Below are 103,769 nucleotides of genomic sequence, written 5' to 3' on the forward strand. Positions count from 1 at the left end.
GGCGCCGCCCGGAGCCGGCCACCCAGGGCCGACACGCGCTCGCGCATCCCGAGCAGGCCGACGCCCGGTTCCGGCGCGGTGTCCACCGTGGCCTGGCCGTCGTCGTCGACCCGGATGGCCAGTGTGCCCGGGCGGTAGACGATCCGGACCGACGCGGTGGCCGCGGCGGCGTGCCGGGTGACGTTGGTCAGGGACTCCTGGACGATCCGGTAGGCCGTCCGGTCCACCGCGGCCGGCACGTCGTCGCGGTCGCCCTCGATGGTCAGCTGCGCGTCGAGGCCGGCGGCCCGGGCCCGGCGCACGAGGTCCGGGACGTCGTCGACTCCGCGCGGCGGGTTCTTGTCGTCGTCACGCAGGGCTTCGAGCGTCGCGCGCAGCTCCCGGGCCGCCTCGCGACCGGCGTCGCGGATCGCCAGCAGGGCCTCCGGCACGTCCTCGTCCCGTTTGCGGGCCAGGTGGACGGCGACCTCGGCCTGCACCTTGATGACGGAGATCTGGTGAGTGAGGGAATCGTGCAGTTCCCGCGCGATGTGCAGCCGCTCCTCGTCGGCGCGCCGGCGTGCGGTCTCCTCGCGGGTGCGCTCGGCCTCGTCCGCCCGGCGTTCGGCCTGCCGCAACGCTTCCCCCGCCGCCCCGGCGGCGATCAGCCAGGCCAGCTGGAGGACGTCGCGGGACTGCGTGAACGCCTCGGCGGTGTCGTGCAGGCCCGAGGCCAGGAGCGCGAGCGGAACCGCTCCCAGCATGAGCACCGAAGCCACGACCGCGGCGACGCGGTGCCCGGCCCGGACCGCGGCGTACACGGCGAACAGGTAGGCGACGACGGGGACTTCGAAGCCGGCGGCCTGGTACCCCAGCGCGCACGCCGCCGTCACCGCCAGCACCGCGACCGGAGCGCGGCGGCGCGCGGCCAGCGCCAAGCCGCCGGCCGCCAGCAGCGCGTACCCCAGCGGGGCGAGCGCCGTGGCCGGGTGGTGCGCGGACCGCCCGGCGATCAGCAGCGCCGCCGCCACCCCGGCGGCGATCACCCCGTCCACGATCCGTCCGCGGCTCATCCCGGCACCCTAACCGGACATCGCTGCGCGCGAGTCCGGCACGAGGAGCATTCCCGGACTACCGCGCCCGCGGTAGGAACTGCCCGCATGCGCACGACGACGCGAGAGGACCGGGAGGACAAGCTCGACGACGTCCGGTCTTCCGAGTGAAGGAGCACCTCATGTCCGCTCGTCCCCTGCTCGCCGCCCTGGTCCAGGCGGCCGAGGTGGGCGCCTACACCCTGACCGCCGCGCGCTTCTGGGCCACGGCGGCCGCACTGCTGGGCCTGCTCGGCGCGCTCGCCGGGGGCCGGGCTCGGGTCCGCGCCGACCGCGGCGCCGGCAACGCGCGAGGAGCCGTCGTGGCCTTGGTGTCGGGCCTGATCGCCGTGGCCGGCGGAACGGTGAACCTCGCCGTCGCCGACGGCGGTCCCGGCACGGGTAACGGCGTCGTCGGTGGCGGGGCGGCCGTCGTGCTGGGGCTGATCGCCCTCGTGCTCGGCGGGCTCGCGGTTCGCGCCCGTCGAACCGTCCCCCGGAGCCGGTGAATTCGACGGCCTGCGTCACGGTTTGCCGGGCTTCTTTCCCGGGCCCTTCTTGGCGTTCCCGTGCGGACCGCCGTCCGGTTTCGCCGGGCCGCCCTTCGGGGGCGCGGCGGCCACCACACCCGCTGCCACCGGCTTGGCGGCTTGCGACGAGGCCACCACCACGGCCGAGGCCGGGGACAACGAGACCTGGGCGGGGACCGCGACGGAACTGGTGGGCGGCGCGGCCGCGGGCAGCGGGGCCGGGGTGGTCGCGGGCTCGGCCGGCCGGGTGAGTGCCACCGTGAGCACGGCCGCCGCGGTCACGGCCAGCAGACCACCGGCCACGGCGGCCGTCGCCCGCGGTCGCCGCGCGGAAGCGACGAGCGGAACGGTGCCGGCGTGCGCGCTCAGCAACTGCGGCAGCTGCTCGGCACCCGGGCGGTCGGCGGGGTCACGGGCGGTCATCCGGCGCAGCGTGCCGGCGAGCGGCTCGGGAGTCCCGTCGGGAACGCGCGGCGCGCGGTGCAGCCGGGCCATCGCCGACTCCGCCAGCGTGCCGGGGAACTCGCACTGCGCGGTCAGGCACTCCAGGAGGATGAGGCCGAGGGCGTAGATGTCGGCCGGTGGCCCGGCCGGCTCCCCCAGGATCTGTTCCGGCGCGAGGTAGGCGGCCGTGCCGGTGACCAGGCCGGTGCCGGTGATGCGCGTGGAGTCCAGCGCGTGCGCGATGCCGAAGTCGGTGATCAGCGGGCCTTCGGGGCCGATCAGGACGTTCGGGGGTTTCAGGTCGCGGTGCACGATCCCGCGGGCGTGCACGTGGGCCAGTGCGTCCGCCAGCCGGATCGCCAGCTCGGTGACCTCGTCCGCGGTGAACGGCCCGGCGAGCAGGCGCTCGGCGATGTTCTCCCCGTCGACCAGCTGCATCACCAGGTACGGCAGGTCCCCCTCGGTACCGCTGTCGAACAACGCGACGACCCGCGGGTGGTGGACGCTGGCCAGCAAGGTCTTCTCCCGCGCCCGGCGCAGCTGCTCCACGGCCACCGCGTGGCGGTCGTAGACCTTGACCGCGACCTCGCGCCCCAGCTCCCGGTCGACGGCGCGGTAGACCCTGGCCGTGGCGCCCTGACCGATCAGCGATCCGACCTCGTACCGCCCGGCGAGCACGTCCGGCAGTTCGTTCGACATCGTCAGGCACCCCATCCCGCTCGGCTGCCTTCCGGTACCCGCCGCCGAGGTCCGCGTAAACCCGATTCACGGCGTGAGCCGGAACACCGGCCGGCCGATCTCCGTCCGCCGCGGCGGGGGCTTGACCCTCTCCCCGGGAGAGACCCCACCGTGGTCACCATGAGCGAAACCATCGAGCTGCCCGCCCTGATCACCACCTACCTCACCGCCCACCAGGCCCGTGACCTGGAACCGGCGCTGGCTTGCTACACCGAAGAAGCCGTCGTCACCGACGAAGGCCGGACCTACCGCGGAAAGCCCGAGATCCGCGACTGGCTCGCCAAGACCGCGAGCGAGTACACCTACACCGCGACGCTCGTCGCGGCCCAGCGCATCGACGACGACCACTACGTGGCGGTCAACCACCTCGAGGGCGACTTCCCCGGCGGCGTCGTCGACTTGCGCTTCCGGTTCACCCTGGACGGTGGCCGCATCGCCGAGCTGGTGATCGCACCGTGAAAGACGGCTCGTGATCCGGGCTTCGCGCGGCTAGGCTCGAAGGGGCACGGTCAGCGCGGACCCGAGGGGGCCATCGACGTGGTCGAGACGCACGACATCGTTCGCCCGCCCGCGGAACTCAGTGCGGCACTCGCGAAAATCGGCAGTGCGACGGCCAGCGGCGAGCTCAGCCGCCTGGGCATCCGCAGCGCGTTCATCGCCGGCCCGGTGTCGGTGACGCCGGGCGTGCGCGTGGCCGGGCCGGCGCTGACGCTGCAGTTCCTGCCGAAGCGGGAAGACCGTTACCCCGTCGAGGAATACGAGGAACCGGAGAAGCAGCTGCACCGGCACGTCATGTACCACGCGCAGCCGGGCGACATGATCGTCGTCGACGCGCGCGGCGACATGAGCAGCGGCGTGTTCGGCGAAATGATGCTGACCTACTTCAAGGGCCGCGGCGGCGCCGGGGTGGTGATCGACGGGTGCCTACGCGACATCGGCGAGGCCAAGCAACTGGGCCTCGGACTGTGGATCCGGGGCGCGACACCGAACTTCCACGCGCAGACCGGCATCGTGCCGGCCGCCGTCAACGTACCGGTGGCGTGCGGCGGCACCCTCGTCGAGCCGGGCGACATCGTCGTCGCCGACGACGACGGGGCGGTCGTGGTGCCGGTCAAGCTCGCGCCCGCGCTGGTGGCCCACGCCCGGGAACACGCGGAATGGGAGGAGTTCTCCCGCATCCGGCTGTCCGAAGGCGGCGACCTGCGGCGGTACTACCCGCTGTCGGACGAGGCCCGTCCCGAGTACGAGCGGTGGCGCGCCGAACAGGGCCGCGCCTAGCTCCACAGCCGGTCGTGACTCGACTCGGCGTCCCAGTGCGTGGTCTCGGCGAAGAACACCGGGTCGCGCGGGTCGAGGTGGCGGCGCAGCAGTTCCTCGTCGAGGTCGCCGAACCCCAGCCCCGGCGTGTCCGGCACGGTGATGTGGCCGTTCACGATCAGCGGGGCCGTGACGAGGTCGCTCCAGAACCCGACGTCGGCCGCGTGGTGTTCGAGGGCGAGGAAGTTCTCCGTGGCCGCGGCCAGGTGCACGCAGGCCATCGTCGCGATCGGCGACGCCGCCAGGTGCAGCGCCATCGCGATCCCGCGTTCCTGCGCGTAGTCGCCGATCCGCTTGGTCTCCGCGATCCCGCCCGCCGTCGCCGGGTCGGGGTGGGCGACGCGGATGGCGCCGGCGTCCAGCAGCGGCCGGAAGCCTTCCAGCAGGTAGATGTCCTCCCCCGTGCACGTCGGGACGGCGACCGCCTCGGTCAGCTGCCGCCACTGATCGGTCAGCTGCCACGGGATCAGGTCTTCGATCCACGCCAGGGTGAACGGCTCCAGCGCACGGCCGATCCGGATGCCCGAGTCGAGCGCGATGTGCCCGAAGTGGTCGGCGGCGAGCGCGACGTCGTACCCGACCACCGACCGCACGATGTCCACATAGGACACCAGAGCGTCGACGCCCGCGGTGGTGACCTGGATGCCGGTGAACGGGTGCATCGTGGTCCGGTCCGAACGGGCCCCCGGCGGCGCGATCAGCGCTCCCGGGACGTCCCAGAGCAGGTCGACGCCGACGTCCATCTTCAGCATCGTGAACCCGCGCCGCTTGCGCTCCAGCAGCCGGGCGCCCATCGCGTGCGGGTCCGGCAGCGACGGCGTGTCCGCGTAGCAGCGGACCTCGTCCCGGAACCGGCCGCCGATCAGCGCGTACGCGGGTACTCCGTACGCCTTGCCCGCGAGGTCCATCAGCGCCATCTCGACGCCGGAGACCCCGCCCCCTTGACGGCCGTGGAACCCGAACTGCCTGATCTTGCGGAAGATCTTGTCGACGTTGCAAGGATTCTCGCCGACGATCCGGCTCTTGAGCATGAGCGCGTACGTCGCGCTGGCCTGGTCTCGCACTTCGCCGTAGCCGGACAGGCCCTGGTTCGTGTCGATCCGGATGATCGACGAGCGAAACGGCACCCCGGTCAGGTTCGCCACCCGCAGGTCGGTGATCCGCAGACCGGTCGGCCGGGACGCCGTCGCGACGTGCTCCTCGGTGATCATCCCTTCACCGCCCCCGCGGTGAGGCCCTCGGTCAGGAACCGCTGCCCGAAGCCGTACATGAGCACGACCGGGATGCTGACCAGCAGCGACGCCGCGGCCAGCTGCCCCTGCGGGACGACGTCGCCGAAGATCATCGACTGCATGCCGACCGGCAGCGTCTTGTAGTCGTCGTTGGTGATGAACACGAAGGCGAACAGGAACTCGTTCCACGCGTTGGTGAGGGTGAACAGCGCGACCGCGAGCAGACCCGGCTTCGCCAGCGGCAGCACGATCCGGCGGAACGCCCCGAACCGCGTGCAGCCGTCCACCAGCGCCGCCTCCTCGAGGTCCGCCGGGATCGACTTGAAGTAGCCGACCAGCAGCCACGTCGCGAACGGCAGGGTGAACGTCGGGTAGGCGAGCACGAGCGACCACAACGAGTCGTTCAGCCCGATCCCGCTCATCAGCTGGTACAGCGGGATGAACAGCAGCGCGCCCGGCATCACGTAGGTGAGCAGGATCGTCACCGTGAAGCTCTCCGAACCCCGGAACTTCAACCGCGCCAGCGCATAACCCGCCAGCGCCGCGCAGACCAGGGCGATCACCGTGGACGCCACCGACACCAGGATCGTGTTGACGTACCAGGTGCCGAACGGCCGCCCGCTGAACAGGTTGGTGAACTGCTCGGTGGTCCACGGCGTCGGCCAGAGGTCGTCGGTGCGCGCGACGATCTGGTCGTCGGACTTGAAGGCCGTGACCGTCATCCAGTAGAGCGGGGCGAGCACGAAACCCAGCAGCCCCAGGAGCGCGATCCCGCTGCCGGTACCACCCACCAGGCGCGCGGCGAGCCGGTTGCCCCGGATGGCGAGCACCGAGACGACCCGGCCGACGGCGGCCGCGAGCACCACGAACACGCCCAGCACGAGCGCGGCCCTCCAGACGATGTGCGGCGACGCCCACGCCAGGACGAGCACGGAGGCGGCGACTATCGCCCACGGCAGCGCCCGGCGCTGGGCGGGAGACAGCCGTCTGCGCCCCAGGTCGGCCGCGCCCGGCAGGTCGCTGCGGCGCATCAGCCGCACGAGGATCACCACGAGGACGGCGATGACCGGCAGCATCACCAGCGTGACCGCGGCGCCCGCGCCCAGCTGCAGCTGCTGGATGGCCTTCGAGTAGGCCACCATCACGTACGGCGCCGTCGCGTCACCCGGCCCGCCCTGGGTCATCAGCCAGATCAGGTCGAAGTTGTTGAACGTCCAGATCGACGACAGCAGCACCGTCACGATCATCACGGGCCGCAGCCCCGGCAGCGTGATGTGCACGAAGCGCTGCCACGGCGAGGCGCCGTCGACCATCGCCGCCTCGTGGAGGTTGCCGTCGATGGCCTTGAGCCCGGCGAGGAACGTCACCGTGAAGAACGGGACGCCCTTCCAGACGTTCACCAGGATCACCGACGGCATCGCGAGCGCGGGATCGGACAGCCACTCCGCGGGCCACTTGTCGACGAGCCCGATCCCGGCGAGAGCGGGGCCGATCCCGGAGTCGGTGAGCAGGACGTTGACGCTGCCGAAGATCGGGTCGAGCAGCGACCGCCAGGTGAAGGCCGTGACCACCGTGGGGATCACCCACGGCAGCAGGATCACCCCGGCGAGCAGCGCCCGGCCGCGGCGCAGGTGGTGCAGCATCAAGGCCGCGATGAGGCCGAGGGCCACCTTGAAGATCTCGGCGTACGCGGTGAAGACGAACGAGTTGAGCACGCCCTTGTGGAACAGGCCGTCGCCGATGAGGGCCGTGTAGTTGTCCAGCCCGACGAAGACCGTCTCCGCGCCGTGGCGTTCCGTGGCGCTGGTGACCACCGAGCCGGCGATCGGGACCAGGATCAGGCCGGCGACCAGCACCAGCGTCGGCCCGACGAACACCGCGGCGAGACGCCAGTCGCGGCCGAGCACCCGCTGCGCCCGCGTGAGCGAGGACGACGAGCCCGGCGCCGGACGGACGGGCGCCGGGCGCGGGCGCAGGATCGTCATTGCCGGTAGCCCTGCTGCTCGAAGATCTGCACGATCCGGCCGTGGGTCGCGGCGACGGCGTCGGCCGGCCGGGTGCCCTGGATGACCGACTGCATCATGTCGGTGAGCACGTACGCGGCGACGGCGGCCTGCTCGCCGGGGCTCGGCGCCTGCGGGAACGCGTAGCCGGTCTTGGTCTTCACCGGCAGCGGCGCGCGGGTCTGCTCCCGCAGCGCGGGGAAGGCCGGGTCACCGCCGGTGTAGTAGGGGTCGGAGTCCCACACCTTGTCCCACGACGGGTTGACCAGGCACGGCGCTTCCTTCGCGACGCCGAGCAGCGCGCTCCCGCCGGCCATGAACTTCGCGACCAGCTTGGCGAGGCCGGGGTTCTTCGCCCCCTTGAACACGACGAACGAGTTGGACTCGCCGAACGCGAGGGGCCGGTCGAGCGCCGGTCCGGTGGCGCCGTTGAACACGTGGGTGTTGGCGTAGACCGGGTTCTTCTTGGTCTTCGAGTCGGCGTAGACGCTGAACTGGTTGAGTGTCAGCCCCAGGATCTGGGCCAGCCAGTTCTCGTTGTTGCTCGAGTCGGTCCAGCTGCCGACCCCGGGCGGCAGCATCGGCTGGTACTTCGGGTTCGTGTAGATGTCGCCGATGAACGTGACGGCCGCGACGGTCTCCGGCGAGTTGAACGTCACCTTCGTGCCGGTGTTGTCCGCGAGCGCCCCGCCGTAGGTGTTGATGACGTTCTGGATGAAGCCGTTGGCGTCGCCGGAGCGGTTCACCGTGAGCCCCCAGCCGAAGCGCCGCTTGCCAGGGTCCGAAACCGCCAACGCGTTGTCGCGCAGTTCTTCCCACGAATAGTACGGCTTGAGCGGGAGCCCCTTCTCCGTGTACCAGTCCTTGCGCAGGTACATCCCGGTCGCGATGAAGTGGTACGGGATCGCGAACCAGCGGCCGCCGAACACGCAGTAGTTGTCGGCCTCCGTCGCGGGCTCCCCGTAAAGCGCTTTCATCTCGGTGACGACGTCGGTGACGTCGGTGAGGGCGCCCAGGTTGTGGAGCTGGCCGACGAACCGCCGGTCGCTCATGAACGCCAGGTCGCGGTTGGTGCCCGCCTTCACGTCGGCGTCCATCTTCGCGACCATGTCGCCGGCGTCGCCGGAGACCAGGTCGTTGCGGATCGTGGTGCCGGTGGCCTGCGCGAACGCCTGCAGGGATTTGTCCAGCGCCTTGTTGGCCGCCTCCGAATACAGCTTCTGCGAAAGCATCCCCACCGACCCGCCGCGGAGCTTGGCCGCCTGGTCGAGCAGCGCCTGCGGCACCTGCACGTCGACCTTCGGCGCTTCGGCGGCACCGCCACCGCACCCGGCGAGACCGAGCGCGCCCAGCGCGCTCACCCCGAGGAACGTACGCCTCGACAGGCCCGTTTTCTCTTCCATGACAACTCCTCATACCGACGGGGCAACGGTGCGACCGGCGGGACAGCGAGGCGAGCGCCACGCTGCGGGGTCACGCGGCGAAGGACGCCGAACTGCTGGTGCGCTGGCCGGGCAGCCCGTCGAACAGCCCGGCCGAGCCGCGGGGCCGCCACAGCGGCACCGGGCCCGCGCCGGGCACGGGGTCGAGCGCCAGCACTGCCGCCCGTTCCGCGGAGTCGAGCGCCCGCTGGACGACCATCGCGTTGGCCACGCTCTGGGCCACGCTGCCGACCGGTCGCACGCCGAACTGCACGGCGTCGGCGAAATCGGCGAGTTCCGCGCGGTAGCCGTTGTCGCTGCCGCGGAAGACCATCGTTTCGGTGGTGGCGTCGGCACTGCTGCGCGTCACGCGGCGTTCCGGCTCGGAGCCGGAAAGCACGAGCACGCCCTCGGTGCCGTAGAGCCGCATGTCGTTGGGTTCGGGCGGCACCGGGATCTCCGGGAAGGACGCGGTGTAGCTGCCGATGGCGCCTCCGGTGAAGACGAGGTTGAGCGTCAGGTCCGACGGTGCGTCGATCGTGCTGTTGGCCGTCTGCACGGCACCGTGCACCCGCGCGATGTCGCCGCAGAGCAACCGGATCTGGGCGATGTGGTGCACGCCGAAGTCGAGGTGCACGCCGCCGCGGTACTGCGGCCGGTGCCGCCACGGCGTGCCGGTGAACGCGCCCGCCCGGGGCACCGACCACGCGGCGTGCCGCCACGCCATCAGGTGCGGCCGGCCGATCGCGCCGCTGTCGAGCAACGCACGGGCGTAACGCAGGTCGTCGCGGTAGAAGTAGTTCTCACCGACCATGAAGGTGCGGTCCGGGTGCGCGGCCGCCAGGGCGAGGAAGGCCGCGGCCTGCTCCGCGTCGGCGCCGGCCGGCTTCTCGCAGAACACGTCCTTGCCCGCCGTGAGCGCGTCGCGCGCCACCTCGTACAGGTGCGGGATCGGCACCGAAACCAGCACGGCGTCGACGTCGTCACGGGCCAGCAACGCGGCCCGGTCTTCGGTGGCCAGGGCCGGATCGACCCCGCTGTAGCCGGCGAACCTCGCGCGCTGCCCGGCGGCGGAGTCGGTGAACGCGGTGACGGCGTACCGCTCGGCGAGCGTGCGCAAGGCCGGCCAGTGCAGCTTTTCCACCGCGAGCCCGGTGCCGATCAGCCCCAGCCGGATCGGCGGGATCCCCGGTGCTGCCATGCCTCGTCCGTCCTCGTCATCGGTTCCGGATTTCGGTCGTGCAGGGTGTTCAACGCCGCTTGGCGGCCCGCTTGCTTCGCTGTGCCTTTTCCGAGAGCAGTGTGGAGTGGTTGTTGCTCAGGTGTTCGCGCATCGCCGCGCGGGCCGCTTCGGGGTCGCGCGCCACGAGCGCCTCGTAGATCTCCGTGTGCTCGGCGGTGGCGCGGTGCAGCCCCGCCGGCGCCTCGTTGGTGACGCGCCGGCTGGCCGTGCCGAGCCAGCGGGCGGAGTACATGATCCGGTCGAGGATGCGGTTGTCGGCCGCCCGGCAGATCTCCATGTGGAACTCGTGGTCGACCTCGAGGTAGGCCTCGGGGTCGCCCTCGAGCGCCGCCATGCGGTCGATCTCGTCGCCGAGCCGGGCCAGCGTCTCGCCGCTGATCCCGGTGGCGGCCATCGCGGCCAGTTCGGGCTCGAGCAGCGCGCGCATCTGGTACAGCTCCTGCAGCAGCTCGTCGACGATCTCCGCGGGCAGCCACTCGATCAGCAGCGGGCTCAGGTAGTCCCACTCCGCGCGGGGGCGCACGACGACGCGGCGGCCCTGCGCGACGTCGACGATGTCCAGCGACGCAAGGATCTTGAGCGTCTCCCGCGCCACCACGCGGGACACCCCGAACTCCTGGGTGATGTCGAGCTCCGAAGGGGCCCGCCCGTCGTCGAACTCGCCGCCGACGATGCGCCGGGTCAGGTGGGCCGCCACCTGCACCGGAAGGGTCCGGACCTTGACAGCGTCCAGAGACTCTTGTCTCCTTTGCATGTCATCAGCTTATCGGACAAGTTGGACCTCGCGACAGTCCCATTCCCACCCGTTACCCGGTGGCAGGAGAGCAATGCGGATCGTGAACGTCACGACGGCGGTGGTGGCCTACCACGGTCAGGCCACGCTGGTGCGGATCGACACCGACGAAGGCCTCAGCGGGTTCGGCGAGGCCAATCCCGACGCCGGCGCGGGTGCCGTCGTCGGCATGATCGAGTCCCTGACGCCGTTGCTGATCGGCGAGGACCCGCGCAACGTCGAGCGGTGCTGGGAGAAACTGCGCCGCAGCAAGGTCTTCGCGGGCGCCCAGAGCGGGGTGTTCGTGATCGCCCTGTCCGGCATCGAGCTCGCGCTGTGGGACCTCGCGGGCAAGGCCGCGGGCCAGCCCGTGTACCGCTTGCTCGGCGGGAAGTTCCGCGACCGCATCCGGCTCTACGCCGACTGCGGCGACGGCGACGACCCGGCGGGCTCGGCCGCCGGGTGCGTCGACCGGGCCCAGCGGATGGTCGCCGAAGGTTTCACGGCCCTCAAGTTCGACATCGACAACCTGCGCCACCCGGCCAAGTTCGACGCCTTCAACCACACGGTCAACGCCGCCGAGCTGCGCTCGATGGTCGAGCGGGTGGCCGCCGTCCGGGACGCGATCGGCCCGGACGTCGACCTGGCCATCGACCTGCACGCCCGCTACGACGTCCCGAGCGCGTGCCGGATCGCGGGGGCACTCGAGCCGTTCCACCTGATGTGGCTCGAGGAGCCGCTGCCGGCGGAGAACGTCGACGCGCTGGTGCGGGTGCGCGAGCAGACCCGGACGCCGATTTGCGCGGGAGAAAACCTGTACCTGCGCTGGGGGTTCCGCGAGCTGCTCGACCGCGGCGCGGTGGACGTCATCGAGCCGGACGTGCCGAAGTGCGGCGGCCTCGCCGAGGCGAAGAAGATCGCCAACCTCGCCGAGCTGCACTACATCCCGTTCGCCCCGCACCTGGTGTCGACGCCGCTGGGCACGATGGCCACGTCGCACCAGTGCGCGGCGATCCCCAACTTCCTCGTGCAGGAATGGCACGCGCTCGAGGAGCGCCCGGTGTGGGACAGCTACGTCCACGCCCCCGACGGGAGCGGCTCGATCGTGAAGGACGGGTACATCACGGTTCCCGACGCGCCCGGCATCGGCGTGGAGCCGGACATGGACGGCGTCCGGGCCCACGCCGTCCCGGGTTACGGCGTCTTCGCGTAGCGGACGGACTCGATCAGCTGCCGGGCCGGTGCGCCGGATTCCGGCGACGAGCCCGGTCGGCGGCACCGATTCGGCGCACTGTCCACAAACGCCGGTCACGTCACCTTGACGACGACCTTCCCCGAGGCGTGCCCGTTCTCGACGGCGGCGAGCGCGGCCGGGGCGTCCGACAGCGGGTGGATCGCGCTGATCACCGGCGCCAGGACGCCGTCGAGCGCCAGGCGGGCCGTGCGCTCGAGGTTCTCGCGGTCGAGGCGGCGCTCGACGAACCGGCCGCCGAGCTCAGACACGGACTGGTCGCCCACCGCGATGACGGTGTGCGGGTCCCGGGCCAGCGGCGCGACCGCGCGCAGCGACGCGCCGCCGACCACGTCCACGATCCCGTCGAAGCCGCTCGGCACCAGCTCGCCGGCCGCGGTGACGACGTCCTGCGCGGTGTAGTCGACGAACCGCGCCCCGGTCGCCTCGGCCTGCTCGCGCTTGGCCGCGCTGCCGGTGCCGATCACGCGCAGCCCGCGCGCCGCGGCCAGCTGCGCGACCGCGAGGCCGACGCCGCCGCCGACGCCGTTGACCAGGATCGTCGCCCCGAGTGGGAGGCCGAGCTGGTCGAGCGCGTCCACGGCGGTCGTCCCGGCCACCGGCAGCGTCGCCGCCACGGTCGCGGACAGGCCCGCCGGGATGCGGGCGGTGTTCGGCGCGGACAGCACCGTCGTCTCGGCGTAGGTGCCGCCGCCGGTGAGCGCGAAGCCGAAGACCGCGTCGCCCACCGCGAACCCGTCGACCCCCTCCCCCAGCGCGAGCACGGTTCCCGCGGCCTCCATCCCCAGCACGAGGGGGAACGGGCGCCCGCCGTCGAGTCCGGGGACCAGGCCCGCGCGCAGGAGGTGGTCGAGCGGGTTCACCCCGGCGACGGCGACCCGGATCAGCACTTCACCGCGCCCGGGGACGGGATCGGGACGCTCGATCAGCTCCTGCACCTCGGGCCCGCCGTACCTGCCGAAGCCCCACGCCTGTCCCATTTCCGCTGCCTTCCGACGACCGGCCCGGCGGGTCCGGGCGCTGCGGCCATCGTCACCGCTCACACCGGTGTCAGGGGCAACCGGCTGAGGCGCGGGTCACAGCCTCAAGCCAGCTTCGCCTGGTGCCGGCTGTTGGCGTCGAGCAGGACGTCGAGCGCGTCGCGGGTCTCGCGCAGGCGGGCGATCTCGGCGTCGATCCGGTCGCGCTCGCGCTTCATCGTCGCGAACGCGAACTCGACGACGCCCGGGTCGCCGGGGGTCTCCACGCACGGCAGCACCGTCGCGATCACCCGGCTCGACAGGCCCGCGTCGAACAGCTGCCGGATCAGCGCCACGCGCTCGACCTCGGCGTCGGAATAGTGCCGCTGCCCGGCCTCGGAGCGGACGCTGGTCAGCAGGCCCTGCGCCTCGTAGTAGCGCAGGGAGCGCGCACTCGCGCCCGTGCGCCGGGACAGCTCGCCGATCCTCATGCTTCGACGTTACGCCCGGGCGACGAAGACCGCCTTGCCCGCCGGCGGGTCCAGGGTTCCGTCGTAGAGGAGCAGGGTGCACCGGAAGCCCGCGCTCGCCGCCGACCGGGAAGTCCCGGCGACGCTCGAGGACATCGTCGAGCGCGCCATCCGGTCGGCGCTCACCGCGGACGAGCTGCACTGCCGTGCCCGGTACCGGCAGTGGCCGGGAACGGCCGGTTGAACCGCGGCGGTGTGTAGGGCAGGTACCGGCCCGGCACGCCGTCCGCGGCCGTCGCCGAGCGGTTCGTCGCGGCCGGTGCGGTGTCGGGCCAGTGTCCCGTCCGCAGGCGGGTCAGCATGCGGTCGATGGCCGCCTGCTGCTCGCCGGTCGTGTAGGTGCAGTGCCCCGCGGTCCGGACGTAGGTCTGGCGGAGCAGCGACGCGTTGCCCGCCCGGCGGACCAAGGCGCCGTAGGACTGCTGCTGCGCCACCGTCGAGATCTGGTCGCCCGTGCCGTTGACCGTCAGCACCGGGATCCGCAGGTCGCCGGTGAACACGATGCCCCGCTCCAGGTAGCGGACGGCGGCAGGATCGGCGGACACCCGGGGTTCGGCGGCGAGCCGGCCGAGGTCGGCGCGCAGATCGAGGCCCGCGCGCTGGTACAGCCGCCGGACGGCGTTCTGCTGGCTCGGTTCCGCCATCGTGAGCTGGCGCGCGTAGTCGACACCCGTGTTCCACGACGGGTTCCCGCCCGCCAGCTGCTCGATCGCCCGGCGGCTGCTGACCGCCTGCCCGAGGTACGGCAGCGGGCCGCCCGCGAGGGCCAGGAACATCCCCCGCTCGACGCCGTCGACGTCGTGGCCGTCCGGGACCGGGGTCGGCGAGCCGTCGGCGGCCAGGCCCCAGCCCGGCAGCTGGCCGATCGCCGCCGCGAGCGCGATGCGCGCCTGGCCGGCCGGGGTCGCCTGCGCCGACGTCACCGCGGAAATCCACCGCTGCTGGGTGCCGGGGACGTCGGCGGGGATGCCGGTCGCCGGAAGGCCGGGGAACAGCAGCGTCTTGAGCGTGAAGACCGTGTCCAGCTTCTGGTTCCACTGCCCCACCGCGCCGCCGAGGCCGCCGCACATCGGGATGGCCGCGTCGAACCGGCCGGGGTGCACCTGGGCGACGCCGGCGGCGACCATGCCGCCCATCGAACGTCCTTCGGCGATCGCGTACCGCGGGTGGCCGAACGCGGATTCGAAGCGCCCCAGGGCTTCCGCCTGGTTGTCGATGGCCCGGGCGATGTTCCAGCCGGTGACCGTGCGGGTGGTGCCGCCCACCGCGTAGCCGCGCTCGACGAGGCTCGCGGTGAGCGCGCTCGTCAGCCCGCCCGCGGCGAAGTCGAGGTCCACCAGAACGGTTCCGTTCCACCGGGCGGGTTTCGCGAAGCTGTACGGCGTGCCGTCGGCCAGCTGCCCGCCGACGCACGTCGCCGTGCCCGCGCAGGGTTCCGCCGCGTGGGCGGTGGCCGGGAGGGAAGCGGCGAGGGCGACGGCCGCGGCCACCACCGTGATCCTGGTACTCATGCGGCTCCGGTCAGGTCAGGTCGTCGAGCCACGCGGTCATCCGCGCGGTCAGGTCGGCTCCCGTGCGGGCGTCGACGTTGTCGGCGGGCAGCTCCAGCACCGGGATGCCCGCCGCGCGCAGGGCGCGGGTGGTGAAGTAGCTGCCGCGCGGGTCGTCGGAGACGAGGTGCACCACCCCGTCGACGCCGTGGTGCCGCGCTTCCTTGACGTACCACTCCGCCGACCACGGCGGGGTGTAGAGCTGGTCGCCGAACGCGGCGAAGCGCGCGGCCAGCGCGCGCAGGGGGTCGTCGCCGTAACGCAGGTAGCCGTCGGCGGCGATGGCGAGGTACATCGACCACACGAAGACCGCGCCGTGCGACTCCTGGAACCGCCGGTAGAAGCCGAGGTCGAACCACAGCCCGCGGCCGACCCACATGAGCCGCAGCCGCTCGTCCGGGCACACCGCGACGCCGGCGTCGATCCGGTCGCGCACCTCGTCGTGGAACGCCCGCGCGGCGTCGCGTGCCCACTCCGTGCCGCGGTGCCACTGGGGCACCATGACGCTGGGGATGCCGTCGGTGACGGCGATCGGGCACGGCCGGGCGGCCGCGATCAGGTCGCGGGTGCGGCGGTTCCACTCCTGCTGCTCGTTGACCAGGTCCAGGACCTCGCGGAACCGGGTCTCGGAGAACACCCGGCCGGTGGTCTGCTCGAGGAACCGGATGAGCCCGGTCAGCTCGCCGGTCAGCAGGTCCAGGCGGTCGCTGCCGACGGCTTCTTCCCAGCGGTGCGGCATCAGCTCCCACCACCGCTCCGGGACCTCGTTCTCCGCCGCGCTTTCCAGCGGGTAGTAGGTGACGCCGGGTTGCGCGTCCCAGACGTCGAAGATCTTGCGGGACGCGTCGCCGGTCGTCTCGCCGAGCACGATCGACGGCGTCGGCAGGCCACCCCACGGCGCCTGATCGGGGTCGTCTTCGAACGCCGAGGCCAGTGAAGTGGCGCTGTACTGCTCGATGTAGTCGGGGTAGCCGCGCTCGCGCAGCAGGCCGAGGTAGCGCTGGGTCTGGCGTTTCGCCGCAACGATCGAGGCCCACCACTGGTTGACGACGTACGGGATGTCCATCGCCCGGAAGATCTCCTGGGGCGCGTCCGCGTTGACCAGCGCCAGCGGGCCGTCCGTTTCGCGCACCCGGGCGAACCACTCGCGCTGGTAGGCGGTCGCGGTGGTCGCCGACGCCAGCCGGGCGGTCATGCCGCCCTCGCCGGTGCCAGCGCGGCCAGCGCTTCCGCCGTCAGCTCGCCGTACGGCTGACGTTCGGCCAGGACCGCCCGGATCCCGGCCGCGGCCCGTTGCTCCGGGAAGTCCCACGGCGGCGCGTCGTCCTGCAACCGAACGTAGGAAAACAGGACCTCCGCCTCGCAGGCGCGGACCGCCGCGGCGGTGTGCGCGGCACGCTGCCGGATCGACGCGCGCGGGGCGGCGGGACCGCTGTACTGGTACCGCTCGGCCAGCGCGAGTTCCGTCGGCGCCGCACAGGTGCGGGCGAAGAGCAGCTCACCCCAGTCGTGGTCCTCCCCCACGACGAGGAAACCGTTGCGCTCCACCGTTTCGTACACCGCCGGGTGGTCGTGGGAACTGCCGGTGAGGAACAGCCGCACCCCGTCCACCTCCCGTGGCTCCGCGAGCACCCGATCGACGAGCGCGACGGCGTCGGTGACTGGCATGGCGGTGGTCGCGGCGACGGTTTCGAGGAACCGAGTGCCGCTCAGCCGGTTCGCCCGGCGCAGGGCGGCGAGTCGCCCGAGCGACCGGCGCAGGGTGTCGTGCGCGGTGATGGCCGCGGCGAGGTCGTCGTCGCCGATCGGGCGCCAGCGGCCCAGCCACTCGCGCAGCTGGGCGATCTTCGCGTGGACGTACCGGGTGGTCGTGTGGTGCGGCAGATGCAGGACGTCCACGAGCCGCACCGGCGGCAGCCCCAGCGCGGGCTCGATCCGGTGCAGCTCGCGCAGGGCGTAGAACAGCCGCAACGAGGCTTCGCAGTCGCGGGAGACGACGATGGCTTCGAGCGGGCCGTAGTCTTCGGTGAGGATGCGCGTCAGGATCGACCGGGCGACCGGGTCGACGCCGCGGCCGAGGTAGCGGTCGCCGAGCGTGCGGTCCTGGCCCGGTTTCCCGGTCAGGCGCAGCGGAAGCAGGCCTGCCGCGGTGATCAGCTCGACCGGGACGTCGGCACCGACGTACCCCACGGCGGTCAAATGACCGCCTCCGCGACCAGGTCCGCCAGCTGCTGTTCGGTGTAGCCGAGCAGCTCGCGGTAGACGTGCTCGTTGTGCTCCCCCAGCCCCGGCGCGGGCCGGTCGAGGGAGACGCGGGCGGCGGAGAACCGGATCGGCACGCCGGTCCCGGCCAGGTCGGCGACGTCGCCGTGGCGCGGGTGGCGCAGCGGCACGACCTCCTCCCGGGCCAGGACCAGCGGGTCCCGCACGGCCTCGCGCGGCTCCCGGACCTCGGCCGCGGGCACGCCCTCGGCGGTGAACGCGGCGAGGACCTCGGCCAGTGGCCGCACCCGGCACCACTCGCGGATGATCCCGTGCAGTTCGTCGGCCGCGCGGACGCGCTGGTCGCGGGTCCGGTAGCGGTCGTCCCCGGCCAGTTCCGGACGGCCGATCGCCCGCAGCACGCCGTGGGCGAAGGCGTCGGTCGGCGCGCACAGGGCGACGTAACCGTCCAGGGCCGGCAGGATCCCGAACGGCGCCAGCCGCGGCACCATCGACCCCGTGCGCTGCGGCAGGCCGACCGCGTCGAAGGCGTCGAAGGGCTCGCACGCGACCAGCGAGGTCAGTGCGCCGAGCATCGACACGTCGACCCGCTGACCCTCGCCGGTGTGCTCGGCCTGCAGCAACGCGGACACCGTGCCGACCACGGCGAACAGCGGGGCGAGGAGGTCGCCGATCGGCAGGCCGAACCGCACCGGGCCCTCGTCGGGCTCCCCGGCGGTCATCATCACGCCGCTGAGCGCCTGGATGATCGAGTCCATCGCCTTGCCCGACCCCGGGCCGCCCTGGGCGCCGAACCCGCTGATCGAGGTGTAGACGAGCCGCGGGTTGATCTCGCGGACGTGGTCGTAGGAGATGCCGAGCCGGTCGGTGACGCCCGGGCTGTAGTTCTCGACCAGGACGTCGGCGTCGCGGACCAGGTCGGTGAACACCGCCCGCGACCGCGGGTTCTTCAGGTCGAGGGTGACGCTGAGCTTGTTGCGGCCGCGCAGCAGCATCGACACCGACAGGTCGTCGTCGTGCCGCCGGGCGAGGTTGAGCCCGTCACGGCCGACGTAGGGCGCGTTGTTGCGGGACGAATCCCCGCCGGTGGCGGGGTTTTCGACCTTGATCACGGTCGCGCCGAGCCCGGCGAGCAGCAGGGTCGCGTACGGCCCGGCGAGCGCGGTGGTCAGGTCGATGACGGTGCGGCCGGCCAGGGGCTGGTCGGTCATGAAGGAACCCCCTCGGTGAGGTCGACGAGCACTTCGCCGCCGCGGGTGGTGAACCGGCCGTTGAGCCGGGCGCCGCGGGTGATGTCGTCGATGTAGTTCGTCACGGCTTCGCCCTCCGGGGTGCCGCCGACCGGGACCGGACGGCCCTGGTCGTCGATCCGGCACGGCACGAACCCGGCTTCGCGCAGCCCGGTCTCGTCGAAGCGGCAGAAGGCGATGGCGGTGTTGCGGCTTTCGGGGTGGAACGGGAAGAACGGCATGTCCGGGTCGGGTGCGAAGCCGTAGAGCTTCGTGCGCCGGTCCGCCCACGCCTGCAGCTCTTCCGCGCCGACCCCGGCACCCGGGGTGAGGGCGTGGGTGACGGTGACGAAGTTGCCGAGCCCGTGGAAGATCGGCCGTCCGCGGTGGACTTCGATGCCGCGCATGATGTGCGGGTGGTGGGAGAACACGGCGTCGGCACCGGCGTCGACCGCGGCGCGGGCGACCGGGCTCTCGTACATCGCGACGGTCACCGGGGTGTGCCCGACGCCCTTGTGCAGGGCCACGAGCACGACGTCGGCCTCGGCCCGCAGGCGGCGGACGTCGTCAGCCATCGCGTCCAGGCTGTCCGGGTCGGCGAAGGTGTAGATCTTCGGCGGCCCGCCCGGGCTGGCGTGGTCCAGCTCGTAGTGGGTCAAGACGTGCACGTAAGCGCAGCCGGGCTTGCGCGAGCCGGCCCAGGATTCACGCGGGCCGACGCAGTTGTAGGACAGCACGCCGATGCGCAGGCCGCCGCGTTCGACGATCGCCGGGCGCCGGGCGTGCGCGAGGTCCGGCCCGGTGCCGGCCGTCTCCATCCCCGCCGCGCGGGCGTAGGCGATGGTGTCGGCCAGTCCCCCGTCCCCGGCGTCGAGGGCGTGGTTGCCCGCCAGCGTGACGACGGCGAACCCCGCCTCGGCCACGGCTTTCAGCGCCGCCGGGTCCGCGGGCGGCGCGGGGACGTCGGTGCTGTGCTGGACGGCCGTGGTCGAATGCGGCACCTCGACGTGGCCGATCGCCAGGTCCATCGCCTTCAGCACCGGCGCGGCCGGGGCGAGGAAGAACTCGGGATCGGGCTCGTCCAGGATGAGGTCGCCGACGGCACCGACAGTGATCACGAGACACCCTCCTTTTCGGACAGATGACGGGACAGGAAGGCACGCAGCCGATCGGTCCGCGGCCGCGCGAACAGCTCGCCCGGCGGCCCTTCTTCGACGATCCGGCCCGCTTCCATGAACACGCACCGGTCGGCCACTTCACGCGCGAAGGTCATCTCGTGCGTGACGACGACCATCGTGGTCCCCGCCGCCGCGAGGTTCCGCAGCACCGCGAGGACTTCGTCGACCAGCTCGGGGTCGAGGGCGCTGGTCGGTTCGTCGAACAGCATGATCCGCGGCCGGACCAGGACCGCCCGGGCGATGGCGACGCGCTGCTGCTGCCCGCCCGAGAGCTGCCGCGGATAGTGCCCTTCGCGGCCCGCCAAACCGATGCGCTCCAGCAGTTCCCGCGCCTCCCGCTCCACAGTGGACTGATCGCGCCCGTGGACGCGGACCGCCGCGTCCGTGACATTGCGCAGCACGGTGAACTGCGGGAACAGGTTGAACTGCTGGAAGACCATGCTCATCCGGCGGCGCTGGGCGGCGATCCGCCGTTCGGTCAGCGGCCGCAACCCGGCCGGGGACCGCCGGTGGCCGAGCAGTTCGCCGTCGAGGTACATCGCGCCGCCGTCGATCGGCTCCAGCTGGTGGGCACAGCGGACGAGCGTCGACTTCCCGGACCCGGACGGCCCGATGACGACGACCACCTCGCCCTCGTGCACGTCGAGGCTGACGCCGTCGAGCGCGTGCACCGGCCCGAACTCCTTGCGGACGTCGCTGATCCGCAGCACCGGCGCGGTCATCGGACGTCCCGGTGGCCGCGGGAGAACCGGCGTTCCAGCCGGCGCTGCCCGGCGGTCAGGACGGTGACGACGACCAGGTACCAGAAGCAGGCGACCAGCAGCATCGGCACGATCTCGTAGGTGCGGTTGTAGATCACCTGCACCGAGTGCAGCAGGTCCGACATCGCGATGACCGACACGAGCGCGGTTCCCTTGAGCACGTTGATGAACTGGCTGCCCGCGGGCGGGATGATCACGCGCATCGCCTGCGGCAGCACGATCCGCAGCAGGGTCTGCCCCGGCGGGTAGCCCATCGCGCGGGCCGCGTCACGCTGGCCGGGGTCCACTGAGGACACCCCGGCGCGGAAGATCTCCGCCAGGTAGGCCGATTCCACGAGCGACAGGCCGATCACCGCGGCGGTCAGCGGCGTGATGACGCTGTTGGCGTCCCAGGTGCCGAACACCGGGCCGAACGGGATGCCGAGCGACAGCCTGGGCAGCAGGTAGGCGAGGTTGAACCAGAAGATCAGCTGCACCAGCGGCGGGATGCCGCGGAACAGCCCGACCCACAGCGTCGCCACCCAGCGGGCGGGCCCGAACCCGCTCAGCTGCATCGCCGCGACGACCCCGCCGACCAGCGACCCCAGCACCATCGCCGCGACCGCCAGCAGCACCGTGGTGCCCAGCCCGGCCATGACGCTCTTCTCGAAGAGGTACTTCGCGACGACGTCCCACTGGAACCTGGAGTTGCCGGCCAGGAAGACGACCAGCTGGGCGAGCACCACGGCCAGCACGAACACGAACAGCCAGCGCAGCGGGCGGAACCGGCCGCGAGCCGAGGCGACGTCGTCGGGCGCGGCCGTCGTTTCCTCCACTGTGGACATCGTGGTCATTTCGCCGACGCCGCGTCGAAGACCGGCTGCGGGACCGTGACGTCGTCGAGGCCCCACTGGTGCATGATCCGCGTGTACGTGCCGTTGCGGAACAGCTCCTCGAAGGCCTTCTGCAGCACCGGGCCGAGCTTGCCGGCCTTCGGGGTGTACAGCGCGAGGTTGTCCTTCGTGGCGCCCTGTTCCTCGGTCTGCGTCACGTACTCGTACTGACCCTTCTGCTGGGTGGTCACGTCGATCGCGGCCGCCTGGGTCATCCCGGCGGCGTCGGCCCGGCCGGACTTCGCGGCCAGCAGGGTCGCGTTGGTGTCGTCGAGCCCGACCACCTGCACGGCCGGCTTCTTCGCGCCTTCGCAGAACTTGGACAGCTTGCCGAGCTGGTCCTCCACGACGCTCGCGGTGACGACCGCGACGCGCTTGCCGCACAGGTCGGCGGCCTGCTTGACGCCGGCGGCGGAGCCTTCGGGAATCACGTAGGAGGTCCGGGTGGTCATCCACGTGACGGTGTCGAACTGCTTCTCGCGTTCGGCGGTGGCCTTGACCGGCCCGTTGAAGGCTTCGTAGCGGCCGCTGAGCATGCCCTGCAACGCGGCCGGCAGCCCGCTGACGATGGTGGTTTCCGTGCGCACGCCCAGGAGCTGGCCGAGCGCCTGCTGGAAGTCGTGGTCGATGCCGGTGACGGTCTTGCCGTCCGGGCCGACGGTCCGGTACGGCGGGTGGGAGTCACCGGCGAACCGGAGGACGCCCGCGTCCTTGACCGCCTGCGGCAGCTGGTCGTGCAGCGCCGCGTCGGTGGTCAGGGCGGCGGCGGTGGGGGCGGCGGCCGGCCCGTCGTCGACCGTGCACCCGGCCAGGACGAGCCCGGCGGCGGCCACGGCGAGCGAGCTTCGACGCCATTGACGAAGAGAGGAACCCATGTCGTTTTCTTCCTGAGGAAGGCCGTCCGAGGGGCGGCGCGGGAACCCGGAGGATCAATTGGTTGCTATCTGGGCGCCGATCGTCGCATGATGTGTCGCGTGATTCAACCCCTCGCTCCGGCCGGCCGGACCGCACTGCCACGATGGACACCCGCGGCGGACCGGCCGCCGGGACCGACCCCGGAAGAGACAGGCGCGCGATGACGGCGACACCCTCGGGGCCCCTGCCGCGCTCCCAGCAGGGAGCCGAGCCCCAGCTGCTGCTGACGTCCCTGCTCGGCGACTTCTGGTACTGGCGCGACGAGCACATCCCGTCGGCCGCCCTGGTGGAACTGCTCGGCGAGTTCGACATCAGCCCGGCGAGCGCACGGGCCGCGATCCGGCGGCTGGCCGCCCGCGGCCTGCTCACCGTGTCGCGCAGCGGGCGGACGACGGCCTACGGCATCCCCGCGCGCACGTCCGAGGTGATCATCGAGCGCACGCACCGGATGCTCACCTTCGGCGCGACCGCGCCCGACTGGGACGGGCAGTGGACCGTGGTCACCTTTTCCGTGCCGGAACAGGACCGCGGGCTGCGCACGGCCCTGCGGTCACGGCTGCGGGTCCTGCGGTTCGCCGCGCTCTACGACGGGGTGTGGGTCAGCCCGCACGACCTCGCCGGCCCCGCCCTCACCGCACTGCGCGAGCTGGACCTCCGCAGCGCGACGGTCTTCCGCGCCACCGAGGTCCCCGGCTCGGCCCCGGCGGTCACGGCGTTCGACCTCGGACCGCTCGCCGCGGAGTACGAGCAGTTCGTCGAGCGCTACGAACAGGTGCTCTCCGGCTTGGCCGCGGGGCTGATCAGCCCGGCGCAGGCGTTGCGCACCCGCACCGAGCTGCGCGTGGACTGGCGCCGGTTTCCCGAGACCGACCCCGACCTGCCCGCCGAGCTGCTGCCGGCCGACTGGGCGCGCGACCGGGCCCAGAAGATCTTCCTGCAGATCTACGACCGGCTCGGCCCGCTGGCCGAGCTGCGGTTTCGGCAGGTACTGGCCGCCACCGACCCCGAGCTGGCCGAGCTGGCCACCCACCACGACTCGGTGAAGGTGGCCGCGCTGTTCGCCGGCCTGGGCGACCGCCACCCGGCCGGCGACACGCCGTTCGAGCAGGCCGCCGACGCACGCCGCCTGGACGACGCGCGCCGCCGGTGAGCGGCACTTTCCGGGCCGGGCGCACGGAAACCTGCCTGGATTCGTGCGGCGCTCCCGCTGTCCTGAACCCGGTCGACGTCCGGTGAAGCGGCGTCACGACGCCGATCGGGGTGCGCGCCCGCCGGCGGAGGCGAGCGCGGACAGCACCGACTGGTGAGTGATCCACCCGGCCAGCCGGTGTTCGCCGGCCAGCACCGGCAGGCCGGTGCCCGGCGCGTTGGCCAGCGCGTCGAGCGCGTCGGCGAGCGTGGTTCCCGCGGTCACCAACGGCGGCAGCTCGGCCAGTTCGCCGACGTCGCCTTCGTGGTCGCCGGCGAGTGCTTCGGCGACCGCGCGAGCCGTGACGCAGCCCTGGTAGCAGCCGTCGTCGTCGACCACCGGCAGGATGCCGTGCCCGGACACGGCCAGCTCGTGCGCGGCCCGGGCGAGCGTCGTCGAGGCCGCCAGGGGCTCGGGCAGCGGCTCGCCGGCCTCCGCGACCGTGCGCCGGGCCAGCTGCCGGGCTTCCGGCCCCTGGTCCAGGTCGACCCCGCGGCGGCGCAGCTTCAGCGTGTAGATCGTGTCGCGCGAGAGCGCCCGGCTGGTGGCCGTGGCGATCACGATCGCGGTCAGCATCGGCAGGATGATCGTGTACTGGCCGGTCAGCTCGAACAGCACGATGACCGCGGTGATCGGCGCGCGGGCCGCTCCGGCGAAGGCCGCGCCCATGCCGATCAGGCCGTAGACCCCGGGCGACGCGGTCACCGACGGGAGCCACGCGTGGACCACGATCCCGAACGCCGCCCCGGCCATGGCCCCGATGAACAGCGAGGGCGCGAAGACCCCGCCGGACCCGCCGATCCCGATGGTCAGGCTGGTCGCGACGATCTTCCCGGCGAGCAGGAGCAGCAGGAACCCGAGGACGTACTTGCCTTCGACGGCGTTCTGCAGAACGGGATAGCCGACGCCGTACATCTGCGGCAGGAGCAGCAGCAGCCCGCCGAGGAAGATCCCGCCGACGGCCGGGCGCAGCCACTCCGGGCCGCGCCAGAGCCGGTCGCAGACGTCCTCGATCACGTACAGCACCCGGGTGAACAGCACCCCGCAGGCCCCGACCGCGACGCCGAGCACGACGAACAGCAGGTATTCGACCGGGTTCCGCAGGGTGAACGGCGGCAGCGTCAGGAACGGGACATCACCGAAGGCGGCGCGCCCGACCACGCTGGCCGTGACGCTGGCCAGCACCACCGCACCGAACGACTCGGCCGCGAAGTCGCGCAGGATCAGCTCCATCGCGAAGAACGGCCCCGCCAGCGGGGCGTTGAACGTCGCCGCGATCCCGCCGGCGGCACCACAGGCCACGAGCACGCGCAGCCGCGACTCGGGCAGCCTCGCCGCCCGGCCCAGCGTCGAGCCGAGCGCGGAGCCGATCTGCACGATCGGGCCCTCCCGCCCGACCGAACCGCCGGAGCCGATGGTCAGCGCCGACGCCAGGGCCTTCACGGCGCTGACCTGCACCGGGATCCGCCCGCCCCGCTCGGCGACCGCGTACATCACCTCCGGCACCCCGTGCCCCCGCGCCTCGGGCGCGAACCTGTGCACCAGCGGCCCGTAGACCAGGCCGGCGACCACCGGGGCCAGCAGCAGGAACCACGGCCCGAGCGCGGGGAACCACGGGTGCGCGACCCGCCCGGCCGCGGCGTAGTCCGCTTGGCCGGAAAAGAGGTGGGTGAACGTGGTGATCAGCCACCGGAACACGATCGCGCCGAGCCCGGCACCCGCACCGATCACCACGGCGAGACCGACCAGGCCGGACCGGCTCTCCCGCAGCCACCGTCCGACCGGCTGCCGCACGGGCACCGCGATCCGACGGCCGGACAAGTCATCTTTAGCCAGGCTCATGATTGCATTATGCAACACTTGCCGCACGAACCGCTCGGCAGCCGGCCCAGGATCGGGACATGAGCAAGTGGATCCGGCTGGTCCGGGCCCAGCGCCTACACGATCGACTGGCGGTTCAGTTCCCTGCGGCTGATCAACGCGCACCTCGACTACGAAACGCACTTCCCGCCGGAGTACCCCGCCCAGCACACCGCGGGCCTGCGGCTGCTGCGAGTCGCGTCGGCGGCTCGGGAGCAGCACGGCCGCGAGGCGATCGGCCCGCTGTACGCGGCTTTCGGCGCGCGCGTCTTCGAAGCCGGCCCCGACGAGGGCAAGACTCCCGGCTGGCAAGGCACTCCCGATCTTGCCGCCGACGCCGGCCTCCCGGTTTCGCTCGCGGACGCGCTGGACGACGACCGCCGCGACGCCGAGATCCAGGCCGAGTCCGACGAGGCGCTTTCCTTGACCGGCAAGGACGTCGGCACGCCGGTCATCCACTTCGAACCGCCGGCGTCACGGCGCAGGAGCCGGGCGCGACCGATGACTGGCACGCCGGGGAGCCGCCGGCTCGGGAAATAGGCCTCAGTCCTTCTTCAGCGAGAGCGGTCAGGACCGGCGAGACCAGGCGCCCGCGTCAGTGGTGTAGCGGACGAGCAGCCGCGCGAACTGCACACGTTCCTCCGGGGACCAAGCGGCGGTGATCTCCTCGAACGCCGCGCGCTGCTCCGCGGCGAACCGGGTTCGCTCGGCCTCGCCGCGCTCGGTGAGCTCGAGGACCGTCCGGCGGCCGTCGGCCTGGGAGGCCGCCCGCCGCAGCAGGCCGTCGGCGATGCAGGCCGCGACCGTCCGGCTGGCCACCGGCTGCACCACGCCCATATCCGCGGCGAGCCCCCCGACCGTCATCTCGCCCGGCGCGTCGGCGATCACGTTGAGCACCAGGTTGCGGGACAAGTCGCGGTTCGACGCCGGCGTGCGCCGGCGCAGCCGTGACAGCGCCGGGCCGATCTGGTCCAGCAGGGGCTCTCCGGCGGAACTGCTCACGCCGGGGAGCGTAGTACTCCCGGCAATTGCATACCAGTGGAGAACTCCATAGCATTAGGTATGTAACCGCGAACGAGAAAGCGAGGCCGCCATGGCCACCACCGCCATCACCGGCGCCCGGGTCTTCGACGGGGAGAAGCCCCTGGGCGTGCGCACCGTCGTCCTCGACGGCCGGAAGATCCGCCAGGTCGGCGGCGACGTGCCCGAGGGCGCCGAAGTCGTCGACGGCCGCGGCGCGACCCTGCTGCCCGGCCTGATCGACGCGCACGTCCACTCCGCGCCCGGCTCCCTGGCGCTGGCGCTGCGGTTCGGCGTCACCACCGAGCTGGAGATGCAGGGCATGAACACCCGCGAGAACCGGGCGCACATCGCCGCGGACGACACGGTGGCCGACGTCCGGTCCTCCGGCTTCGCCATCACACCGCCGGGTGGGCACCCGAGCGAGCTGATGCCCGAAGGGTTCCGGCCGGCCGGCGAGCTGCCACCGGTGATGCCGCTGATGCCGTTCTCCACCACCCCTGAGCAGGCAGCCGCGTTCGTCCCGCAGCTCCTGGCGCGGGGCTCCGACTACGTCAAGTTCATGATCGACGACGGCAGCGTCGAAGGGCATCCCGGGCTGCCGATGCTCGACCAGGCCACGCTCGACGCGGGCGTCGCCGCGGCCAAGGAGCACGGCGCTCTCACCGTCGCGCACACGCTGACCCTCGACGCCACCCGGATGGCCGCCCGAGCCGGCATCGACGGCGTCGTCCACGTCTTCATGGACCGGCCGCACACCACGGAGATCATCGACCTGATCGCCGAGGCGGACATGTTCGTCGTGCCGTGCGTCTGCCTCGACGCGTCCATGACGGGCATCACCGGCAGCGCCCTCGCCGACGACCCCCGGGTGGCCCGCCGCCTCGACGACAAGTGGGACAAAACCCTGCGGTCCAGCTACAACCGCTACCCGCAGGGCAGCCTCGACGACGTCCTGGCCACCGTGCGGGCGCTGGCCGCCGCGGGCGTGGACATCCTGGCCGGCACCGACGCCGCCATGCCGGAAACCTTCTTCGGCGGCCTCGCCCACGGCGCCAGCCTCCACCAGGAACTGCAGTACCTCGTGGCCGCCGGCCTCACGCCCGCCCAAGCCCTGCGCGCCGCCACCGCGACGACGGCCCGCCGCTTCGGCCTCGGCGACCGCGGCCGCATCGCCGAGGGACTTCGCGCGGATCTCCTGCTCGTCGACGGCGACCCGACGACGGACATCGGCGACACCCTGAACACCCGGGCGATCTGGCGGCGCGGCACCCGGCTCGCGCACGCCTGACGGCGCCGATCAGCGGGTGGCGTCCTCGGCCTGGTCGAGGATCGACCGGGCGAGCAACGCGAACACGAGGTCGTGGCCGGGTTTCTGGAGGTACCAGTAAAGCTCTCCGGCGAGGCCCGCCGGCGTGAAGCGGAGCCGTTGGCACAGGCGCGTTCCGGTGCCGGCGGGCTCGGCGCGCAGGGTCAGCTCGGCGTCGCCGGGCAGCCGCATCTCGGCCGCCAGGACCAGTTCGCGGCGGGTGTCGTCGCGGCGGCGGACCGTCCAGAAGTCCAGCACGTCCCCCGGCTCGGGCCGCCGCGCGCGGCCGCGGTAGAGCCCGGCCCCGCCGAGCACGTGGTCCAGCGCGCCGCGCAGGGCCCACGCGAGCGCGGGCGGGAACCGTCCGCCGGCGCCGCCCAGGTGGGTGATCACGTCCCAGACCCGGCCGGGCGCGGCCCGGGTGTGGCGGATGTGCTCGCCCACGTGGGCTCGACCTCGGGGAGCGGGCGGCGCCGGTGCGCCCAGCGCGGCGCGCAGGGCGTTGTCGAGGCTGGTCGGTCCCCCCGGCGGTGGCGGCAGGACCGCGTCGACGGGGGTGTCGAGGGGCAGCAGGTCGTGGTCGAGCGAGGCGAACAGCGGCGCGGCCACGGACGCGGGGACCGGCGAGCCCCACCCGGCCACCACCGCGGCGACCGGGTGCGACCACAGCGGCGCCGGCACCGTCAGCGCCCCGGGCCGGCGCAGGATGCGCGCGCACCGGCGCACGAGGTCGTCGTAGCTGATCAGTTCGGGCCCGCTGAGGTCGAACCGGCCACGCACGGGAGCGCTGCCGGCGGCGGCGCACAGGTAGTGCCGGACGTCGGCGAGCGCCACCGGGCGGCTGCGGCGCGCGGTCCACCGCGGCCGCGGGCGGATCGGAAGCCGGGCCGTGCGCGCCAGCAGTTCGAGGCCGGCCGACCCGCTGCCGACGATCATCGACGCCTGCACCACGAGGGCCGGGACCGCGCCGGCGAGGAGCACGTCGGCGACCTCGGACCGCGAGGCCAGGTGCGGCGACGTCGCGGCGGCCGGGCGCGGGCCCCCGAGGTGGACGAGCTGCCGGACGCCGGACGCGGCGGCCGACTCGGCGACGCGTTCGGCGATCACGCGGTCGCGGCCGGCGAAGTCGCGTTCTCGCAGGGAGTGCACCAGGTGGTAGACCACGTCCGCCTCGGCCAGCACGTCCGCCAGCGCGGCCCGGTCGGCCGCGTCCCCGCGCGTCACCTCGACGGGCCCGGGGAAGCGGTGGTCCGAGCGGGCCAGCACCCGCACCGGGTGACCGGCGGCGACGAGGTCGGCCACGAGGGTGGTACCGACGAACCCGGTGGCGCCCAGCACCGCGCACCGCCGTTCGCCCGCCATCCGGGACCACCTTCCGCATCGACGCAGGGTCGATGCAAACGTAAGGCGCTCCCGCGTCCGGTGCCGACTGGGCGGTCGGCAGCCGCTCGTGAAGGTGACTTCTTGACGGGTAGATGTGCAGGTAGACTGGGCATCCGACCGGGCGGGCGCCCGCCCGGGTCTGCATCGCATCTGGAGCGCGTATGGCGACGATCGCACCATCGGGTCTCTCGGCGGTGCGCGCGCAGGTGCGGGACGCCCTCTTCGCGCGGATCGCCGGCCCGGACGGCCCCCGCAACCGCGCGCGCATCCACGACCGCCCCGGGCCGCGCTGGTTCGAGCCGGACAGCCCGATCCGGCAGGTGCACGGGGACACCGCGATGTTCGTCGGCGGGCTGCGCGCCCTGCTCCTGCAGTCCCTGCACCCGCTGGCGATGGCCGCGGTGGCCGCGCACTCCGGGTACCGCGGCGACCCGTGGGGGCGGCTGCAGCGCACCAGCACCTTCCTCGCCGTCACGACGTTCGGCACGGCCGAGGACGCCGAGGAAGCCGTCTCGACGGTCCGGAGCGTGCACGCCCGGGTGGCCGGGACCGCCCCGGACGGGCGGCCGTACCGGGCCTCCGATCCGCACCTGCTGACCTGGGTGCACATCGCCGAGGTCGACAGCTTCCTGCGCGCCCACCAGCGCTACGGCGCCCACCCCCTCGACGACGGCGGAGGGGACCGCTACGTCGCCGAAACCGCGGTCATCGCCCGCCGGCTCGGTGTGCCCGAACCACCGGTGACGCGGGCCGAACTCGACGACGCGCTCGCCGCGTACCGCCCGGAGCTGCGAGGCACCGCCGACGCGCGGCAGGCGGCCCGGTTCCTGCTGCTGACCCCGCCGATCCCGTGGCCCGCACGGGTGCCCTACGCCGTGCTGGCCGCTTCGGCGGTCGGAATGCTGCCGGCGTGGACGCGGCCGCAGCTGCGTGTGCCCTACGCCCCGTTGGCGGAGGCGACAGCGGTCCGCCTGGCCGGACGCACGCTGGTCAAAGGGGTGCGCTGGGCGATGACGGCGCCCCTGCGCGACGAGGCCGCGTAACCGCCCGGTGGCCGCTCAGTCGTCGCGCTCGGCTTCGCCGGCGCGCTCGCGGTTGCGCTCCTGCCGCTCCCGCTCACGCCGGCTGTAGGTCGCCCGGCGGACGCGGTCCTCGTCTTCGACGCTCGACCCCACCGCCCCGGCGACGATGCCCACGGAAGTCGCCAGCCACACCAGCTTCAGGTACGAAGCCGGCCCGGCCGGATGGCCGAGAGTCTGCCCGAAGTACGTGCCTTCGACCAGGACGATCGACGCCACCAGCGCCAGCCCGAAGAGGACGGCGTACATGCACGCCACGCCGATCGACAACGTCAGCGCGGTCGACGCGTTGTACAACACCGCTTTCCGCCGGTCGAGGTGCCCGGACGGCGAGTCCCACAGGTGGTTGTGCACCATCAGCCAGCCCGCCATGACCACGATCGCCAGCACCGTGATCCCCGCCAGCCGCAGCGTGGGCAGTGCTTCGGCGAGCTTCCAGAACGAGGTCGTGATGATGCCGTAGGCGGCGGTGGCCGCCGCGGCCGCGGTCGCTCCGGCGAGGTTGGGCACCAGCCGCCACGGCCGGTTGTCCCGGATCATCCCGGCCAGCAACCGCACCCGGCCCCGCACACCCACCAGAGCCAGGTGCTCGTCGGCGGTGCCGCGGCCGTGGATGTGCCGCGTCGGCGCCACCAGGTCCCGCAGCCGGTCGAAGATCCCCCGCGGTGGATCGGCCTCCCTCGCCGCGCGACGCGCCACCAGGTGCCGGACCAGGTGGACGATCAGCCGGCGCGCCCGCTTGCGCAGGCGCAGGGCGCCCAGCGCGGGCAAGGACACCATCGCCACGCCGTGGTCGACGTTGTAGTCCGACGCGATCGGGACCGTCCCGGCTCGCCGCGGGAGGTCCGTGATCAGCACCAGCAGGTCCCAGCCGTGTTCGGCCCGGCGCTCCCGCGCCAGGGAAAGCATGGGAATGTCCCCCTCCGCCGTGAGCGGAAGGGCCTGCGTGTCGTGCTCGACGTGCCACGTCGTCTCGTCGCCGATGTCGCGGGCCAGGCGATCGGGCAGGCCGTCCGCGATTCTCCCGGCGACCTGCCTGGGCAACCCGTCATCGGTCAGCAGCCCCACCACGAGGGCCTCCGGCGCACGCTGGGTGGTCATGCTCGAGCCTTTCCTCGGGTCTTCGCGGGACGAAGCTCCCGGGTTCCCGGCGCGGCCAGCGGCAAACGCCGGGCGTTTGCCGCCCGGAAGACCGGGTACCGACCATCCATGACCGCAAAGGACGATGCGACGACCGAGGACGCTCTGCGCGCCGAAGAGTTCGACCGCGCCGCGGTGGGGGCGGTCCTCGCGGCCGGTGACTGGGCCGGGTGGGACGACCTGCTCGAGTGGCTGCGCGCCGAAGGCCCGGGCGTACCGGACCTGTCCCCCGGTGCGCTGCGCGGCATCCGGCAGGACGCCGAACGGGCCTGCGCCACGGGGTTCCCCTTCCCCCACGACCCGGACCACCTCTACGCCATCCTCCGCGGCCAGCACCTCGCGCGGGCACACGACTGACTTCGTCCCGGGGTAGCGCGATCGGGTGACACAGCCGCGGGCCACTTCCCTCTCGTGCTACACCAGGTTCGCCGGGGACAGGTAGTACGGGTTCTCGAGCAGCACGCCGCACATCAGCACCTGCGGGTGCGTCTTGAGCAGGTCGAGCACGATGTTCTCGCGGTACCGCGAGATGTCGTACATGCACAGGATCGCCTGGGGGTAGCGGCTGGTGAAGTCGTTCAACGCGGCCTCGTACCGGAACAGCTCGGTCAGCCCGGGCAGCTGCGGGTGCCACCAGCGCGCCTCCGCGCCGAGCCGGACGAACGGGTAGCCCGCGGCCATCGCGGCGGACACGGCCTCGTCCCAGAACGCGATGATCCGGTCCACGGTGAACTCCTCCGGCGACAGCAGCGTGTCGCTCGCGGCGCGGATGTCCAGTTGCGCCGAGTCGACGCGGGCGTCGATGTCGTCGACGTCCTCGCCGAGCCGGTCGACGAACCCGGCGGCCTCGTCCTCGTGCACGCCGAACAGGCACTTTTCGCCGGCGCGCAAGCCTTCGCCCAGGAAGGGCAGGAGCACGCGGTCGCGATCTTCGTCGCCCACGTACAGCGCGCAGATGTGCTGCCCGGGCTCGATGACGACGCCGGGGGTGCCGAACTTCCGGGAACCGGTCATGACGGGATCCTCCGTTCGAGGTCGGGGTGGTGGTCGGTTTCCTTCGCTGGGTGGTAGTAGGGGTTTTCGACGAGCATCCCGCCCATCCAGAACTTCGGGTGCGCCTTGATCAACGGGACGATCAGGTCGCCGCCGAACAGGTCCAGGTCGTAGAAGCACAGGACGACCTGCGGGAAGCTTTCCCCCCACCCGGTCACCGCGGCCTCTTCGGCGAGGAGCGCGCCGATCAGCGCGGAGCTCAGCCGGGGCGCGGCCCAGCCCATGTCGCCCACGATGCGCCCGAACGGCCGGTCACCGGTGCCGAGCTTGCGCCGCGACCAGCCGTCCAGCATCGCGAAGAGCGCGTCGGGGGCGAACTCACCGTTCCGCAGATGGCCGGTCTCCGGCTCGGTCAGCACGAGGTCGCCCACGCCGGGCAGCCGGTCGCGGAAGTCCTCCCGCTCGCCCTCGGCGGCCAGGTAGAGCACCGCGTCCCCCGCCAGCAGGCCCTCGGCGAGGAACGGAACCAGCAGGCGGTCCCGGTCGGCCCTCCCCCGGTGGAAGACGCACAGGTGGTCACCGGGCGCCAGCGCGACCCCGCCGAGGGTCACCTCGCGATCGGTCCGCTCCGTCCGGTCCATCGTCACCTCCGGTCACTGCGATCCGCGCAGCACCTGCCACACCCGGGTGGCGAGGTGCAGGTTCAGCCTGCTGTCCACGTCGTTGAGGTCGAGCTCCGTGATCTCCCGGATCCGGCCGAGCCGGTAGCGCAGCGTGCTCCGGTGGATCATCAGCGCGGCGGCGGTGTCGCCGTAGCTGCCGCCGCACTCGAGGTACTGCGCGAGCGTCGCGACCAGCTCGGCGTTGCGCTGGGTGTCGTAGTCGAGCAGCTTCCCGAGCCACTCGCGGACGAACTCGACGACTTCGCCGTGGTTCTGCCCGGTGTCGAGGATGCGGTAGATCCCCAGCTGGTCGAACGTGGTGACCCCGCTCGAGGCCCGCGAGGTGCGCCGGATGTCGAGTGCCCGTACCGCTTCCGTGTAGGACTTGGGCAGCCTCGCCGGGCTGTCGCAGCGGTTGCCGATGCCGATCGCGCCCTCGTTACCGAGGCTTTCCGACAGCGAGGCGTACAACGCCGCGCCGTCCAGCCGCCCGGCGACCAGCAACACGACCGCGCCCGAATGGCGCGACACGAGCGAGGGCAGCCCGAGCGTCGTCACGGCGCGTCCCGTGGCCTCCGCGACCACGTCGTCCGCGACGTCACCGGACCACCGCAGGACGACCACCTGGTGCGGGCGGCGCAGATCGTGGCCGATCGCCTCGGCGCGGGCGTACGCGCTCCCGTCGTCGGTGCCGGCGATGAGGTCGTCCACGAGGTCGCGGCGCAGGCGCAGCTCGACCTCGGCCAGGCTGCGCTGGTGCGAGAGTTCCAGCGCCAGCACGGTCGAGCCGTACTCGAGCGCGAACACCTCGTCCGGGCCGGCGGTCCGCCCGGGGTCGATCAGCGCGAGCACGCCGAGCACCTCGTGCCGGGGCCGCACCAGGGAGATCAGCCGGTCCTTCACGCGGACCGGTTCGGGCACGGTCGCGGCGTGCCGGAGCAGTTCCGCGCGCCGCTGCGCGTCGACCTTCGGGTACGGGTCCGGCCGGCCGGGGCCGCCCCACGCGCGCAGGTTGCCGAACCGGTCCTCGACCGCGACCGGCAGCGCCGTCAGCTGGTGCAGCGCGTGGGCGATGCCCGGCTCGCCGGCCCCGGAAGCCGAGATGGTGGACAGCACGTCGTGCACCTGCGTCTGCTGCTCGAGCCGCTCCACCGACGTCGTCAGCTGGTGGTTGAGCTCCCGCAGCGCCACCGACTGCCGCCGCTCCCGCTTGAGCAGCGCGGCGCTGGCCAGCGCCGCGGCGGTCTGCTGGCAAAGGGAGTTGAGCAGGAAGACTTCGTCCCGCGAGGGGGCCTGCTCGGCCCGGACCACGAGGTAGCCCGTCAGGCCGCCCAGCCCGTGCAGCGCGTGGCACCAGTGCCAGTGGCCGTCGGCCAGCTCGACCCGCCCGCTCTGCCCGTCGAGCCGCTCGACTTCCGCGCCCAGGTCGGGATGGGCGTCCTCCGCACCGTTCTGTGCGGTGACCGCGCCGTCCTCGTCGACGAGGTAGGCCGCATCGGTCGTGCAACCGCTCAGCGACGGCACCGAGGTCGCGGCGAGCCGCATGATGTCCGCCGCTTCGCGGCCGTCGAACATCATCATCGAAATCGCGAAGAGGCCGTAGAGATTCGACAGCTGGACGCGCCACCAGCTGTCCGTTTTCGCTTCCGGGTCCCGGGGGACCGCATCGTCCTCGGGCGTCATTTCCGGCCTCCCCGACGCCGACCTGGTCTTTCGCACCCTACGCCGTCGGCAACTGTTCTGCCGGGCCGATAAGGCTCCCGGAAATTCGGCCTGCCGGGCGCACGCGGGCGGCGGGCGCCTTTGCCACGGTGGAAGGCGTCGGACAGGCACCCCGCCGCCGCACGCCGGGGTGGCACGCAGGAAGGCCTGCCCGCCGGACAATCCAACGCGCAATCGGTTCGGATCGGACACTCCCGGCAGGACGATCCGCCCCGGATTGGACTAGACCATGACTTTGATGCGTTTCGATCCTTTCCGCGATTGGGAACGCCTGAGCGAACAGGCGCTGAGCGGGCGCACGGCACCCCGCGCGATGCCGATGGAAGCGTTCCGCCGCGGTGACGAATTCTTCGTCGCGCTCGACCTGCCCGGAATCGATCCGGACGACGTCGACGTGTCCGTCGAACGCAATGTCGTCACGGTGCGGGCGACCCGGCGGCCGTCCCGCGACGAGAGCGCCGAGCTGATCATCGACGAGCGGCCGCAGGGCGAGTTCAGCCGCCAGCTGTTCCTCGGGGACAACCTGGACACCACCCGGCTGTCGGCCGACTTCGAGCGCGGCGTCCTGACGCTGCGGATCCCGGTGGCGGAGTCGAGCAAACCGCGCCGCGTCGAGATCGGGAGCCGCGACGAGCGGCAGCAGCTCACCGACGACCGCACGGGCCAGCCCGCCCACGCCCGGGCCGAAGAACACGCGAACGCCTAGGAGACGAGCCATGACCGCACAGCCGGGCGCCACCGCGCCCGCCCCACGCCACGCTCCCGAACGCGTCGCCATCGCGTCGTACGACGACTACCGCGACGCGGAGCGTGCCGTCGACTTCCTCTCCGACCGGGGTTTCCCGGTCCAGCGGACCGCCATCATCGGACGCGACGTGCAGCTGGTCGAGCAGGTCATCGGCCGGCTCGGCTTCGGCGGCGCCGCCCTGCGCGGCGCCGGCTCCGGAGCGCTGACCGGGCTCCTGATCGGCTGGCTGTTCGGCTTGTTCAACTGGTTCACCCCGGTCCTCGCCACGCTGACGCTCGCCCTCTACGGGCTCGTCTTCGGCGCGATCGTCGGGGCGGTCTTCGGCCTGGCCGCGCACGCGCTGCAGCGTGGCCGCCGGGACTTCGCGTCGGTCCGCGCGATGGCGCCGACCCGCTACGAGGTCGTCGCCGACACCGAAGTCGCGGACGAGGCCAGGGCGCTGCTGGCGCAGCTGCGCCCGGAGCCGGGGGGTGCGTGATGGCCAAGGCGGTCGGCATCGACCTCGGCACCACCAACTCGGTGATCGCCGTCTGGGAAGCGGGTGAGCCGCGGGTCATCCCCAATTCGGAGGGGGCCCGGACGACCCCGTCGGTCGTCGGGTTCACCGAAAGCGGCGAACGACTGGTCGGGCAGCTCGCCCGCCGCCAGGCGATCCTCAACCCGAAGGGCACCATCTACTCGGCGAAGCGGTTCATCGGCCGCAAGTTCGACGAGGTGTCCGACGAAGCCAAGGCGGTCGGGTTCGACGTCGTCGAGGGAGAGGGCGGCGTCGTCCGGTTCGACATCCACGGCAAGCTCTACTCGCCGGAGGAGATCAGCGCGCAGGTGCTGCGCAAGCTGGCCGACGACGCGGGCAAGAGCCTCGGCGAGCGGGTCACCGAAGCGGTGATCACCGTGCCCGCCTACTTCAACGACGCACAGCGTCAGGCGACCAAGGACGCCGGGAAGATCGCCGGGCTGACCGTCCTGCGGATCATCAACGAGCCGACCGCGGCCGCGCTGGCCTACGGACTGGACTCCCAGCAGCACGAGACCGTGCTGGTCTTCGACCTCGGCGGGGGCACGTTCGACGTGAGCCTGCTCGACGTCGGCGACGGCGTCGTCGAGGTGCGGGCCACCGCGGGCGACAGCCACCTCGGCGGCGACGACTTCGACCGCCGGCTCGTGGACTTCCTCGCCGACAAGTTCGCCGCGGACAACGGCATCGACCTGCGGCAGGACGCCCAGGCACTGCAGCGGCTGTTCGAGGCGGCGGAGAAGGCCAAGGTCGAACTGTCCTCGGTCGCCCAGACGAGTGTCAACCTGCCGTTCATCACCGCCGACGCGAGCGGGCCGAAGCACCTGACCGCGACCGTCCGGCGCTCGGAGTTCGAGCAGATCACCGCCGACCTGGTCGAGCGCTGCCTCGGCCCGGTCCGGCAGGCGATGTCCGACGCCAAGGTCGGCGCGAACGACATCGACGAGGTCATCCTCGTCGGCGGCTCGACCCGGATCCCCGCCGTGCAGAGCCTGGTCCGCAGGCTCACGAACGGCAAGGACCCGAACATGAGCGTCAACCCGGACGAGGTCGTCGCGCTCGGCGCGGCCGTCCAGGCCGGGGTGCTCAAGGGCGAGGTCAAGGACGTCCTGCTGCTCGACGTCACCCCGCTGTCCCTGGGTGTCGAGACCCGCGGCGGCGTGATGACGAAGATCATCGAGCGGAACACGACGATCCCGGCGCGGCGCACGGAGGTGTTCTCCACCGCGGAGGACAACCAGCCCGCGGTCGACGTCGTGGTGCTGCAGGGCGAGCGCGAGCTCGCGGCCGACAACCGGGTGCTCGGGCGGTTCCAGCTCAAGGACATCCGGCCGGCACCGCGCGGCGAGCCGCAGATCGAGGTCACCTTCGACGTCGACGCGAACGGCATCGTCAACGTCACCGCGCGCGACAAGGACACCGGCGCCGAGCAGGGCATCACGATCACCGAGAGCTCGAACCTCGACAAGTCCGAGATCGAGCGGATGGTCAGCGAGGCCGAGCGCAACCGCGCCGACGACGAGCGCCTGCGCGAGGAGGTCGAGGCGCGCAACCTGCTGGACAGCGTCGCCTACCAGGCCGAGAAGGCGATCACGGACCAGACGCCGGCGCACGAGAAGGCGCGCGCGGAGATGCTGATCACCGACGCGCGCGAAGCCGTCGAGTCGAACGCGCCGCTGGACCGGGTGCGCGAGCTGACCTCGGAACTGCAGCAGGTGCTGGCCGGGCTCAGCGCGGCACGGCCGGGCGGAGACGGCGGCCCGCCGCCGCAGCGAGAGCCGGCCGAGGACGACGACGTGATCGACGCCGACTTCGATCGGGCGTGAGGAAACCATGGCCACCACAGGGAAATCCACGGAGTCGGGGACATCCTCCGTGGACGCCGCCGGGACGGGCGCGGAGTCCGCGCCCCAGGACACGCCCGTCCCGGCGGTGGGGCCCGAACGGATCCAGGAGCTCGAGGCGAAGCTGGCCGACTGCGACGACCGCTGGCGCCGCGCGATGGCCGACGCCGACAACCTCCGCAAGCGGCACGCGACCGAGCTGCGGGCCGAGCGCGCGGCCGAACGGGCCCGGGTCGCGGCGGCCTTCCTCCCCGTCCTCGACAACCTGGAACTGGCGCTCGCGCACGCCGAAGCCGATCCCACCGCCGTCGTGCAGGGGGTACTGGCGATCCGTGATCAGGCCGTGCAGCTGCTGAACGGCCTCGGGTACGAGCGTGACGACGAAAGCGGTGTCCCGTTCGACCCGGCCCGGCACGAGGTGGTCGCGGTCGTCGACGAACCGGGCACCGAACCGAACACGGTGACCCGGGTGGTCCGGCCGGGCTACGGGACCGGCGGCGGGCAGCTGCGGCCGACCGCGGTCGCCGTGGCCAAACCACGGGGGTGAGCAGGCGTGGCACGGGACTTCTACGCCACGCTCGGGGTCGGCCGGGACGCCGGCACCGAGGAAATCCAGCGGGCGTACCGGAAACTCGCCCGCGAGAACCACCCGGACGTCAACAAGGACCCGAAGGCCGAAGAACGGTTCAAGGAGGTCAGCGAGGCCTACCAGGTGCTGTCCGACCCGGAGCAGCGGCGCAAGTACGACCGGTTCGGCGCGGACTTCCGGCACGTGCCCGACGACTGGGAGCAGCGCGCCGGCGCCGGCGCCGGTGCCGGACCGCGCGACGGCCGGGTCCGCTACGCCACCTCCGGCAGCGGCTTCGAGGGGTTCGAAGGGTTCGAGGGCTTCGAAGGCGTCGACATCGAAGACCTCCTCGGCGGCCTCTTCCGCGGCCGGGGGCGCGGCGGCCCGGTCCCGGGCGCGGACCAGGAGGCCGAGCTCGAGCTCACCGTCGAGGAGGCCTACCGCGGCGGGCAGCGGCACCTGAACATCGGCGGCGATCGCGAATACGACGTGAAGATCCCGCCGGGGGTGCTCGACGGGCAGCGCATCCGGCTGGCCGGACAGGGCGGACGCGGCTCCGGCAACGCCGCGCCCGGTGACCTCTACCTCGTCGTCCGCATCCGGCCGGATCGCCGGTACCGCCTGGAAGGGCGCGACATCCACGTCGAGCTCCCGGTGACGCCGTCGGAGGCCGCGCTGGGCGCCACGGTCCCGGTCACCACCCCCGGCGGCGAGGTGAAGGTGCGCGTGACGGCCGGGTCGTCCAGCGGGCGGCGGCTGCGGCTGCGCGGCGAGGGGATGCCGAACCCGAAGGGCAAGCCGGGCGATCTCTACGCCGAGGTCCGGATCATGGTGCCGAAACGCCCGAGCAAGCGCGAACGCGAGCTGTACGAAGAGCTCGCCGCGGTGTCCGACTTCGATCCCAGGAGGACCTGATGGCGCGGTACGTGCTCGTCCGCCCGGCCCGGCTCGACCTCGAGACCGTGGCCGCGCGCAGCGGGCTGCACCCCGAGCTGCTCCGCCGGTTCGCGGCGCTCGGACTGGTGGAGTCCACTCCGGACGCCAACGGACGTCCGTGCTTCCCGCTGTCCACTGTGGCCAGACTGGCCCGGATCCAGCGGTTGCGCACCACGCTGTCGGTCAACTACGCCGCGCTCGGGCTGGTGCTCGACCTGCTCGACCGCATCGACGTCCTCGAAGCACGAGTCAGGAGCCACCGGCGATGGACATGAGCAAGCTGACCCAGAAGTCCCAGGAAGCGCTGCAGGAGGCCCAGAGCGTCGCCGGGCGCCTCGGCCACACCGAAACCGACGGCGAGCACCTGCTGCTCGCGCTGATCGACCAGCCCGAGGGTCTCGTGCCGCGGTTGCTGGCGCAGACCGGCGCGGACGTCGACGCGCTCCGCGCCGCGGTCGAGGCGGAGCTCGGCCGCCGACCGAAGGTGACCGGGCCCGGCGCCACGCCGGGGCAGGTCTACGTCACCCGGCGGCTGGCCGGGCTGCTCGACGCCGCGGAGCGGGAAGCCCGGCGGCTCAAGGACGAGTACGTCTCCGTCGAACACCTGGTCCTGGCCCTGGCCGAGGAGGGGACGAAGTCGGCGGCCGGGCGGCTCCTGCGTGACCACGGCGTGACGCGCGACGCGTTCCTGACCGCGCTGACGAAGGTCCGCGGCAACCAGCGGGTCACGTCGGCGACGCCGGAAGGTGCCTACGAAGCGCTGGAGAAGTACGGCCGTGACCTGGTCGCCGACGGGCGTGCGGGCAAGCTGGACCCGGTGATCGGGCGCGACACCGAGATCCGGCGGGTCGTCCAGATCCTCTCGCGCAAGACGAAGAACAACCCCGTGCTCATCGGCGATCCCGGAGTCGGCAAGACCGCCATCGTGGAAGGGCTCGCGCAGCGGATCGTGCGCGGCGACGTGCCGGAAGGCCTGCGGGACCGGACGATCTTCTCCCTCGACATGAGCGCGCTGGTGGCCGGGGCGAAGTACCGCGGTGAGTTCGAGGAACGGCTCAAGGCCGTGCTCGGCGAGGTCAAGGCCGCCGAAGGCCGGATCATCCTGTTCATCGACGAGCTGCACACGATCGTCGGCGCGGGCGCCACCGAAGGGGCGATGGACGCGGGCAACATGCTCAAGCCGATGCTGGCCCGCGGCGAACTGCACATGATCGGCGCGACCACGCTGGACGAATACCGCAAGCACATCGAGAAGGACGCCGCGCTGGAACGGCGGTTCCAGCCGGTCGTGGTGGACGAACCCGCCGTCGAGGACACCATCTCCATCCTGCGCGGGCTGCGCGAGCGGCTCGAGGTGTTCCACGGCGTCAAGATCCAGGACGGTGCGCTCGTCGCCGCGGCCGTGCTGTCGCACCGCTACATCAGCGACCGGTTCCTGCCGGACAAGGCGATCGACCTCGTCGACGAGGCGTGCGCGCGGCTGCGCACGGAAATCGACTCGATGCCCGCCGAGCTCGACGAGCTGACCCGGCGGCTGACGCGGCTGGAGATCGAAGAAGCCGCGCTGGCCAAGGAAAACGACAACGCGAGCAAGGCGCGGCTGGAGGAGCTGCGCCGGGAACTGGCGGACCTGCGGGCCGAAACCGACGCCAAGAAGGCGCAGTGGGACGCCGAACGCCAGGCGATCCGGCGCGTGCAGGAGCTGCGGTCCGAACTGGAGCGAGTGCGCCACGAAGCCGAAGAGGCGGAACGGAACTACGACCTCAACCGCGCCGCCGAACTGCGCTACGGCGAGATCCGCGAGCTGGAGCGCCAGCTCGAAGGCGAGGAGGAACGGCTGGCGAGCAAGCAGGGCGAGAAGCGGCTGCTGCGCGAGGTCGTCACCGAGGACGAGATCGCCGAGATCGTCTCGCAGTGGACCGGCATCCCGGTTTCCCGGCTGCAGGAGGGCGAGCGCGAGAAGCTGCTGCGGCTCGACGAGATCCTGCACGAGCGGGTCGTCGGGCAGGACGAGGCCGTCCGGCTGGTCGCCGACGCGATCATCCGCGCCCGGTCGGGGATCCGCGACCCGCGCAAGCCGATCGGCTCCTTCCTCTTCCTCGGCCCGACCGGGGTCGGGAAGACGGAGCTGGCGAAGACCCTCGCCGCGGCGCTGTTCGACAGCGAGGACAACATGGTCCGGCTCGACATGAGCGAGTACCAGGAGCGGCACACGGTCTCCCGGCTGCTCGGCGCGCCACCCGGTTACGTCGGCTACGACGAGGGCGGGCAGCTCACCGAAGCGGTGCGGCGCAAGCCGTACTCGGTGGTGCTGTTCGACGAGATCGAGAAGGCCCATGCGGACGTCTTCAACACCCTGCTGCAGGTGCTCGACGACGGCCGGATCACCGACGCGCAGGGCAGGCTGGTCGACTTCCGCAACACCGTGATCATCATGACGTCCAACATCGGCTCGCAGCACCTGCTCGACGGCGTCACCTCGTCCGGCGAGATCAAGGCGGAAGCCCGGGAGGCCGTGCTGGCGGAGCTGCGGCACCACTTCCGGCCCGAGTTCCTCAACCGCCTCGACGACACCGTGCTGTTCACCCCGCTGGGGCTGCCGGAGATCGAGCGGATCGTGGAGCTGCAGTTCGACCAGCTGCGCCGCCGGCTGGCCGAGCAGGGCAGCACGGTCGAGCTGACCGAAAACGCGCGGCGGTTCATCGCCGAGCGCGGGTTCGACCCGGTGTACGGCGCCCGGCCGTTGCGCCGCTACATCTCCCACGAGGTCGAGACGCGGATCGGGCGCGCGCTGCTGCGCGGTGAGCTGACCGAGGGGCTGAAGATCGTCGTGGACGCCGCCGGCGGCGACCTGGTCGTCGAGTTCCGGGACGGGCACGAGGAGGCGGCATGAGGACCGTGACCGTCACCTGCGAACACTGCGGGAAGACCAACCGGATTCCCGCCGCCGCGCAGGGATCGCCCAAGTGCGGCAACTGCCACCGGCCGCTGCCGTGGATGGTCGACGCGGGCGACGACGACTTCGCGCAGGTCGCCGAGCAGGCGGACATCCCGGTGCTCGTCGACCTCTGGGCGACCTGGTGCGGCCCCTGCCGGTCGGTGAGCCCGGCGCTGGACCGGCTCGCCCGCGCGCGGGCCGGGAAGGTGAAACTCGTCAAGGTCGACGTCGACCGGGCGCCGGGAGTGGCGCGCCGGTTCGACGTCATGGCCGTGCCGACCCTGCTGGTGCTCCGCGGCGGCGAGGTCGTCCGGCGGCAGGCCGGGGCGGCCCCGGACAACATCCTGCGCGACTGGCTCGACCAGGCACTGAACTCGCCGGAGGAGGCGACCACATGACCACGTTCGTCGACCCGCACCTGGCCCTCGTCCGAGACGTGGTGCCCCGGACGCCCCAAGGCTGCGAGGAGTGCCTCGCCGCCGGGACGCCGTGGCTGCACCTGCGGCTGTGCCTGACCTGCGGGCACGTCGGCTGCTGCGACTCGTCGCCGATGAAGCACGCGAGCCGGCACGCCCACGCCATCGGCCATCCCATCGTGCGCTCGTTCGAGCCCGGGGAGAACTGGCGCTGGTGCTACGTGCACGAGGCGTTCGTATGACACTCCCGGCGGAGGACCTCGCCGAGACCCCGGATCCGTACGGCGCGTTCCCCCGGCTGAGCCGCGAGCAGCTCGAGACGCTCTCGGCCGCGGGCGAACGCCGGCCGGTGCGGCCGGGGGACGTGCTCTACGCACAAGGGGAACAGCCGACCGACTGGTACGTCGTGCTCAGCGGCAAGGTCGCCATCCAGCAGCGCGACGGGGACGAAACCAGAACGCTGCGGGTGCACGGGCCGGGACGGTTCCTCGGGGAGCTGGGCCTGCTCGAAGGGCAGCCGTCGTTCTTCACCGCCGTCGCCGCGGAACCCGGCGAAGTGCTCGTCATCCCGGTCGGCGAGCTGAAGTGGCTGGTCCACGGCAACCCGGTCTTCGGCGATCTGATCCTGCACGCCTACTTCGCCCGCCGTGCGCTCATCATCGGCTCCGGCGACGGGCTGCGGATCGTCGGCTCGTGCTTCTCGCCGGACACCCGGCGGCTGCTGGAGTTCGTCGCCCGCAACCGCCTGCCGTACCGGCTGGACGACCTCGACCAGGACCGCGAGGCCGAGGCGCTGCTGCGCCGGCTTGGCGTCACCGTCGAGGAAACGCCGGTGGTGGTGCTGCCCGGCGCCGGCGTGCTGCGCAACCCGGGCAACGCCGAACTGGCGTGCGCGGTGGGGCTGCGGCACGAGGAACCCCAGTCGGGCGTGCGTGACGTGCTCGTGGTCGGCGCCGGGCCCGGCGGGCTCGCGGCCGTCGTCTACGCGGCTTCCGAAGGCCTGGCGACGTCGGCGTTCGACGCGGTCGCCGCGGGCGGGCAGGCGGGCACGACGTCGCGGATCGAGAACTACCTCGGCTTCCCGTCCGGGATCTCGGGGGCGGAACTGGCCGAGCGGTCGGTGATCCAGGCGGACAAGTTCGGGGTCCGGGTCGCCGTCCCGGCCGAGGCCAGCACGCTCGACCTGCGGGACGGGCTGTACGTGGTGGGCTTCGACGACGGCACCGAAATCGTCACGCGGACGGTGATCATCGCCAGCGGCGCCCGGTACCGGCGCCTGCCGCTCCCGCGACTCGAGCACTTCGAAGGCACGTGCCTCTACTACGCCGCGACCCCGCAGGAGGCCCGGCAATGCCAGGCCGACCCGGTCGTGGTGGTCGGCGGCGGCAACTCCGCGGGCCAGGCCGCGGTGTTCCTGGCGGAGACCTCGCCCGTGGTGCACCTGCTGGTGCGCGGCGGCGATCTCGGCGCGAACATGTCGCGCTACCTCGTCGACCAGGTCAGCCGCCACCCGCGGATCCAGGTCCACCTGCACACCGAAGTCCGCGAGGTCGTCGAGGACGGCAAGACGATGTCGGGGGTCGAGGTCGAGGACAACCGAACCGGCGAGCGGCACCGGCTCGACGCCCGCGCGCTGTTCGTCTTCATCGGGGCCACCCCCCACACGCGGTGGCTGTCCGGCCACGTCGCGCTGGACGAGGACGGCTTCGTGTTCACCGGCGCCGACGTCGGCGCGTTCGCCGACGCCGGGATCTCGCGGCCGCCGTTTCCGCTGGAAACGAGCAGTCCCGGTGTGTTCGCCGTCGGCGACGTCCGGCACGGCTCGGTGAAGCGGGTGGCCTCGGCGGTGGGCGAGGGCGCCATGGCCATCCGGCTGGTGCACGAACACCTCGCGCAAGAACTCGCACAACCCGGAGGACTCCCATGACCACCAGGCTTTCCCGACCACCCCTCGCGCTCGCGGAACTGGACCGGCTGATCGGCCACGCGGCCCCGCACGAACTCACCCTCAGCTCCACCCTGCACCCCGGCCGCTACGCCGTCGTCACGGTCGCCGGGCAGGTCGGCACCGCGGGGTTACGCACCCTCGCGGGGTACCTGGCCGGGCTGGTCCACGCGGGCGCCCGCCACTTCGTCGTCGACCTCTCCCAGGTCGAGCGGCCCGGCGACGACCTGCTCGGCCTGCTGCGCCGCTGCGGCGACCGGCTGACGGCGGCCGGCGGTGAGCTGGAGCTGACCGGCCTGACGCCACCGGTGCTGTACGAACTGGACGACGAGCCGCTCGCCGAGGTCTTCGCCCTGTACCGCGTCGATTCCGACGGCGGACAGCGGCGGTGGGCGGCGCTGCGCTGTCCGGAGGGCTTCGACGGCGTCGCCGAACCCGGCTCCCCCGCGCGCTTCCGCGCGTTCGTCGACACCGCGGCCACCGGGCGCGGCGAGCGGTTCGGGAGGCGCCGATGACCACGGCCGGCCGTCCCCGCCGTCGGGCCTGGTTGCAGATCTTCACGATCGGCCTGCTGCTGTGGGTGCTGTCGGTCATCGTGACCTACGCGACCGGCAACCCCAACCTGCTGCCGACGCTCGTGCTGCTCGGCAGCTTCCTGGTGCCGGTGACGTTCGTGGCGTGGGCGTTCGAGCGCCGCGACTCCGGGGAGATCACCGCCGAGCTGGTGTTCCGGACCTTTCTCGTCGGCGGCGTCCTCGGCGTCCTCGGCGCGTCGGTGCTGGAGAGCTACCTGCTGTACCCGTCGACGTGGCTGTACGTGGGGGTCGGGCTCATCGAGGAGGCGGTCAAGCTGGTCGCGCTCGCCCTGCTGACGCGCGGGCTGGCCGTGAAGTCCATGCGGGACGGGATGATCCTCGGCGCGACGGTCGGGTTCGGCTTCGCCGCCTTCGAATCCGCGGGGTACGCGCTCACGTCGTTGTTCACCGCCCAGGGCCTTTCGCTGACCGACCTGGTCACGACCGAACTGCTGCGCGGGCTCCTCGCGCCGGTCGGGCACGGGTTGTGGACCGCCATCCTGGGCGGCCTGCTGTTCGCGTGGAGCACGCGCGAGCACTTCGTGCTGAGCCTGCGCCTGGCGCTGGCGTTCCTCGGCGTCGCGCTGCTGCACGCGCTGTGGGACTCGATGTCGGCCATCGCGCTGGTGATCACGCTGCTCCTGACCGGGCAGGTGGCGCAGCTCGACCCGCGCGGCCTCGTCGTACCGCCCGCGGACGTGACGACCGTGTACACGGTGACGGCCTGGACGGGCCAGGGCCTGATCGCGCTGATCGGCGTGCTGTGGCTGCTGGTCCTGGTCCGGCGGTCACGGCGGGAGCGCAGGGCCCCCCAGTGGGCGTACCGGATTCCGGCCGCCCGCACGCGGGCGACCGGGTGGTACTGACTTTCCGCAGCGAGGTGTGCAGCCCGGGGATCGCGGCCGGCCGGTGATCGGCCTGGATCGCCACCTCCCCGGGCCGCACGCCTAAGCCACGCCGGCCGGTGCTGTGATGGCCCGGCCGATGCCGGCGTGGATGTCGAACCGGCCCAGCAGGCCGAGCGCGGTCAGCGGGCGCAGCACCGCCCGCGACGGGCGCGCGAGACGCATCGGGATTCCGGCGTCCTCGAGCGTGAGCCGCGTGTGCTCCAGGACGCCGACGCCGCCCGCGCTGAAGAAACCGATCCGCCCGAAGTCCAGGACCACGAGGCGGTTGCCCACGCCCAGCAGGCTCCCGAACGCGGTCCGCAGGTCGGCGAGGCCGACGACGTCCACCTCACCCCCCACCTGCAGCACGGTGACGTCCCGGCGGACCCGGTAGGTGCACACCCACAGGTCCCGGGGGATCCGTACGGCGAGACGGGCATCCCGGTGCGTCCGGACGGACGGGTCGGCGTGACCTCGCGGCTCGGCCATGGCGCGGTTCCCTCCTGCTCGACGTGACGGCCTTTCGGCCTAGCGTGAATTCGCATTCTGCCGAGTCGGGCGGGATCGCTCCTGGTCCTGACGGTGTGAACATCCGGGTGCCGGTCAGTCCCCCGGAGTCGATCGGCCCCGTGCACCGGGGACGCGGGTGACGTCGGCGCGCTCGCGATCGAGCGCGCCCCGGGTTTCCGGGCTCGCCAGGACCGCGACGACGAACACCAGGGCCGCGGCCGCCAGGAAGAGCGCGAGCCGCGAAGGGACGTCCGGCAGCTGCGGGCTGAGCAGGCTCACCAGGGTCGGCATCAGCCCGCCGAGCATGAAGCCGAGGTTCCAGCTCACCGCGGTGCCCCGGGCCCGCAAAGCCGTCGGGTACCGCTCGTTGAGGAAGATCATCAGCGGCGAATACGCGGCGTTGGACAGCATCACCATGAGCACGCACAGCACCGCCACGACCCCGCCGCGCCCGCTTCCGGCGGCGGCGATGCCCCAGGTGAGCACCGGCAACGCGACGAGGTTGACCAGGCCGAACCCCAGCATGGTGCGACGGCGGCCGAGCCGTTCGCTCAGCTCGCCCGCGGCGATCGCCGCGCCGACCACCACGACGCTGCTGACCAGCAGGATCGCGCCCCGCAGGCCGGCCGGGATCCCGACCACCTCGCTGAGCAGGGTGGGCAGGTACCCGGACGTCAGGTAGTACTGCGCGCCACCGCCGGCGGCCACCGCGATGTTCAGCGCGAGGATCTTCTTGCCGCGGCCGCGGACCAGCTCCCGGAACGGCACCGGCGCCCGCCGCGTGCCCTCGAACTCCGGGGACTCCTCGACCTTGCGCAGCACGAACAGGCTCAGCAGGGCGCTGAGCAGCCCGCAGAAGAACAGCACCCGCCAGCCCCACTGGTCGAACGCGGGACCGGTGAAGATCGCCGAAACCACGATGTAGGCCAGGCTGGCCAGGGCCGCGCCGAGGCCCGCTCCCCCGGCCCCGATCAACCCGCTCATCAGGCCACGACGGCGCGGGCCGATGCTCTCGGTGCCGAGCGTGTGCGTCGTCGCGGTGACGCCGCCGACGAACAGACCTTGCGCGACTCGCAGCGCCAGGAACAGGACCGGCGCGAGCACGCCCACCGAGGCATGGGACGGGACCAGCCCCATCGCGGCCGTGGTGACGCCGACGCCGCCCATCACGAGCACCATGGTCGACTTGCGCCCCTTGCGGTCGGCGAGCTCGCCGAAGATCGCGGCACCCGCCGGGCGCATCACGACGGTGACCGCGAACGAGCCGAACACCGCGGCGATGCCCAGGGTCGGGCTGGTGCTCGGGAAGATGGTCTTGCTGATCGGTCCGGCCACGTAAAGCAGCAGGAAGAGGTCGAACAGGTCGAAGGACCAGCCGGCGACGGAAGCGAATACCGCGGCACGAGGCGACTTTGACCGTGGTGCGATATCGGGTGTCAAGGTTTTCCCCTCACGGGACAGGGACAGGGATCAGCGGGATTTGCGGCGCAGCGCGGCCCGGATCCGGGCGAACAGCGGGGCGAACAGGAGCTTCAGCGCACTCGGCGCCTTGACCGGACCGCTGGGCGCCTGCCCGGACGTCGCGGCTTCGCGCAGGGCGTCCGCGAACTGCTCGAACATGCGCCGGCTCACGTCCCCGGCCAGTGCCCGGCCGAACTGCGCGATGCGGCCGGTGAGGTACACCTTGGCCTCGGCTCGCATCGCGGTGCCGGTGGCCGTGGCCTCGGTGCGCAGCACGATGTCGGCCTGGGTCTGCGCGCCACCGGTGTCCTGCCCCTGCGCGAGCACACGCAGGCGCTGGCCGGCGCGGTCATGCTCGACGACGTGCGCGACCCCCTTGAAGGCGAGCTTGATCGGGCCCACCGACACGCGCGCGCGGCCGGCGTAGTGGTCGTCGCCCAGGTCTTCGGTGAGCTCCGCGCCGGGCAGGCAGCGGGCGAGCAGCGAGATGTCGTCGAACACGCGCCACACCGCGTCGGCCGGCACGCCGATCTCGGTCTCGATGTCGACGGCGATCGTCGGATCGCCGTCCGGCAGCACGATGTCGATCCGGCGGGTGTCTTCGGTGACCTCGGCGGCCTCGCGGCCGTCGGTGCTGCCGCCCGCCTGACCGGTGGCCCGGCCGACGAGCGCGCGGTGTGCGCAGTTGCCCGGCGCGGGGATGCCGTCGGGGTGCGCTTCCCGGGTTTCGTTGACGGCGGTGAGGATGTTGCGGTAACCGGTGCAGCGGCAGATGACCCCGGACAGCTGCTCGGGCAACTCCTCCTCGGTCACCTCCGGCTCGTTGCTGAGCAGGTCGTAGGAGCTCATCAAGAAGCCCGGCGTGCAGAACCCGCACTGCAGCGCGTGGTTGCGGCCGAAGGCTTCCTGCAGCGGGTGCAGGTCGTCCGGCCGGCCGAGTCCCTCGACGGTGACGACGTCCGAGCCGTCGAGCTGGACCGCGAAGAGCAGGCAGGCCCGGGCGGCCTGCCCGTCCACGAGCACGGTGCACATCCCGCACACGCCGTGCTCGCAGCCCACGTGCGTGCCGGTGAGCCCGAGGTGGTCCCGCAGCGCGTCGGCGAGCGTGACCCGCGCGGGCAGGCTGAGCACGGCGGGCGTGCCGTTCACCGTCATCCTGACCTCGACGACGTCGTCCGCCGCCGCCTTCACCGCGCGCGGTTTCCCGTTCTGTGCCACCACTTCGGTCACGAGTCCACCTCACCGGCGCTCTTGCGAGCGCGCTCGTATGCCTTGCCCAGTTCCCGGCCCGCCAGCGTGCGGAACAGCCGGCGGCGGTAGTCGCGGGACGCGTGGGCGTCGCCCTCGGTGTCGACCAGTTCCTCCGCCACCGCGATGAGCGGTTCCGCCAGGGCGCGGCTCACGTCGCCGCTCTCGCTCAGCGCGGCAGCCAGCTCATCACTGACCGAGCGGGTGACCGGCCGGTCGGACACGCCGAACCCGGTCAGCTCCGCTTCGATCTCCGCGCCGCGCACGCGGACCCGGGCCACGACCCCGGCGAGCGCGAAGTCGCCGTGCCTACGGGCGATCTCGGCGAACCCGAACCCCTCGCCCGCCGCCGCGACCGGGAACCGCACCGCGGTCAGGATGTCGTCGGCGCCGAGCGCGGTCGTCATCGCGCCGGAGAAGAACTCCCGCGCCGGAACCCGGCGGGCGCCGCCGGGTCCGGTCACGGTCAGCTCGGCGTTCAGGCAGCACGCCACGGCCGGCAGCTCGGCGGCCGGGTCGGCGTGGGCGAGGCTGCCGCACACCGTGCCCCGGCTGCGCAGCTCCCGGTGCCCGACCCACGGCAACGCCATGCCCAGCAAGGGAACCGCGGCGCTCACCGGGTCGCGCTCGATCCGCCGCTGGCGCACCGTGGCGCCGATCTCGAGGTGCCCGCCGGTGACGCCGACGTGGTCGAGCTCCGGCACGGAAGTGATGTCCACCAGGGTTTCCGGGCGGGCGAGCCGCATGGCCAGCACCGGGACCAGCGACTGCCCACCCGCGATGACCTTGCCGCCGCCGCCCGTGCTCGCGAGTTCGGCGATCGCGTCTTGCAGACTCGACGGCCGGACGTAGGCGAATGGTGCGGCTTTCATGGGTTCAGCTCACCGGCCCTGGAACTTCGGCGCGCGCTTGCCGGTGAACGCGGCGACGCCCTCGGCGAAGTCGTTGCTGGAACGCAGCATCGCGTACGCCTTGCGCTCCAGCTCGATGCCGGAGTACAGCGGCGCGTCGATGCCCTTGTCGAGCACCTCCTTGGCGGTGCGGGCGGCCAGCGGGGAGAACCCGAGCAGCACGCCCACGATCCGCTCCACCTCGGCGTCCAGGGCGGCGCGGTCCTCGACCACGTTCGCCACCAGGCCCCAGTCGCCCGCCTGCTGCGCGTTGATCCGCGACGCGGTCATCACGTGGTACTTCGCGCGGGAAAGACCGATCAACCGGGCGAGGCGCTGCGTGCCGCCGGAGCCGGGGATCATGCCCAGCCGCATCTCCGGCAGCGCGAACTCGGCACGCTTGGTGGCCACCCGGATGTCGGTGGACAGCGCGAGTTCGAGCCCGACGCCGAAGCAGTAGCCGTCGACCGCCGTGATCACCGGCTTGGGGCTGCGCGCCGGGGCGGTGACGTTCTGGCCCAGGTCGGTGAAGTCGACCGGGTCGACCTCCATGAACCCGGCGATGTCGCCGCCCGAGGAGAAGTGCTCGCCTTCGCCCTGGATGACGACGACCTTGATCTCGTCGTCGGCGTCGATCTCGGCGAACCGGTCGGCCATCACCTGGCGGGTCTCCCAGGTGATGATGTTGTACTTGCCGTGGTCGAGGGTCAGGTAGGCGACCCGGCCGTCGTGGCCGCGGTCGAGCCGGATCTCGCCTCCGGTGAGTGCCATCGTCAGTGGTTCCTTTCCGTGGTGCTGCCGGTCAGCAGCTCGTGGAGCACGTTTCCGTGCAGGGGCAGGCTGGTGATGTCCGCACCGGCCGGGGCGAGCGCGTCCGCGACCGCGTTGGCGATCGCGACCGGCAGGCTCATGCAGCTGCCTTCGCCGCAGCCCTTCGCGCCGAGCCGGGTCAGCGGCGACGGCGTTTCCAGGTGGTCGCTGTTCAGCTCGAACGTGGTTTCTGCGGTGGTCGGGCACAGGTAGTCCATGAAGGTGGCGGTGGGCTGCCCGGCGTCGGTGTAGCGCATCTCCTCGAACAGCGCGCCGCCCAGCGCGTGCGCGAGGGCGCCGTGCACCTGGCCTTCGAGCAGCGTCGGGTTGAGGATCGTGCCGGCGTCGTGCACGGTGACCACCTGCTCGAGCTTCACCTCGCGGGTCTCCGGGTCGATCCGGACGACGGCCAGCTCGGCGACGAAGCCGTAGCACAGGCTCGAGTTGATCTGGTCCGAGCGGCTGGCCGCCTTCGACTGCGGCGGGGTGAACGCGGCCTCCTCGTACAGCCGGGCGGAGGTGCCTTCCGGCAGCGCGCCGGGGTCCCAGTGCACCAGCCCGGCCGCGTGCTTGAACGGGACCGCCCGGCCCGGTTCGGCGAGCAGCCGGACGTGCCCCTCGGCGAGCTCCACCTCCTCGGCCGCGACGCCGAGCAGGGTGGCGCCGGCGATCTTGACGGTCTCGGCGAGCTTCTCCGCGGCCTCGACGAGCGCGCTGGTCAGCAGCGGCGCGAAACGCGAGGAGTAGCTGCCCGAACTGATCGTCCACGGGGTGGTGGCGGTGTCCATTTCGACGATCGGGCGCACCTGCTCCAGCGGCAGGCCGAGCTGGTCGGCGACCACCTCCTGCGCGACGGTGGCGTGGCCCTGGCCCTGCGGCACGGTGCCCAGCAGCACCGACACCTGCCCGCTGGGGTCCACGCTGATCCGGACGTGCTCGGTGGAGCCGGACTTGCCGCGCCCGGACGCCCGCTGCTCGGCCGGGGTGGCCAGGCCGACGTAACCGATGTTGGTCGCGGACGGGTCCACGATGGTCGCCACGCCGAGGCCGAGGTACTCGCCCCGCGCCCGCGCTTCCCGCTGCTTTTCGCGCAGGGCCTGGTAGTCCGCGTTCTTCACGACCATGTCGAGGGCGCGGTGGTAGTCGCCGGAGTCGTAGATGCCGCCGGTCGGGGTGGCGTACGGGAAGTCCTCGTGCCGCACGAAGTTCCGCTTGCGCAGCTCGATCGGATCGAGGCCGCACGTCTCGGCGACCTTGTCCATCAGCCGTTCCAGGCCGAAGTACAGCTGCTGGCCGCCGAAGCCGCGGTTGAGCCCGGTGGGCGTCTTGTTCGTCACCACGGCACGCGAGCGGATCTCGACGGCGTCGATCTTGTACGCGCCGGTGATGTTGCCGAAGCAGCGGTAGAGCGTGCTGGGTTCCGGCGGACGCAGGTACGCGCCCACGTTGTCCACCAAGTCGGCGCGCAGTGCCTGCACCGTGCCGTCGTTCGAGACGGCCGCTTCGAACCACATGGCCCGGTCGGACCCGGCGGAGCTGGCCAGCAGGTGCTCGATGCGGTCCTCGGTCCAGCGCACCGGACGGCCCGCGTGCTTGCTGGCCAGCGCCATCAGCGCGACGTAGGGGTAGATGCCCGCCTTGATGCCGAAGCTGCCCCCGTTGTCGGCCGGGATCATCAGCCGGATCCGCGACGCGGGCAGGCCGAACGCGCCGGCCAGCACCGCGACCATGGAGAACGGGCCGTGGAAGTTGGCCCACGCCTGGATGGCCGGGCCGTCGCCTTCGTCCTGCCACTCGGCGACGACCGAGTAGCACTCCATCGGCGTCGAGGAGTAGCGCGGGAAGTCGTACTTGCCCTTGATCACGTGATCCGCCTTGGCGAACACGTCGTCCACGTCGCCGAAGGTGAAGGTCCGGTCGGTCGCGACGTTGCCGTCGGCGTCCTCGTGCAGCCGCGGCGCGTCCGGCAGCAGCGCCTTCTCCACGTCGACCACCGGCGGCAGCGGCTCGTAGTCGACCTCGACGAGTTCCGCCGCGTCCTCGGCCAGGTACCGGTCGTTCGCGACGACGACCGCCACCGGCTCGCCGACGAAGCGCACCTTGTCCGTGGCCGTCGGGTAGTACGGCATGGGTGCCTTGAGCGCCAGCGGGAACGGGCGCAGGGCCGCCTTGACCTCCTCGGGGCCGATCACCGCGGCGACCCCGGGGTGCCGCCGGGCGCGCTCGAGGTCGACGCCGCGGATCCGGGCGTGCGGGTGCGGGCTGCGCACCACGGCGGCGGTCAGCGTGCCCGGCAACGGATCCATGTCGTCGAGGAACCGGCCGCGGCCGGTGAGCAGCGCGGGGTCCTCGATCCGCGCCGTCCTCCTGGCCGGCTTGTCGGAGACTGCGGTCATGCGGTTCACCTGCCTGCTTCTGCGGCGCTGTCGAACAGCGCGCTGTAGTTGCCGGAGCTCAGCTCGCGGCGGAGGATCTTGCCCACCCCGGACTTGGGGATGGTGTCGACGGCGACGAACCGCTTGGGGCGCTTCAACGACGGCAGCCCGGACTGCTCGCGGACGTAGGCCTCCAGCACCTCCGTCGCGTGCTCGGGCGTCATGCCGTCACCCGGGACGAAGAACGCGGTGGCGGCCTGGCCCCACCGGTCGTCGGCCATGCCGACCACGACCACCTCGCGCACCGCCGCGCAGCGGATCAGCGCGTCCTCGATCTCGTCGGGGTAGATGTTTTCGCCGCCGGAGTTGATCATGTCGTCGACCCGGCCGGCGACCCAGAGGTCCCCGTCCTCGTCGGCGATCGCCAGGTCGCCGGGGAAGTACCAGCCGTCGCGGATGGACTTGGCGTTGGCGTCGGCCCGGTGCCAGTACCCGGCGAACGCCTCGGGGCTGGCCATCGAGACGGCGATCTGGCCCTGCTCCCCCGGTGCCACCTCGGCCTCCGGCGGCGCGGCGGGGTCCGGGTCGACCAGCCGCACCCGCGAGAAGATGCCGGCGCGGCCCGCCGAACCCGGCTTCGCGAGCACGTCCGGGCCGATGGTGAAGGTGTAGATCTCGGTGCTGCCGAAGTGGTTGACGAAGGACTCCGGTGCCAGCGCGCCGGCGAGCTGCTCGGCCAGGGCCGGGGTCATCGACGAGCCCGCGTAGGCCAGCCTGCGCACGGTCCGCGCCTCGGCGAGCCGGCCGGTGCGCACCAGCGACCAGTAGATCGTCGGCACCAGGTACAGCGAGCCGATCCCCTCCGCGGTGATCAGGTCCAGGGCTTCGTCCGCGTCGAACTTCACCTGCGGCACCCAGGTTCCCGCGCCGACCAGGGTGGCCAGCAGGGTGCGCAGCCCCATGGTGTGGAACAGCGGCATCACGCCCAGGGTGGCGTCGAACCGGGACTGTCCACTTTGGATCAGGTGCGCGAGCGCCGCGTGGTGCTCGGCGGAGTGCGTGCGCGGCACGCCCTTCGGTTTCCCGGTGGTGCCCGAGGTGTAGAGCATCACGCTGATGTCCTCGTCGGACACCCGGACGTCCGGGGCGCCGCCCGCCTGTCGCAGCGCCAGGCGTTCGATGGTGTCCTCGTCCGTCGGCCCGGAGGCGATCCGGGGCACCGGGGGCAGGTCGGCCATCGCTTCGTCGGCGAGAGCCGCGGTCGAAGCGTCCGTGACCACCAGGGCGGGCAGGGCGTCGGCGACGCAGTAGGCGAGTTCGGGCGGCGCGAACCGGTACGACAGCGGCACCGAGACGGCGCCGAGCTTCTGCGCGGCCAGGTGCAGGCTGGCCAGGGGTTCCCCGCCGGCCAGCGAGAGGACCACCCGGTCGCGGGGCCGGACGCCGAGCGCGGCGAAGGCCCAGGCCAGGCGGTCGGTGTGCGCGTCCCATTCGGCGTAGGTCATGGGGTTCGCGCCACCCACCGCGCGGCGCCGGGGATAACGCTCCGCCGTCCAGCGCAGAACCGTGCCCAGATCCATGACCGTTCCTCCAACGCGACAGTGCGCACTCGATGGTACGAGACCGACCATCTGTTTCGGATGGTTGCGAACCTACGATACGATCCGGAGCATGTCAACGGTTCGGTTGTCGACGACGTCGTACGTGGTGCTCGGCATGATCGCGCTGCGCGGCCCTTCCACGTCCTACGACCTCAAGCGCGCGATCGGCCGGTCCGTGGGCTACTTCTGGAACTTCCCGCACGCGCAGCTGTACTCGGAACCCAAGCGGCTCCAGGAAGCCGGCCTGCTGGAGCTCGACGAAGAGGACTCGGGGCGCAGGCGCAAGACGTTCTCGATCACCGAAGCCGGCCGGAAGGTCCTGCGCGGCTGGATGGCCGAGCCGGTCAACGAGCACTTCGAGCTGCGCGACGTGGCGGAGATCAAGCTCTTCTTCAGCGAGCTGGCCGGACCCGACGACGTGGCCCAGCTCGCGAAGGGACAGGTCGAGCAGCACGAGCGCCGGATCGCCGAGTACGAGGAGATGCAGCGCCGCTTCGGCCACATCGAAGAGGTCGCCGGCCGGATGATCACCCTGGAACTCGGGCTGGGCATGGAGTACGCGGCCCTCGAATTCTGGCGCGGCATCCGCGAGCGCGCCGACCGCGGCGACTTCGAGATCGGAAGGTCTTCCTGAACCCGATCCGTGCCAGGCCGGGCCCGGGATGTCCCTGGCCCGGCCCAGCACGGTCGGGTTCCGCTCAGCGCAGCGCGCGGAAGGCGGCGCGGAGCTCGGCGGTGAACAGGCCGGGCTCCTCCCACGCGGCGAAGTGCCCGCCCCGGTCCGGCTGGTGGTAGTAGGACAGCGTCGGGTACGAGGCCTGCGCCCAGCTGCGCGGCGCCCGGAAGATCTCGCCCGGGAACGCGCTGAAGGCGACCGGCACGGACACCGGCGGCGGCTGGCCTCTGTCGGCGTGAGCGCCTTCCCAGTACCCGCGGGCGGCCGAGACACCCGTGCCGGTGAGCCAGTACAGCGTGATGTTGTCGAGGACGTGCTCCCGGGTGAGGTTGCCCGACGGCGCGTCACCCAGGAAGACGCGGGCGATCTTGAGATAGCTGTCGGTGTCGTGGTCGAGCATCCACGCCGCCAGGGCGACCGGGGAATCCAGCAGTGCGTAGCCGATCGTTTCCGGCCGGGTGGACTGCTCGACGAGGTAGCCGTTGCCGGTGGTGCCGAAGACCTTGAGCGCGGCGGCCGCGGCCTTCTCCTCCTCGGTGTTCTTCGGCAGGCCTGCGGAGTTGCGCAAGGCCGTGACCAGCAGGTTCAGGTGGATGCCGAGGAGCCCGGCGGGGGCCAGCCGACCCAAACCGTCGGTGACGGCGGCGCCGACGTCGCCGCCCTGGGCCACGTAGCGGTCGTAGCCGAGCCGGCGCATCAGCTCGGCCCAGGCCCGCGCGGTCCGGCCCGTGTCCCAGCCGAGCCCGGCCGGCTGGGCGGAGAAGCCGTAGCCGGGGATCGACGGCAGCACGACGTGGAACGCATCGGCGGCGGTGCCGCCGTACGCGGTCGGATTCGTCAGCGGGCCGACGGTCTCGAGCAGCTCCACGACCGAGCCCGGCCAGCCGTGGGTCATGACGAGCGGCAGCGCTCCGGGGTGCCGTGAGCGCACGTGGACGAAGTGGACGTCGACGCCGTCGATCTCGGTCGTGAACTGCGGGAGCGCGTCGATCTTCGCTTCGAAGCGGCGCCAGTCGTAGCGTGTGGTCCAGAAGCGGGCGAGTGCCCGCGCGGCCGCCAGTTGCACGCCCTGCGTGCGGTCGGTGACGAGCTCGCGTGACGGCCAGCGCGTCGCGGCGACCCGGTCGCGAAGATCGGCCAGCTGCCGGGACGGGACCGCGACCCGGAACGGACGGATCCCGGTCTGCGCCGCGGCCGCCGGGGCTCCGCCGAGCGCACTCGCCATCGCCACGGCGATTCCGCCCCGCAGCACCTGCCGTCTGGTGGGTCTGAACATGGATCCGCCCTCCTAACGCAGTGCCCGGAACGCGGCTCGCAGCTCGGCCGCGAACAGCTCCGGCTCTTCCTAGGCGGCGAAGTGCCCGCCCCGCGCGGCGACCCCGAAGTAGTCGAGCGTGGGGTACGCGACTTCGGCCCAGCTGCGCGGAGTCCGCCAGATCTCGCCGGGGAACGTGCTGAAGCCGACCGGAACCCGCGGCGCCGGCAGGGGCGGGCTGCCCGCGGCGGGAGCGTCGGCCCCGTAGGCCTCCCAATAGCTGCGGGCGGTGGACGCGCCCGTGCCGGTCAGCCAGTAGGCCGTGATGTTGTCGAGCAGGTGGTCGCGGGTGAGGTTGCCGGACGGCTTGCCGTCGACGAACGCGCCGGCGATCTTGTAGTAGGCGTCGGTGTCGTGGTCGACCATCCAGGCGGCGAGCGCGGACGGTGAGTCCAGCAGCGCGTACCCGATGGTCTGCGGCCGGGTGGCCATTTCCACGAAGTAGCCGTTGCCGGTGGTCTGGAACTCCTTGATCGCGGCGAGCGCCGCGCGTTCCTCCTCGGTGTTGTCCGGCAAGGCCGAAGGGTCGTTGAGCGCGGGCACGAGCAGGTTGGTGTGGATGCCGGCCAGCCCCTGCGGGCCCAGCCGTCCGATCGCGTCGGTGACACCGGCCCCGACGTCGCCGCCCTGGGCCACGTAGCGGTCGTAGTCGAGCCGGCGCATGAGCTCGGCCCACGCCCGGGCGGTGCGCACGAGGTCCCAGCCGACCTCGGCCGGCTCCGCCGAGAAGCCGTACCCGGGCAGGGACGGCAGCACGAGGTGGAACGCGTCCGCCGCGGTGCCGCCGTGCGCGGTCGGATCGGTCAGCGGGCCGACGGAGTCGAGCATCTCGATGACCGACCCCGGCCAGCCGTGGGTCATGATCAGCGGCAGCGCGTCCGGGTGCCGGGACTCGACGTGCACGAAGTGGATCTTCACGCCGTCGATCTCGGTCGTGAACTGCGGCAGCGCGTTGAGCCGCGACTCGACGCGCCGGAAGTCGTATTCGTCGGTCCAGTAGCGGTGCAGCGCTCGCATGGTGGCCAGCTGCACCCCTTGCGAGCGGTCGCCGACCAGTTCGGGGGTCGGCCAGCGCGTCGCCTCCAGGCGACGGCGCAGCTGGTCGAGCGCCTCGCGGCGGAAGTGGACGGAGAACGGTCGGATCGCACGGTCGGCCTGCTGCTCGAGCGCGGTCATGGCGCACCCTGCCTTTCACGGGGGAATCCGGTACGCCCGTCAGCGTGGCCGGGTCCACGCGCGGATCGCGCCCGTGAGAACCCCTGGCCGACCCGGCACCAGGGACTCCCCCGGGGCGCACGGGTGTCCGGCGGACCGACGGTGAAGGCGTGGCAGAACCCTCTCGGAGGAGGACACCGGGTCCACGACCGCGGCGACACCCACGCCGACGTAACCGCGGGCTCGGGCGGGATCTGCCTCCGGGATGAAGACCACCGAGATCGACGCCGTTGTCGTCCGCGACGGCAAGAATGTCAAGGCGCTGGTCTACGTCGCCGCCTTCGCGCCCGACCAGGGCGAATCCGCCGACGACATCCAGGTGGAGTTCCGCGTGCGGCAGGACCTGTACCCCCGGGCCCGGGGCGCCTCCCACGCGGTGCTCCTGTCCCAGCTCCGACTCACTGCGGCGGTGACCCGGTCACAGCTGGGCGGCACCGCCGTCCACGGGGATCTCGGCGCCGGTGGTGAACGTCGCCTCGAACGCGAGGTAGGCCACCGTGGCCGCGACCTCGGCCGGCTCGCCGAAGCGCCCCATCGGGTTCTGCGCGATCATCGCGGCCTTGGTCTGTTCGGCGGCGTCCGGCGGCATCGTCGCGTCGAGGATGCCGGTGGCGATCGGGCCCGGGCTGACGGCGTTGACGCGGACCCGGCGGGGCAGCAGTTCCCGCGCCAGGGACCGGGTCATCGACCGCAGCGCGGCCTTGGTCGCGGCGTAGGCGCTGATCAGGTCGAGGCCCTTGACGTTGGCCACCGACGTCGTGAGCACGACACCGGCGCCCTCGCGCAGCAGCGGCGCCAGTTTCTGCACGGTGAAGTACGGCCCCTTGGTGTTCACGGCGAACAGTTCGTCGTACCGCGCTTCCGGCATCGTCTCGAACGGCGCGAACGCGGTCACGCCCGCGTTGACGAACAGCGCGTCCACCGCGCCGAACTCCGCGCGGACCACCCGCGCCAGCTCCTCGACGTCGGCCATGGCCGCGGAGTCGCTGCGCACGGCCGTCGCCCGCTCCCCCAGCCGACGGCGCGCGGACTCGAGCTTTTCCTTGTCCCGTCCGGTGATCAGCACCCGTGCGCCGCGGGTCACCAGCAGTTCCGCGGTCGCCAGGCCGAGCCCGCTGCTGCCGCCGGTGATCACGACGTTCTTTCCCTCGTAAGCGTTCATACCCCGAGTCAACTGCCGGGCCCGCCGCCGCGTCCAAGGCCCGTTCCGCATGCCGCCATACCGCCGGTGCATGGCGGCGTACGCTCGAAATGTGGATCTCGACCTGCGGCTGGTCCGGTACTTCACGGTCGTGGCGGAGCACGGCAACATCGGCCGCGCCGCCGCGGCCCTGCACCTCGCGCAGCCGTCGCTGAGCCGCCAGATCCAGCGGCTGGAGCACCAGCTCGGCGTGCGGCTGTTCGCGCGCACGCCGCAGGGCACCGTCCTCACGGCGGCCGGCGCGGCGTTCCTGCCGCGTGCCCACGCCGTCCTCGAAGCGGCCGAAGACGCCGTGACGGTCGCCCGCGCCGCCGACCCGCCGCGGGAGATCACCCTCGGCTACGTCGAGGGCCTGATCATCACCCCGGCCGTGCAGGCGCTGCGCCACCGCCACCCCGACGCCCGTATCCGGACCAGGCTGCTGCGCTGGCACGACACCCGCGCCCTGCCCGACGGCCGGGTCGACGCCCTGGTCGCTCGCGACCCGCTGCCGTTCGCGGCCACGGTGACCCCGCTGTACGAGGAGTCGCGCGTGCTGCTGGTCCCGGCCACGCACCGCTTGGCGGGCAAGGAAGTCGTCTCGGTGGACGACCTGGGCGACGAGGAACTGGTGGCGTGCGCGGTGACGCCGACGCTGTGGAGCACGCCGAAGGACGGCTCACCACCCCCCGCGCCGGACGACAGCTTCGAGGACAAGCTGGAACTCGTGGCGTCGGGCAGCGCCGTGGCGGTCCTGCCCGCCGGTGACCACCGCCTCCGGCTGCGCGAGGACGTGGCGGCGATTCCGGTCGAGGGCTTCGAGCCCTGCCGGGTCGTGGTGGCGTCGCGGACCCGGGACCCGAACCCGCTGGTGGCGTCGTTCCGCGAGGCCGCGCGGCTGCTGGTGCCCGCCGGCTGAACCCGGCGTCACGCCGAGGGGACGGAAATCGTTTCGTGGTAGGTCTTGCCGCGGTTCATCCGGAGCAGGGCGGCAATGCGCCGTTTCGTGAGCGCGGTGGCGACCAGGTCACCCAGGCGCGGTGACAGGGCCTCGCCCAGCAGCAGCATGTTCGCCGTCCGCGGAAGGACCACCCGGCGCCTCCCGTGCCGGACCGCGGCCACGACGGACTTCGCGACGTCGTCCGGCGACAGGGGCGTCATGTGGCGGAACGGCGGCGGCATCTCGGCGACGTCGGTGTCCCGCAACAGGTCGGTGGCGGTCAGCGCGGGGTGGATCACCGAGACCCGGATGCCGTCGGCGGCCACCTCCTGACGCAGGGCGTCGGAGAACGCGGACACCGCGTGCATGACGATCGCGTAGGCGCCGAACCGGGCGAAAGCCTTGCGCCCCATGATCGAGGACATGTTCACGATCGTTCCCGCCCCCTGCCGCCGGAGGACCGGGAGCACCTGCTGCGTCACGCTGATCATCCCGAACAGGCTCGCGCGCTGGGTCGACCGCAGGTCTTCGGCGAACGTGCCGGCGGCGGCTTCGCCGACCTTGCCGACCCCGGCGTTGTTGACCAGCACGTCGATGCGGCCGAACCGGCGCACCGCCGCGTCGACCAGCGCCGCGACCTGCCCCGGCTCGGACACGTCGGTCCGCACCGACAGAGCGTCGGCCCCGAGCGCCAGCACCTCCTTCTCCACTTCGCCCAGCCGATCGGCCGAGCGAGCCGCGAGCACGAGCCGCGCGCCCTCTCCGGCGAACGCCAGGGCGACCGCCCGGCCGATTCCGCGGGACGCGCCGGTCACCAACACCACCTTGCTCATGACTTCTCCTTCTTGTTGTATATACAACATATGGTCGGCAGCGAACGCTCGCTTCGAACTCGCGGGGCTCACTTGCCTGGCGGGTAGCCCATTTCGCGTGCGATCCCCTGGATGGCACCAGTTCCGGCCGCTCCGAGCAGCCGGGCCGCCTGCTCCTGAGACCGCCGCCAAGCGGGCATCACGGACTCGATCTTGTCCCGGCCGGCGTCGGTGAGCGCGACCTCCCGGAGCCCCTTCGCGTCGGCGGAGACGGCCTCGATCCAGCCGTGGCCGAGCAGGAGGTTCAGGTTGCGGCTGACCGTGGACCGCTCCAGTTGCAGCACGTCCCCGAGCACGGCGGGCGGGCACGGACCCGCTTTGCCGACGGCCGCGAGCAGGTTGAGCTGGGCGATGGTCACGCCGTGATCCGCGAGGGCGCCGTCGTACAGGCTCGTGAGAGCCCGGCCGATCAGGCGGATGCGGACCGCCAGGCAGTCGTCCACGATTTCATCGACAGCGGAGAGCTTCACGAGGCCACTGTTGCATATACATCAAGCGGCGTCAACGCGCCCCAGGAACGAAAGCGGGCAGCTTCTCGAGACTGCTGCGCACGGCCTCGGCGCCGTATTCGACCATCTGCCGCTCGTAGTCGTCGACCGCGTCGAGCAGATCCCGGCGGCCTTCGCCGGCCTCGATGAGGCAGCGGCGCAGCAGGTCGGCGTCGCGCAGGGCGGTGTTCGCGCCGTTGCCACCCGTCGGCGAGGTGGCGTGGATCGCGTCGCCGAGCAGCGTGACCGGGCCGGACGCCCAGCGCTCGCCGGGCTCGACCACCCGGATGGACAGCAGCGTGCTGTGGTCCGGGTCGGCCCGCTCGACCAGGGTGCGCAGCACCGGGTGCCACCCGCGCACCCTGGACAGCACGGCGTCCTGCGGGGTCAGGCCCGGCGGCGAGCCGTCCGGCGGCAGGATCATGGCCCAGCGGACGTAGTCGCCGATGTCGGGCAGCGTGACTTCGGGGGCGAGCCGCTCGGCGGCCTGCTTCGGCGGGGTGCGGAAGCGCATCGCGCCGAGCAGCAGGCTGACGCCGTCGCCGGTGATCTTCGAGCCGTAGGCCTTGGCCAGGACGGCGAACTCGTCGGTCAGCGGCGTGCGGCCGATGACGAACCGGACGCCGGTGTCGGCGGGCGTGATCTCCGGTGCCAGCACCCCGCGCACCGCGGAGGCCACGCCGTCCGCGCCGACGAGCAGGTCGGCGACGGCCGGTTCACGGCGGGAGAACCGGGCCTGGACCCGGCCGTCGGCCAGCACGTCGTAGCCGGTCAGCGCGGCGCCGGTGTGCACGGTGAGACCGGTCAGCAGGAGGTGCCGCAGCACCTGCCGGTCGACCACGATCCCGGTCCGGCCGGCGCCGAGCCTGCCGATCTCGGTGAGCTGCGGGTCCAGGATCAGCTGCTCGGCGGAAGCCTCCATGACGATCTCGTCCAGCAGTGGGTGCCACCGTGCGGGCAGGCAGTCGCGCACCGCCTGGAACCCGGCCGGGTTCAGCACGAGCCGGTAGCCCTGGAACCGCGCGGCGATCTCCGGATCGCGCTCGAACACCTCGGCTTCGATCCCGGCCCCGCGCAGACCCTGCGCAAGAGCCAGCCCGCCCAGCCCGGCTCCGGCAACGGACACCCTCATTCGCACACCTCCAGACCAATGGAACGAACTAAGTTCGTCTCAACGATCTAAGTTCTACCTATCGAACTTAGATCGTGTCAAGCGCTATCGGCCGGGCTCGGTGGCCTGGCGCAGCGTCCGGGACAGTCCCAGCGCGGCCGTCCGGACGGCCGGGGCCAGGTGCGCCGGGCGGAACTGCTCACGGGGGACGGCCACCGAGAGCGCCGCGACCGCGACCGCTCCGCTGAACACCGGCGCGGCGATGCAGCTCACCCCGAGCGCGGCTTCCTGCTCCTCGTACGCCAGGCCGGACACCTGCGTCTGCTCCAGTGCCGTGCGCAGCCGGAGCGGGTCGGTGATCGAGGCGGACGTCAGCTGCGGCAGCGGGTCCGCGAGGATCGCCTCCGCCAGCTCGGGCTCGGAGAACGCGAGCAGGGCCTTGCCGATCGCCGTGCACGTGAGCGGGAGCCTGCCGCCGATCCGGGAGGGCAGCGGGACGGCGTCGTGGCCGTGGATGCGTTCGACGTACACGACTTCGCGGTCGTCGCGAATTCCGAAGTGGACGGTCTGGCGGGTGCTCTCGAAAAGGTCCTGCAGGAACGGCAGCGCGGCCTCGCGGAGGTCCTGCCGGCGGGGCACCAGCGAACCCAGTTCGAACAGGGTGCCGCCCAGCCGGTACTGCTCGCCGGCCCGCTCCAGGAACCCGAGGCGGACCAGGTCGCCGACCAGGCGGAACGCCGTCGTCTTGGTCAGCCCCGCCCTGGTGGCGAGTTCCGTCAGGCGAAACGATCCGCCGTTCGGGCGGTAGACGGACAGGACAGCAGCCGCCTTGTCGAGCATGTTGCCGTTCTCGCCGTTCCGTGTCACGGAACAAACTTTGGCACACGCTCGGGCTGCGGCCTATACCTGGCGGGTCACAACCCCTGCTCCGGAGGTCCCGATGAACGAGGCCGTCCCCAAGGCCGCCGAAGTGCTCGCGGCCGCGGCCGCCACGGCCACGCCGTGCCCGCCGATCCGCGATCTCTTCGCCGACGGCGACCTCGACGCGGCCTACGCCGTGCAGCGCCTGCACACCGAACGCCGGCTCGCGGCCGGGCACCGCCTGGTCGGCCGCAAGATCGGCCTGACGTCGCCGGCCGTGCAACGGCAGCTGGGCGTCGACCAGCCCGACTTCGGCGCGTTGTTCTCCGACATGGCCCTCTCCCCCGAAGGCACCGTCCCCGCCGGCCGCCTCCTGCAACCCAAGGTGGAAGCGGAAATCGCGCTCGTCCTCGGAGCGGACCTGCCCGGCCCGGACTGCTCGATCGCCGACGTCCGCGCGGCCACCGCGTTCCTCGCCCCCGCGCTGGAGATCGTCGACAGCCGGATCGCAGGCTGGGACATCTCCATCGTCGACACGGTCGCCGACAACGCCTCCTCCGGCCTGTTCGTCCTCGGCGACACCCGCGAGACGCTCGACGGCCTCGAACCGGCCGACGTCGAGATGCGGCTGCACCGCGGCCCCGAACTCGTCTCGGAAGGCACCGGCCGCGCCTGCCTCGGCGACCCGCTCAACGCCGCGGCCTGGCTCGCCACCACGCTCGCCCGCCGCGGCGAACCCCTGCGGGCAGGCGACATCGTCCTCACCGGCGCGCTGGGCCCGATGGTGCCCGCCGCCCCCGGCGACGTCTTCACCGCCCGGATCTCCGGCCTCGGCGAGGTCACCATCGGCTTCGAAGGGGAGGCAGCATGAGCGCGAAAGTCGCGATCATCGGTTCCGGCAACATCGGCACGGACCTGCTGATCAAGGTGCTGCGGCTGGCCGAGCACCTCGAGATCGCGGCCATGGCCGGGATCGACCCCGATTCCGACGGCCTCGCCCGCGCCCGCCGGCTCAAGGTCGCGACCACGCACGAGGGCGTCGACGGCCTGGCCCGGCTCGACGAGTTCGCCGACGTCCGGTACGTCTTCGACGCCACCTCGGCGGGCGCGCACCGGCACCACGACGAAGTCCTGCGCGCCCTCGGCCGCACCGTCATCGACCTCACGCCGGCCGCGCTCGGGCCGTACGTCGTCCCGCCGGTCAACCTCGACGAGCACCTCGACGCCCCCAACGTCAACATGGTCACCTGCGGCGGGCAGGCGACCATCCCGATCGTGGCCGCCGTCGGCGCGGTGACCCCCGTGCACTACGGCGAAATCATCGCGTCCATCTCCTCGCGCTCGGCGGGCCCGGGCACCCGGGCCAACATCGACGAGTTCACCGAGACCACCGCCTCCGCGATCGAGCGGGTCGGCGGCGCCGCGCGCGGCAAGGCGATCATCGTGCTCAACCCCGCCGAACCCCCGCTGATCATGCGCGACACCGTGCACTGCCTGGTGTCCGATGGGGACACCGAAGCGATCACCGCGTCCGTCGAAGACATGGTCGGGCGGGTGCAGGCCTACGTCCCCGGCTACCGGCTCAAGCAGAAGGTCCAGTTCGAGACCGTCACCGCGGACGACCCCCTGCACCGGCTGGCCCCGGCCGGCGACGCGGTGAAGGTGTCGGTGTTCCTGGAGGTCGAAGGCGCCGCGCACTACCTGCCCGCCTACGCCGGGAACCTCGACATCATGACCTCGGCCGCGCTGCGGACCGCCGAACGCATGGCCACCCACCAGGAGACAGCCCGATGACCGATCTGTACATCCAGGACGTGACCCTGCGGGACGGCATGCACGCCATCCGGCACCGCTACACCGTCGAGCAGGCGCGGGCGATCGCCGGCGCGCTGGACGCGGCGGGCGTCGCGGCGATCGAGATCGCCCACGGCGACGGCCTGTCCGGCTCCAGCATCAACTACGGCGTCGGCGCCCACACCGACTGGGAGTGGATCGAAGCGGTCTGCGACGTCACGCGCACCGCAGTCCCCACCACGCTGCTGCTCCCCGGCATCGGCACCCTGCGGGACCTCCGGGAGGCGCACCGGCTCGGCATCCGCTCGGTCCGCGTCGCCACGCACTGCACCGAAGCCGACATCTCCGCCCAGCACATCGGCGCCGCCCGCGAGCTGGGCATGGACGTCGCCGGGTTCCTGATGATGTCGCACATGGCCGAGCCGGACGAACTCGCGAAGCAGGCCAAGCTCATGGAGTCCTACGGCGCCCAGTGCGTCTACGTGACCGACTCCGGCGGCCGCCTCACCATGGACGGTGTCCGCGCCCGGGTCCGCGCCTACCGGGACGTTCTCGAGCCGGGGACGCAGATCGGCATCCACGCCCACCACAACCTCGCCCTCGGCGTCGCCAACAGCGTCGTCGCGGTGGAGAACGGCGTGGTCCGGGTCGACGCTTCCCTGGCCGGGCAGGGCGCCGGAGCCGGCAACTGTCCCCTGGAGGCGTTCATCGCGGTGGCCGACCTGATGGGCTGGGAGCACGGGTGCGAGCTGTTCCCCCTGATGGACGCCGCGGACGACCTGGTGCGGCCCTTGCAGGATCGCGAAGTCCGCGTCGACCGCGAGACGCTGAGCCTGGGCTACGCGGGCGTGTACTCGAGCTTCCTCCGCCACGCCGAGGCGGCGGCGGTGCGGTACGGCCTGGACACCCGGGCGATCCTCGTCGAGGTCGGCCGGCGCGGCATGGTCGGCGGCCAGGAGGACATGATCACCGACATCGCGCTCGACCTGGCCGCGGCGCGCTGATCCCCGCTCGGGTGATCCGCGGCTCGAACCGGTCTGTCCTCAGTGGAACTCGGGCAGAACGTACTCCTGCCAGCCCCTGAAGAAGCTCTCGTGGTCACGGCCCACCTGCTGCACGTAGATCTCGTCCACCCCGGCGTCGACGTACTGGCGCACCCGTTCCGCGTGGGCCTTCGGGTCGTCGCCGCAGACGATCGCCTCCGCGACGTCCGCGCGCGGGACGAACGTGGTGGCCGCTTCGAAGTCCTCCGGGCGGGGCAGGATCTGCGCCAGCTGGCCCGGCAGCGCATCGTTGGCCCACAGGCGGTGCGCCTGGTCCAGCGCCGCCTCGGGGTCGGCGTCCCAGCTGACCTTCATGCCCGCCTGCACCGGCTTGTCACCGCCGCCGGACTCGCGGAACGTGCGGACGAGGCCGGCGTCGGGCACGACCGTGCAGTAGCCGTCGCCGATGCGCCCGGCCAGCTCGGTGGCCTGCGGCCCGAACCCGGACACGTAGATCGGCACCGGCTCCGCGGGCATCGTGTAGATCCGCGCGTCCTGCACCTCGTAGTGCACCCCGTGGTGGCTCACGGCCTCACCGCGCGCTCCCGCCGCGTGCAGCAGGCGGATGACCTCCACGGCTTCCTCCAGCATCTCGAGCCGCTGCCCGGCCGAGGGCCAGGCGTCCCCGAGGATGTGCTCGTTGAGCGCCTCCCCCGAGCCCACGCCCAGCACGAACCTCCCGTCCAGCTGCACGGCGGCGGTGGCCGCGGCCTGCGCGAGCACGGCCGGGTGAATCCGGACGGTCGGGCACGTCACCGCCGTCGTGACCGGCAGCGAGACGGCCTCCGACAGCGCACCGATCACCGACCAGACGAACGGGCTCTGGCCCTGTGCGTCGTTCCACGGGTGGAAGTGGTCGGAGATCCACAGCCGTTCGAACCCCGCCCGCTCGGCCGCGCGGGCTTGGGCGACGAGTTCACGCGGGCCGTATTGCTCGCAGGACAGGAAGTAGCCGATCGACGTCATGACCGCCGGGTACCCCGCCGGCCCGGGCGCACACCCGCGGTTTGCCCGCATCGCCGCCGGGCGCCGCGCGCGAGGTGAGGAGGCTGGGCGCGCTGTCCGATCGCCTGACCGAGCCCGGAAGCGGCCTGGTCCTGGACGAGCGAGCCCAGCCACCCTGCGCGGCCGCCGTCGCCCCGCTCAAGCGTGCGCGCTGGCGATCTTCAACGGGTCCTTGGGCGCCTTCGGGCGGGCGTCGAGCATCCGCTGGCCCACCTCCTGAAGTCGCTTGCGGCCCAGCGCCTTGCGCACCTGCGGGAACCACTCGTCCTCTTCTTCCTCGACGTGGTGGCGCACGTTTTCGGTGAGGACGGTGACTTTGGCGTCGAAGGTTTCGTCCTCCGGGTCCAGGTCCCGCAGCTCCGCCATCAGCCACACCATCACGTGGTGCTCTTCGACGCTCTCCAGCACGTGATCACGCGTGTCCGGAACGGCTTCCTTGGCGACCGGGTAGAAGATCTCCTCTTCGATGTAGGTGTGGGTCGTCAGCTCCTCGATCATCGCGTCGACGAGCTTCCGTTTCTCCTTGAACGCCTCGTCGCCCGCCTTTTCGAACCTCTTGAACAGCTTTTCGACGGTTTGGTGGTCCTCTTTGAGCAGCACGATCGCGTCGGTCGACATCCCGGTTCTCCTTTTCGTCCCGGCGGGAGTACCCGGCGCCGCGCGCTTCAACCCGGGGACGCGGCGAGAAGCGCCCGGTGAAAGGGAAAACCCCGCTCAGACCGCGCGACGGCCGTGCAGCGTCTCCGAGGGCAGGGCGCCGAACTTGCGGCGGTAGGCCGTCGAGAACCGGCCGGCGTGCAGGAAGCCCCAACGAGCGGAGACCGCCGCGACCGTCGTGCCGGCGGGGTCGGCCGCCGCGAGTTCGTCGTGCACCCGGGTCAGCCGGACGTCCCGCAGGTAGGCCATCGGCGGCACGGTGAACCAGCGCTGGAACCCTTCCTGCAGGGCCCGGACGCTGACCGAGACTTCGCGGGCCAGGGTGCTCGAAGTCCACGGCCGGCCCGGGTCGTCTTCGATCAGCTCGACGGCCCGGCGCAGCGCCCGGGGCGGGGCCGGGGCCGACGGCGCGTGCAGGTGGTCGCTGTAGTTGTTCGGCTGGGCCAGCAGCAGACCGGCGATCACCAGGCTCTGCAGGTGCCGGGCCGCCGCGGGGTGGTGCGTGATCCCGCCCGGCCGGTCCGCCTCACGCTCCAGCAGCGCCAGCACGTCGAGCCACGACCGCGCCGCCGGGGTGGCCAGGTCCATCGTGGTGGTGAAGCGCACCGGCTCGCCCAGCGGCCGCCCGAGCTGCCGCTGCAGCTCCAGGTCCAGCTCGTACCGGTCGATCATGAGGCACAGCTGGGCGCACCCGGCTCCCCACCGCAGGTCGGCCGGGTGGCCCGGCATGAACACGGCGGCCCGTCCGGGCCGGGCGAACACCGGTTCCGCCGAGCCGCAGCGCTGCTCGCAGCGTCCGCGGACCGGGATGTTGACGTGGTAGCCGCCGGCGTCGACCGTGCCGAGCCGGACCGCGGTCCCGTACTGCAGGTAGCCCGCGGTCACCGCACCCACCCGGACCGCGTTGAGCCGCATGTCCAAGGCGACCGGGCGGTCCAGCACCTCGAGCCGGTGCGGCAGGTACGTCCGGGTCACCGCATCGTGCGCTTCGTCGACGTCCGTCGCGCGAGCGACCGGATGCCCGGGCAACAGCTCCGTCTGCGGCAAGCCCGTCACGAACCGAACGGTAATCGCTCTCCGCACGGTCCCGCCAACGCGGGCAACGGACAGGGTGACGCGCGAATCGGCTGTGCCGGACCGGCACCGGGCAGTTGAATGGAGGGTCGGCGCAGCTACCACGGAGAGAGACGTGCAACTGATGGACCGGGGCCCGTCGACGAGGCAGCCCGTGCTGATCGAGCCCCTGGACCACGTGCGGCCGGGAGCCCGCCTGCTGCGGCCCCGCGGCGGGTTCCACGCGCGGACCGGGATCGAGCTGATGGCCGTCATCGACGGCCAGCGGGCCCACGCTCTCGACCTGCTGATCCTCGACCTGACCGAACGTCCCACCTTCGGGTCGGTGGCCCTCCAGGTCGTCGTGCAGATCGCGACCGAGCTCCGCCGCGTCGACGTCGGGCTGCGCCTGGTCGGCTCGGAACGGATCGTCGGCTCACCCCTGACCGTCGCGGGCGTGCGGTCGCTGGTCACCCTGCACGGCACGGTCCTCGAGGCTCTCGCCGACCGGTAGATGCGTCATCTTTTCGACGACATCACACTTGTCATCACATGGATGACGTGTTAGAACCATAAGTGCGTGTTGACACCAGAGATCAACGACATCCGGAGGTGGAACCGATGTTGATGCGCACCGACCCGTTCCGCGAGCTGGACCGCTTCGCCCAGCAGGTCTTCGGCACCCCCGCGCCCGGCACGTGGTCGAAGCCGGCCGCGATGCCGATGGACGCCTACCGCGCCGGCGAGGAGTTCGTCGTCTGCTTCGACCTGCCCGGCATCACGCCCGACGCCATCGAGCTCGACGTCGAACGCAACGTCCTCACCGTCAAGGCCGAACGGCGGCCCGCACCCGGCTCCGACGACGTGCAGATGCAGGTCTCCGAACGGCCCCTCGGCGTGTTTTCCCGCCAGCTGTTCCTCGGCGACACCCTCGACACCGACCGCATCGCCGCGAACTACGAAGCCGGCGTCCTCACCCTGCGCATCCCGATCGCCGAGAAGGCCAAGCCCCGGCGGATCGAAGTCACCGGGACCACCACCGACCGGAAGGAAATCCAGGCCTGACGGCCTCGCGTCCGCGCAGGACCGGTAACCCCGAGCCGGTCCTGCGCGGCACGCTGTCCCAGAAAGGCATCTCCACCCGTGACCGCATCGCTGGGCATCCCGACCGGCCACCCCCACCCGGCCTTCACCGAGTTGCAGTCCTACCTCGCCGACGTGACCACCGCCGTCGGCGTCGGGCTCGAGTCCTGCACCGTCGACCACGACAGTCCGGTATCCGCTTACATCGCCCTCGACGAACACCTGCCCGCCTACCCGGGTCGCGACGTCGCCCTGCTGTGGGACGAGGTCCACGGCTGGGCCGCCGCCATCGAGACCCACTCCGGTGAAGACCTCATCGTGCTCCGCTACCTCGGCGGCACCACGGTCACCCCGGCCCCCGCGGACATCACCCGGTTCCTGACGGCGCTGCGCGAGGACGACCATCGCCTCGGCCGGCTCGACCCGCCCGCCCTCCGCTCCGCCGGCACGCTCACCGACCTGCGGATTCTCCTCGCCGAGAGGAGCACGGCGTGAACTCCCCCGCCCTGCCACTCCCGGTCAGCTTCGCCCTCGCCGTGCGTGGCTACGACCGCGAGCAGGTCGACGAACACCTCGCCGACCTGCACGACGAGATCCGGCTGCTGACACTCGATCGCGACGCCGCGCTCGCCGAAGCCGAAACGCTGGCCCGGCTCCTCGAGCGCACTCGCGCCGAGGCGGATGAACTGCGCGCTCACCTCGACCGCGTCGTCCGCGCCCCGGCCGACCCGGCGGCCGTCGGCGACCGGGTCCGGCGCATGCTCGAACTGGCCCGTGCCGAGGCGGACACCATCGTCGCCACCGCGCGCGAACGCGCCGACGCCGTCCTTCGGCTCGCCAAGACGGCCGAACGGCGCACCGCAGCCCGCTTGCGCGCGATCGACGACTACCTCGCCCGCGCCGAGCACATCCTCGCGGACGAACCGGAACCCGCAGTCCGCGGCGAACGCCTCGCCGCGGCATGACGTCCGCGACCACCTCGGACAACGCCATGAGCGAGTCCGCGCACGAGGCGGCGGAGAGGATTTTCGCGACGGCCGCCGAAATCGGTGCCACCCGGCAGGAAGCCATCCTGGTGACCCGGGCGGTGCACGCCGTCAAGAACGGCCGTCCGACCGACGTCGCGCTCACCGACACCGAACAACACCGGCGCCGGAAGCTGGCCCACGTCGTCGGCACGCAGCTGTGGGACCCGCACCTCGACGCCGATGCCGTCCTCGCCGCCGTCACCGGCGCCGCCCACCTGGTGTGACGCGCCGGCGGGAGTGCCGCGCCCGGGACGGGCTGCCAGTGGTGACGAGGACGGGACCCGAATCCCGGCCCCGGTTTTGGCATCGGAGCCGACGGGGTAGATTGGCAGTCCCTTCAGCGGTCGTGGTGTGTACTGACAGCCGAGTCGGGAGGCGGCGGGTGAGCATCTCGTTCGAGCCGGAACGCCTGCGGATCGTGCGCCTGGAAACCGGCACCGGCATCGTGGCCCTCAAGCTGACCGGCGAGCTCGACATCGGGACGACGCCGAAGCTCACCAGCGCGCTCGTGCACATGACCGCCACCCGGCCCGAAGTCCTGGTGCTCGACCTGTCCGAGCTGTCGTTCCTGTCCGTCGCCGGCGCGCGCTCGATCCGGCTGTCCCACGACGCGGTCGGCACGACCCGGCTGCGGGTCGTGACCGGGGACCGCCACACCGTGCGCCACGTGCTCGACGCGACCGGCTTCGCCGCCGTGCTGGATTGCTACCGCACCCGCTCGGCGGCGATGACCGCGGGCAGCCGCACGTGGTTCCTGAGCGAGGCGAACGCCTGCTGGAACGCCGACCACTGACCGTCACGACGCCAGGAGCGCAGCCGGAGTCCACAGTGGATCCGCGGCCCGGGGGTGGCACGCGCGGTCTCGATGTTCTACGGTGGGAAGTGGACCGGTCGAGACAACGGCCGAAACCTGTTCCCCCTCGCTCGGGGCATCCGTTGTCGCGCGGCCCTTGTTCGCCGCGATCGCACTTCAGCGTTGTACCTAGGGTGTGGCCGACGAAAGCAGGCCGCCATGACGATCCACCTCGAACCCCCCACGGTCCGTCCCGCGATTCCGCTGCCGTCCGAGCTGCGGATGACCGTTCGCCGCCCGGCCGGCGGCACCGCCGTCGTCGAAGTGAGCGGCGACATCGACACGGCCGGCGCTCCGCGGTTGGCCGAGCTGCTGGAATCCCGCGCCAACAGCACGCTGACCCGGCTCGTGATCGACCTCGGTGAGGTGAACTTCCTCGGCGCGGCGGGCCTCGCCGCGATCGAGCACGGCTACCAGCGGGCCAGGGAACGCGGAATCGCCTGCGCCGTGACGGTTCCCGCCGGGAGTCCCGCGCTCCGGACGATCACGTTGTTCCCGCTGCGGTTCAGCCAGGTGCTCGAAATCCACTGAGCCGGCGCGGCTCGAACTCGGCCCACACGGTCTTGCCGGTGCTGCGCCGCTCCTGGCCCCACGCGGCCGAGCACGCCCCGACCAGGGTGAGCCCGCGGCCGCCGGTGCTCGACGGGGAGCGCGGTGCCGCGGCGTCCGGGCTGGTGTCGTCCACCTCGATCCGCAGCCGGCCGGGGCGGCGCACCAGCCGGACCTGACGCGGCGGCGACCCGTGCCGCAGCGCGTTCGACGTCAGCTCGTCCAGCACGGCGATCACGTCGACGCGGTCCGGCTCGGTCAGGTCGTCCACCGCGCGCCGGGCCCACGCGCGGACCCGGGCCAGCTCCGTGACGTCGTCGGCGACCTCATAGGCCAGCACGGCCGTTCTGTCGCCGACGGTCTCGGCTTGGTCAGCGGACATCCGGTCCCCCCATCGTTTCGCACGACCGGTCCCCCGACCGGTCTGCAGCGGTATTACCCACCACCGGCCCGGCACATGCACGAGCCGGCCCGTCAGGAGACGCGCAGGCTGTAGCGGCGTTCCGCGTAGGCGAGGTCGTCACGCCACAACCGCGCCGCCGTGTGGCGCATGAGCGGGCGGATAGCCGGGGCCAGCTTGGCGGCGACGGCGAAGCCGGCCCGCTCCGAGGCCGCGATCGTCGCCTCGATCACCGCGGTGCGGGGGCGCCCGTCCACGCCGGGGCCCAGCGGCGTCGCGTGCGTCTCGACGACGCTGCCCGCGCCTTCGCCTTCGACGATCCGCATGACGACCGTGCGCGGCTCGGGACAGCCGAACTCGGCCACGACGGGCACGCCCCACCGCCCGGCGAGCCGGAACGTCACTTCGACCACGAACCGGTCGTCGTCCTCGGGCACGTCGGCGCCCTGGGGTGCCGAGACGACCTTCAAGCGCGCGAAGGAGTAGGGGTGGAACCAGGCGCCGTGCCACGGATCGAGCCGGTTCGCCACGACGTCTTCCGGCTCGCAGACGCCGGTCAGCGTCGCGACGGCGTCGATGCGCGTAGCCCCGCCTGGCCGGGCCGGGACCACCGGCCGGTCGGTCGGCTGCTCGCGCCCGACCGCGTCGAGACGGGCCCAGACGAGCACGCCGTCGTCGTGCGCCGGGATCGGAGCCCAGCTCCCGCAGCGGTCCCCGCCGAGGCGCAGGCCGTGCCACCGGCAGACCAGCTCACCCCGGTCGAGCCGGGCTTCCGCGAGCGGCGCGCCGAGGTGCGGGCAGGCGCCGGGGCCGACGTGGACCCCGCCGTCGCGGTCGCGCCACGCGACGAGCTCCCGGCCGCCGACCGTCACGCCGAACGGCCGGTCCGGCCGCACCGAGCGGCTGGCCCCGAGGACGAACCAGTTGCCGGACGGGCGCGCCGACGCGCGTTTGCCCGCGGCCTCGATGAGCGCGGGTGAGCAGTCCTGATAGGTCGGTTCCTGGCGGGCCCACCGGGGCTCGCGGAACGGCTGGACGGGCCACCGCCGCGGCCAGAGTGCGGCGGCGCGCTGACTGACGTTCACTGGACCATCGTGGCGGCTTCGCAACGAATGTGCACGGTGGCTGGGGCGACCCTTTTGCGGGAGTGACCGTTTAACTCAGGCGTGGCAGGGTACAGCGAGGACGAGATGCATCGATCGTGCATCGAATTACTGGCGTCGACATAAGGAGCCTGGATGGCCGTGATCGCCGACGCCGACGTGACCACCGCATGGTTGGCCGAACTGCGCCGGAAGTGCGCGGGCGACGTGCGGGACTTCGTCGGCGAGCGGGTGCGGGAGCACTTCACCGGGCGCGCCGCCACCCCGGCGGGCACGGCGCTGCCGGAGTTCGTGGCGGGCGGGAAGTTCCTGCGGCCGCTGTTCGCCTACACGGGCTGGTGCTGCGGCGAGCCGGACGACGAGGCGGCGCTGCGGGCCGCGTCCGCGCTCGAGCTGCTGCACTGTTTCGCGCTGGCCCAGGACGACGTCATGGACGGCTCCGAACGCCGGCGCGGCCGCCCGGCCCTGCACGTCACGTTCGCCCGCTGGCACGCCGCAGAAGGGCTCGGCGGCTCCTCTGAGCGGTTCGGCGAGTCGGCCGCGGTCCTCGCCGGCGACCTGTTCCTCGTCTGGTCCGAGCAGCTCCTGCGGAGCAGCGGCCTGCCCGCCGACGTGCTCGCCCGCGGCTGGCCGGTCTACGACCACCTGCGCTCCGAGCTGGCCGTCGGTCAGCTCGGCGACCTGGTCAACGACGCCCGCGCGCTGCCCGCGTGGGGTGAGGTCCTCGATGTCGTGCGCCGCAAGTCGGGCAACTACACCGTGCGCCGCCCGCTCGAGTTCGGCGCCGCGCTGGCCGGCTGCGGCGAGCGCGTCCGCGCGGCGCTCGGCACCTACGGCGGCCTGGTCGGCGAAGCCTTCCAGTTCCGCGACGACCTGCTCGGGGTGTTCGGCGATCCGGCCGTCACCGGCAAACCGGTCGGCGACGACCTGCGCGAGCGGAAGGCGTCCACCGTGGTCGTGCTCGCGGCCGAGCTGGCCGGCCGGGAACACCGCGCCGAGCTGACCGAACTGCTGGCCCTCGACGTCGTCGACGCCGCCGCGATCGGGCGCTGGCAGCGGCTGATCACCGCGACCGGCGCGCGTGACCAGCTGGAGAAGTTCGTCGACGACCGGGTCCGGCACGCGCTCGAGGTGCTCGACCTGGCCGGCCTCCCCCAGCGGCCGGCGGACGCGCTGACGACGCTGGCCCTGCGCTGCACCGAGCGGGTCCGATGAGGACGGTCGCCGGCCGCACCGACCGGGTGGTGGTCGTCGGCGCCGGGCTGGCCGGCCTGTCGGCCGCCCTGCACCTGGCCGGGCGGGGCCGCTCGGTCGTCGTCCTCGAACGCGACCCCGCGCCCGGCGGGCGAGCCAGGCGGGTGGACCGCGCCGGCTACCGGCTCGACACCGGCCCGACCGTGCTGACCATGCCGGAGATCCTCGGCGACGCCTTCGCCGCGGTGGGCGCGGACCTGGCCGACCGGCTGCGCTTGACCCGGCTCGACCCCGCCTACACCGCGCGGTTCGCCGACGGCTCGAGCCTGCCGGTGCACTCCGACGGCGACCGGATGGCCGACGCCGTCCGGGACTTCGCGGGCCCGGCCGAGGCGGCGGGCTACCGGCGGCTGCGCGCCTGGCTGACCCGCTTGTACCGCACCGAGTTCGACCGGTTCGTCGCCGCCAACTTCGACTCGCCCCTCGGGCTGCTCTCCCCCGGCCTCGCCCGGCTCGTGGCGCTCGGCGGGTTCCGGCGCCTGGACAACCGGATCGGCGCCTTCCTGACCGACGAGCGGCTCAAGCGCGTCTTCACCTTCCAGGCGTTGTACGCGGGCGAATCACCGATGCGGGCGCTCGCGCTGTACGCGGTCATCTCCTACATGGACACCGTCGGCGGCGTGTACTTCCCCGAAGGCGGCATGGCGGCCATCCCGCGGGCGATGGCGGAGGCCGCGACCGGCGCCGGGGTCGAGTTCCGCTTCGGCGCTTCCGTCGCCGCGCTCGAACGCCGCGGAACGCGGGTCACCGCGGTGCACACCAGCGACGACCGGATCGAGGCCGACGCCGTCGTCCTGACCACCGAACCGCACGAAAGCTACCGGCTGCTGGGCCGCACGCCGCGGCGGCCAGTGCCGCTGCGCCCGGCGCCGTCCGCCTTCGTGCTGCACGCCGGCGGCCGCGCCGACCCGTCGCTCGGGCACCACACGATCTCCTTCGGCGACGGCTGGCGCTCGACGTTCCGCGAGCTGATCACCGAAGGAAAGCGGATGAGCGACCCGTCCCTGCTGGTCACCCGCCCCACGGCGACCGACCCGTCGCTGGCCCCGCCGGGCAAGGAGCTGTTCTCGATCCTGGCGCCGGTCCCGAACCTCGAACGCGGACCGTACGACTGGGACGTCGAGGCCGGGCGGTACGCCGACGAGATCCTCGACCACGTCCGGTCCCGCCTGCTGCCCGGCTTCACCCCCGAGCGGTCCTACGTCCTGAGCCCGGCGGACTGGGCCCGGCGCGGACTGGTCGCCGGCACGCCGTTCAGCTACGCGCACTCGTTCGGCCAAACCGGACCGTTCCGGCCGCGGAACCTGCCGCCCGGCACGGAAAACGTCGTGCTGGCCGGCGGCGGGACGGTGCCCGGTGTCGGCGTCCCGACGGTCCTGCTCTCCGGCCGGCTCGCCGCGGACCGGATCACCGGCACCCGCCGCACCGCCGTCACCGGCGGCCGCCTCGCCGCGGAGGGAGCCCGGTGACGCGCCGCGAACTCGACGCCGCCGGCATCACCGATCCGGGCCTGCGCGAGGCCTACCGGCGCTGCCGCGAGGTCAACGCCCGGCACGGCCGGACCTACTTCCTCGCCACCCGGATGCTGTCGCCCGCGCAGCGTCCGGCGGTGCACGCGCTCTACGCGTTCGCCCGCCGGCTCGACGACCTCGTCGACGAGCCGGCACCCGGTGCCACGCCGGAGCAGATCGCCGCCACCCTGCACGACGTCGAACGGCGGTTCTTCGCCGAGCTCTCCGCCGGGCACAGCGACGACCCGCTGCTGACCGCGGTGCTCGACACCGTGACCCGCTACGAGATTTCCGAGCCGCACTTCCGCGCCTTCTTCGCGTCGATGCGGATGGACCTCACGGTCACCGCCTACCCGACCCGGGCCGCGCTCGACGAGTACGTGCACGGTTCGGCCGAGGTGATCGGGCTGCAGGTGCTGCCGGTGCTGGGCACCGTCGTCGCCCGCGCGGACGCCGCCCCGCGCGCCGCCGCGCTCGGGAAGGCGTTCCAGCTGACCAACTTCCTGCGCGACGTCGCCGAAGACCTCGACCGCGGCCGGGTCTACCTGCCGGCCGACGAGCTCGCCGCGGACGGCGTCGACCGCGACCGGCTGCGGTGGTGCGCCCGCACCCGGAAACCCGATCCCCGGGTCCGGCGGGCGCTCGCCGCTCAGGTCGCGCGGACCCGCCGGATCTACGCCGAGGCCGAGCCGGGCATCGCGATGCTGCACCCGGCGTCCCGGCCGTGCGTGGCGACGGCGTACCGGCTCTACGGCGGCATCCTCGACCGCATCGAGGCCGCGGACTTCGACGTCTTCCGCGGCCGCGCCCGCGTGCCGCGGTACCGCCGGGCGCTCGCGGCCGGTGACGCGCTCGTCCGCGCGCAGTGGGCGCGACGCCGCCACCCCGGGGCGGTGGCCTGACGTGGGCAAGCTCGAGTACCTGCTCGTCCTCGCCGCCTGCGTCGTCGTGACGCTGCCCCTGGAACTGGCCGGGGCCCGCGTCTGGCGGCGCCCGCGGCGGGTGGCGCGGGCGGTGCTGCCGGTCGCGGCGGTGTTCCTGGTCTGGGACGCCATCGCGATCGCCGCCGGCGTCTGGGACTTCGCGCCCGCGTTCGTCACCGGGGTGCGGGCGCCGCTCGGGATCCCGCTGGAAGAGGTCCTGTTCTTCGTGGTCGTCCCGGTGTGCGGGCTGCTGACCTACGAAGCCGTGCAGCTGACCGGCCGGGTCGCCGCGCGGCTGCTCCGGCAGCGGGTGTCGCGCTGATGCCCTGGGGTTACACGGTTCCCGCCGTCGCCGCCGTGCTCGTCGTGGTCGCCGCCGAGGTGCTCCTCCTGCGGACCGGGCTGCTGCGCCGGCCCGCGTACTGGGTCACGATGGCCATCGTGACCGCGTTCCAGGTTCCGGTCGACGGCTGGCTGACCAAACTCTCCGCGCCGATCGTCCGGTACTCCCCCGAAGGCATCACCGGGTGGCGGTTCCCCTGGGACATCCCCGTCGAGGACTTCCTCTTCGGTTACGCCCTGGTCACCGCGGTCCTGCTGCTGTGGGAACGCGGGAAGTCGCGAAAGGACAGTGCATGAGCCCGTTGCCGCGCAACGGTTTGCCGCGCGCCGAAGTACCGTCCGCGTTCGACGGCGGTGCCGCGGCCTACGACCGGCTCGTCGGCGCCAACCCGGGCTACCACCGCCACCTGCGAATCTCCGCCCGGCGGCTCGGGCTGCCCGACGGGGGTGCCGGGCTGCGGGTCCTCGACGCCGGCTGCGGCACCGGCGCGTCGACCGCCGCGCTGCTGCGGGTCGCGCCCGGCGCCCGCGTCACCGCGATCGACGCGTCCGCCGGGATGCTGGCCCGGGCGCGGGCGAAGCGGTGGCCGGCGGAAGTCGAGTTCGTCCACACGCCCGTGGAGGACCTGACGGCCGAGGAGCCCTTCGACGCGATCTTCGCCGCCTACCTGGTGCGCAACCTCGCCGATCCGGACGCGCAGCTGGCGAAGCTGCACGGGCTGCTGCGCCCGGGTGGGCGCATCGCGCTGCACGAGTACTCGGTGCGGGACTCGCGGCGCGCCCGCTGGGTGTGGACCGCGGTGTGCGGCGCCGTCGTGATCCCGCTGGGCCGGCTCGCCACCGGCGACGCGACGCTGTACCGGCACCTGCACCGCAGCGTGCTCGCCTTCGACGGGCTCGCCGACCTCTGCGCGCGCCTCACCCGCGCCGGCTTCACCGACGTCCGCACGGGCACCATGCCGGGCTGGTCGCGCGGGATCGTCCACACCGTCCTGGGCACCCGCCCGTGAGCCGCGACCGTCGCGCCGAGGTCCACCCCGCGCCTTCGGGCCTTCCGGACGCCGGTGCGCTCGACCGCCGTCCCCGTGCCGCCGTCGTCGGCGGCGGGATCGCCGGGCTGACCGCCGCGACCGGCCTCGCCGAGCGCGGTGTCGGGGTCACGGTGTTCGAACGCGAGCGCTACCTCGGCGGGCGGGTGGGCGGCTGGGGCGAGCGCCTCCCGGACGGCACCGAGGTCACGATGAGCCGCGGCTTCCACGCGTTCTTCCGCCAGTACTACAACCTCCGCGCGCTGCTCGCCCGCACGGACCCGGGCCTGCGCCGGCTCACGGCGGTGCCGGACTACCCGCTGATCGACGCGCTCGGCCGCACGGACACCTTCGCCGGCCTGCCGCGCACCCCGCCGTTGAACGCGCTGGCGTTCGCCTTGCGCAGCCCCACCTTCCGGGCCCGCGACCTGCTGCGCCTGGACGGCCGGCGCGCGCTGCCCCTGGCCGGTGTCGGTGTCCCCCGCGTCTACGACCAGCTCGACGACGTCGACGCGGCGACGTTCCTGAGCGCGATCAACTTCCCCGCCGCGGCGCGGCATCTGGCGTTCGACGTGTTCTCCCGCAGCTTCTTCGCCGACCCGGGCGAACTGTCGGCCGCCGAGCTGGCGACGATGTTCCACCTGTACTTCCTCGGTTCCGCCGAGGGCCTGCTCTTCGACGTTCCCACCGAACCGTTCCCCCAAGCGCTCTGGAATCCGCTGGCCGACCACCTCACCTCCCGCGGCGCCGACCTCCGTACCGGTGTGTCGGTCACCGCGGTGGAGCTCCGCCCAGGCGGGTTCCTGGTCGACGGCGAGTTCTTCGACGCCGTCGTCCTGGCGTGCGACGTCCCCGGGCTGCGGCAGATCGTGGCCGCCTCGCCGGGCCTGGGCACCGAGGACTGGCGAGCCGCGATCGCCCGGCTGCGCACGGCCCCGCCGTTCGTCGTCCGCCGGCTGTGGCTCGACCGGCCGGTGGACGCCACCCGCCAGGCCTTCCTCGGCACCGGAGGCCTGCGCCCGCTGGACAACATCAGCGTCCTCGACCGGTACGAGGGCGAGGCCGGCCGGTGGGCCTCCCGCCGCCACGGCTCAGTCGTCGAGCTGCACGCGTACGCCGCGGGCGACGACACCGAGGCCGTCACCCGCGATCTCGATCGCCTCCTGCACCGCCTCTACCCCGAAACGGCCGACGCCGGAGTGATCGGCTCGAAAACCCTGGTGCGCGAGGACTGCCCCTTGTTCCCGGTGGGCGGCTTCGCCGACCGGCCCACGGTCGCGACCCCCCAGCCGGGCCTGGTCCTGGCGGGCGACACGATCCGCATCGACCTGCCGGTAGCCCTGATGGAACGCGCGGCAACCACCGGCTGGACGGCCGCGAACACTCTGCTGCACCGCTGGGGCCTGGCCGGCCACGCCCTGCGTTCGGTCCCCAACCACGGAAGGATCGCGCTGCTGGACCGCCTGGCCGCGCGCAGCGACGGTTGACGTCCCCGTTGCTCCGAGCGACGCCTCCTTGGGCGCCGCCGTTCGTCCGGGAAATTCGCTACCCGGCACCAGGAGCGCCGTGATACACCACCGACGTGCACAACAGTGTGGAGTTCTCCGAGGTGCTGCGGCTGATCGACGACCGCGCGGCCGCGTTCCGCGCCGCGATCGCGACCGCCGCCGACCTCGACGTCCAGGTGCCGACCTGCCCGGACTGGACGCTGCGAGAACTGGCGCAGCACATCGGCGACGGCCGCCGCCGCCAGGCCGTCATCGTCGCGGCGGGCCCGGGCGCCGAGCCCCCGGCGAAGACGGACCCCAAGGGCGCCCCGACCGCACCACGCGACCGCGGCGCACTGGACGTCTGGCTCGCCGAGTCGACCGAACTCATGCTCGACGCAGTGCGCGCGGCCGGCCCGGACCGCGGCTGCTGGACCTGGTGGGACCGCTCGCAGTCGCCGCAGACCAGCGCAGCCGTGGCCCGGCACCAGCTCCAGGAAATCGCCGTCCACACCTACGACGCCCAGCTCACCCAGGGCGCCGCGCTGCCACTGCCAACGGACGTCGCGGCCGACGGCGTCGACGAGTTCCTGAGGACCGTCTCGGCAACGACGGTCCCCTGGCCGTACACACCGGCAACCATCGACGTACACGCAACCGAGGGCGGCTCCTGGCGCTTGACCCTCAACGCAAGCGGCGTCCGCTGCGACGACCTCGCCGACGGCACCGAGCCGGGCGACACGGCGATGCGAGGATCAGCGAGCGAACTGGTCCTCTGCTTCTACGAGCGCTTCCCGCTCGACGGCTTGGAAATCACCGGCGACATCGAGCCGGTGAAGCAACTCGGGGCCTGGAACCCGGACGCGTAACCACTGCGCCCGCTACTTCCGGTCGTCATTTACCAGCTCATGCCACTGATCGAGTGCTCTGATCATGGGCGTGCCGCAACCGGAACGTCGGTCAACTTCCGGATCGCCTCGGAGATCTCTTCAGGCGTCGCGTCGACAGTTTGGGTGAACACCACGAAAGGGCTGCCGTAGTTTCTCGTCTGCCACCGCGCAGCCCGGCTCGAGGACGTGCGCCGGGACAGCGGACCGAAGACCGCGACCGCGGGCACGCGCACTCCTGGCCGGGGCACGAACGCCACCACTCGCTGACGACCTGACATCACGGGGTGTAGCCAGAGCGGCCGAAGCCGGCTGATCCGTACCTGCGCGAGCGCCGACCAAGGCACCGTCTCGAACCCGCGCGCCTCGACCCCATCCGGTCCGCAGCGCAGCAGCCACGGCCTCCCGCGGTGCCGCACCAGCGACACGATGCCGATCCCCAGCACCACGACGAACACCGCAGGGCAGGCGATCGCCAGCCACGGCGCCAGCAAGCCCCGCACCGCGATGACGACTTCGAACACGAGGAACCCGGTCAGTACGCCGAGTGCCCACAACTGGCCCCGGACCGACGGTCTCAGCAGCAATGCTCCCGACGACTCCATGTCCACCCCTCCGTTCACACAGAACCTTCCCCCGGGCCAGGTGGCCACAGCAGTAATCGGATGACGACGGGCTGCGCGTCCGGTCACAATGCCGGACGTGCGACTCACCTGGACGATCAAGCACCACGGCTGGGCCCTCTGCACTGTCGAGGACGAGCACACCAGCGCCGAGGCGTTCGCGTCCTACGTCACCGATGGTTCCGAGCAGCTGCTGAGGGCCGTCGCCGGGATCATTCTCCACGAGACCCGCACCAAGGCCGAGTTCGAGGCCGAACCCACCGTGTACCGCTGGTCGTTCCATCGTCGCGTGAGCACGGTCTCGATCCGCCTCGTCGAAGCAGCCGACTGGAAGACACCCGAGCACGAGGGAAGGCTGCTCTGGCAAAGTGAACAGTCGACGACCAGGCTCGCCAGAACCGTGCTCAGGGCCTTCGACACCGTCGCCCACGACCTGGGCGAAGACGGCTACCGGACCAGCTGGGGTCGCCCGTTTCCCCGGCACGAACTGGAAGGTCTCCGGAGGGCCTGGCGCGGAACAGTCCGGCCCCTCCGTTCCGTGCGTCAGGAGGTGGGTTCGCCGGGTGGCCTGAACATCGCGCGGTAGTCGCGCGGCCGGTGCCCGGTCAGGCGGGTGAAGATCGTGCTGAACGCCCCGGGATCGCGATAGCCAACTTCGGCCGCGATACCGGCGACCGTCCGCTCCGTCGTCTCGAGCAGGTGTTTCGCCCTGCGCACCCGCTCCCCTTGCAGGTAGCCGAGCGGGGTCTGGCCCGTTTCGGCGCGGAACCGCCGCAGGAGGCTTCGGGTGCTGACGTGAAAGGTCGCGGCGAGCAGCCCGAGGTCGTAGCGCTCGCGCATGTTCTGGTCCAGCCACCGTTTGACACCTTGGGAGAACCGGCTTCCGGTGGCCGGCAACAGGTCCGCGTCGACGTACGGGGCCTGGCTGGGCCGGGCGTCGTCGACGAGCGCCATGCGCGCGGTGGCGCGGGCGACGCGGCTGCCGTAGTGCTCGCGGATGAGGCCGAGGGCGAAGTCGTACATCGCGCTGAACGCGCCGGTCGTGGTCACGCCGCTGTCGGTGACCACCAGTTTCTCCGGTCTGACGTCGGTACCGGGGCAACGGGCGGCCAGCCGGTCGGCGAACAGCCACGACGTCGTCGACGCTCGCCCGTCGAGCAGGCCGGCCTCCGCCAGCAGGAACGCGCCGACGCAGATCGAAACCAGCGCGACTCCCGACCGCGAGCCGGCTCTGATGGTTTCGATCTCCGGTTTGAGCGACGCGAGTGTCGCGTCCAGGTCGAGTCCGGGGTGCAGCTCGAACCCCGGTACGACGAGGACGTCGACCCGCCGCACCGGCCCGACCGTGATCGGCGCGGCGCCCGAGGCGACCACGCGCCGCCGCGGCGACAGGATCGACACGTCGTACGGCGGATCCTCGGGCGCGGCGATGTGCGCGGCCATGGTGAGGAGGTCGGGAACCCCGAAGACCTCCGACGCGAAGCATCCCGGATAGGCGAGCACACCGACCCGAAGCGGAGCCACCATGGTGGCGAGATTACCCGTACATCTGGCGATCTCGCCACTGGCCGAACCGGCCACTCCAGCTCCACGATGCCGCTATGGCGATTACCGAACCGCAAAAGGACGACGCTCTCGTCGACTTCTCGAAGCGACTTTTCGAGGTCGGCGGCATCGGCAAGACCGTCTACGTCGGCGGGTCCGGCCCGGCGGTCGTGCTGATGCCGGAAATGCCCGGCATCAGCCCGGACCTCCTCCGGTTCGCGTGCTGGATCCGAGACGCGGGATTCACGGTCTACGTTCCGTCCCTGTTCGGCGCCGACGGCGCCTACCCCACCGCCGACGACGGGCAGAAGGTCGTCCGCCGTGCCTGCGTCAGCGCCGAATTCCGCGCGTTCGCCGGTGGCGGCACGAGCCCGATCACGGCCTGGCTCCGCGGGTTGGCGAGGACGGCGCAGACCGAGTGCGGCGGGCCAGGTGTGGGGGCGATCGGGCTGTGCTTCACCGGCAACTTCGCGCTCACCATGACCCTTGAACCGGCCGTGATCGCGCCGGTGGTCAACCATCCGTCGCTGCCGCTGGACGACCCCGGCGGACTGGAGCTCAGCGACGAGGACGCCGCGAGGGTGCGCGAGCGCATCGAGCGTGACGGGCTGAAGGTGCTGGCCTACCGCTTCGACAACGACCGGTGGTGCACCGGCCGGCGGTTCGCGGCCTACCGGGCACTGTTGGGCGACGCGTTCGACGGACGCGTCATCCCGGGCGAGACGGCCAACCCCGAGCCACCCCCGTTCTTCCGCGACGTCGTCGGCTGCCCCCACAGCGTCGTCACGGCCCACCTCGTCGACCGGCAGGGCCACCCCACGCTGCGCGCCCGAGACGAGATCCTGGCGTTCCTCGCCGAGCGGCTCGGCCAGGCCGGTCCGCAGGAGCAGGAAACGCATTGACGCTTTGCTCCCAGAGCCGAGGTCGTCGTCCGGTGCGAACGCAACCCCTTTTTCGTCTTTGGCACGAAAGCACGCGGCATCACCAGCTTCGCGGTAGGCCGAGGTCTCGTTCGTTTTGTTGACATCCTTGACTTTCCCGGTTGGCAAGGCGAGCGGCGCGAAGTTCGAGTCCGGTGCGGCGAAGGATGATCTGGTCGCCGAACTCGACGTTTTCCTGACTGCGGAAGGGTTCCCCGTCGACTACTACGAGAGTGACAACGAGTTCACTTGACCGCCGCGTCGCTCAGCTTAGGCCCGGCAGAACCCGAGCGATCAGCCTGGAGACATTGAAGGACATGGGGTACTACTTGCAGGCGGTCGTTGCGGCCGAGCCTGTGCTCCGAACGCTGACGGACTCGATCGAGGGCACCTGCACAGTCCCGCTCGGCCAGCACTTGTCGTTGGTGCCGATGACCGACGGGTTGTTCGATGCGGTCACCGCCGTCGGAGCGGCCGAGCTCGACGGGTTCTGGAAAGCACCCACTGGGTTCGGCAACGCACTGGCCGCTTGCTCGGCGAACGGTCCCATCGCCTACGTCGAAGCCGACTACTTCGGTGGACGCGGGACCCAGTCCGCGCAAGTCTGGGAAGGGGGTCAAGTAGTGCTCGGTCCCGTGCATTCGACCGAAACCGAGCCGACACCGGACGGTGGCAGCCCCATCTCCCAAGCGCTCCGGCGGCTCGGTGCTGTCAAGGGTGAGTACTTCGACGAGTTCGACGCCGTCGGGCTTGGACGCCACCGCGAAACGGACGACTGGCTTCCGTCCGCGAGCTGAGCCGGCAGGACGTCGCGGAGCAGCCAGGTCGAGCGTGTTCAGCCATTCCTTAAGAAAGAATGACACGGCCGCCCAGCGGAATAGGGCGGGTACGCCGCACGTCTATACCGCTGCACGTCCAGGTGCGTTTCACCTGGTGCCCCAGCTTCGCGCCGCAAGGCGGGGAAGGGAGAGCTGTGCCCCAGCAGGCCAACTACCACAAGAATCCGGACGCCGTGTCGCGGCTGGATCCGGAGCAGTACCGCGTGACCCAGCAGGACGGCACCGAACGTCCCTTCGCGAACGCGTACTGGGACAACCACGAGCCGGGCATCTACGTCGACGTCGTGTCGGGCGAGCCGCTGTTCGCCTCGGTCGACAAGTACGACAGCCGGTCCGGGTGGCCGAGCTTCACCAAGCCGATCGTCAAGGCGAACGTCGTCGAGCGGGAAGACTTCAGCCACGGGATGATCCGGGCCGAGGTCCGCTCGCTGCACGGGGACAGCCACCTCGGCCACGTCTTCGACGACGGCCCGCTCGACAAGGGCGGAATGCGCTACTGCGTCAACTCCGCGTCGTTGCGGTTCGTCCACCTCGACGACCTGGACGAGGCGGGCTACGGCGACTACCGCACCCTGTTCACCAGCGACACCGACGGCAAGTGAGGTCACCGGCGCGTTCGAGGAGAGCCATGCAGGAACCGCGCGAGACCCCGGTGGAGATCGTCGCGCTGCAGGTCTCCCCCGCGCACGCCTTCGAAGGCCGTCCGGCGGACGGCCCGCGGCCCGACCCGAAACCCGTCGAGCGCGACGAGGTGACCGTGCGCGCCGGGCTTGGGCTCGTCGGTGACCGCTACTTCAACCAGGCCGCTCACCGCCGGGCCGCCGTCACCCTCTTCGCCGCCGAGTCGCTCGACGTGCTCGCGAGCGACCTCGGCCTCGCCGCCGTGCCGGACCCGCACCTGCCGCGACGCAACATCGTCGTGCGCGGGTTTCCCGTAGACGAGCTGGCCGGAACCGGCGCCGTCTTCGGCCTCGACTCCGGCGCGGGCGAAGTCCGGTTCCAGGCCTACCGCCCGGCCCACCCGTGCGCCTGGATGGACGTGGTGCTGGCGCCCGGCGCGTTCCGCGGGCTGCGCGGGCGCGGCGGCGTGCGCTGCGCCCCGCTGGACGACGGAGTCCTGCGGGTCGGCCCCGCGACCCTCACCGTGGTGCACCCGGGTGCACCGAATCCGCGACCGCGACGGCCGTCGAAGCCCCTTCGGCCTTGACAGTCCTGGAGGTCGCCCACGGCTTCGATCGGGTCGTCCACATCTGCAGGAGGCGGCCGCCGGCTGCGCTTCGCTTTCGCGGCATTCGGCGACCCCAATGAAGCCGCAGTGCACGACGAAGACGCGGTGAGTCGGGTTTGCCCGACGTGAGCCCCTTCTCAGCAGGCCGACGCCGGCTCGTCCGGCGCGAGCGCGGCGGCCAGGGTGGAGTGCACGCGAAGCCCGCCGGGCAGCTCGAGGAACCTGAGCAGGTCGGCGAAGGGATCGGCGACGACCACGCTGAAGACGGTGCTCGACGCGGCCGCCCGCCGCTGCAGCGCCTCGAGCGCACGCAGGCCGGTCGCGGCGAGGATCGTCACGCCGCTGAAGTCCGCGATGATCGCCGACGTGTCCGCGGCGAAGACTTCGTCGAGGTGTTCGTGCACCACGCGAACTGTGTTCGTGTTCAGGTCTCCGGCGACGGTCAGCACCCGGACCCCGTCGAGCTCGTGCACCTCGACGCTGATGTTCGGATACTTCGCCGGTCCTGCCACGTCTCAGTCGTACTTTCCGAACATGGACGCGGGATCGCCGCCGGATGGGCGTCCGATGGACGACGACCGGGCTCACGAGCCGCTCGGCGCGGACCCGTGAGCCCCGGCGACGTCAGCGACCCACGGGCACCGGCTCGCGCACCGGGCTCGGGGGTGCCGCCACGGCCGGAGCGGGCACGAACGGCACCTCGCCACGCAGGACCGCCCGTGCGCGCGCGACATCGAGCTGGTTGTCCCAGCGCGCGACGGCCAGCGTCGCGACGCCGTTGCCGACCAAGCTGGTCAGCGCCCGGGCCTCGGACATGAACCGGTCGATGCCGAAGATGAGGGCGAGCGCGGCGACCGGGACGTGCGGGATGGCGCTGAGCGTGGCGGCCAGTGCGACGAACCCGGAGCCGGTGACCCCCGCGGCACCCTTCGACGTCAGGAGCATGACCGCGAGCATGGTCAGCTGCTGGACGAAGCCGAGGTGGATGCCGAGGGCCTGGGCGAGGAAGACGCCACCCATGGTCAGGTAGATCGCCGTGCCGTCGAGGTTGAAGGAGTACCCCGCGGGCAGGGTGATGCCGACGACCGGCTTCGCCGCGCCGGCGTGCTCCAGTTTGGCCATCATGCGCGGCAGGACCGGCTCGGTGGACGACGTGCCCAGGACGATGAGCAGCTCTTCCTTGATGTACCGCAGGAACGGCAGCAGCCGGAGCCCGTTGAGCCGCATGACCGAGCCGAGGACGAGCAGGACGAACACCAGCGACGTCGCCCAGAAGGACCCGACCAGCAGCGCGAGGTGGCGCAGCGTGCCCAGCCCGTAGTTGCCGATGGTGAAGGCCATCGAGCCGAAGGCGCCGATCGGGGCCAGCCGCATGATCCACCGGATGATCGTGAACAGCACGCCGGAGAACTTCTCGACCCCGCGGGCCACGCCCGCGCCGGCCTCACCGGAGGCGTGCAGGCCGAATCCGAACAGGACGGAGACCAGCAGCACCGGCAGGATCTCCTTGCCGGTCAACGCACTCACCAGGGTCGCCGGGATGGTGCCGAGGAGGAAGTCGGCGAAACTCTCGTGGGTCTGGGCGGTGACCGCCGGCAGGTGCTGAGTGGACAGCGTGGAGACGTCGACGTGCAGGCCGCTGCCGGGCCGGACGACGTTGACCACGACCAGCCCGATCACGAGGGCGATCGTGGTCAGGACCTCGAAGTAGATCAACGCCTTCACGCTGACCCGGCCGACGGCGCGGGCGTTGCCCATCGTGGCGATCCCGTGCACGACCGTGCAGAAGATGATCGGCGCGATCATCATCTTGACCAGTGCGATGAATGCGTCCCCGAGCGGCTTGAGCCCGGCACCGAACGAGGGCCACAACCAGCCCACGGCGGCGCCGAGCAGCACCCCGATCAGGCACTGGACGTAGAGGTGGGACAGCAGCCGCCGGACGCGGCTTCCGGAGGGGGGAGGGACAGGGCCCATGGCGGCGGCGTTGCGGCGCATGGCGGTTTCCTTTCTACAGCGGCGCGGGGACCGGAACATGGAGTTCCGCGCGGGCGATGCGCCGGGCGGCCCGCCGCAGCAGCACCGTGGCCGCCGACGGGGAGTCCCCGGGCACCATCCGGGTGGTGAGCACGCCGGCGGGTGTGCCGAGGCGCAGTGTGCCGTCGGCGGTCGGCCGGGCGGCGCGGTGGGCGAGGGTGCCGGGGGTGGCGGCGGCGGTGGTCAGCGCGACCGCGGAGGTCAGGCCGATCGCCGGGTGGGGCGCGTGCATGGAGACCATGCGCACGGCCAGGTCGTAGGAATCCGCGTCGACCTCGATGCCGTGGGTCGTGCGGTAGGCGACCGGAGGCGCGACGACACCGACCTTGGGCACGGCGTGGCTGACCGGGTCGCCCGGCAGGGCCAGTCCCATGGCGAGCGCCGCCTCCCGGCGCAGCGTCGTGAGCACGGGCACCGCGTCCGCGAAGCGCGCCAAGGGCTCGGAGCCGTCGAGGCCGAAAGCCTTGGCCTCGAACAGCGCGGCCGGCGCCCCGGCGTCCACAAGCGACACTTCGAAGGCGCCATCCGGTCCCGTCAGGGTGTCGATCGGGCGGCCGGTGGGCAGCGCGGCACCGGTCGTCGAGCCTGCCGGGTCCTCGAAGCCCAGCAGCACCGGCACCCCGCGTGCCGCGGTTCCGGGCACCGTTGCCTCGCCTTCGTCCGGCGCGACGCCGCCGGGCGTCGGGATAGTGGCGGTGAGCCGCGCGCCGGTGTTGGCGTTGACCATCCGGACGGTGGTGCTCGGCGTGCCGAGGGTGACGAGGCCGTGGTGGACCGCGTAGAGCGCCACCGCGGTGGCGCAGTTGCCGCAGTTGCCGGCCCATTCGACCCGCTCGTCGCCGATGCCCACCTGCGCGAAGGCGTACTCGATGTCGGTACCCGGTTCGGCCGAGGTCCGCACGATCGCGGCCTTGGACGTGGTCGAGGAAGCGCCGCCGACACCGTCGATCTGCCGGGGGTCGGCCGCGTTGAACGCCGCGCGCAGCAGGACATCGACATCCACTTCGGCCGCGGCGACGTCGTCGTGGCCGAAAATCCAGCACTTGCTGGTTCCTCCGCGGATCATTTCACCCCGCAGACTCAGCACGGCGGACTCCTCTGGGGTTCGGGCGGACCTCCTGTCCGCCGGTGCGTTCCACCATCGATGACCTGAGCGTGAAGTACAATCTCGGAAATCTGCAGGGGCATTAACCTGAACTGAACGGTGGCGGTGCGGCGATGCTGGACGTCCGACGGGTGCTCCTGCTGGCCGAGGTGTCCCGGCACGGCTCGGTGACCGCGACCGCCCGTGCGCTCAACTACACCCCGTCAGCGGTATCGCAGCAGGTCAGCCGCCTGGAGGCCGAGGCCCGCCAGCCGCTGCTGGAACGCCACGCCCGCGGCGTCACGCTCACCGACGCCGGCCGTGCACTCGTCGAGCGGGCGGAGCGCATCGAGCGCGAACTCACCGCGGCCGAGAACGAGCTCGCCGACTTCGCCGGGTTGCGCGCGGGCACGCTGCGGGTCGGCACGTTCCCGACGGTCGGCGCCTCCCTGCTCCCGCCGGCGGTGATCGCCTTCAAGGAAGCACACCCGGATGTCCGGCTCACCGTGCGCGGCAGCCGCCTCGCCGGGTTGTGGCGGATGCTGGAGAACCGCGAGATCGAGCTGTCCCTGATGTGGGACTACGACTGGTGCCGCGTCGACCGGGACGACGCCACCGTCATCCCGCTGCTCGACGACCCGCCCGCGCTCCTGGTGAGTGACCGGCACCCGCTCGCCCACCGCCGAAGCGCCTCGCTCGCCCAGCTCGCCGGCGACGCCTGGATCACGCGCGCCGAGAACCACCCGGTGGCCGAGGCGCTGACCCGCAGCTGCCGCGCCGTCGGCTTCGAACCCCAGATCGCCTACGAGGCCCACGACTACCAGGAGGCCCAGGCCATGGTCGCCGCCGGCATCGGGGTCGCGCTCGCCCCGACCCTGGCCCTGGACGGCGTCCGCCCCGGCGTCAAGGTCCTGCCCTTGCGGCCGCGCACCGCCGTGCGCCGGATCCTCCTCGTCCGGTTGACCGACCACGCACTGACGCACGCCGCCCAGGCGTTCGCCGACCTCCTGCACCGCAGCGCCGCGTCTCGCGGTGCATGAGCGCAGGATCCGAACGGATCCAAGTCCCCAACGCCCCTGCCAGGACGGGAATAGCCGCTTGTCCCGGCCGGTTGCACCCACTGGTCGATGCGTCGCGTGTCCCCCGGGCTCACCCCTTTGCCCTCGCGGAATTCCGTTCGGCTGGAGCCGCGTCGCGCCACTTGCCGAGAGGCGAACCGGGCGCGTCGACCCTGTGCGGGCGATGGCCCGTCCACCAGGCTCCGGTGGACGGGCCATCCTCATGTCGGGGGTAGGCCTCGCAGCGTGCTCTCACGGCATCCCGGCGAACGGGTCGAACGAGCGGGGCGCGCCGGCGAGGGCGGCCTTGGCCTCGATCGCCATCGCGTCGGCGAGGATCTCGATCTCTCCGGCTTCGATTCCGTCGAGCGCGGCCCCGACGTTGTCCGCCGGGTCGCTGAGGAGCCCCTCCGGCAGCGTCCCGGCTCCGAGGGTGGCCTCCGCGTAGGCCTTCATCGTCGGAGTCGCGGCCATGCCGATCACCACCGTGCTCACCAGGGTCCCCTGGCCGGCCAGCTCGAGGCGGAGCGCGTTGGTGAGCCCCCACTGGGCGGCCTTGCTGGCGGCGTAGGCGTTCGCACCGTCGTAGCTCGTCCAGGCCATGACCGACAGGACGTTGAGGATGGCGCCGCCACCGTTGCCGGCGAGGACGGGAGCGAAGGCCCGCGCCATGGCGAGGGTGCCGTAGAAGTTGGTGTCCATCGTGGCGCGGATCGTGTCCAGGTCGCCGTCGACGAGATTCACTCCCGGCGACACCGCGGCGTTGTTCACGAGCAGATCGACGTCGCCGGCGCGGGCCGCTGCGGCGGCGACCGACGCGGGATCCGAGATGTCGAGCCGCAGCACCTCCGCCCCCGGGAGCTCGACGAGCTCCGGGCGGCGCGCGGTGGCGTACACCTTCGCGGCGCCCCGTTCGATCAGCTGCTCGACGAAGTGGCGGCCGTGACCACCACCGCCGGCACCCGTGACGAGGGCGGTGGCTCCGTGCAGTTTCATGACTCTCCAGGCGGAAGGCGTGCCGGTGCCCGGCCCCGCCGGGTCGCGGCGGGGCCGGGCACCGGCCGGGTGGGTCAGCGGCCGTAGGCTTCGAGCAGCCGCAGCCACACTTCGCTGACGGTGGGGAAAGCCGGGACCGCGTGCCAGAGCCGGTCGATCGGCACCTCGCCGGCGATCGCGATCGTCGCCGCGTGGATCATCTCCGCGACGTCCGGGCCGACGAGGGTGAAGCCGACGAGCACCTTGCGGTCCTCGTCGACGACCATCCGGGCGTGGCCGCGGTAGCCCTCGGCGTGCAGGGAGGACCCGGCGGTGGCGGCCAGGTCGTAGTCGACGACGCGGGTGCGCAGCCCGGCGGCCTCGGCCTTGGCCGCGGTCAGGCCCACCGACGCGACTTCCGGCTCGGTGAAGACCACCTGCGGCACCGCGCGCTCGTCGGCGGTGGCCGCGTGCCTGCCCCACGGAGCGTCGTCGACCGGCTCGCCCTTCGCGCGGGCCACGATCACGTCGCCCACCACGCGGGCCTGGTACTTGCCCTGGTGCGTAAGCAGAACGCGGCGGTTGACATCACCGGCCGCGTACAGCCAGTCGTTGACCCGCATCGTGTCGTCGACCGTCAGCCAGGACCCCGGCTTCAGGCCGACGTGCTCCAGGCCGAGGTCCTGGGTGTTCGGCGTGCGGCCGATCGCGACGAGCAGCTCGTCGGCTTCGATCTGCTCGCCATCGGTGAGCGTGATCGACACCGTGCCGTCGTCATTGCGCTTGACGGACCCGGCTTCGGCGCCGACGCGGACCGAAACTCCCTTGTCCTGCAACGACGCCGTCACGTGCTCACCGACGAACGGCTCGTTCAGGTGCAGCACGCCGTCGCGGGCCAGCATCGTCACCGACGAGCCCAGCTGGCTGAACGCGGTCGCCATCTCCGAGGCCACCACCCCGCCGCCGATGATGGCGAGGCGGGCCGGAACCTCTTTCGCCGCCACGGTTTCGCGGCTCGTCCACGGCTTCGCGTCGCGCAGCCCCTCGATGTCCGGGACCAGCGCGCCGCTGCCGGTGGCGACGACGACGGCGTGCCGCGCGGTCACCGTCGTGGTGGTGCCGTCGGCGGCGGTCACCTCGACGACCCGCTCGCCGGCGATCCGGCCGTGTCCGCGCAGCAGTGGAACACCGACCGAGTCGAGCCAGGACACCTGGCCCTCGTCGTTCCAGTTCGAAGCAAAGGAGTCGCGACGGCGCAGCACCGCGGCCACGTCCAGGTCGCCGGTGACGGCTTCCCGCGCACCGGGCACCTGCCGGGCGGCGCGCAGAGCCGCACCACTGCGCAGCAGGGCCTTGGTCGGCATGCACGCCCAGTAGGAGCACTCACCGCCGACCAGTTCCCGCTCGACGATCGCGGCGGTCAGGCCGCCCTGCACCACCCGGTCGGCCACGTTCTCCCCGACCGGGCCGGCCCCGATGACGACGACGTCGTAGGTCGACATGTCAATTCCCCTTCGCGGCGCGGCCGAGCCGGATCGCCGAGACGAGGAAGAAGATGCCGCCGAGCACGGCGTAACCGGCCACACTGGACAGCGCGGGGTTCGCCGCGGAGGCGCTGATGACGAAGTTGGCCCCGGCCAGCACCGAGATACCGCCACTGAGGATCATCGGCCACTGGCCGCCCATCCTGCGGCGGGAAAGGCCGACGACCAGCTGGACCAGCCCGGCCACGATCGCCCAGGCACCCCACACCCGCAGCACCGCCGGGATGCCCGACGCGGCGGCGACGCCGATGCCGATGGTGGCGAGCAGGCTGATCGCCATGTTCACGTACAGCCCGGTGACCGAACCGTTCCCCTTCGCCGACCGGGCGTCCACGATGGCCGCCCCGACGTCGAACAGCGGGTAGACGACGACCAAGGCGACCCCGGCCGCCCCCAGACCCGACTTGGTGGTCAGGAACACCAAGACCGCCCACACGATGGCGAACGCGAACCGCACGAAGTACAACCGGCGCAGCGCCGGAGCGAACCCACCTACGGCGGGCGAGTCGACAGTAGTCACCATGATCCCTTTCGCAAGACCGAACGTTCTATCTCATGTCAGCATGGCCGCCACGCCGGACAAAGTCAAGACCGAACGTTCTATCCGAAGTCTTACGTCAGGCCCAGCGGCGGTAATCGTCGGCCGGCAGCGGGTGGTCCACCGGCACCACCCGCGAATGCACGGCGGTCAGGCAGCCCGGGCAGAACAGCTGGCGGAACACGACTTCCGCGTCGACGTACTCGAGCGGGTCGTGCCAGATGTGCGGCCCCGCTTCGGTCGGCGCCGCGTCCCGGCGGGCCAGCGAAGCGACGTACGCGCCCCCTTCCAGGGGCCCGATCTCGGTTCCACAGTGGACACAGGCCACCGTTCCACTGGCCAGTACCACCAGGTTGTCGTCGAGCCGGCGCACCTCCCCCAGCTCCGGCGTGCCGATCGGCTGGAGGGCGACCCCGGGCGACCGGCGCCGTCGCAGTTTCTCGCGCACCTCGCCGGTCGCGGTCACGTCCACCTCGCCGGCGCGGAGCACGACGCCGTAGACGTCCCGCGCGGCCTCGGCCGACACCCGGACCTGCGCGACGTCGTCGCGGACGCTCTCCGGCGAGCGCAGCAGCGGGTCGCCGTAGCCGCCCCCGGCCTGCCAGTGCAGGTAGAGCGCGTCCCCCGGCCCGAGGTCCGACTCCCCCTCGCAGGGCAGCACCTCGATCTCCCCGCCCAGCTCGCCCAGGTCGGCGGGGATGGTGACGGCCTGGGCGAGCTGGGGTTCGCGAACCCCGCGGACGACGAGGTCGAGCTGGGAGTTGCCGGGATAGCCCCCGGCCAGGCCGACGTTCTGGTTCGCGACCTTGCCGGTCCCGGAGACGACCAGCGACAGGGTCCCCGTCTGGTCGGGGTGCTGGACGTAGCAGACCGAGCCGCTCATCCCGCCCCGCTGCCGCCCCGGCCCGCCGGAGTCGGTCTGCTCGCGGCGCCACAGCGCGACGAGCGGGTAGAGGTACTCGGTCATCTCGACGTCCGGCGCCCGCGCGGCGGGGATGATCAACCGGCCGCCGGTGTCGACGCCGTCGTGGTACACCTGCGCGCCGTAACCGCCCGCCATCACGTCGAAGACGGGTGACACGAACCCTTTGCCGCCCCCGCCGCGAACGTCCGCTCCGGACACCACGCAGAGGTCCGTGGTGCCGTTGCAGATCGACTGCACGTCGGTGCGGTGATCCGGTTCCGCGTCCAGCATCTTGGCCAGCACCTCGGCGACCAGGTTGCCCGAACCCCAGGCCGGGCCGAACGGTCCCTTGCCCACCGCGGCCGGGAAGGACGCGTTGGTGATGGTGTCCTCGTCGGTGATGATCTCGAAGCAGCGCATCAGCCCGCCCGCCGCCCACGGGATGTCCCCCGCCAGCAACGGAAGCATCGTGAACACGATCCCCGCGCGCAGGCCCGGGTAGGGGCAGTTGATGATGCCGGTCTGTTCCGCGGTGCCGCGGAAGTCGAAGACGAGCTTGTCGGCTTCCTTCGTCATCGCGACCTTGATCGCGTGCAGGCCGCGGTCACCCGTCCGCGACTGCTCCTGGTAGCCGACCGCGGACCAGGTCCCGTCGGGCAGCGTTTCGAGCTTCGCGCGCAACCGGCGTTCGGCGTCGTCCATCATCCGGCGCATCACCGACTTGACCGTGTCGGCGCCGTACTTGGTGATGAGCCGCAGGATCTGCTCGGCCGCGTTCTTGTTGGCGGCGATCTTGGCGCGCAGGTCGAGGCCCACCAGGTGCGGCAGCCGCGAGCGGCGGACCCACGCGTCGGCGATGTCGCGCTGCAGCACGCCGCCGCGGACCACCTTCATCGGCGGCGTCGGGACGGCCTCGCCGAAGACGTCCTGCGCGGACGGGCTGAACGAACCCGGCCGCGGTCCGCCGAGGTCGACCTGGTGCGCGATCGCCGTCGTCCAGCCGAACAGCTTGCCGTCGTGGAAGATCGGCGCCAGGATCGCGGCGTCGTTCTGGTGCAGGCCGCCGCCGATCCAGGGGTCGTTGCACAGGAACATGTCGCCCTCGGCGATGCCGGGGTTGTCGCTGCGGTTGCGCAGCGTCCAGGTGATGGCCAGGTCCATCGAGCCGATCAGGCCGATGTTGTACGTGCCGACCTGGACTTGCTCGCCGAGCTCGTCGCAGATGGAGAAGTTGAAGTCGTTGGACTCGGTGACGACGTGCGAGCCCGACATCCGCCGCAGCGTCTCCCCCATCTCCTGGGTGATCGCCCAGAGCCGGTGCCGCACGACTTCGTAGGTCAGCGCGTCGACGTCGGCGTCGCCGACCTGGTGCAGCGGCAAGGAAGGCGAGATCTGCCGCAGCAGCTCTTCACGCGGCATCGGGCGGCTGGTGAACTCGTCCGCACCGGGAATTTTCGAAGTCATGGTTTCCTCACTGGTAGCGCAGCACGAGGTTGCCGAGGCGGTCGACGCGGCCGGTGACCCCGGCGGGGACCACGACCACCGTGGTCGGGACGTCCACAATGGCCGGGCCGACGAGCTCGTGGCCCGCGCGCAGCCGCGCGTAGTCGTAGACGGGAGTCGGCACGTAGCCGGTCTGTGAGTCGAGGCAGACCGAGCGTTCGCCGAGCAGGGCCTCCCGCGGATCCGAGTCGGAAGCGACCGGGATCTCCGGTAGTGCGATCGGGAAGCCGAGACCGGCCTTGGCCCGCATCCGGTAGGTGATCGCCTGCACGCCGGCCTCGCGGTAACCGGCGCCGCTGCCGTTGATGCGCTCGTACTGCTCCTCGAAGCGCTCGAGGATCTCGTCGCCGGTGCGCTCGGTGAACTGCGCGTCCGGGACGGCCGTGGCGAGTTCGGTGACCTGCATGGAGTACCGCAGGTCGATCTCGCGGTGCAGCGAGACGTCCTGGAACTTCACCTTCTGCCGGTCCAGCGCGCGCTGCAGATCGGCTTCCAACCGCGCGAAGTGGGACTCGAGCACCGCGGGACCGACCGGGAAGGCGGACGGGTCGGACAGCTCCGCGCTCAACGCGACGTCCGAGGCCGCGAGCCCGTAGGCCGAGAAAGCGGACGCGACCGGCCCGAGCGGCACGACGACCTCGCTCACGCCGAGGTCCTGGCAGTACCCGGCGCAGTGCGCGGGTCCCGCTCCCCCGAACGCGTAGGCGACGAAGTCCCGCGGGTCGTAGCCGGCCTGCACGACCGACCGGCGCAGGAGGTCGCCCGCCTGGGCGTTCTGCACCTCGTGAATCGCGATGGCGGCTTCCTCGACGGTGAGGCCGAGCGGTTCGGCGACGTGCTCGCGGATCGCCTCCCGGGCCAGGTCGAGCCGCAGCGGCTTGCGGCCGCCGAGCAACCCGCGCTCGCTGAGGATGCCGAGCACCAGGTTGGCGTCGGTGTTCGTGGGCCGGGTGCCGCCGTTGCCGTAGCAGGCCGGGCCGGGGACCGCTTCGGCGCTCTGCGGACCCAGCCGCAGGTTGCCGCCCTCGTCGACCGACGCGAGCGCGCCGCCGCCGGACCCGATGGTGTGCACGCGGATCGTCGCCGCGTTGATCGGGAACTGGTTGACGATGGAGCCCGGCGCCATCACCGGCTCGCCGTCGACGATCAGTCCCGCGAGGAACGTCGTGCCGCCGACGTCGGTGGTGATGACGTTGCGGTGCCCCAGCTGTTCGGCCAGGCGCAGCCCGCCGATCACCCCGCCGGACAGCACGGACCCCACCGTGGTGATGGCGTGCTCCGGCGCGCGGTCGGCGGTGATCGTGCCGCCTTCGCTCTGCATGACCAGCAGCGGCCCCTTGAGCCCGCCGTCCTCCAGCTGCTTCTGCAGCGGCAGCAGGTAAGTCCGCAGCCGCGGGCCGACCTGGGCGTTCATGATCGTCGTGGACGTCCGCGCGAACTCGCGGATGCGCGGACTGACCTCCGAGGACAGCGTCACGTACATGTCCGGCGCGATCTCGTGGACCAGCTCGCGGACGCGCTGCTCGTGAACCCCGTTCTTGAACGACCACAGCAGACAGACCGCGATCGCCTCGACCCCTTGGTCCACCAGGGACTGTGCGACCCGGCGGACCTCGGCTTCGTCGAGGGGCACCAGGACCTTCCCGGCGTGGTCGATCCGCTCGGTGACCTCCAGGGCCCGGTACTTCGGGATCAGCGGCGCGGGCTTGCGCTGCCGCAGCGTGTCCTGGATTTCGTGGGCCGAGCGGCCGAGGGTGCGGCCTTCGGCGTTCATGATGTAGATCGCGTCCCGGTGGCCCTGGGTGGCGATCAGCCCGACGTCGGCGACCTGGCCCTGCACCAGGGCGTTGATCGACGCCGTCGTGCCGTGGGCGATGTAGTCGGTCTGCGACAGCAGCTCGCCGACGCCGATGCCGAGCTCGGCGGCGAGGTCCTCGATCGCGCGCAGGACGCCGGCCTCGCGGTTCGGCGGCGTCGTCGGCGTCTTGGCCGACACGATCCGCCCGGCGCCGTCGGAGGCGACCGCGTCGGTGAACGTGCCGCCGACGTCGATGCCCAGTGCGTATGGCATTGCGTATCTCCTGGTGTCCGTTACCGCCGGGCGGTGGCTGTCTGGAGGACCTCGCCGGGACTGGCCTCGGCGCCGCCCATCCAGGCGACGTGCTGGTCCGGGCGCACGAGCAGCAGCTCGGCGGGGTACCGGCCGGGCACGTCGACGACGGTGAGCGGGATCGCGAGGTCGCGGGCGGCGAGGGTCCACGGCGTCACGGCGGCGCCCGGGTCCGTGCGCAGCAGGGTGAAGCCGGAGCCGAGGACGTCGAACACCGGCCGGCCGTCGTCGAGCCGGACGTGCGGCAGCCGGAACCCGGGCCGCGCGCGATCCTGGTGGCCGCCCATGGTGATCTCGGCGTGGTCCTCGCCGCCGAGCACCAGCGGCGAGCCCGCGTAGTGGTAGCCGAAGCTGAAGCCGTCGGGCGAGTACCGCCGTGGCTCGGTCTCGGCCAGCCGCGCGGCGAGCTCCGCGCGGGCCCGCTCGCCTTCGGGCCCGGCCAGGTGGATGTCCGGCGAGACGTCCGCGAACGACGTCCGGGCCTGCGCGCCCACCGCGGCGGCGAACTGCTCGCCGACCGGCTTGCGCTCGAGTTCGTAGGCGTCCAGCAGTTCCGGGGGCGCCCACCCGTGGTGGACGGCGGCGAGCATCCAGCCCAGCGTCGCCGCGTCCTGGATGCCCGCGTTCATCCCGAACCCGCCGACGGGGATCCAGATGTGGGCGGCGTCCCCGGCCAGGAACACGCGACCGGTGCGGTACCGCTGGGCGACCAGCCGACGTCCGGTCCAGCGGACCACGCCGAGCACCTCGTGCTCGACCGGCCGGCCCACCGACTCCCGCAGCAGCTGTTCCGGGTCCTCGCCCTCGGTGTCGTGATCGGGTGGGAAGGCGACGTGGTTGAGCCACAGTTCCTGGCCGTCGATGGCGATCAGCGACGCGATCCGGCGGCCGTAGGTCCAGTACGTCCAGGCCCGGTCCTTCGCGGCGAGCCGGCCCAGCTCGGGCGAGCGGACGAAGGTCGACACGAACCGCTGGATCGCGTCGACGCCTTCGTACCGGATGCCCAGCTGCCGCCGGACGGTGCTGTGGGCGCCGTCGCAGCCGACGACGTAGGCGTACCGCCGGGTGCGCGTCCGGCCGCCGGACTCCACGACGGCCTCGACGTGGTCGTCGTGCTGCCGCAGTTCCACCAGCCGGGTGCCGCGTTCGAGGGTCAGGCCGGGGAGCTTGCGCGCGTGGTTCTCCAGAATGGGTTCGAGGTACAGCTGGGAGATCCGGTGCTGCGGTTCCGGGGTGGGCCAGCCGTCCTGGCCCACGCCCGCCAGGACGTCTTGCGCGGACGGCAGGTCGATGCGGTAGATCGCCTCGCCGTCCAGCGTCGTCCGGTACTGGATCGACGTCGGGTAGTCCCCGGGCAGCCCGGCCCGGCGGATCTCGCCGGCCAGCCCGAGCCGCCGGAAGATCTCCATCGAGCGCGCGGAGGTCGTGTTGCACCGCGGGTTGACGGGCCGCTCGCCGGTCGCCTCGACGACGTGGCAGGGCACGCCGCGCTGGGCGAGGTCGATGGCGAGGGTCAGGCCGGCGGGGCCGGCGCCGACGATCAGGATTCCGGTCATGCGCTCAGGAACTCCCCTACCAGCTTGGTGAATTCGTCCGGCCGGTCGACGTGGATCCAGTGCCCGGCACCGGCCACGACGTGCAGGCGCCCGTGGGGCAGCACGTCGGCCAGACGCTCGGAGACCGCGACCGGCTGGACCCGGTCGCGCTCGCCGTGCAGGGCGAGCACGGGCGTGGTGATCTTGGTGAGGTCGACCGGCGGCGGGCCGCCCACGACGTCGGCGAACATCGACCGGAACGCCGCCTCCGCGCCCGGGCGCAGTGCCTGCCGCAGCCGGAGTCCGGTCAATTCGTCGAGGAGTCCTTCGTGGACGGTTTCGTCGGCGACCAGCCGGCCGAGGGTGGCCCGCATGGACCTGCGGGTCGGGTTGTCGTAGAAGGGAACCGTCGTGGGCATCGGGCCCGTGCCCGCCCCGCCCATGACGACCGCGCGATCGACCCGATCGGGTGCCACGGACAGCAGGGCCAGCGCCGCGGCCCCGCCCGCGGCGGAGTTGCCGACCACGTGCACGCGGTCCAGCCCGTGGCGGTCGAGGAGGTCGAGGACCTGCCGGGCGCGGGCGAGTGCCCACGCCCGAGGCCCGGTGAGTCCGCCGGACCCGGCGATCTGCGTGCCGAACCCGAGCAAGTCGGGCGCCAGGCAGCGGAACCCGCCGTCGAACCCGGCCCGCACGCTCGCCCAGTTGCTCGCGGCGTCCACGCCGGGCCCGCCGCCGTGCAGCAACACCAGGGCAGGCACGTCCGTCCTCCTTTGTGGATCGTACGTCGGGTCGCCGGTCACGGCAGCCGCGACAGGAACTCGTCGGTGCCGAGCAGCCGTGACGAAGTCAGCGCCATCACCCGAAGGGCAGCCAGGTGCATCTCGGCCGCGGACATGGGACCGGCCCCGAGGTCCGGGTAGTCGCAGGACGCGCACGCGTCGGACAGCACCACCGACCGGAACCCGCGTTCCAGGGCGCCGCGGGCCGTGCCTAACACGCAGCACTCCGTCGTCATCCCGGTGAGGACCACCGTCTCGACACCGAGTCCGCGCAGGATGATCTCCAGGTCGGTGGCGTAGAAGGAGTTGTACCGGTGCTTCTTGACCACCGGTTCGCCCGGCCGTGGCGCGAGGTCGGGGTGGATCTCCCCGCCGCGCTCGCCGTCCACGAGGGCCTCCCCCGCGGCCACCGGCGGATACAGCTCGCGGTGGATCCCCTGGTCGGCGCCGCCGGGCCGGTGGACGTGCGCGGCGTAGACGACCGGCATGCCCCGGCCGCGCGCGGCGTCCAGGACCCGCTGGATGGCGGGGATGACCCGCCTGCCCTCGGGGAACTCCAGCGGCGCGCCTTCTTCGACGAAGTCGTTCTGCATGTCGATGACCATCACGGCGGTGCGGTCCGGGGCGAACTCGGTCATGCGTCCGCCACCGCGCTTTCGACCGGCCGGTCCGTGGTGGTCCGGGCGGCGCGCCCGAACCGGGCGAGCAGGAGCGTCGCGACGGCGCCGATGACGCCGGGGATCGCGAAGAAGCGGAACATCGAGGCCGGTGCCCAGCCCGCCTGCAGCAGGAACCCGGCGAGCAGCGGGGCCAGGACGGCACCGAGCCTGCTCACCGCGACCGCCATGCCGAGCGCCGTCGCGCGGGCTTCGGCCGGGTACAGGCCCGGCACGATGACGTTGATCCCGGTGACCGTCCCGTTGAGGAACAACCCGACGAGCACCGCGACGACCAGGGCGATCGCCAGCGTCCGGAGGGAGAAGGAGAACAGGATGAGGGCGAGCGCGCCGATGCCGAAGTAGGCCGCGGTCAGACGGCGCGGGCCGAACTTGGAGACCAGCAGTCCCAGCAGGACCGCGCCCGTCACGCCGCCGAGGCTCAGCAGGACACCTCCGCTGATGCCCTGTCCGCTGGACATCCCGGCCTTCAGCAGCAGGCTCGGCGTCCACGAACTGGCGAAGTAGAACATCAGCTGCGCCGAGACGAAAGCGACCCAGACCAGCACGGTCCGCACCGCGTTGCTCCCGCGGAACAGCGAGTCGAGGACCACCTTGCGCGTCGCCGCCGCCGACGGCATTGCGGGCAGCTCACTGACCGGGGTGCGGCCCATCGAGACGAGGATCCGGTTGAGCTTCTCCAGCGCCCGGGCCGGACGGCGGGCGACGAGGAAGTCCATCGACTCCGGCAGGAACCGCAGCGCCACGGCGAAGAGGACCGCCGTGACGAGGGCGCCGAACACGAAGACCGAGCGCCAGCCGAACGCGCCCAGCAGCACGCTCGACGCGATTCCGGCGATCACCGAACCCAGGCCGTAGCCGGTGGTGATCAGCGCGACCACCAGCCCCCGGCGCCGGTGGTTCGCGTACTCGGAAGTGAGCACCGGCAGGCTGGCCGCCATCGCGCCCACGGCCGCGCCCGTCACCACCCGGCAGGCGAGCAACTGGCCGAAGTCCTGTGCCGCGGCGGCGGCGAGCATGCCCAGCGACGCCAGGGCGAGACAGGCGAGGGTGAGCGAGCGGCGCCCAACGCGGTCGGCCAGCGGGGCGAGGAAGAGCCCGCCGACGGCCATGCCGGCCAGCCCGCCGCTGAGCAGCACGCCCACCGCCGACGGGGACAAGCTCCACTGCCGGGTGATCGCCGGGCCGACGTAGGAGGTGACCAGGAGGTCGAACCCGTCGATCAGGTTGATGACGAGGCACAGCGCGACCGCTCTCACCTGGGCGCGGCTCATCGGTGAGTTCTTCACCTGTTCAAGGACGTTCAAGGGAAACCTCGCTTCGTTGCGGCGGCCGGTTACGTCCCCCCGGGGAAGCTCTGTATGTAGCGCTCACTCTACAACTCGACCGACCGGTTGGCGAGGCCCACCGGAAATCAGTTCGGTGGGCGGCGCGGCAAGCCGAAGCTCTTGGCGAGCACCACATCCATGGCCCGGGCCGGCAGCACCCGGCTCAGCGCCACCAGCGAGTGCGCGTCGGCCCCGACCTGGTAACGCGGCCGCGGGCGCTTCGCCGTGAGCGCGCGTTCGACGACCGCGGCGACCCGTTCCGGTGCTCCGGCACGCGATTCCACCTTCCTGCTGAACTCCAGGAACGTGTCCATTGCGGAACCGTAGTGACGCTCCGCGGTCTCGCCCATCGTCACACGGTCGGCCTCCGCCGCGGTCTCGGTGCTCGCGCGGTTCCGCGACTGGAAACTGCCGGGCTCGACGACCACCACGGGCACGTTCCACGGCCGCAGTTCCTGGCGCATCGAGTCCGAAAGCGCCTCGACGGCGAACTTCGAGGCGCTGTAGGCGCCGAGGAGCGGGATCGCGACCCGGCCGCTCGAGGAACTGATCATCACGATCCGCCCCCGTCCGGCGCGGACCGCCGGCAGGAAAGCCTGGCACACGGCCACGACTCCCACCACGTTGACCTCGAACTGCGCCCGCAACCGGTCGAGCGGAATGTGCTCCACCGGAGCGGAAACCGTGACTCCGGCGTTGTTCACCAGGCCGCGCAACGGGCCGATGTCCTTCGCCACCGCGGCCAGCCGGTCCACATCGGTCACATCGAGCGCCACCGGCCGGATGCGGGGGTGGGCCGGAGCGTCGGCGATCTTCCGCACCCCGGCGACGACGTCGTGTCCGCGCTCGGCGAGCCGGATGGCGATCGCCCGCCCGATCCCGCTGGACGTCCCGGTCACCAGAAAAGTCATGGTTCATCTCCTCAGTCGGGTTGGATCCACGACACCTGGATGAGCTGCTTGCCGGACTTGCGGGTGAGCAGGTTGCCCCGGCCCGGGGGCATGGCCGAGGGTTTG

General features: G+C 72.2%; 107 protein-coding genes (1 of these 107 cut by a window edge). 48 read left to right on the plus strand and 59 right to left on the minus strand.

Going from position 1 to position 103,769, the window contains the following annotated elements; all coding sequences use genetic code 11:
- Positions 1–1,052: the 5' portion of a sensor histidine kinase gene (locus ACWEN0_RS40040; RefSeq protein ID WP_451985491.1), read on the minus strand. 58 nt of this gene lie to the left of the window's left edge; 1,052 of the gene's 1,110 nt are visible here — the first part of the coding sequence; the start codon lies at positions 1,050–1,052; its stop codon lies off the left edge, out of view.
- A gap of 161 nt (positions 1,053–1,213) precedes the next feature.
- Here ACWEN0_RS40040 and ACWEN0_RS40045 point away from each other — a divergent pair, with 161 nt between their 5' ends.
- On the plus strand, positions 1,214–1,579 hold the full coding sequence (locus tag ACWEN0_RS40045; RefSeq protein WP_451985493.1) for a DUF6223 family protein: 366 nt from the start codon (positions 1,214–1,216) through the stop codon (positions 1,577–1,579).
- A 15-nt stretch (positions 1,580–1,594) separates the two neighbouring features.
- On the opposite strand, the gene ACWEN0_RS40050 is transcribed toward ACWEN0_RS40045, so the two are convergent.
- Positions 1,595–2,743, minus strand: coding sequence for a serine/threonine-protein kinase (locus ACWEN0_RS40050; RefSeq protein WP_451985495.1), 1,149 nt, complete (start codon positions 2,741–2,743; stop codon positions 1,595–1,597).
- A 159-nt stretch (positions 2,744–2,902) separates the two neighbouring features.
- On the opposite strand from ACWEN0_RS40050, the gene ACWEN0_RS40055 reads away from it, so the two are divergent.
- The gene (locus ACWEN0_RS40055) at positions 2,903–3,241 is read left to right on the plus strand and encodes a nuclear transport factor 2 family protein (RefSeq protein WP_451985497.1); all 339 of its coding nucleotides are present in this window, start codon (positions 2,903–2,905) and stop codon (positions 3,239–3,241) included.
- Positions 3,242–3,319: 78 nt separating this feature from the next.
- A complete protein-coding gene (locus ACWEN0_RS40060; protein ID WP_451985499.1) occupies positions 3,320–4,060 on the plus strand; it encodes a ribonuclease activity regulator RraA in 741 nt (246 codons plus the stop codon).
- Here the strand turns inward: ACWEN0_RS40060 and ACWEN0_RS40065 are convergent.
- The 5 genes from ACWEN0_RS40065 to ACWEN0_RS40085 form a co-directional block, all read right to left on the minus strand.
- A complete protein-coding gene (locus ACWEN0_RS40065; protein WP_451985501.1) occupies positions 4,057–5,310 on the minus strand; it encodes a mandelate racemase/muconate lactonizing enzyme family protein in 1,254 nt (417 codons plus the stop codon). The two genes, ACWEN0_RS40060 and ACWEN0_RS40065, sit on opposite strands and share 4 nt — an antisense overlap.
- On the minus strand, positions 5,307–7,316 hold the full coding sequence (locus ACWEN0_RS40070) for an ABC transporter permease (RefSeq protein WP_451985503.1): 2,010 nt from the start codon (positions 7,314–7,316) through the stop codon (positions 5,307–5,309). Before ACWEN0_RS40070 ends, ACWEN0_RS40065 begins: the two co-directional genes overlap by 4 nt.
- Entirely contained in the window at positions 7,313–8,737 is a 1,425-nt protein-coding gene (locus ACWEN0_RS40075) for an extracellular solute-binding protein (RefSeq protein WP_451985505.1), read from the minus strand. The genes ACWEN0_RS40070 and ACWEN0_RS40075 overlap by 4 nt, the downstream gene beginning before the upstream one ends.
- 70 nt (positions 8,738–8,807) lie before the next feature.
- Entirely contained in the window at positions 8,808–9,956 is a 1,149-nt protein-coding gene (locus ACWEN0_RS40080) for a Gfo/Idh/MocA family protein (RefSeq protein WP_451985507.1), read from the minus strand.
- Positions 9,957–10,005: 49 nt separating this feature from the next.
- Entirely contained in the window at positions 10,006–10,752 is a 747-nt protein-coding gene (locus ACWEN0_RS40085; RefSeq protein ID WP_451985509.1) for a FadR/GntR family transcriptional regulator, read from the minus strand.
- A 73-nt stretch (positions 10,753–10,825) separates the two neighbouring features.
- Here ACWEN0_RS40085 and ACWEN0_RS40090 point away from each other — a divergent pair, with 73 nt between their 5' ends.
- Positions 10,826–11,983, plus strand: a complete 1,158-nt coding sequence (locus ACWEN0_RS40090; protein ID WP_451985511.1) for a mandelate racemase/muconate lactonizing enzyme family protein — start codon at positions 10,826–10,828, stop codon at positions 11,981–11,983.
- A 95-nt stretch (positions 11,984–12,078) separates the two neighbouring features.
- Here ACWEN0_RS40090 and ACWEN0_RS40095 read toward each other — a convergent pair whose 3' ends face one another.
- The 11 genes from ACWEN0_RS40095 to ACWEN0_RS40145 form a co-directional block, all read right to left on the minus strand.
- Positions 12,079–13,002, minus strand: a complete 924-nt coding sequence (locus ACWEN0_RS40095; protein WP_451985513.1) for an NADP-dependent oxidoreductase — start codon at positions 13,000–13,002, stop codon at positions 12,079–12,081.
- A 104-nt stretch (positions 13,003–13,106) separates the two neighbouring features.
- Positions 13,107–13,472, minus strand: a complete 366-nt coding sequence (locus ACWEN0_RS40100) for a MerR family transcriptional regulator (protein ID WP_451985515.1) — start codon at positions 13,470–13,472, stop codon at positions 13,107–13,109.
- A 9-nt stretch (positions 13,473–13,481) separates the two neighbouring features.
- On the minus strand, positions 13,482–13,637 hold the full coding sequence (locus tag ACWEN0_RS40105) for a hypothetical protein (RefSeq protein ID WP_451985517.1): 156 nt from the start codon (positions 13,635–13,637) through the stop codon (positions 13,482–13,484).
- Positions 13,634–15,022 carry a DUF6351 family protein gene (locus ACWEN0_RS40110; protein WP_451985519.1) on the minus strand — a complete coding sequence of 463 codons (1,389 nt, stop codon included), beginning with the start codon at positions 15,020–15,022 and terminating at the stop codon, positions 13,634–13,636. The genes ACWEN0_RS40105 and ACWEN0_RS40110 overlap by 4 nt, the downstream gene beginning before the upstream one ends.
- Before the next feature lie 10 nt (positions 15,023–15,032).
- A complete protein-coding gene (locus ACWEN0_RS40115) occupies positions 15,033–16,256 on the minus strand; it encodes a 2-hydroxyacyl-CoA dehydratase (protein WP_451985521.1) in 1,224 nt (407 codons plus the stop codon).
- Complete coding sequence (locus ACWEN0_RS40120; protein ID WP_451985700.1) at positions 16,253–17,251, minus strand: 2-hydroxyacyl-CoA dehydratase; 999 nt, start codon at positions 17,249–17,251, stop codon at positions 16,253–16,255. Before ACWEN0_RS40120 ends, ACWEN0_RS40115 begins: the two co-directional genes overlap by 4 nt.
- 5 nt (positions 17,252–17,256) lie before the next feature.
- Positions 17,257–18,495: a CaiB/BaiF CoA transferase family protein gene (locus tag ACWEN0_RS40125; protein WP_451985523.1), complete on the minus strand. Its 1,239-nt coding sequence runs from the start codon at positions 18,493–18,495 to the stop codon at positions 17,257–17,259.
- Entirely contained in the window at positions 18,492–19,631 is a 1,140-nt protein-coding gene (locus ACWEN0_RS40130) for a CapA family protein (protein WP_451985525.1), read from the minus strand. Before ACWEN0_RS40130 ends, ACWEN0_RS40125 begins: the two co-directional genes overlap by 4 nt.
- On the minus strand, positions 19,628–20,413 hold the full coding sequence (locus tag ACWEN0_RS40135) for an amino acid ABC transporter ATP-binding protein (protein ID WP_451985527.1): 786 nt from the start codon (positions 20,411–20,413) through the stop codon (positions 19,628–19,630). Before ACWEN0_RS40135 ends, ACWEN0_RS40130 begins: the two co-directional genes overlap by 4 nt.
- On the minus strand, positions 20,410–21,285 hold the full coding sequence (locus ACWEN0_RS40140) for an amino acid ABC transporter permease (RefSeq protein ID WP_451985529.1): 876 nt from the start codon (positions 21,283–21,285) through the stop codon (positions 20,410–20,412). Before ACWEN0_RS40140 ends, ACWEN0_RS40135 begins: the two co-directional genes overlap by 4 nt.
- A complete protein-coding gene (locus ACWEN0_RS40145) occupies positions 21,282–22,157 on the minus strand; it encodes a transporter substrate-binding domain-containing protein (RefSeq protein ID WP_451985531.1) in 876 nt (291 codons plus the stop codon). Before ACWEN0_RS40145 ends, ACWEN0_RS40140 begins: the two co-directional genes overlap by 4 nt.
- 242 nt (positions 22,158–22,399) lie before the next feature.
- Here ACWEN0_RS40145 and ACWEN0_RS40150 point away from each other — a divergent pair, with 242 nt between their 5' ends.
- Positions 22,400–23,389, plus strand: a complete 990-nt coding sequence (locus ACWEN0_RS40150; protein WP_451985533.1) for a PaaX family transcriptional regulator — start codon at positions 22,400–22,402, stop codon at positions 23,387–23,389.
- Between the two features lie 93 nt (positions 23,390–23,482).
- On the opposite strand, the gene ACWEN0_RS40155 is transcribed toward ACWEN0_RS40150, so the two are convergent.
- Entirely contained in the window at positions 23,483–25,270 is a 1,788-nt protein-coding gene (locus tag ACWEN0_RS40155) for a chloride channel protein (RefSeq protein ID WP_451985535.1), read from the minus strand.
- Between the two features lie 132 nt (positions 25,271–25,402).
- Here ACWEN0_RS40155 and ACWEN0_RS40160 point away from each other — a divergent pair, with 132 nt between their 5' ends.
- Positions 25,403–25,828 (plus strand): mycothiol-dependent nitroreductase Rv2466c family protein, encoded by a 426-nt coding sequence (locus ACWEN0_RS40160; RefSeq protein WP_451985702.1) that lies wholly within the window; start codon positions 25,403–25,405, stop codon positions 25,826–25,828.
- A 27-nt stretch (positions 25,829–25,855) separates the two neighbouring features.
- On the opposite strand, the gene ACWEN0_RS40165 is transcribed toward ACWEN0_RS40160, so the two are convergent.
- Positions 25,856–26,290: a MarR family winged helix-turn-helix transcriptional regulator gene (locus tag ACWEN0_RS40165; protein ID WP_451985537.1), complete on the minus strand. Its 435-nt coding sequence runs from the start codon at positions 26,288–26,290 to the stop codon at positions 25,856–25,858.
- A gap of 91 nt (positions 26,291–26,381) precedes the next feature.
- Here ACWEN0_RS40165 and ACWEN0_RS40170 point away from each other — a divergent pair, with 91 nt between their 5' ends.
- Positions 26,382–27,599 carry an amidohydrolase family protein gene (locus ACWEN0_RS40170; RefSeq protein ID WP_451985539.1) on the plus strand — a complete coding sequence of 406 codons (1,218 nt, stop codon included), beginning with the start codon at positions 26,382–26,384 and terminating at the stop codon, positions 27,597–27,599.
- A 9-nt stretch (positions 27,600–27,608) separates the two neighbouring features.
- Here ACWEN0_RS40170 and ACWEN0_RS40175 read toward each other — a convergent pair whose 3' ends face one another.
- The gene (locus ACWEN0_RS40175) at positions 27,609–28,979 is read right to left on the minus strand and encodes a DUF2867 domain-containing protein (protein WP_451985541.1); all 1,371 of its coding nucleotides are present in this window, start codon (positions 28,977–28,979) and stop codon (positions 27,609–27,611) included.
- A gap of 182 nt (positions 28,980–29,161) precedes the next feature.
- Between ACWEN0_RS40175 and ACWEN0_RS40180 the strand changes: the two genes are divergently transcribed.
- Positions 29,162–30,043: an oxygenase MpaB family protein gene (locus ACWEN0_RS40180; RefSeq protein ID WP_451985543.1), complete on the plus strand. Its 882-nt coding sequence runs from the start codon at positions 29,162–29,164 to the stop codon at positions 30,041–30,043.
- Between the two features lie 15 nt (positions 30,044–30,058).
- Here the strand turns inward: ACWEN0_RS40180 and ACWEN0_RS40185 are convergent, their stop codons facing one another.
- A complete protein-coding gene (locus ACWEN0_RS40185) occupies positions 30,059–31,180 on the minus strand; it encodes a hypothetical protein (RefSeq protein ID WP_451985545.1) in 1,122 nt (373 codons plus the stop codon).
- Positions 31,181–31,288: 108 nt separating this feature from the next.
- Between ACWEN0_RS40185 and ACWEN0_RS40190 the strand changes: the two genes are divergently transcribed.
- Positions 31,289–31,576, plus strand: coding sequence for a hypothetical protein (locus ACWEN0_RS40190; RefSeq protein ID WP_451985547.1), 288 nt, complete (start codon positions 31,289–31,291; stop codon positions 31,574–31,576).
- Between the two features lie 57 nt (positions 31,577–31,633).
- Here ACWEN0_RS40190 and ACWEN0_RS40195 read toward each other — a convergent pair whose 3' ends face one another.
- The 3 genes from ACWEN0_RS40195 to ACWEN0_RS40205 are packed head-to-tail and all read right to left on the minus strand — an operon-like array spanning position 31,634 to position 34,557.
- Complete coding sequence (locus ACWEN0_RS40195) at positions 31,634–32,233, minus strand: MEDS domain-containing protein (protein WP_451985549.1); 600 nt, start codon at positions 32,231–32,233, stop codon at positions 31,634–31,636.
- Positions 32,230–32,853 (minus strand): MEDS domain-containing protein, encoded by a 624-nt coding sequence (locus ACWEN0_RS40200; protein WP_451985551.1) that lies wholly within the window; start codon positions 32,851–32,853, stop codon positions 32,230–32,232. Before ACWEN0_RS40200 ends, ACWEN0_RS40195 begins: the two co-directional genes overlap by 4 nt.
- A 12-nt stretch (positions 32,854–32,865) precedes the next feature.
- Positions 32,866–34,557, minus strand: coding sequence for a PucR family transcriptional regulator (locus ACWEN0_RS40205; RefSeq protein ID WP_451985553.1), 1,692 nt, complete (start codon positions 34,555–34,557; stop codon positions 32,866–32,868).
- A gap of 268 nt (positions 34,558–34,825) precedes the next feature.
- Here ACWEN0_RS40205 and ACWEN0_RS40210 point away from each other — a divergent pair, with 268 nt between their 5' ends.
- The 12 genes from ACWEN0_RS40210 to ACWEN0_RS40265 are packed head-to-tail and all read left to right on the plus strand — an operon-like array spanning position 34,826 to position 45,949.
- Entirely contained in the window at positions 34,826–35,302 is a 477-nt protein-coding gene (locus tag ACWEN0_RS40210) for an Hsp20/alpha crystallin family protein (protein WP_451985555.1), read from the plus strand.
- A gap of 10 nt (positions 35,303–35,312) precedes the next feature.
- Positions 35,313–35,822 carry a general stress protein gene (locus tag ACWEN0_RS40215; protein ID WP_451985557.1) on the plus strand — a complete coding sequence of 170 codons (510 nt, stop codon included), beginning with the start codon at positions 35,313–35,315 and terminating at the stop codon, positions 35,820–35,822.
- A complete protein-coding gene (gene dnaK / locus ACWEN0_RS40220; RefSeq protein ID WP_451985559.1) occupies positions 35,822–37,687 on the plus strand; it encodes a molecular chaperone DnaK in 1,866 nt (621 codons plus the stop codon). Before ACWEN0_RS40215 ends, dnaK begins: the two co-directional genes overlap by 1 nt.
- A 49-nt stretch (positions 37,688–37,736) precedes the next feature.
- On the plus strand, positions 37,737–38,252 hold the full coding sequence (locus ACWEN0_RS40225; protein ID WP_451985561.1) for a nucleotide exchange factor GrpE: 516 nt from the start codon (positions 37,737–37,739) through the stop codon (positions 38,250–38,252).
- 6 nt (positions 38,253–38,258) lie between these two features.
- The gene (locus ACWEN0_RS40230; RefSeq protein WP_451985563.1) at positions 38,259–39,188 is read left to right on the plus strand and encodes a DnaJ C-terminal domain-containing protein; all 930 of its coding nucleotides are present in this window, start codon (positions 38,259–38,261) and stop codon (positions 39,186–39,188) included.
- A complete protein-coding gene (locus ACWEN0_RS40235) occupies positions 39,188–39,484 on the plus strand; it encodes a chaperone modulator CbpM (RefSeq protein WP_451985565.1) in 297 nt (98 codons plus the stop codon). The genes ACWEN0_RS40230 and ACWEN0_RS40235 overlap by 1 nt, the downstream gene beginning before the upstream one ends.
- Positions 39,475–42,102 (plus strand): ATP-dependent chaperone ClpB, encoded by a 2,628-nt coding sequence (gene clpB / locus ACWEN0_RS40240; RefSeq protein ID WP_451985567.1) that lies wholly within the window; start codon positions 39,475–39,477, stop codon positions 42,100–42,102. Before ACWEN0_RS40235 ends, clpB begins: the two co-directional genes overlap by 10 nt.
- Positions 42,099–42,545, plus strand: coding sequence for a thioredoxin (gene trxA / locus ACWEN0_RS40245; protein WP_451985569.1), 447 nt, complete (start codon positions 42,099–42,101; stop codon positions 42,543–42,545). Before clpB ends, trxA begins: the two co-directional genes overlap by 4 nt.
- Positions 42,542–42,805, plus strand: a complete 264-nt coding sequence (locus tag ACWEN0_RS40250; protein WP_451985571.1) for a ubiquitin carboxyl-terminal hydrolase 14 — start codon at positions 42,542–42,544, stop codon at positions 42,803–42,805. The genes trxA and ACWEN0_RS40250 overlap by 4 nt, the downstream gene beginning before the upstream one ends.
- Entirely contained in the window at positions 42,802–44,490 is a 1,689-nt protein-coding gene (locus ACWEN0_RS40255) for an FAD-dependent oxidoreductase (RefSeq protein WP_451985573.1), read from the plus strand. The genes ACWEN0_RS40250 and ACWEN0_RS40255 overlap by 4 nt, the downstream gene beginning before the upstream one ends.
- Entirely contained in the window at positions 44,487–45,023 is a 537-nt protein-coding gene (locus ACWEN0_RS40260; RefSeq protein ID WP_451985575.1) for an STAS domain-containing protein, read from the plus strand. Before ACWEN0_RS40255 ends, ACWEN0_RS40260 begins: the two co-directional genes overlap by 4 nt.
- Positions 45,020–45,949, plus strand: coding sequence for a PrsW family intramembrane metalloprotease (locus ACWEN0_RS40265; RefSeq protein WP_451985577.1), 930 nt, complete (start codon positions 45,020–45,022; stop codon positions 45,947–45,949). Before ACWEN0_RS40260 ends, ACWEN0_RS40265 begins: the two co-directional genes overlap by 4 nt.
- 81 nt (positions 45,950–46,030) lie before the next feature.
- Here the strand turns inward: ACWEN0_RS40265 and ACWEN0_RS40270 are convergent, their stop codons facing one another.
- The 7 genes from ACWEN0_RS40270 to ACWEN0_RS40300 all read right to left on the minus strand — a co-directional run bounded on the left by ACWEN0_RS40270 (position 46,031) and on the right by ACWEN0_RS40300 (position 54,844).
- Positions 46,031–46,459 (minus strand): STAS domain-containing protein, encoded by a 429-nt coding sequence (locus tag ACWEN0_RS40270; protein WP_451985579.1) that lies wholly within the window; start codon positions 46,457–46,459, stop codon positions 46,031–46,033.
- Between the two features lie 114 nt (positions 46,460–46,573).
- A complete protein-coding gene (locus ACWEN0_RS40275) occupies positions 46,574–47,815 on the minus strand; it encodes an MFS transporter (RefSeq protein WP_451985581.1) in 1,242 nt (413 codons plus the stop codon).
- Positions 47,816–47,950: 135 nt separating this feature from the next.
- Entirely contained in the window at positions 47,951–49,171 is a 1,221-nt protein-coding gene (locus ACWEN0_RS40280; RefSeq protein ID WP_451985583.1) for a xanthine dehydrogenase family Fe-S subunit, read from the minus strand.
- Positions 49,168–50,061: an FAD binding domain-containing protein gene (locus ACWEN0_RS40285; protein ID WP_451985585.1), complete on the minus strand. Its 894-nt coding sequence runs from the start codon at positions 50,059–50,061 to the stop codon at positions 49,168–49,170. The genes ACWEN0_RS40280 and ACWEN0_RS40285 overlap by 4 nt, the downstream gene beginning before the upstream one ends.
- A 9-nt stretch (positions 50,062–50,070) precedes the next feature.
- Positions 50,071–50,850: an enoyl-CoA hydratase/isomerase family protein gene (locus ACWEN0_RS40290; protein ID WP_451985587.1), complete on the minus strand. Its 780-nt coding sequence runs from the start codon at positions 50,848–50,850 to the stop codon at positions 50,071–50,073.
- Positions 50,851–50,852: 2 nt separating this feature from the next.
- Positions 50,853–53,285, minus strand: a complete 2,433-nt coding sequence (locus tag ACWEN0_RS40295; RefSeq protein WP_451985589.1) for a xanthine dehydrogenase family protein molybdopterin-binding subunit — start codon at positions 53,283–53,285, stop codon at positions 50,853–50,855.
- Between the two features lie 5 nt (positions 53,286–53,290).
- A complete protein-coding gene (locus tag ACWEN0_RS40300; protein WP_451985591.1) occupies positions 53,291–54,844 on the minus strand; it encodes a class I adenylate-forming enzyme family protein in 1,554 nt (517 codons plus the stop codon).
- Positions 54,845–54,935: 91 nt separating this feature from the next.
- Here ACWEN0_RS40300 and ACWEN0_RS40305 point away from each other — a divergent pair, with 91 nt between their 5' ends.
- Positions 54,936–55,499 (plus strand): PadR family transcriptional regulator, encoded by a 564-nt coding sequence (locus ACWEN0_RS40305; protein WP_451985593.1) that lies wholly within the window; start codon positions 54,936–54,938, stop codon positions 55,497–55,499.
- Between the two features lie 64 nt (positions 55,500–55,563).
- On the opposite strand, the gene ACWEN0_RS40310 is transcribed toward ACWEN0_RS40305, so the two are convergent.
- From ACWEN0_RS40310 to ACWEN0_RS40320, 3 genes are all read right to left on the minus strand, one after another.
- The gene (locus tag ACWEN0_RS40310) at positions 55,564–56,817 is read right to left on the minus strand and encodes an epoxide hydrolase family protein (RefSeq protein ID WP_451985595.1); all 1,254 of its coding nucleotides are present in this window, start codon (positions 56,815–56,817) and stop codon (positions 55,564–55,566) included.
- A gap of 69 nt (positions 56,818–56,886) precedes the next feature.
- Positions 56,887–58,032, minus strand: coding sequence for an epoxide hydrolase family protein (locus ACWEN0_RS40315; protein WP_451985597.1), 1,146 nt, complete (start codon positions 58,030–58,032; stop codon positions 56,887–56,889).
- A gap of 457 nt (positions 58,033–58,489) precedes the next feature.
- Positions 58,490–59,233, minus strand: a complete 744-nt coding sequence (locus ACWEN0_RS40320; RefSeq protein WP_451985599.1) for an SDR family oxidoreductase — start codon at positions 59,231–59,233, stop codon at positions 58,490–58,492.
- A gap of 91 nt (positions 59,234–59,324) precedes the next feature.
- Here ACWEN0_RS40320 and ACWEN0_RS40325 point away from each other — a divergent pair, with 91 nt between their 5' ends.
- Complete coding sequence (locus ACWEN0_RS40325) at positions 59,325–60,170, plus strand: LysR family transcriptional regulator (RefSeq protein ID WP_451985601.1); 846 nt, start codon at positions 59,325–59,327, stop codon at positions 60,168–60,170.
- 8 nt (positions 60,171–60,178) lie between these two features.
- On the opposite strand, the gene ACWEN0_RS40330 is transcribed toward ACWEN0_RS40325, so the two are convergent.
- From ACWEN0_RS40330 to ACWEN0_RS40345, 4 genes are all read right to left on the minus strand, one after another.
- Positions 60,179–61,024 carry an SDR family NAD(P)-dependent oxidoreductase gene (locus ACWEN0_RS40330; protein ID WP_451985603.1) on the minus strand — a complete coding sequence of 282 codons (846 nt, stop codon included), beginning with the start codon at positions 61,022–61,024 and terminating at the stop codon, positions 60,179–60,181.
- Positions 61,025–61,092: 68 nt separating this feature from the next.
- Positions 61,093–61,533, minus strand: coding sequence for a MarR family winged helix-turn-helix transcriptional regulator (locus ACWEN0_RS40335; RefSeq protein WP_451985605.1), 441 nt, complete (start codon positions 61,531–61,533; stop codon positions 61,093–61,095).
- Positions 61,534–61,564: 31 nt separating this feature from the next.
- Positions 61,565–62,683: an FAD-dependent oxidoreductase gene (locus ACWEN0_RS40340; RefSeq protein WP_451985607.1), complete on the minus strand. Its 1,119-nt coding sequence runs from the start codon at positions 62,681–62,683 to the stop codon at positions 61,565–61,567.
- Between the two features lie 84 nt (positions 62,684–62,767).
- Positions 62,768–63,529, minus strand: a complete 762-nt coding sequence (locus tag ACWEN0_RS40345) for an IclR family transcriptional regulator (RefSeq protein WP_451985609.1) — start codon at positions 63,527–63,529, stop codon at positions 62,768–62,770.
- Between the two features lie 73 nt (positions 63,530–63,602).
- Here ACWEN0_RS40345 and ACWEN0_RS40350 point away from each other — a divergent pair, with 73 nt between their 5' ends.
- Genes ACWEN0_RS40350 through dmpG form a run of 3 tightly spaced genes read left to right on the plus strand, consistent with a single transcriptional unit; the run spans position 63,603 to position 66,321 of the window.
- Entirely contained in the window at positions 63,603–64,394 is a 792-nt protein-coding gene (locus ACWEN0_RS40350) for a 2-keto-4-pentenoate hydratase (protein ID WP_451985611.1), read from the plus strand.
- Positions 64,391–65,317, plus strand: coding sequence for an acetaldehyde dehydrogenase (acetylating) (locus tag ACWEN0_RS40355; protein ID WP_451985613.1), 927 nt, complete (start codon positions 64,391–64,393; stop codon positions 65,315–65,317). The genes ACWEN0_RS40350 and ACWEN0_RS40355 overlap by 4 nt, the downstream gene beginning before the upstream one ends.
- Positions 65,314–66,321 (plus strand): 4-hydroxy-2-oxovalerate aldolase, encoded by a 1,008-nt coding sequence (gene dmpG / locus ACWEN0_RS40360; RefSeq protein WP_451985615.1) that lies wholly within the window; start codon positions 65,314–65,316, stop codon positions 66,319–66,321. Before ACWEN0_RS40355 ends, dmpG begins: the two co-directional genes overlap by 4 nt.
- A 39-nt stretch (positions 66,322–66,360) precedes the next feature.
- Here the strand turns inward: dmpG and ACWEN0_RS40365 are convergent, their stop codons facing one another.
- The 3 genes from ACWEN0_RS40365 to ACWEN0_RS40375 form a co-directional block, all read right to left on the minus strand.
- Positions 66,361–67,326 carry a TIGR03557 family F420-dependent LLM class oxidoreductase gene (locus tag ACWEN0_RS40365; protein ID WP_451985617.1) on the minus strand — a complete coding sequence of 322 codons (966 nt, stop codon included), beginning with the start codon at positions 67,324–67,326 and terminating at the stop codon, positions 66,361–66,363.
- Between the two features lie 177 nt (positions 67,327–67,503).
- On the minus strand, positions 67,504–67,983 hold the full coding sequence (locus ACWEN0_RS40370) for a hemerythrin domain-containing protein (protein WP_451985619.1): 480 nt from the start codon (positions 67,981–67,983) through the stop codon (positions 67,504–67,506).
- Between the two features lie 96 nt (positions 67,984–68,079).
- Complete coding sequence (locus ACWEN0_RS40375) at positions 68,080–69,078, minus strand: AraC family transcriptional regulator (protein WP_451985621.1); 999 nt, start codon at positions 69,076–69,078, stop codon at positions 68,080–68,082.
- Positions 69,079–69,220: 142 nt separating this feature from the next.
- Here ACWEN0_RS40375 and ACWEN0_RS40380 point away from each other — a divergent pair, with 142 nt between their 5' ends.
- From ACWEN0_RS40380 to ACWEN0_RS40410, 7 genes are all read left to right on the plus strand, one after another.
- Positions 69,221–69,589 (plus strand): STAS domain-containing protein, encoded by a 369-nt coding sequence (locus ACWEN0_RS40380; protein WP_451985704.1) that lies wholly within the window; start codon positions 69,221–69,223, stop codon positions 69,587–69,589.
- 107 nt (positions 69,590–69,696) lie between these two features.
- A complete protein-coding gene (locus ACWEN0_RS40385) occupies positions 69,697–70,140 on the plus strand; it encodes an Hsp20/alpha crystallin family protein (protein ID WP_451985623.1) in 444 nt (147 codons plus the stop codon).
- Between the two features lie 78 nt (positions 70,141–70,218).
- A complete protein-coding gene (locus tag ACWEN0_RS40390) occupies positions 70,219–70,653 on the plus strand; it encodes a DUF6292 family protein (RefSeq protein WP_451985625.1) in 435 nt (144 codons plus the stop codon).
- Positions 70,650–71,123, plus strand: a complete 474-nt coding sequence (locus ACWEN0_RS40395; RefSeq protein WP_451985627.1) for a DivIVA domain-containing protein — start codon at positions 70,650–70,652, stop codon at positions 71,121–71,123. The genes ACWEN0_RS40390 and ACWEN0_RS40395 overlap by 4 nt, the downstream gene beginning before the upstream one ends.
- Before the next feature lie 26 nt (positions 71,124–71,149).
- Positions 71,150–71,410, plus strand: a complete 261-nt coding sequence (locus ACWEN0_RS40400; RefSeq protein WP_451985629.1) for a hypothetical protein — start codon at positions 71,150–71,152, stop codon at positions 71,408–71,410.
- Between the two features lie 158 nt (positions 71,411–71,568).
- Positions 71,569–71,979, plus strand: coding sequence for an STAS domain-containing protein (locus ACWEN0_RS40405; protein ID WP_451985631.1), 411 nt, complete (start codon positions 71,569–71,571; stop codon positions 71,977–71,979).
- A gap of 219 nt (positions 71,980–72,198) precedes the next feature.
- Positions 72,199–72,570 (plus strand): STAS domain-containing protein, encoded by a 372-nt coding sequence (locus tag ACWEN0_RS40410; protein ID WP_451985633.1) that lies wholly within the window; start codon positions 72,199–72,201, stop codon positions 72,568–72,570.
- Here the strand turns inward: ACWEN0_RS40410 and ACWEN0_RS40415 are convergent.
- Both ACWEN0_RS40415 and ACWEN0_RS40420 read right to left on the minus strand, forming a co-directional pair.
- The gene (locus tag ACWEN0_RS40415; protein WP_451985635.1) at positions 72,545–72,970 is read right to left on the minus strand and encodes an ATP-binding protein; all 426 of its coding nucleotides are present in this window, start codon (positions 72,968–72,970) and stop codon (positions 72,545–72,547) included. The two genes, ACWEN0_RS40410 and ACWEN0_RS40415, sit on opposite strands and share 26 nt — an antisense overlap.
- A gap of 92 nt (positions 72,971–73,062) precedes the next feature.
- Complete coding sequence (locus ACWEN0_RS40420; RefSeq protein WP_451985637.1) at positions 73,063–74,073, minus strand: DUF5914 domain-containing protein; 1,011 nt, start codon at positions 74,071–74,073, stop codon at positions 73,063–73,065.
- Positions 74,074–74,226: 153 nt separating this feature from the next.
- On the opposite strand from ACWEN0_RS40420, the gene ACWEN0_RS40425 reads away from it, so the two are divergent.
- The 8 genes from ACWEN0_RS40425 (at position 74,227) to ACWEN0_RS40460 (ending at position 81,505) form a co-directional block, all read left to right on the plus strand.
- Positions 74,227–75,306, plus strand: a complete 1,080-nt coding sequence (locus ACWEN0_RS40425) for a polyprenyl synthetase family protein (protein ID WP_451985639.1) — start codon at positions 74,227–74,229, stop codon at positions 75,304–75,306.
- Entirely contained in the window at positions 75,303–76,814 is a 1,512-nt protein-coding gene (crtI, locus tag ACWEN0_RS40430) for a phytoene desaturase family protein (RefSeq protein WP_451985641.1), read from the plus strand. The genes ACWEN0_RS40425 and crtI overlap by 4 nt, the downstream gene beginning before the upstream one ends.
- Positions 76,811–77,758 (plus strand): phytoene/squalene synthase family protein, encoded by a 948-nt coding sequence (locus tag ACWEN0_RS40435; RefSeq protein ID WP_451985643.1) that lies wholly within the window; start codon positions 76,811–76,813, stop codon positions 77,756–77,758. The genes crtI and ACWEN0_RS40435 overlap by 4 nt, the downstream gene beginning before the upstream one ends.
- 1 nt (position 77,759) lies before the next feature.
- On the plus strand, positions 77,760–78,101 hold the full coding sequence (locus tag ACWEN0_RS40440; RefSeq protein WP_451985645.1) for a lycopene cyclase domain-containing protein: 342 nt from the start codon (positions 77,760–77,762) through the stop codon (positions 78,099–78,101).
- Positions 78,101–78,418, plus strand: a complete 318-nt coding sequence (locus tag ACWEN0_RS40445; protein WP_451985647.1) for a lycopene cyclase domain-containing protein — start codon at positions 78,101–78,103, stop codon at positions 78,416–78,418. Before ACWEN0_RS40440 ends, ACWEN0_RS40445 begins: the two co-directional genes overlap by 1 nt.
- Entirely contained in the window at positions 78,415–79,131 is a 717-nt protein-coding gene (locus tag ACWEN0_RS40450) for a methyltransferase domain-containing protein (RefSeq protein WP_451985649.1), read from the plus strand. Before ACWEN0_RS40445 ends, ACWEN0_RS40450 begins: the two co-directional genes overlap by 4 nt.
- A complete protein-coding gene (locus ACWEN0_RS40455; protein WP_451985651.1) occupies positions 79,128–80,636 on the plus strand; it encodes a hydroxysqualene dehydroxylase in 1,509 nt (502 codons plus the stop codon). The genes ACWEN0_RS40450 and ACWEN0_RS40455 overlap by 4 nt, the downstream gene beginning before the upstream one ends.
- A gap of 95 nt (positions 80,637–80,731) precedes the next feature.
- Positions 80,732–81,505 (plus strand): maleylpyruvate isomerase family mycothiol-dependent enzyme, encoded by a 774-nt coding sequence (locus ACWEN0_RS40460; RefSeq protein ID WP_451985653.1) that lies wholly within the window; start codon positions 80,732–80,734, stop codon positions 81,503–81,505.
- A gap of 62 nt (positions 81,506–81,567) precedes the next feature.
- On the opposite strand, the gene ACWEN0_RS40465 is transcribed toward ACWEN0_RS40460, so the two are convergent.
- On the minus strand, positions 81,568–82,128 hold the full coding sequence (locus tag ACWEN0_RS40465; protein ID WP_451985655.1) for a hypothetical protein: 561 nt from the start codon (positions 82,126–82,128) through the stop codon (positions 81,568–81,570).
- Between the two features lie 97 nt (positions 82,129–82,225).
- Here ACWEN0_RS40465 and ACWEN0_RS40470 point away from each other — a divergent pair, with 97 nt between their 5' ends.
- The gene (locus tag ACWEN0_RS40470) at positions 82,226–82,732 is read left to right on the plus strand and encodes a hypothetical protein (protein ID WP_451985657.1); all 507 of its coding nucleotides are present in this window, start codon (positions 82,226–82,228) and stop codon (positions 82,730–82,732) included.
- On the opposite strand, the gene ACWEN0_RS40475 is transcribed toward ACWEN0_RS40470, so the two are convergent.
- On the minus strand, positions 82,690–83,673 hold the full coding sequence (locus tag ACWEN0_RS40475) for a GlxA family transcriptional regulator (RefSeq protein WP_451985659.1): 984 nt from the start codon (positions 83,671–83,673) through the stop codon (positions 82,690–82,692). The two genes, ACWEN0_RS40470 and ACWEN0_RS40475, sit on opposite strands and share 43 nt — an antisense overlap.
- Positions 83,674–83,747: 74 nt before the next feature.
- Between ACWEN0_RS40475 and ACWEN0_RS40480 the strand changes: the two genes are divergently transcribed.
- The 5 genes from ACWEN0_RS40480 to ACWEN0_RS40500 all read left to right on the plus strand — a co-directional run bounded on the left by ACWEN0_RS40480 (position 83,748) and on the right by ACWEN0_RS40500 (position 86,657).
- Positions 83,748–84,593, plus strand: coding sequence for a dienelactone hydrolase family protein (locus tag ACWEN0_RS40480; protein WP_451985661.1), 846 nt, complete (start codon positions 83,748–83,750; stop codon positions 84,591–84,593).
- Positions 84,594–84,720: 127 nt separating this feature from the next.
- On the plus strand, positions 84,721–84,864 hold the full coding sequence (locus tag ACWEN0_RS40485; RefSeq protein WP_451985663.1) for a hypothetical protein: 144 nt from the start codon (positions 84,721–84,723) through the stop codon (positions 84,862–84,864).
- A 64-nt stretch (positions 84,865–84,928) separates the two neighbouring features.
- Entirely contained in the window at positions 84,929–85,408 is a 480-nt protein-coding gene (locus ACWEN0_RS40490) for a hypothetical protein (RefSeq protein ID WP_451985665.1), read from the plus strand.
- 176 nt (positions 85,409–85,584) lie between these two features.
- The gene (gene msrB / locus ACWEN0_RS40495; RefSeq protein WP_451985667.1) at positions 85,585–86,052 is read left to right on the plus strand and encodes a peptide-methionine (R)-S-oxide reductase MsrB; all 468 of its coding nucleotides are present in this window, start codon (positions 85,585–85,587) and stop codon (positions 86,050–86,052) included.
- A 26-nt stretch (positions 86,053–86,078) separates the two neighbouring features.
- Positions 86,079–86,657 (plus strand): MOSC domain-containing protein, encoded by a 579-nt coding sequence (locus ACWEN0_RS40500; protein ID WP_451985669.1) that lies wholly within the window; start codon positions 86,079–86,081, stop codon positions 86,655–86,657.
- Positions 86,658–86,815: 158 nt separating this feature from the next.
- Here the strand turns inward: ACWEN0_RS40500 and ACWEN0_RS40505 are convergent, their stop codons facing one another.
- The 3 genes from ACWEN0_RS40505 to ACWEN0_RS40515 form a co-directional block, all read right to left on the minus strand.
- Positions 86,816–87,190, minus strand: a complete 375-nt coding sequence (locus ACWEN0_RS40505; RefSeq protein ID WP_451985671.1) for an STAS domain-containing protein — start codon at positions 87,188–87,190, stop codon at positions 86,816–86,818.
- Between the two features lie 112 nt (positions 87,191–87,302).
- The gene (gene dctA / locus ACWEN0_RS40510; protein ID WP_451985673.1) at positions 87,303–88,676 is read right to left on the minus strand and encodes a C4-dicarboxylate transporter DctA; all 1,374 of its coding nucleotides are present in this window, start codon (positions 88,674–88,676) and stop codon (positions 87,303–87,305) included.
- 13 nt (positions 88,677–88,689) lie between these two features.
- Positions 88,690–89,802: a PrpF domain-containing protein gene (locus tag ACWEN0_RS40515; RefSeq protein ID WP_451985675.1), complete on the minus strand. Its 1,113-nt coding sequence runs from the start codon at positions 89,800–89,802 to the stop codon at positions 88,690–88,692.
- A 131-nt stretch (positions 89,803–89,933) separates the two neighbouring features.
- On the opposite strand from ACWEN0_RS40515, the gene ACWEN0_RS40520 reads away from it, so the two are divergent.
- A complete protein-coding gene (locus ACWEN0_RS40520) occupies positions 89,934–90,839 on the plus strand; it encodes a LysR family transcriptional regulator (protein WP_451985677.1) in 906 nt (301 codons plus the stop codon).
- Between the two features lie 270 nt (positions 90,840–91,109).
- Here the strand turns inward: ACWEN0_RS40520 and ACWEN0_RS40525 are convergent, their stop codons facing one another.
- The 10 genes from ACWEN0_RS40525 to ACWEN0_RS40570 form a co-directional block, all read right to left on the minus strand.
- A complete protein-coding gene (locus ACWEN0_RS40525; protein ID WP_451985679.1) occupies positions 91,110–91,853 on the minus strand; it encodes an SDR family NAD(P)-dependent oxidoreductase in 744 nt (247 codons plus the stop codon).
- Between the two features lie 74 nt (positions 91,854–91,927).
- A complete protein-coding gene (locus tag ACWEN0_RS40530) occupies positions 91,928–93,334 on the minus strand; it encodes a dihydrolipoyl dehydrogenase family protein (RefSeq protein ID WP_451985681.1) in 1,407 nt (468 codons plus the stop codon).
- A gap of 1 nt (position 93,335) precedes the next feature.
- Entirely contained in the window at positions 93,336–93,899 is a 564-nt protein-coding gene (locus ACWEN0_RS40535) for a hypothetical protein (protein ID WP_451985683.1), read from the minus strand.
- Between the two features lie 94 nt (positions 93,900–93,993).
- Positions 93,994–96,282: a hydantoinase B/oxoprolinase family protein gene (locus ACWEN0_RS40540; RefSeq protein WP_451985685.1), complete on the minus strand. Its 2,289-nt coding sequence runs from the start codon at positions 96,280–96,282 to the stop codon at positions 93,994–93,996.
- Positions 96,283–96,289: 7 nt separating this feature from the next.
- Positions 96,290–98,392 carry a hydantoinase/oxoprolinase family protein gene (locus ACWEN0_RS40545; protein WP_451985687.1) on the minus strand — a complete coding sequence of 701 codons (2,103 nt, stop codon included), beginning with the start codon at positions 98,390–98,392 and terminating at the stop codon, positions 96,290–96,292.
- A gap of 20 nt (positions 98,393–98,412) precedes the next feature.
- Positions 98,413–99,987 (minus strand): FAD-dependent monooxygenase, encoded by a 1,575-nt coding sequence (locus ACWEN0_RS40550; protein ID WP_451985689.1) that lies wholly within the window; start codon positions 99,985–99,987, stop codon positions 98,413–98,415.
- The gene (locus ACWEN0_RS40555; protein WP_451985691.1) at positions 99,984–100,727 is read right to left on the minus strand and encodes an alpha/beta fold hydrolase; all 744 of its coding nucleotides are present in this window, start codon (positions 100,725–100,727) and stop codon (positions 99,984–99,986) included. Before ACWEN0_RS40555 ends, ACWEN0_RS40550 begins: the two co-directional genes overlap by 4 nt.
- A 38-nt stretch (positions 100,728–100,765) precedes the next feature.
- A complete protein-coding gene (locus ACWEN0_RS40560; RefSeq protein ID WP_451985693.1) occupies positions 100,766–101,386 on the minus strand; it encodes a cysteine hydrolase family protein in 621 nt (206 codons plus the stop codon).
- Positions 101,383–102,699, minus strand: a complete 1,317-nt coding sequence (locus ACWEN0_RS40565) for an MFS transporter (RefSeq protein WP_451985694.1) — start codon at positions 102,697–102,699, stop codon at positions 101,383–101,385. The genes ACWEN0_RS40560 and ACWEN0_RS40565 overlap by 4 nt, the downstream gene beginning before the upstream one ends.
- 140 nt (positions 102,700–102,839) lie before the next feature.
- Entirely contained in the window at positions 102,840–103,664 is an 825-nt protein-coding gene (locus ACWEN0_RS40570; RefSeq protein WP_451985696.1) for an SDR family NAD(P)-dependent oxidoreductase, read from the minus strand.
- Between the last annotated feature and the right edge of the window lie 105 nt (positions 103,665–103,769).

This window comes from Amycolatopsis sp. NPDC004378 (assembly GCF_053602455.1).

Excerpts from the sequence above, each read along its gene's own strand:
- ACWEN0_RS40445 (WP_451985647.1), top strand. The coding sequence starts at position 78,101 with ATGCCCTGGGGTTACACGGTTCCCGCCGTCGCCGCCGTGCTCGTCGTG.
- ACWEN0_RS40265 (WP_451985577.1), top strand. The coding sequence starts at position 45,020 with ATGACCACGGCCGGCCGTCCCCGCCGTCGGGCCTGGTTGCAGATCTTC.
- ACWEN0_RS40350 (WP_451985611.1), top strand. The coding sequence starts at position 63,603 with ATGAACGAGGCCGTCCCCAAGGCCGCCGAAGTGCTCGCGGCCGCGGCC.
- ACWEN0_RS40385 (WP_451985623.1), top strand. The coding sequence starts at position 69,697 with ATGTTGATGCGCACCGACCCGTTCCGCGAGCTGGACCGCTTCGCCCAG.
- ACWEN0_RS40200 (WP_451985551.1), bottom strand. The coding sequence starts at position 32,853 with ATGGACCGGACGGAGCGGACCGATCGCGAGGTGACCCTCGGCGGGGTC.
- ACWEN0_RS40500 (WP_451985669.1), top strand. The coding sequence starts at position 86,079 with ATGCAGGAACCGCGCGAGACCCCGGTGGAGATCGTCGCGCTGCAGGTC.
- ACWEN0_RS40250 (WP_451985571.1), top strand. The coding sequence starts at position 42,542 with ATGACCACGTTCGTCGACCCGCACCTGGCCCTCGTCCGAGACGTGGTG.
- ACWEN0_RS40560 (WP_451985693.1), bottom strand. The coding sequence starts at position 101,386 with ATGACCGAGTTCGCCCCGGACCGCACCGCCGTGATGGTCATCGACATG.
- ACWEN0_RS40480 (WP_451985661.1), top strand. The coding sequence starts at position 83,748 with ATGGCGATTACCGAACCGCAAAAGGACGACGCTCTCGTCGACTTCTCG.
- ACWEN0_RS40180 (WP_451985543.1), top strand. The coding sequence starts at position 29,162 with ATGGCGACGATCGCACCATCGGGTCTCTCGGCGGTGCGCGCGCAGGTG.
- ACWEN0_RS40370 (WP_451985619.1), bottom strand. The coding sequence starts at position 67,983 with ATGTCGACCGACGCGATCGTGCTGCTCAAAGAGGACCACCAAACCGTC.
- ACWEN0_RS40525 (WP_451985679.1), bottom strand. The coding sequence starts at position 91,853 with ATGAAACTGCACGGAGCCACCGCCCTCGTCACGGGTGCCGGCGGTGGT.
- ACWEN0_RS40140 (WP_451985529.1), bottom strand. The coding sequence starts at position 21,285 with ATGACCACGATGTCCACAGTGGAGGAAACGACGGCCGCGCCCGACGAC.
- ACWEN0_RS40400 (WP_451985629.1), top strand. The coding sequence starts at position 71,150 with ATGAGCGAGTCCGCGCACGAGGCGGCGGAGAGGATTTTCGCGACGGCC.
- ACWEN0_RS40310 (WP_451985595.1), bottom strand. The coding sequence starts at position 56,817 with ATGTTCAGACCCACCAGACGGCAGGTGCTGCGGGGCGGAATCGCCGTG.
- ACWEN0_RS40205 (WP_451985553.1), bottom strand. The coding sequence starts at position 34,557 with ATGACGCCCGAGGACGATGCGGTCCCCCGGGACCCGGAAGCGAAAACG.
- ACWEN0_RS40100 (WP_451985515.1), bottom strand. The coding sequence starts at position 13,472 with ATGAGGATCGGCGAGCTGTCCCGGCGCACGGGCGCGAGTGCGCGCTCC.
- ACWEN0_RS40570 (WP_451985696.1), bottom strand. The coding sequence starts at position 103,664 with ATGACTTTTCTGGTGACCGGGACGTCCAGCGGGATCGGGCGGGCGATC.
- ACWEN0_RS40290 (WP_451985587.1), bottom strand. The coding sequence starts at position 50,850 with ATGGCACTCACCGGAGGCGAGATCCGGCTCGACCGCGGCCACGACGGC.
- ACWEN0_RS40110 (WP_451985519.1), bottom strand. The coding sequence starts at position 15,022 with ATGAGTACCAGGATCACGGTGGTGGCCGCGGCCGTCGCCCTCGCCGCT.
- ACWEN0_RS40255 (WP_451985573.1), top strand. The coding sequence starts at position 42,802 with ATGACACTCCCGGCGGAGGACCTCGCCGAGACCCCGGATCCGTACGGC.
- ACWEN0_RS40285 (WP_451985585.1), bottom strand. The coding sequence starts at position 50,061 with ATGAAAGCCGCACCATTCGCCTACGTCCGGCCGTCGAGTCTGCAAGAC.
- ACWEN0_RS40070 (WP_451985503.1), bottom strand. The coding sequence starts at position 7,316 with ATGACGATCCTGCGCCCGCGCCCGGCGCCCGTCCGTCCGGCGCCGGGC.
- crtI (WP_451985641.1), top strand. The coding sequence starts at position 75,303 with ATGAGGACGGTCGCCGGCCGCACCGACCGGGTGGTGGTCGTCGGCGCC.
- trxA (WP_451985569.1), top strand. The coding sequence starts at position 42,099 with ATGAGGACCGTGACCGTCACCTGCGAACACTGCGGGAAGACCAACCGG.
- ACWEN0_RS40380 (WP_451985704.1), top strand. The coding sequence starts at position 69,221 with ATGGACCGGGGCCCGTCGACGAGGCAGCCCGTGCTGATCGAGCCCCTG.
- ACWEN0_RS40095 (WP_451985513.1), bottom strand. The coding sequence starts at position 13,002 with ATGGGACAGGCGTGGGGCTTCGGCAGGTACGGCGGGCCCGAGGTGCAG.
- ACWEN0_RS40340 (WP_451985607.1), bottom strand. The coding sequence starts at position 62,683 with ATGAGGGTGTCCGTTGCCGGAGCCGGGCTGGGCGGGCTGGCTCTTGCG.
- ACWEN0_RS40450 (WP_451985649.1), top strand. The coding sequence starts at position 78,415 with ATGAGCCCGTTGCCGCGCAACGGTTTGCCGCGCGCCGAAGTACCGTCC.
- dctA (WP_451985673.1), bottom strand. The coding sequence starts at position 88,676 with ATGCGCCGCAACGCCGCCGCCATGGGCCCTGTCCCTCCCCCCTCCGGA.
- ACWEN0_RS40090 (WP_451985511.1), top strand. The coding sequence starts at position 10,826 with ATGCGGATCGTGAACGTCACGACGGCGGTGGTGGCCTACCACGGTCAG.
- ACWEN0_RS40330 (WP_451985603.1), bottom strand. The coding sequence starts at position 61,024 with ATGAGCAAGGTGGTGTTGGTGACCGGCGCGTCCCGCGGAATCGGCCGG.
- ACWEN0_RS40050 (WP_451985495.1), bottom strand. The coding sequence starts at position 2,743 with ATGTCGAACGAACTGCCGGACGTGCTCGCCGGGCGGTACGAGGTCGGA.
- ACWEN0_RS40415 (WP_451985635.1), bottom strand. The coding sequence starts at position 72,970 with ATGTCCGCTGACCAAGCCGAGACCGTCGGCGACAGAACGGCCGTGCTG.
- ACWEN0_RS40170 (WP_451985539.1), top strand. The coding sequence starts at position 26,382 with ATGGCCACCACCGCCATCACCGGCGCCCGGGTCTTCGACGGGGAGAAG.
- ACWEN0_RS40175 (WP_451985541.1), bottom strand. The coding sequence starts at position 28,979 with ATGGCGGGCGAACGGCGGTGCGCGGTGCTGGGCGCCACCGGGTTCGTC.
- ACWEN0_RS40215 (WP_451985557.1), top strand. The coding sequence starts at position 35,313 with ATGACCGCACAGCCGGGCGCCACCGCGCCCGCCCCACGCCACGCTCCC.
- ACWEN0_RS40410 (WP_451985633.1), top strand. The coding sequence starts at position 72,199 with ATGACGATCCACCTCGAACCCCCCACGGTCCGTCCCGCGATTCCGCTG.
- ACWEN0_RS40565 (WP_451985694.1), bottom strand. The coding sequence starts at position 102,699 with ATGAGCCGCGCCCAGGTGAGAGCGGTCGCGCTGTGCCTCGTCATCAAC.
- ACWEN0_RS40475 (WP_451985659.1), bottom strand. The coding sequence starts at position 83,673 with ATGGTGGCTCCGCTTCGGGTCGGTGTGCTCGCCTATCCGGGATGCTTC.
- ACWEN0_RS40425 (WP_451985639.1), top strand. The coding sequence starts at position 74,227 with ATGGCCGTGATCGCCGACGCCGACGTGACCACCGCATGGTTGGCCGAA.
- ACWEN0_RS40365 (WP_451985617.1), bottom strand. The coding sequence starts at position 67,326 with ATGACGTCGATCGGCTACTTCCTGTCCTGCGAGCAATACGGCCCGCGT.
- ACWEN0_RS40305 (WP_451985593.1), top strand. The coding sequence starts at position 54,936 with ATGTCAACGGTTCGGTTGTCGACGACGTCGTACGTGGTGCTCGGCATG.
- ACWEN0_RS40115 (WP_451985521.1), bottom strand. The coding sequence starts at position 16,256 with ATGACCGCCCGGCTGGCGTCGGCGACCACCGCGACCGCCTACCAGCGC.
- ACWEN0_RS40520 (WP_451985677.1), top strand. The coding sequence starts at position 89,934 with ATGCTGGACGTCCGACGGGTGCTCCTGCTGGCCGAGGTGTCCCGGCAC.
- ACWEN0_RS40355 (WP_451985613.1), top strand. The coding sequence starts at position 64,391 with ATGAGCGCGAAAGTCGCGATCATCGGTTCCGGCAACATCGGCACGGAC.
- ACWEN0_RS40545 (WP_451985687.1), bottom strand. The coding sequence starts at position 98,392 with ATGCCATACGCACTGGGCATCGACGTCGGCGGCACGTTCACCGACGCG.
- ACWEN0_RS40055 (WP_451985497.1), top strand. The coding sequence starts at position 2,903 with ATGAGCGAAACCATCGAGCTGCCCGCCCTGATCACCACCTACCTCACC.
- dmpG (WP_451985615.1), top strand. The coding sequence starts at position 65,314 with ATGACCGATCTGTACATCCAGGACGTGACCCTGCGGGACGGCATGCAC.
- ACWEN0_RS40065 (WP_451985501.1), bottom strand. The coding sequence starts at position 5,310 with ATGATCACCGAGGAGCACGTCGCGACGGCGTCCCGGCCGACCGGTCTG.
- ACWEN0_RS40315 (WP_451985597.1), bottom strand. The coding sequence starts at position 58,032 with ATGACCGCGCTCGAGCAGCAGGCCGACCGTGCGATCCGACCGTTCTCC.
- ACWEN0_RS40185 (WP_451985545.1), bottom strand. The coding sequence starts at position 31,180 with ATGACCACCCAGCGTGCGCCGGAGGCCCTCGTGGTGGGGCTGCTGACC.
- ACWEN0_RS40260 (WP_451985575.1), top strand. The coding sequence starts at position 44,487 with ATGACCACCAGGCTTTCCCGACCACCCCTCGCGCTCGCGGAACTGGAC.
- ACWEN0_RS40135 (WP_451985527.1), bottom strand. The coding sequence starts at position 20,413 with ATGACCGCGCCGGTGCTGCGGATCAGCGACGTCCGCAAGGAGTTCGGG.
- ACWEN0_RS40465 (WP_451985655.1), bottom strand. The coding sequence starts at position 82,128 with ATGGAGTCGTCGGGAGCATTGCTGCTGAGACCGTCGGTCCGGGGCCAG.
- ACWEN0_RS40540 (WP_451985685.1), bottom strand. The coding sequence starts at position 96,282 with ATGACTTCGAAAATTCCCGGTGCGGACGAGTTCACCAGCCGCCCGATG.
- ACWEN0_RS40150 (WP_451985533.1), top strand. The coding sequence starts at position 22,400 with ATGACGGCGACACCCTCGGGGCCCCTGCCGCGCTCCCAGCAGGGAGCC.
- ACWEN0_RS40085 (WP_451985509.1), bottom strand. The coding sequence starts at position 10,752 with ATGCAAAGGAGACAAGAGTCTCTGGACGCTGTCAAGGTCCGGACCCTT.
- ACWEN0_RS40550 (WP_451985689.1), bottom strand. The coding sequence starts at position 99,987 with ATGACCGGAATCCTGATCGTCGGCGCCGGCCCCGCCGGCCTGACCCTC.
- clpB (WP_451985567.1), top strand. The coding sequence starts at position 39,475 with ATGGACATGAGCAAGCTGACCCAGAAGTCCCAGGAAGCGCTGCAGGAG.
- ACWEN0_RS40320 (WP_451985599.1), bottom strand. The coding sequence starts at position 59,233 with ATGAACGCTTACGAGGGAAAGAACGTCGTGATCACCGGCGGCAGCAGC.
- ACWEN0_RS40075 (WP_451985505.1), bottom strand. The coding sequence starts at position 8,737 with ATGGAAGAGAAAACGGGCCTGTCGAGGCGTACGTTCCTCGGGGTGAGC.
- ACWEN0_RS40300 (WP_451985591.1), bottom strand. The coding sequence starts at position 54,844 with ATGGATCTGGGCACGGTTCTGCGCTGGACGGCGGAGCGTTATCCCCGG.
- ACWEN0_RS40190 (WP_451985547.1), top strand. The coding sequence starts at position 31,289 with ATGACCGCAAAGGACGATGCGACGACCGAGGACGCTCTGCGCGCCGAA.
- ACWEN0_RS40045 (WP_451985493.1), top strand. The coding sequence starts at position 1,214 with ATGTCCGCTCGTCCCCTGCTCGCCGCCCTGGTCCAGGCGGCCGAGGTG.
- dnaK (WP_451985559.1), top strand. The coding sequence starts at position 35,822 with ATGGCCAAGGCGGTCGGCATCGACCTCGGCACCACCAACTCGGTGATC.
- ACWEN0_RS40210 (WP_451985555.1), top strand. The coding sequence starts at position 34,826 with ATGACTTTGATGCGTTTCGATCCTTTCCGCGATTGGGAACGCCTGAGC.
- ACWEN0_RS40235 (WP_451985565.1), top strand. The coding sequence starts at position 39,188 with ATGGCGCGGTACGTGCTCGTCCGCCCGGCCCGGCTCGACCTCGAGACC.
- ACWEN0_RS40530 (WP_451985681.1), bottom strand. The coding sequence starts at position 93,334 with ATGTCGACCTACGACGTCGTCGTCATCGGGGCCGGCCCGGTCGGGGAG.
- ACWEN0_RS40535 (WP_451985683.1), bottom strand. The coding sequence starts at position 93,899 with ATGGTGACTACTGTCGACTCGCCCGCCGTAGGTGGGTTCGCTCCGGCG.
- ACWEN0_RS40270 (WP_451985579.1), bottom strand. The coding sequence starts at position 46,459 with ATGGCCGAGCCGCGAGGTCACGCCGACCCGTCCGTCCGGACGCACCGG.
- ACWEN0_RS40155 (WP_451985535.1), bottom strand. The coding sequence starts at position 25,270 with ATGAGCCTGGCTAAAGATGACTTGTCCGGCCGTCGGATCGCGGTGCCC.
- ACWEN0_RS40295 (WP_451985589.1), bottom strand. The coding sequence starts at position 53,285 with ATGACCGCAGTCTCCGACAAGCCGGCCAGGAGGACGGCGCGGATCGAG.
- ACWEN0_RS40125 (WP_451985523.1), bottom strand. The coding sequence starts at position 18,495 with ATGACCGACCAGCCCCTGGCCGGCCGCACCGTCATCGACCTGACCACC.
- ACWEN0_RS40490 (WP_451985665.1), top strand. The coding sequence starts at position 84,929 with ATGGGGTACTACTTGCAGGCGGTCGTTGCGGCCGAGCCTGTGCTCCGA.
- ACWEN0_RS40195 (WP_451985549.1), bottom strand. The coding sequence starts at position 32,233 with ATGACCGGTTCCCGGAAGTTCGGCACCCCCGGCGTCGTCATCGAGCCC.
- ACWEN0_RS40080 (WP_451985507.1), bottom strand. The coding sequence starts at position 9,956 with ATGGCAGCACCGGGGATCCCGCCGATCCGGCTGGGGCTGATCGGCACC.